The 115343-nt window shown below is 48.1% G+C and carries 70 protein-coding genes and 1 tRNA gene (1 of these 71 running past the window's edge); 42 read left to right on the forward strand and 29 right to left on the reverse strand.

The annotated features are described in order from the left end of the window. Positions 1-410: 410 nt before the first annotated feature. The 4 genes from ACYVD4_RS00005 to ACYVD4_RS00020 all read right to left on the reverse strand — a co-directional run bounded on the left by ACYVD4_RS00005 (position 411) and on the right by ACYVD4_RS00020 (position 6139). Positions 411-3593 carry an efflux RND transporter permease subunit gene (locus ACYVD4_RS00005; RefSeq protein ID WP_460941487.1) on the reverse strand — a complete coding sequence of 1061 codons (3183 nt, stop codon included), beginning with the start codon at positions 3591-3593 and terminating at the stop codon, positions 411-413. 168 nt (positions 3594-3761) lie between these two features. Continuing rightward, the gene (locus ACYVD4_RS00010) at positions 3762-4721 is read right to left on the reverse strand and encodes an efflux RND transporter periplasmic adaptor subunit (RefSeq protein ID WP_460941488.1); all 960 of its coding nucleotides are present in this window, start codon (positions 4719-4721) and stop codon (positions 3762-3764) included. After that, positions 4672-4857, reverse strand: a complete 186-nt coding sequence (locus ACYVD4_RS00015; protein WP_460941489.1) for a hypothetical protein — start codon at positions 4855-4857, stop codon at positions 4672-4674. Before ACYVD4_RS00015 ends, ACYVD4_RS00010 begins: the two co-directional genes overlap by 50 nt. Before the next feature lie 4 nt (positions 4858-4861). Next, a complete protein-coding gene (locus ACYVD4_RS00020) occupies positions 4862-6139 on the reverse strand; it encodes a TolC family protein (protein ID WP_460941490.1) in 1278 nt (425 codons plus the stop codon). Between the two features lie 434 nt (positions 6140-6573). Here ACYVD4_RS00020 and ACYVD4_RS00025 point away from each other — a divergent pair, with 434 nt between their 5' ends. The 4 genes from ACYVD4_RS00025 (at position 6574) to ACYVD4_RS00040 (ending at position 14266) form a co-directional block, all read left to right on the forward strand. Further along, a complete protein-coding gene (locus ACYVD4_RS00025; RefSeq protein ID WP_460941491.1) occupies positions 6574-9615 on the forward strand; it encodes a SusC/RagA family TonB-linked outer membrane protein in 3042 nt (1013 codons plus the stop codon). A 12-nt stretch (positions 9616-9627) separates the two neighbouring features. Continuing rightward, positions 9628-11184 (forward strand): SusD/RagB family nutrient-binding outer membrane lipoprotein, encoded by a 1557-nt coding sequence (locus ACYVD4_RS00030; RefSeq protein ID WP_460941492.1) that lies wholly within the window; start codon positions 9628-9630, stop codon positions 11182-11184. Positions 11185-11421: 237 nt separating this feature from the next. Then, positions 11422-12096, forward strand: coding sequence for a peptidoglycan recognition protein family protein (locus ACYVD4_RS00035; protein WP_460941494.1), 675 nt, complete (start codon positions 11422-11424; stop codon positions 12094-12096). Positions 12097-12337: 241 nt separating this feature from the next. Continuing rightward, positions 12338-14266, forward strand: coding sequence for a helix-turn-helix domain-containing protein (locus ACYVD4_RS00040; protein WP_460941496.1), 1929 nt, complete (start codon positions 12338-12340; stop codon positions 14264-14266). Between the two features lie 28 nt (positions 14267-14294). Here the strand turns inward: ACYVD4_RS00040 and ACYVD4_RS00045 are convergent, their stop codons facing one another. Further along, complete coding sequence (locus ACYVD4_RS00045) at positions 14295-15734, reverse strand: serine hydrolase (RefSeq protein ID WP_460941498.1); 1440 nt, start codon at positions 15732-15734, stop codon at positions 14295-14297. Positions 15735-15950: 216 nt separating this feature from the next. Here ACYVD4_RS00045 and ACYVD4_RS00050 point away from each other — a divergent pair, with 216 nt between their 5' ends. Together ACYVD4_RS00050 and ACYVD4_RS00055 are read left to right on the forward strand one after the other, a co-directional pair. Beyond that, positions 15951-17243, forward strand: a complete 1293-nt coding sequence (locus tag ACYVD4_RS00050; RefSeq protein ID WP_460941500.1) for an allantoate amidohydrolase — start codon at positions 15951-15953, stop codon at positions 17241-17243. A gap of 43 nt (positions 17244-17286) precedes the next feature. Continuing rightward, entirely contained in the window at positions 17287-18111 is an 825-nt protein-coding gene (locus tag ACYVD4_RS00055) for a ceramidase domain-containing protein (RefSeq protein WP_460941502.1), read from the forward strand. Positions 18112-18145: 34 nt separating this feature from the next. On the opposite strand, the gene ACYVD4_RS00060 is transcribed toward ACYVD4_RS00055, so the two are convergent. Together ACYVD4_RS00060 and ACYVD4_RS00065 are read right to left on the reverse strand one after the other, a co-directional pair. Beyond that, positions 18146-18649, reverse strand: coding sequence for a hypothetical protein (locus ACYVD4_RS00060; RefSeq protein ID WP_460941504.1), 504 nt, complete (start codon positions 18647-18649; stop codon positions 18146-18148). Positions 18650-18712: 63 nt separating this feature from the next. Further along, positions 18713-19969, reverse strand: a complete 1257-nt coding sequence (locus tag ACYVD4_RS00065; protein WP_460941506.1) for a sulfite oxidase — start codon at positions 19967-19969, stop codon at positions 18713-18715. A 377-nt stretch (positions 19970-20346) separates the two neighbouring features. On the opposite strand from ACYVD4_RS00065, the gene ACYVD4_RS00070 reads away from it, so the two are divergent. The 9 genes from ACYVD4_RS00070 to ACYVD4_RS00110 all read left to right on the forward strand — a co-directional run bounded on the left by ACYVD4_RS00070 (position 20347) and on the right by ACYVD4_RS00110 (position 38333). After that, positions 20347-20856 carry a nuclear transport factor 2 family protein gene (locus ACYVD4_RS00070; protein ID WP_460941508.1) on the forward strand — a complete coding sequence of 170 codons (510 nt, stop codon included), beginning with the start codon at positions 20347-20349 and terminating at the stop codon, positions 20854-20856. Positions 20857-20979: 123 nt separating this feature from the next. After that, complete coding sequence (locus tag ACYVD4_RS00075; protein WP_460941510.1) at positions 20980-25602, forward strand: beta strand repeat-containing protein; 4623 nt, start codon at positions 20980-20982, stop codon at positions 25600-25602. A 228-nt stretch (positions 25603-25830) separates the two neighbouring features. Then, positions 25831-26361 (forward strand): hypothetical protein, encoded by a 531-nt coding sequence (locus tag ACYVD4_RS00080; RefSeq protein WP_460941512.1) that lies wholly within the window; start codon positions 25831-25833, stop codon positions 26359-26361. Then, a complete protein-coding gene (locus ACYVD4_RS00085) occupies positions 26295-33452 on the forward strand; it encodes a choice-of-anchor Q domain-containing protein (protein ID WP_460941514.1) in 7158 nt (2385 codons plus the stop codon). The genes ACYVD4_RS00080 and ACYVD4_RS00085 overlap by 67 nt, the downstream gene beginning before the upstream one ends. A 333-nt stretch (positions 33453-33785) precedes the next feature. Further along, entirely contained in the window at positions 33786-34868 is a 1083-nt protein-coding gene (locus ACYVD4_RS00090; protein ID WP_460941516.1) for a hypothetical protein, read from the forward strand. Between the two features lie 91 nt (positions 34869-34959). Continuing rightward, positions 34960-35751: a hypothetical protein gene (locus ACYVD4_RS00095; protein ID WP_460941518.1), complete on the forward strand. Its 792-nt coding sequence runs from the start codon at positions 34960-34962 to the stop codon at positions 35749-35751. 359 nt (positions 35752-36110) lie between these two features. Continuing rightward, on the forward strand, positions 36111-36599 hold the full coding sequence (locus ACYVD4_RS00100) for a TlpA disulfide reductase family protein (protein ID WP_460941520.1): 489 nt from the start codon (positions 36111-36113) through the stop codon (positions 36597-36599). A 5-nt stretch (positions 36600-36604) separates the two neighbouring features. Then, positions 36605-37225: a thioredoxin family protein gene (locus ACYVD4_RS00105; RefSeq protein WP_460941522.1), complete on the forward strand. Its 621-nt coding sequence runs from the start codon at positions 36605-36607 to the stop codon at positions 37223-37225. A 502-nt stretch (positions 37226-37727) separates the two neighbouring features. Next, positions 37728-38333, forward strand: coding sequence for a CAP domain-containing protein (locus tag ACYVD4_RS00110; RefSeq protein WP_460941524.1), 606 nt, complete (start codon positions 37728-37730; stop codon positions 38331-38333). A 149-nt stretch (positions 38334-38482) separates the two neighbouring features. On the opposite strand, the gene ACYVD4_RS00115 is transcribed toward ACYVD4_RS00110, so the two are convergent. Both ACYVD4_RS00115 and ACYVD4_RS00120 read right to left on the reverse strand, forming a co-directional pair. Then, the gene (locus tag ACYVD4_RS00115; protein WP_460941526.1) at positions 38483-38941 is read right to left on the reverse strand and encodes a CPBP family intramembrane glutamic endopeptidase; all 459 of its coding nucleotides are present in this window, start codon (positions 38939-38941) and stop codon (positions 38483-38485) included. 850 nt (positions 38942-39791) lie between these two features. After that, the gene (locus ACYVD4_RS00120) at positions 39792-41453 is read right to left on the reverse strand and encodes a M28 family metallopeptidase (RefSeq protein ID WP_460941528.1); all 1662 of its coding nucleotides are present in this window, start codon (positions 41451-41453) and stop codon (positions 39792-39794) included. Between the two features lie 198 nt (positions 41454-41651). Between ACYVD4_RS00120 and ACYVD4_RS00125 the strand changes: the two genes are divergently transcribed. The 3 genes from ACYVD4_RS00125 to ACYVD4_RS00135 all read left to right on the forward strand — a co-directional run bounded on the left by ACYVD4_RS00125 (position 41652) and on the right by ACYVD4_RS00135 (position 53685). Then, positions 41652-42590 carry a nucleoside hydrolase gene (locus ACYVD4_RS00125; protein WP_460941531.1) on the forward strand — a complete coding sequence of 313 codons (939 nt, stop codon included), beginning with the start codon at positions 41652-41654 and terminating at the stop codon, positions 42588-42590. A gap of 357 nt (positions 42591-42947) precedes the next feature. Continuing rightward, a complete protein-coding gene (locus ACYVD4_RS00130; RefSeq protein WP_460941533.1) occupies positions 42948-51584 on the forward strand; it encodes an ExeM/NucH family extracellular endonuclease in 8637 nt (2878 codons plus the stop codon). Between the two features lie 571 nt (positions 51585-52155). Further along, positions 52156-53685, forward strand: coding sequence for a two-component regulator propeller domain-containing protein (locus tag ACYVD4_RS00135; RefSeq protein WP_460941535.1), 1530 nt, complete (start codon positions 52156-52158; stop codon positions 53683-53685). A 1153-nt stretch (positions 53686-54838) separates the two neighbouring features. Here ACYVD4_RS00135 and ACYVD4_RS00140 read toward each other — a convergent pair. The 3 genes from ACYVD4_RS00140 to ACYVD4_RS00150 form a co-directional block, all read right to left on the reverse strand. Beyond that, on the reverse strand, positions 54839-58849 hold the full coding sequence (locus tag ACYVD4_RS00140) for a hypothetical protein (RefSeq protein ID WP_460941537.1): 4011 nt from the start codon (positions 58847-58849) through the stop codon (positions 54839-54841). 306 nt (positions 58850-59155) lie between these two features. Further along, positions 59156-61198 (reverse strand): sensor histidine kinase, encoded by a 2043-nt coding sequence (locus tag ACYVD4_RS00145; RefSeq protein WP_460941539.1) that lies wholly within the window; start codon positions 61196-61198, stop codon positions 59156-59158. Positions 61199-61231: 33 nt separating this feature from the next. Then, complete coding sequence (locus tag ACYVD4_RS00150; protein ID WP_460941541.1) at positions 61232-61960, reverse strand: LytR/AlgR family response regulator transcription factor; 729 nt, start codon at positions 61958-61960, stop codon at positions 61232-61234. A 337-nt stretch (positions 61961-62297) separates the two neighbouring features. Between ACYVD4_RS00150 and ACYVD4_RS00155 the strand changes: the two genes are divergently transcribed. The 5 genes from ACYVD4_RS00155 (at position 62298) to ACYVD4_RS00175 (ending at position 66102) form a co-directional block, all read left to right on the forward strand. Continuing rightward, on the forward strand, positions 62298-63095 hold the full coding sequence (locus tag ACYVD4_RS00155) for a LytR/AlgR family response regulator transcription factor (RefSeq protein WP_460941543.1): 798 nt from the start codon (positions 62298-62300) through the stop codon (positions 63093-63095). Further along, a complete protein-coding gene (locus ACYVD4_RS00160) occupies positions 63092-64264 on the forward strand; it encodes a sensor histidine kinase (RefSeq protein ID WP_460941545.1) in 1173 nt (390 codons plus the stop codon). The genes ACYVD4_RS00155 and ACYVD4_RS00160 overlap by 4 nt, the downstream gene beginning before the upstream one ends. Beyond that, on the forward strand, positions 64261-65415 hold the full coding sequence (locus ACYVD4_RS00165; protein ID WP_460941547.1) for a sensor histidine kinase: 1155 nt from the start codon (positions 64261-64263) through the stop codon (positions 65413-65415). Before ACYVD4_RS00160 ends, ACYVD4_RS00165 begins: the two co-directional genes overlap by 4 nt. A 168-nt stretch (positions 65416-65583) precedes the next feature. Next, positions 65584-65715, forward strand: coding sequence for a hypothetical protein (locus tag ACYVD4_RS00170; protein WP_460941549.1), 132 nt, complete (start codon positions 65584-65586; stop codon positions 65713-65715). Between the two features lie 27 nt (positions 65716-65742). Continuing rightward, positions 65743-66102 (forward strand): response regulator, encoded by a 360-nt coding sequence (locus ACYVD4_RS00175; RefSeq protein ID WP_460941551.1) that lies wholly within the window; start codon positions 65743-65745, stop codon positions 66100-66102. Positions 66103-66516: 414 nt separating this feature from the next. Here the strand turns inward: ACYVD4_RS00175 and ACYVD4_RS00180 are convergent. Further along, positions 66517-66589 (reverse strand) — tRNA-Thr (locus ACYVD4_RS00180). Positions 66590-66722: 133 nt separating this feature from the next. Here ACYVD4_RS00180 and ACYVD4_RS00185 point away from each other — a divergent pair. Continuing rightward, positions 66723-67817 (forward strand): dipeptidase, encoded by a 1095-nt coding sequence (locus ACYVD4_RS00185; RefSeq protein ID WP_460941552.1) that lies wholly within the window; start codon positions 66723-66725, stop codon positions 67815-67817. 72 nt (positions 67818-67889) lie between these two features. Here ACYVD4_RS00185 and purQ read toward each other — a convergent pair whose 3' ends face one another. The 6 genes from purQ to ACYVD4_RS00215 form a co-directional block, all read right to left on the reverse strand. Continuing rightward, a complete protein-coding gene (gene purQ, locus ACYVD4_RS00190; RefSeq protein WP_460941554.1) occupies positions 67890-68576 on the reverse strand; it encodes a phosphoribosylformylglycinamidine synthase subunit PurQ in 687 nt (228 codons plus the stop codon). 112 nt (positions 68577-68688) lie between these two features. Then, the gene (locus ACYVD4_RS00195; protein WP_460941556.1) at positions 68689-69630 is read right to left on the reverse strand and encodes a bifunctional metallophosphatase/5'-nucleotidase; all 942 of its coding nucleotides are present in this window, start codon (positions 69628-69630) and stop codon (positions 68689-68691) included. After that, a complete protein-coding gene (locus ACYVD4_RS00200) occupies positions 69608-70348 on the reverse strand; it encodes a 5'-nucleotidase C-terminal domain-containing protein (RefSeq protein WP_460941558.1) in 741 nt (246 codons plus the stop codon). The genes ACYVD4_RS00195 and ACYVD4_RS00200 overlap by 23 nt, the downstream gene beginning before the upstream one ends. Before the next feature lie 146 nt (positions 70349-70494). Beyond that, positions 70495-71640, reverse strand: coding sequence for a hypothetical protein (locus tag ACYVD4_RS00205; RefSeq protein ID WP_460941560.1), 1146 nt, complete (start codon positions 71638-71640; stop codon positions 70495-70497). Between the two features lie 265 nt (positions 71641-71905). Then, on the reverse strand, positions 71906-73468 hold the full coding sequence (locus ACYVD4_RS00210; protein ID WP_460941562.1) for a RagB/SusD family nutrient uptake outer membrane protein: 1563 nt from the start codon (positions 73466-73468) through the stop codon (positions 71906-71908). A gap of 34 nt (positions 73469-73502) precedes the next feature. Then, entirely contained in the window at positions 73503-76610 is a 3108-nt protein-coding gene (locus tag ACYVD4_RS00215) for a SusC/RagA family TonB-linked outer membrane protein (protein WP_460941564.1), read from the reverse strand. A gap of 532 nt (positions 76611-77142) precedes the next feature. Here ACYVD4_RS00215 and ACYVD4_RS00220 point away from each other — a divergent pair. After that, positions 77143-78282, forward strand: a complete 1140-nt coding sequence (locus ACYVD4_RS00220; protein ID WP_460942955.1) for an FG-GAP repeat domain-containing protein — start codon at positions 77143-77145, stop codon at positions 78280-78282. A gap of 79 nt (positions 78283-78361) precedes the next feature. Further along, positions 78362-78769 carry a hypothetical protein gene (locus tag ACYVD4_RS00225; RefSeq protein WP_460941565.1) on the forward strand — a complete coding sequence of 136 codons (408 nt, stop codon included), beginning with the start codon at positions 78362-78364 and terminating at the stop codon, positions 78767-78769. A 173-nt stretch (positions 78770-78942) separates the two neighbouring features. Here the strand turns inward: ACYVD4_RS00225 and ACYVD4_RS00230 are convergent, their stop codons facing one another. The 4 genes from ACYVD4_RS00230 to ACYVD4_RS00245 all read right to left on the reverse strand — a co-directional run bounded on the left by ACYVD4_RS00230 (position 78943) and on the right by ACYVD4_RS00245 (position 87278). Continuing rightward, positions 78943-80457, reverse strand: coding sequence for a Gfo/Idh/MocA family protein (locus ACYVD4_RS00230; RefSeq protein WP_460941567.1), 1515 nt, complete (start codon positions 80455-80457; stop codon positions 78943-78945). 99 nt (positions 80458-80556) lie between these two features. Beyond that, positions 80557-81267 (reverse strand): pseudouridine synthase, encoded by a 711-nt coding sequence (locus ACYVD4_RS00235; RefSeq protein ID WP_460941569.1) that lies wholly within the window; start codon positions 81265-81267, stop codon positions 80557-80559. 82 nt (positions 81268-81349) lie between these two features. Then, complete coding sequence (locus ACYVD4_RS00240) at positions 81350-86719, reverse strand: fibronectin type III domain-containing protein (protein ID WP_460941572.1); 5370 nt, start codon at positions 86717-86719, stop codon at positions 81350-81352. 181 nt (positions 86720-86900) lie between these two features. Further along, positions 86901-87278, reverse strand: coding sequence for a hypothetical protein (locus ACYVD4_RS00245; RefSeq protein WP_460941574.1), 378 nt, complete (start codon positions 87276-87278; stop codon positions 86901-86903). 333 nt (positions 87279-87611) lie between these two features. On the opposite strand from ACYVD4_RS00245, the gene ACYVD4_RS00250 reads away from it, so the two are divergent. From ACYVD4_RS00250 to ACYVD4_RS00265, 4 genes are all read left to right on the forward strand, one after another. Then, positions 87612-88337 carry an NUDIX hydrolase gene (locus ACYVD4_RS00250; RefSeq protein ID WP_460941576.1) on the forward strand — a complete coding sequence of 242 codons (726 nt, stop codon included), beginning with the start codon at positions 87612-87614 and terminating at the stop codon, positions 88335-88337. A gap of 174 nt (positions 88338-88511) precedes the next feature. After that, complete coding sequence (locus tag ACYVD4_RS00255) at positions 88512-89225, forward strand: gluconate 2-dehydrogenase subunit 3 family protein (RefSeq protein WP_460941577.1); 714 nt, start codon at positions 88512-88514, stop codon at positions 89223-89225. Positions 89226-89330: 105 nt separating this feature from the next. After that, the gene (locus ACYVD4_RS00260) at positions 89331-91049 is read left to right on the forward strand and encodes a GMC oxidoreductase (protein ID WP_460941579.1); all 1719 of its coding nucleotides are present in this window, start codon (positions 89331-89333) and stop codon (positions 91047-91049) included. A gap of 22 nt (positions 91050-91071) precedes the next feature. After that, positions 91072-91719 (forward strand): Uma2 family endonuclease, encoded by a 648-nt coding sequence (locus ACYVD4_RS00265; protein ID WP_460941581.1) that lies wholly within the window; start codon positions 91072-91074, stop codon positions 91717-91719. A 6-nt stretch (positions 91720-91725) separates the two neighbouring features. On the opposite strand, the gene ACYVD4_RS00270 is transcribed toward ACYVD4_RS00265, so the two are convergent. Beyond that, positions 91726-92187, reverse strand: a complete 462-nt coding sequence (locus ACYVD4_RS00270) for a hypothetical protein (RefSeq protein ID WP_460941583.1) — start codon at positions 92185-92187, stop codon at positions 91726-91728. 102 nt (positions 92188-92289) lie between these two features. Between ACYVD4_RS00270 and ACYVD4_RS00275 the strand changes: the two genes are divergently transcribed. Next, positions 92290-92799 carry a GNAT family N-acetyltransferase gene (locus ACYVD4_RS00275; protein ID WP_460941585.1) on the forward strand — a complete coding sequence of 170 codons (510 nt, stop codon included), beginning with the start codon at positions 92290-92292 and terminating at the stop codon, positions 92797-92799. A 1-nt stretch (position 92800) separates the two neighbouring features. Here ACYVD4_RS00275 and ACYVD4_RS00280 read toward each other — a convergent pair whose 3' ends face one another. Beyond that, positions 92801-96361, reverse strand: coding sequence for a carboxypeptidase-like regulatory domain-containing protein (locus tag ACYVD4_RS00280; protein WP_460941587.1), 3561 nt, complete (start codon positions 96359-96361; stop codon positions 92801-92803). Between the two features lie 301 nt (positions 96362-96662). Between ACYVD4_RS00280 and ACYVD4_RS00285 the strand changes: the two genes are divergently transcribed. The 6 genes from ACYVD4_RS00285 (at position 96663) to ACYVD4_RS00310 (ending at position 105659) form a co-directional block, all read left to right on the forward strand. Then, positions 96663-97268, forward strand: coding sequence for an RNA polymerase sigma factor (locus ACYVD4_RS00285; RefSeq protein WP_460941589.1), 606 nt, complete (start codon positions 96663-96665; stop codon positions 97266-97268). A 177-nt stretch (positions 97269-97445) separates the two neighbouring features. Then, entirely contained in the window at positions 97446-98516 is a 1071-nt protein-coding gene (locus tag ACYVD4_RS00290; protein WP_460941591.1) for a FecR family protein, read from the forward strand. A gap of 106 nt (positions 98517-98622) precedes the next feature. Next, entirely contained in the window at positions 98623-101805 is a 3183-nt protein-coding gene (locus ACYVD4_RS00295) for a SusC/RagA family TonB-linked outer membrane protein (RefSeq protein WP_460941592.1), read from the forward strand. A gap of 10 nt (positions 101806-101815) precedes the next feature. Then, a complete protein-coding gene (locus tag ACYVD4_RS00300) occupies positions 101816-103219 on the forward strand; it encodes a RagB/SusD family nutrient uptake outer membrane protein (protein ID WP_460941594.1) in 1404 nt (467 codons plus the stop codon). Positions 103220-103439: 220 nt separating this feature from the next. Beyond that, positions 103440-104345: a glycerophosphodiester phosphodiesterase family protein gene (locus ACYVD4_RS00305; RefSeq protein WP_460941596.1), complete on the forward strand. Its 906-nt coding sequence runs from the start codon at positions 103440-103442 to the stop codon at positions 104343-104345. 24 nt (positions 104346-104369) lie between these two features. After that, positions 104370-105659 (forward strand): ComEC/Rec2 family competence protein, encoded by a 1290-nt coding sequence (locus ACYVD4_RS00310; protein WP_460941598.1) that lies wholly within the window; start codon positions 104370-104372, stop codon positions 105657-105659. A gap of 26 nt (positions 105660-105685) precedes the next feature. Here the strand turns inward: ACYVD4_RS00310 and ACYVD4_RS00315 are convergent, their stop codons facing one another. After that, complete coding sequence (locus tag ACYVD4_RS00315; RefSeq protein WP_460941600.1) at positions 105686-105982, reverse strand: putative quinol monooxygenase; 297 nt, start codon at positions 105980-105982, stop codon at positions 105686-105688. Positions 105983-106078: 96 nt separating this feature from the next. Here ACYVD4_RS00315 and ACYVD4_RS00320 point away from each other — a divergent pair, with 96 nt between their 5' ends. After that, positions 106079-107050 (forward strand): aldo/keto reductase, encoded by a 972-nt coding sequence (locus ACYVD4_RS00320; RefSeq protein WP_460941602.1) that lies wholly within the window; start codon positions 106079-106081, stop codon positions 107048-107050. Between the two features lie 80 nt (positions 107051-107130). On the opposite strand, the gene ACYVD4_RS00325 is transcribed toward ACYVD4_RS00320, so the two are convergent. After that, a complete protein-coding gene (locus tag ACYVD4_RS00325) occupies positions 107131-107853 on the reverse strand; it encodes an SDR family oxidoreductase (RefSeq protein ID WP_460941604.1) in 723 nt (240 codons plus the stop codon). Positions 107854-107951: 98 nt separating this feature from the next. Between ACYVD4_RS00325 and ACYVD4_RS00330 the strand changes: the two genes are divergently transcribed. Next, positions 107952-108881, forward strand: a complete 930-nt coding sequence (locus ACYVD4_RS00330) for a tryptophan 2,3-dioxygenase family protein (protein ID WP_460941606.1) — start codon at positions 107952-107954, stop codon at positions 108879-108881. Positions 108882-108952: 71 nt separating this feature from the next. Here the strand turns inward: ACYVD4_RS00330 and ACYVD4_RS00335 are convergent, their stop codons facing one another. Together ACYVD4_RS00335 and ACYVD4_RS00340 are read right to left on the reverse strand one after the other, a co-directional pair. Next, the gene (locus ACYVD4_RS00335) at positions 108953-109495 is read right to left on the reverse strand and encodes a YdeI/OmpD-associated family protein (protein WP_460941608.1); all 543 of its coding nucleotides are present in this window, start codon (positions 109493-109495) and stop codon (positions 108953-108955) included. Between the two features lie 76 nt (positions 109496-109571). After that, complete coding sequence (locus ACYVD4_RS00340) at positions 109572-110345, reverse strand: NUDIX hydrolase (RefSeq protein ID WP_460941610.1); 774 nt, start codon at positions 110343-110345, stop codon at positions 109572-109574. A gap of 84 nt (positions 110346-110429) precedes the next feature. Between ACYVD4_RS00340 and ACYVD4_RS00345 the strand changes: the two genes are divergently transcribed. The 3 genes from ACYVD4_RS00345 to ACYVD4_RS00355 all read left to right on the forward strand — a co-directional run. Continuing rightward, complete coding sequence (locus tag ACYVD4_RS00345; RefSeq protein ID WP_460941611.1) at positions 110430-113195, forward strand: PQQ-dependent sugar dehydrogenase; 2766 nt, start codon at positions 110430-110432, stop codon at positions 113193-113195. Between the two features lie 168 nt (positions 113196-113363). Continuing rightward, complete coding sequence (locus ACYVD4_RS00350) at positions 113364-114389, forward strand: sugar phosphate isomerase/epimerase family protein (RefSeq protein WP_460941613.1); 1026 nt, start codon at positions 113364-113366, stop codon at positions 114387-114389. A 130-nt stretch (positions 114390-114519) separates the two neighbouring features. After that, positions 114520-115343 carry the 5' portion of a ThuA domain-containing protein gene (locus tag ACYVD4_RS00355; protein WP_460941615.1) on the forward strand. Its footprint extends 16 nt past the window's final position, so the window shows 824 of its 840 coding nt (coding positions 1-824); it begins with the start codon at positions 114520-114522; the stop codon falls past the right edge of the window.

Raw genomic sequence — 115343 nt, forward strand, 5'->3', positions numbered from 1 at the left:
GATGAAATTAGCATTACGAAACCTTAACAGTCTCAAAAGTCAATCTACTCTATTAGCTAAGGCTGCGTAACATCAGTAAATAAAAAAAGCCCTGTTATATCAACAGAGCTTTAGGGTTGTGCGCTGGGAAGAAGAGTTATTCCACTTCCCAGCGGGAATCGAACCCGCATCCTCGCCCGTATCAAGGGCGAACTCTATCCGATTGAGCTATAGGACTTCTACTGTAACAATCAAACCAGCTAAAAGTTTCCGCTGCGAAAAATAGTCTGTCAGTTCAACTATCAGTTGAATACTCAGTCTACAATGAGTTAATAAATAGTCTCCACCTTTAAGTCTGTCGGGTTTAGAAACCTATGGCTTATACAGTTAAGCATTAATTTTCAATCTGAGATACTATTACCCATTATTCATCAAATTTCCGTTCCTTCTTCGATGGGTTCGGGAATATGGTGACCCGTTGAATCAAGTGGCGTTGGGCGTGGGCGATTCCGGTTTACCAGATAAAATAATGGTGGAATCAGTAAGGGTGTAAAAAGCAACGTAGTAGTAAGTCCGCCAATGATTACGGTGGCTAACGGACGCTGTACGTCAGAACCGATTCCGCTGGAGATAGCCGCCGGAACCAGACCGATAATTGCTACTACCATAATTGCCATAATGGCTGTGAATTGCTCCTGCGCGGTTTCAATACTAATCTCCAGCAACGACTTCGGATTATCGATCAGATTGCGATTCAGCGCCGACACCAGCAAAACGCCCGCCATTACCGAAATACCAAAAATCGAGACGAAACCAACGCCCGCCGATACGTTGAAGTTGTACCCACGTAGCAACAAAGCTACAATACCACCCGCCAGCGCAAACAGCAAACAGGTGAGTGTCAGCAACGTATCACGAACATTGCCGTATAGCATAAACAGGAACAGGAACACCACGACAATCGTCAGCGGAATCGAAATCGCCAGTTGACCGCCCGCCCGTTCCAGATTCTCGTACTGACCGCCGTAAATGACGCTGTAGCCTTCGGGAATTTTAACGTGTTGCTCAACTTTCTGGCTGATTTCACGCACGAAACCACCCTGATCGCGGCCTCGTATGTTGGTTCTGACCGTCACCATACGTTTGCCATTGATGCGGTAAATATTGGTCTGGCCCTGCACGTAGCGAATGTCGGCCAGCTCACTCATCGGAATCAGCGCACCCGTTGCCGACGGAACCTGTAACAACCGAATCGCATCAATGCTCCCGCGACTTTCGGGCGTAAAGCGGACCATAATATCGTATCGTTTGGCTTCGTCATAAATCGAGCCGATAGCTTTACCACCAATGGCGGCTTCGATCATGTTTTCGATTTCTGCTACGTTGATACCGTATCGGGCAGCGGCTGGTCGGTTGATACGTATCGCCAGTTGATCCTGCGGACCTTCCTGCTCAATATTGACGGAAACAGCCCCGTTCATAGCTTTCACCAGCGCGGCAATGCTATCGGCTTTGGCGCGCATCAGGGTTAAATCGTTGCCAACTATCGAAATAGCCAGATCAGCCGCGCTACCCGTCACGATCTCCATTACCTGATCGATAATCGGTTGTCCCGATGAGAAAAACGCGCCCGGAAACGCTTCCTGTAACTCACTCTGCATCGACCGGACAATATCTTTCTTCGCCACCGAATCCGACCAGGTACTGTAATCTTTCAGACCAACCAGAATCTCCGTACGGTCGGTTGGGAAGGGGTCGGTGCCGTCGTCGTTACGTCCCGATTGGGTAATCACAAAACTGACGGGCTTGTACTTGCTGATGATGTCGCGGATTTTGGGCGCAATTTTCGCGTTTTCCTGAATCGTGATGCCCGACGGCATAAACGCCCGCATAAAAATGGAGCCTTCATCGAGTTCTGGCAAAAATTCGGTACCCAGTTTCAGACCAAAACCAATCATGACCAGTACAACCGCCATCCCTGCGCCAACAACCATTCGTGGAAACCGGAACAACGCCGAACGTAACAGCCATTGATAGCCTCGTTCCAGCGGTGAAAGCAGAAAGTTTTTGTGTTCTTTCAACGGCTTTCCGTCGGGCGCAAGTGCTTTCCGAAACGCGAATGAAATGAGTACAGGAATCAGTGTGAGCGCGCAGATCAGCGAACCGATTACAGCAAACGACAACGTCAATGCCATCGGGCTAAACAACTTACCTTCAACCCGTTGCATCAACAGAATCGGCATATAGGCCAGAATGATGATGGTAACGGAAAAGAAGATTTCCCGCGCTACTTCACCCGCCGAACGTGACGTTACATTCACAATACCCTGATTTCGTTCGGCTGGCCCCGACGATCGGTATCGCCTTATAAGGTGTTCGGCCATAACGCTGGCTCCGTCGACAATAATACCGAAGTCGATAGCGCCCAACGACAGCAGATTGGCCGGAATACCGACCAGTTTCATCAAAATAAACGCAAATAACAACGAGAACGGAATCGTGACCGTAACAACCAGAGCCGCCCGCAGACTTCCCAGAAACAGAACCAGTAGAATCGCAACAATCGAAATGCCCTCAATAAGCGTGTGTGCAACCGTTTCGAGCGAATGGTCAATCAGAAAACCACGGTCGTAGAGAATGCGGAGGTGAACACCTTTGGGCAATTCGCGGGCTTCAAGATCGGCGATTTTTGCTTTCAGGAGTTCCAAGACTTCGCTGGGGTTTTCGCCCCGACGTAGCAACACGATCCCCTCCGTAGCACCAACAACATCCAGATTTTCATCGGGAATCCGATAGCCTAAAATCCCCGACGGCGACGGTGGATTGATTTCGACGCTCGCTACGTCACGTAGTAAAACCGGAACGCCTTCGTTGGCTTTCAAGACGATATGCTGTACATCTTCGGGCGTTTTCAAGGCACCCAAACCACGTACCGCAAAGCCCTGTCCTCCGCGTGAAATGACGTTCCCGCCCGTATTCTGGTTATTTTTCTGAACAGCATCGATCACATCCTGCAAGGTCAGATTATACTTTCGCAGTTTGGCCGGATCGGGAATAACCTGATACTGTTTTATAGGCCCACCAAAGGTTGTTACATCAGCCAGGCCCGGTACCTGAAGCAGTTGCGGAATAATTGTCCAATCCTGTAAATCACGCAATTGCATGGGCGTCATGCTCGACGGTGCTTCAATAACGTAGCGATAAATTTCACCAACCGCCGTAGTCAGTGGAGCCAGTTCCGGGTTTACCCCATCGGGCAGTTCAGCGCTGGAAAGTCGCTCGATAATCTGCTGACGGGCAAAGTAATCCGTAACGGTTTCATCGAAGTTCAACTGCACAACCGACAACCCGAAAATGGTTCGCGACCGGCGGTCTGTTACGTGCGGTACGCTGTTGAGCACCCGTTCAATCGGAATGGTAACCTGCTGTTCTACTTCTTCGGCGGCCCGACCGTCGTACTTGGCAATGATAATGACGTTGGTATCGGCAATATCGGGGTAAGCTTCAATCTTAAGCAGTTTGAAGCACCACAATCCCAGACCCATCACGGCCACCGCCAGACCGACAATGATCCAGCGATTTTTAAGCGAAAACGTAATTAATTTCTGAATCATAAGCGCAGGAATGCCTAATTCTGTGAGGTCAGATGCTTACATCTGATCAATGAGGTTTTTCAAAACCTAATGAATAACACTGGGCAACGCTAGGTTTTGAGAAACCTAACTGGGCAGGTTTAAGTACCGCTTCGGCGGCCCGGCTACCCTCACTAATTTCATTATCTATTAATACCCAAAACTCAAGCCTTTCAATTGCATTACGTTGGCAATGACCACCTCATCGTTTTCTCGAAGGCCGTTTTGCACCACAATCTGGTCGGCGCGTTGTTGCCCAAGCTGGACAGGTCGCCGTTCGATTGTGTTTTTGCCAGCGCGGGTAAATACATAATCACGGCCCTGAACCGTAACAACGGCATCGCGCGGAACGGTAATGAATTTCCCTGATTCGGTCACTCCAAACGCTACGGTCGCAAACATGCCAGCTTTCAGTCGGCCGTCGGGGTTGTCGACCGAAATACGTAGTTTAATCTGTCGCGTGGTATTATCGACGTAATCGTTTACGTTGTCGATACGTCCCGCAAATCGTTCATTGGGGAAAGCCGTAAAATTCAATACGCAGGTTAATCCCCGGCGAATCGCTCCAAACTGATTTTCAGGTATTTCACAAACCACCAACACCGTATTGGGAGCCGCCCGACGTAATTCTTTAGGATCGAAACCGGCCAGTTTCAGCGTCGCTTCGTCCGACATGATAGCCGCTTCTTCATTGGCCAGTTGGGTTTGTGCCTCAATCACTTCCTTACCCGATGCCGCACCATGCGCCTGCAAATCTTTCACCCGTTCCAGATTACCCCGTTCCGTCTGGATGTTGATGCGGTGCTGCAAAATGGCTGTATAATTGTCGGCTAAGCTGGGTTCATCGAACAAAACCAGCCGCTCGGCCGGGTTCTCCACCGAACGTAGCACCATAGCCGCTACGTGTCCGGGCGCCATAAAATCAGTACGTATCGATGAAGCTCGCGACGACTGTGTGGCAAACGGGCGCATCATCACCGAATCCGGGAACGTAATCCGTTTCCCATCCGTACTGATTTCCGGTCGAGGTATGGAACTGACAACCGCCTTTGGTTTTTCTTTACAGGCGGTTAGCAGTATAGCCAGTAAAAGTATAGAGTGGGCTTTCATGCGCTACGTTGGTAATGAGAAATGTAGAATTATACGTCTTCGATAGCCTCTGGCTGTCGGAGTTACGCCAGTAACTAGCCACAACCCATCCGGCAACAACCGACAGCCAGAGGCTATCGAAGACTCTATTTTTCATTGATTTAATACGAGTTAATTTGCCCGGTTACGTAGAGTAGCCGGACGTAGTTCTGTCGATACGTGTATAAATTCTGGTAATACGCCGTTTGGGTATCGAACCATGAGCTTTGCGCCTGCAACAGGTCGATCAACGTAGTGGCTCCTCGTAAGTACGCGTACCGAACAGAAGCCAGCACGCGGTCGGCATCGCGTCGGATGTCAACGTAACGGTCAATATTCTGGCGGCTGGTCATGAACGACTGATAAGCCGTTTCAACTTCCGACCGAATGCGGGTTTGTACCAACGTAGCGGCCTGTCCGGCCTGATCCTGCAATACTCGTGCTTTCTGAATTTCACCCTGATTACGGCTATAGACAGGTAGCTCAATCGTCAAAAATATACCGGCATACGGAACAGCATTCTGCGGGTTCCAGATCAGTCCCGCTTCGTTACGTGGTTTAGCCAGCACCTGCTGAAGATCGATATTACGTCGGGCCGATTCTATGTTAGCTTCAGCAACGCGCACATCGGTACGTGTGGTCGAAGCCAACCGAAGCAGGCTATCGACATTCACGTTTACAGTTGGATAAAGATGCAATGGATTAAAGTCTGGCTGGATGATCGAGTCACTCATGGCTACGTTGATGCTGTCAGCTACGCCCAGCACCAGCCGCAGCTCGTTCAGGCGGTTTTTTAAATCTTGCTGCGCCGTTCGTATCTGGATGTCATACTGATCTGAAACCAGTTGCGTGCGGGTAAGATCGGTGCTGGTAATAACCAGATTTTTCAGGCGGACCTTGTTAAGCTGAATCAACGTATCGGTATTGGATTTAGCGCGCTGTAAAATAGCCAGTTGTATACGCGCATACCATGCATCGAGGTGTCGGTTAGCGGCATCGAACAGCAGATTCCGGGCCGTTTCGTCAACGCTACGTGTGGCCAGTGCGGTGTTCGCTTCGGCAAATCGGTTGCGATACGTTCGCTTGTTGTAAATATCAAATTCTTTGGTGGCCTGCAACCAGAATTGCCGACGTTGCCGATTCAACGTACCAATACCCTCGGCTCCCGGCGTAGGCGTTAACTGAATCAGCGTCTGATTATTCAGGACAGGATTTGGCCGCAGATTAGCCGTTACCTGATCGGCCTGAGCGGTATTTATATTCAGGCGCTCGACACGTAGCACCGGGCTATTTGTGCGCACTTGCTGAAGCGTTTGCCGCAGGGTAAGCGTGGTTTGTGCGGCACTCTTACTTAGTATACCAGCAAGCAGCAGGCAATATATAATTATTCGTAGCGTCATTCGGTTATAAAAGGCGCGACAAAGTAACAAGCTGTATGCCCGCAAAACATCTGTTTACAATTAAAATATAGTTAAATATACTTAAGTAATTGATTAAAAAACTGGAAGCAGATTGCAGAACCCTTTTCGATATTACTGATTTTGATACGTTTAGAAAGCAAGAAATTCAATAAACATTTAGTCTTCAATCACTCAGTTTTACCCTTTTTACAGTATCACTTAATCTTGTTTCAATACAATTACTAGAGCAATAGTCATAATGGTAACTATACCTTTATAAAATCGTATTCAGTATATAATCAACAAAATAAATTCGAAACTAACAGGCTCTCTACCAAATAAACTATTTCTTTTTAACGAATAAAGCACCAAAAAACATGGCTTTAGGTCGACTTACTTGTATATTTACTCAATAAAAAAATAACGAATAATTTATGAGAAAAACACTACTCTTTCTCCTTCTGACAAGTTTTCTACTAATTACTAGTCAGGGGTGGGCACAAACCGTTTCGGTGAGTGGACGGATCACGTCCGGTACCGACAATAGCGGAGTGCCGGGGGCAACCATCGCCGTAAAAGGCACAACGGTTGGCACAACAACAAATGCGGATGGGCAGTACACAATTCAGGTCGCACCGGGCAAAACACTGGTTTTTAGCCACATTGGCTACACGACACAGGAAATTGCTGTGGGTAAATCGAACACCATCAACGTAACACTTCAAGACGATTCGAAGAGTCTGAACGAGGTGGTGGTTACGGCGTTTGGTATCAAGCAGGAAGCGCGTGGCCTAGGCTATTCGGTTCAGAACGTAAAGTCAAAGGAGATTGTCGAGTCGCAGCAGCCGAACATTGTCAATGCGTTACAGGGCAAAGTGGCCGGTGTTCAGATTACGAACTCGGGCGGTGCACCGGGTGCTTCGTCGATCATGCTGATTCGGGGTGGCACCTCGCTGAGCGGCAATAACCAGCCGCTTTACGTAGTAGATGGTATTCCAATCGATAACACCACGCCGGTTGGGCAAGGTGGATTAACCGCCGATATGGCCCCTTCATCGAACCGTGCGATTGATATCAATCCGCAGGATATTGAAACCCTTACGGTGTTGAAAGGGCCAGCGGCAGCGGCTTTGTATGGTCTGCGGGCCGCATCGGGTGTTGTCGTTATCACTACTAAAAAGGGAAGCTCAGGACAAGCTCGGATCAACTATTCGAACAGTTTCTCGTTCGACGTAGTGAACCGTTTACCGCAACTTCAGTCGGTTTATAAACAGGGTGAACAAGGTGCTTTCAATGCCGCATCTGTTGGTTCGTGGGGAACGAAATTCGAAGCCAATGAGCCGATTTACGACAATCTGGGAAGCATTTTCCAGCAGGGATTCACGCAGAAACATGACCTGTCGGTTAGTGGCGGCAGCGAACGGTCGACGTTTTATGGCTCGGTTTCGCGTTTCGATCAGAAAGGTATTGTCAAGAATACCGACTTCGTTCGTAACTCATTCCGCCTTGCCGCTGATACCAAAGTAGGCACTAAATTTTCGATAGGCGGAAGTGCCAACTACATAAAAACGAACCGCGCCTACGTATCGCAGGGAAGTGCAAACGGTGTGCTGGGTGCGGTGTACTGGCCACGTAACGACGACATGAACAATTATCTGAAACCCGACGGTACGCAACGTACCATTGCGGCTAATGATAACCCACAATGGAGCATTAGGAACAAGCCCATTACCAGCGCTGTCGACCGGATTATTGCCATCGGGAACGTATCGTACGACCCGTTCAGCTTCCTGAACATTACGTATCGGTTGGGTACAGATTATTACACCGACAACTTTACCAGCATCCGTTCAACAGGTTCGATGGTGATTGGCGATGAGAAAGGGGCTATTTCACAATCGAGTACAAACAACCAGATCACTACGTCTACGTTGCTTATCACGGCGAAAAAATCGTTCGGTAACTTCAACGCTAGTTTCACAGTGGGAAACAACGCCGAAGATTCTCGTCGGCAGAGTGTTACGTGGTTTGGACGTAATTTTATCGACCCTAACTTTCCAAGCATCAACAACGTAATTGAAACCAATCGGACGGTTTCGCAGAATATTCAACGCCGACGTATCGTCGGGGTATTTGGCGATTTGAATCTGGACTGGAAAGGAATTGCGTTTGTGAACTTCCGGGGACGTAACGACTGGTCGTCGACCCTACCTGTATCCGATCAATCGTTTTTCTATCCGTCGGTTAGCGGTTCGCTTGTGCTGAGCGATCTGCTGAAAGAAACGGGGGCAATGTCGGAAAACAATTTTCTGTCGTTTGCCAAAATCCGGGGGTCGTGGGCGCGTGTAGGTAAAGATGCTCCTCCGCACGTACTGGCCGCTACGTTGGCTACGGTAACCAACGATTTCACGATTGCTCCACGCGGATTTATTTCGAACGTAAACAACTACTTCGGTAATCCAACGCTGAAACCTGAGTTCACCAATTCGTTCGAAATTGGCGCTGATTTTCGTTTCCTGCGCAACCGGATTGGTTTAGACTTTGCGTACTACAAAACCAGCACCGACAATCAGATTCTGGCAACGCGTACACCACCCTCATCCAGTACGTTTCTGGCTTATCTGAATGGTGGTCAGATTGATAACGAAGGGGTTGAATTTATGCTGAATGTGCAGCCAGTACGTGGCAAAATCAGTTGGTCGTCTGATTTCAATTTTGCACACAACAAAGCTACGGTGAAAGCTCTTCCCGGTACGTTAGACCGCGTTGAATTGTCGGATGCATGGGTAGCGGGTTCGGTAGCACAGGGAGCTGCTTTCCTCGGCGGTTCGCTATTCGGCATTAACGGCAACGTCTGGAAACGTAACGCACAGGGTCAGTTGCTGCTCGACAACAACGGCTATCCGCAGGTAAAATCAACGCTGGAATCAATCGGCGACCGCGCTCCAAAATGGACGGGCGGCTGGACAAACACCCTGACCTACAACTCGTTGTCACTTTCGTTCCTGATCGACGTTCGGATTGGCGGGAATGTATACAACGCAACCGAAAACTCACTGGTGGGTTCAGGCTTAAGTATGAAAACGCTGGATCGCGGTCAGACGAAAGTGTTTGAGGGTTTGATCGAATCGACTGGTGAAGCTAATACCAAAGCGGTTGCGCTGAATCAGAACTACTACCAGACGCTCTACACTAAACAAGGCTACGATTTCGTGGAAGACGGCGGCTGGTATCGGTTGCGCTACGTTACGTTGAATTATTCGCTCCCTAAAAGTCTGTTAGCCAAAACGCCGATCAACAACCTGCAATTGTTTGCTACAGGTCGTAACCTGATTCTGATCACCAAGTATTCGGGTGTCGATCCAGAAGTATCAGGTAGTGGTGCGGGCGTTGGTGGTTCGGGTTCGTTCGGGTTCGACAACCTGGGTATTCCGGCCACGCGCGGCTTCGATTTCGGGTTAAAACTGACACTTTAATTGTCTCCAGTCATGAAAAAAATTGTTTCCAGTATATATTTTCTTTCGCTGGGTATGGCCTTACTGACTACGTCGTGTAAGGATTATCTGGACGTCAATAAAGACCCAAACCTGCCCACGCAGGTACCAGCCGCTAACCGACTCGTGGGGGCTATTACCACCACCAACGGAGCCGCGATGTGGCGGGGTGCGCGCGAAATTGCGGGTGTTACGCAGCACGGTGTTACCAAGCTCACTACGGGTACAAACCGGAACGCAGAAACCTGGCGTTTCACAGCGTCTTACTTCCTGTGGCAGAATGCCTACACCTGGGCATTACCAAACTGTATTGATCTTCAACTGCTTGGCGAAAAAGAAGGATCTCCTCACTTTGTCGGTGCGGGCAAAGTATTGGCAGCCCTCAACTACGGCATGCTCACCGATCAGTATGGTTCTATCGTGCTTTCGGAAGGTTACGACGGCGTTTCGCAGGTGAAACTAACCCCAAAAATGGACGACCAGCAAACGGTTTACGCCAGTATCGACAAAATGCTGGACGAAGCCGTTGTGGCGTTCAATAATACCACGAATAAAACTGCCCTGAATGCTACTGGTGGCGATATTATGTACGCGGGTGATGTCGATAAATGGCGTCGGCTGGCGTGGTCGCTGAAAGCACGGCATCTGAGCCATCTATCGAAAAAAGGAAGCCTATATGATGCCAAAAAAGTTATTGAAGCCTGCACCAACGGGTTCAACAAAGATGGTATGGATGCCGAATTTCCGTATCTGGCCAACGCGCAGCAAACCGATCAGAATCCGTGGTTTAGCTGGGGCGGGTTCACCAGTGCTACCGATCCTCGCTATTTCACGTATTCCCAGTTTTTTGTGGATATGTTGAGCAAATTTCCGGTTACGGATAAGGAGTTTCAAGACCCACGTATCAGCCGCATCATGAGCCCCGCTCCTTCCGATGGCAAATACCGTGGCCTGAAACCGGGTGCAGGTCTGGCTGGTGGTCAGGGAGGAACGGGTAAGTTTACGGCAGAGGCTGATTACGGTAAGTTTGCCAACAGCGGTTTCTACACTAAAGCGGCTTCACCATTTCCGTTCATTACGTATTCGGAAGTTAAACTGATCGAAGCAGAGGCCCGGCTCCGCTCCAACGACGTAGCAGGTGCGTTGACCGCTTACGAAGAAGGTGTTAAAGCAAACATGCGCAAACTGGGCGTAACGGCTGCCGAAATCAATACGTATTGGGCAGCTCAGTTGGCCGATGGATTGGCGACTCACTTTGCTAATCAGACGCAGGGCTTGAGCCATATCATGCGGCAGAAATACATTACGTTGTGTCTGAATCCAGAAGCCTGGGTCGACTTGCGCCGGATGGATTATAGCACCGATATTTATGGACCAAGCCTGCAACGTCCGGCTAACCTCAATACGGTTATTTTCGACGCTAACAACGCGAAAGACTGGATTCAGGCAATGGTTTATGAAACCAATGAGCAAAACCGGAATCCGGTAAACGTGGGCGACAACACCGAAAAAACACGCCTGAGAACACCACTCTGGTGGAATCAACCCTAAGAAGCTATTTGAGTTAATCTTTTCGATCATAAAAAGCGCTTTTTCGCCAGTTTAAGGCTTAAAAAAAGCCTCATTTAGCTCTGCTAAACTCCGGTTTTTCAAACCTTAAACTGACAAAAAACCATCGTTTTCTACCTCAAAAATTTAACTCAAATAGCTTCTAAGAATGACCGTTTAGAAAATCCTCTGACAACTGGAGGATTTTCTTTTTTATTTTAGTCCGATACGTTACTCCCTATGAAACCACACATTTTCAACACGCCCGTTTCCTTCCTTTACCTTGCTTTTATCCTTCTGACTTCCTGCGCCCAACCTACATTTCGGATGATCGACAAACCAATCGTTTTCGACGAGGAGCGCAAGAAACTCTCGCTCGAATACCTGTCGAAACGGCACGGTATCGAACAGGCTCAACCGTATATCAAGCCAAAAATGATTGTGCTTCACTGGACGGCTATTCCAACGTTAGAAGCTACGTTCGATGCGTTTAATCCCAGCATTTTACCCGGTCGGGCCGATCTTCAGGCTGCCAGTCGATTGAATACGTCCGTACCGTTTCTGGTTGACCGCGACGGTACAATTTTCCGATGCCTTCCTGATACGGCCTTTGCCCGTCATTGCATTGGCCTGAACTATTGCGCCATTGGTATCGAAAACATCGGCAACAACGACCTCACCAAAGCGCAGATGAAAGCCAATGTGCAACTGGTACGTTACCTGAAACGCCATTACAAAGGCATTGAATACCTGATCGGTCACCACGAATACAAAGATTTTATTGGCACTCCTCTCTGGAAAGAAACCGACCCGAATTACCTCACCGGCAAAACAGACCCCGGCAAATCGTTTATGCGGAAAGTACGGAGCCGTGTAAAAGACCTCAGTTTAAAAGGCAGCCCCAAGCAGATTTAGCAGGCGAAAAAAATAGAGTATTTTCACTCAGTCCTCAAACGTTCTGTATTGTATAATGTCAGTCGTAACGAATCAGAATAATCTGGCTTCCAATTAACCCAAATAATCAAATAGCCAACAAATACATTAATTTTTATATTCTTTCATTGAGATATGTGTTTACTTACAAACAAAGCTACTAAGTCATTCTACTTAACTCACATCAACCGATTATATTTGACAGACTAGCGTAGTAGTCAACATGGTAACGGCAGATAAAGTACTAATTGAGAAGCTCAACCAGTTGATTGACGATCATCTCGATGAGTCTTCTTTTACGGTCGAAACCATTTGTGAGAAATTAGGCGTCAGTCGTTCGCATTTACACCGAACCCTCAAAGCCCAAACTGACCTTTCGATATCACTTTACATCCGGAAACGCCGGTTACGTAGAGCAAGCCATCTTCTCACAACCACCGATCTGCGTATTTCTGAAATTGGTGATCTGGTGGGATTTACTAATCCGCAGAATTTCAGTACGTATTTCATTGATGAGTTTAAGATCAGTCCTTCCGAATTTAGGAAACAGCTAAGCCAGCCGACATCAAAAATTGAGGTTTTTTCGCCAACTCTACCCTTACCCGACGTAGCACCGCTGCCCAACGTAGTGGATGATTCTGTTTCGGTAAACTCCTCCACTCCAATTCTTAAAAGGAAGCGGAACGTAGTGATTTATGGAAGCCTTGTTGCTATGTTACTGGTCATTATTGCGGTCGGTTGGTACGTTTGGTCATACAAATCTGTTAGCGAACGTAGCACCCAATCGGCCAGTCAATCGCTGGTCATCCTTCCTTTTCTTAACCTGGGCGATACCAACAGCAACCCTGCCTGTGAAGGTATAATGGACGATGTGCATACCTCGATCTCAACCATTAAAAACTTAAAAGTTATTGCCCGATCTTCATCAGATAAGTATAAGGATGCAAAAAAAACAATCTGGCAGATTGGCGATGAGTTACAGGCAGACAACGTACTGAAAGGAAGCGTACTAAAAACAAGGGATCAAATACAGGTAAAACTCGATCTAATTAGTACAAAAAATGATATTCGGTTATGGACCAAAAAATACAATACGGCCTACAAGGACATCTTTAATCTGACCGATCAGATTGTCCGTGATGTAGTTCAGCAATTGAAAGTGCCGTCTGCTACGTCGGCGTCCGAAAAATTAGCCTTTGCCCGAACGAAAAATCTCGACGCCTACAATCTGCTCTTACAAGGCAAGCAATTGCAGGTCAGTCGTATGGACGAGGATTTGACGAAAAGCATTTCCCGACTTGATCAGGCATTGGCCCTCGATTCAAGCTTTGCCGAATTGTATGCGCAGAAAGCCGTGGCTTATCACTTGTTGATGGGTTCGACCAAGATAGATGCACAGACTTCGAACAGAATGACCGAGGAAAATGCCCTGAAAGCGATTCGACTCGACCCAACCAATAGCACCGCCTACGCGGTATTAGGTAGTCTGTATTATTCGACATACCAATGGCAGGCATCGGAGAATGCGTTTCGAATTGCCTTGCAGAACAACCCTAACGACGCTCAGGCGTATCATTGGTATGGTTTACTTATGCGCACAACCGGGCGTTTGCAGGAGGCTATTCATTACAGTTCACAGGCTGTTTCGCTTGATCCGCTTCACCCCATTTTTATGGCTGTGTATATCATTAACTGCTCTTTGGCCGGCCAATTCGATTTAGCGCGTGAAGGCATCGAAAAAGGACTGGGACTTTTTGATAAATCGTTCTCTTTTCAGAGCGCTTTGGCCTATTACTGGATGTGTCAGGCCAACTATGGTAAGGCCGTTGCTGCCTATCGGCAAGCGCAAATTGAAAACCCGGACGATAAAGGGCAAACACCTATTTTACTGTATTGTGAAGCTAAAAACGGTAATCGACCCAAAGCCATCCAATTTCTTCAGGAGTTAAAAGCCCCCACCGCTCGATCTCACTACGAGCGAGCGGTGGTTTTTGCCGGACTCAATCAGGCTGATAGCAGCATGTATTATCTGAAAAAAGCTGCCGACGGGGGATATCTGTATCGCGACACGAAAGTGATGCCGCCCTTTAAGCCCTATCATTCACATCCATTGTTCAAAGCAGTTATGCGCCAGTTTAAGTTGCCCGAGTGATACTAAATGAATGTTGGCCCCACTATTTTTAGTCACGAACGGTCAGCACTTTCAGTCTGTTTTTAGCCTCCTCATTGTTGGGATTTACGACAACCGCTTTCTGATACGTAGCAACAGCCTCCTTTTTCCGGTTTAACGCTTCATACGTTTTTGCCAGACTCACCAGCGCAATATCCCGACCCGGAAACTCGGCAATGTTGTTTTCGAAAATAAGTCGGGCATCGTCATAGCGTTTCAGAGTAACTAATTGATTTCCCAGTTGATCCATCGCCAGCCAATCGATGTAATAATGGGCGGTGTCGGCCTTCATTCGTTTATAGTCTTCAATGGCTTTCGTTGCATTCTGATTGGCGAGTGAGGTTTCCAGAACTTTATGCACAGGCTGCTTCAGCACAACGGGTTTATTATGAAGAATGCGCATCAGGTTTTGAGCAATTCCAAAAAAATGAGTTGGGGCGCTGTTGCAGAGGAAAACAACCAGACTATTGGTTTCGGGCATACGAACCATGAACGACAGAAATCCTTCGGTCATTCCCAGATGATAATTGGCAAAAACACTATCGGTTGGGGTGTATTTAAATTGCTGGTTGAACCAGCCAAACCCATAGCGCCACGGCCTTATGCCGGGCGTAAACATTTGCCCGGTCAGGTTTTTGTTCAATAAGGTGTTTTCGGTAATTGCCAGATGAAGCTTGAATAAATCGTCGACGGTTGAGTAAATATCGCCAGTGCCCATCGTATTCGACTGATCGCGAAAATCGGCACTGGTAAATCCGCCCAAACTATAATCATAGCCCGATGCTCGTTGCGGCACAATCTGGGTATGATAATACGAACCCGAATGACCCATGCCTATTTTATCGAAAATATCGTCTTTCATGAGTTTCGCATACGACTTTCCCGTCACCTGCTCCATGATGTATCCGAGCGTAAAATATCCCCAGCTACTGTAGTTATAATTTGTGCCAGGCGTGAACACAAGCGAGGAGTCCATGTATAGTTTCAGGTACGCATCCCGGCTGAAATTCTGGCGACTGATTCGGGGAAAGAAATCGTTGATGATATCGTAATTCGGCAGGCCCGACGTGTGGTTTAGTAGTTGTCTTATTTTTATACGACTGCCGTTTTTCTTCGAAAACTGAGGCAGGTAATCGGCTATCGTTTTGTCTAAATCCAGCAGACCTTTCTGAACCTGAATCAGTGTCAGAATAGCCGTTAGCGGTTTTGATACAGAACCAATCATAAATTTTGTATCGGTGGTGTTCGCTACCTTCCATTCCCGATTCGCCATTCCGAAAGCGTTTTTATAAATTACCTTCCCGTTTTCGGCCACTAATACACTTCCATCGAACATATTGAACTGATGATACGTCTTCATCAACTGCTCCAGACGTTCTGACTTGCTTTGCGCTTTACCGGATAAAAAAGACAGGAGAAACAGGCAGATAACCAGAAAAAGTGCTTTCATCGTCTTGTTGGCTAAGCTATTCACAGCTTCTTACTACGTTGTTTTGCAGGAACTTACCACAAGGTACAAATAACCATCAGGTAGTTAATACAGTCACCGAGAGCGCAGAAGGATCGGCATTTATGATAACTTTACCAGACTGGCATTACAATTCAAAACATTCCTCTAAAATACGCTTACTACGTTCATCAACAAGCCAATACAAACCTGACGATCATGAAGCATTTACTACGTATTCTCCTGATTTTCACCTACTCGGCGTCTATTGCCCAGACTCCACCCAAAAACCTAAAAATCAACCAGCAACGTATTCAGACCCGGTTGCTGGAGTTGTCGAAGTTTGGCGAATTACCGAATGGTGGAATAGGCCGTGTTGCGTACAGCAAAGCCGATCAGGAAGGGCGTGCTTATTTTATTGGGTTAATGAAAAAAGCCAAACTCGACGTAACGATTGATTATGCGGGGAATATTATTGGCCGCCGAAAAGGGAAAAATCCGGCGCTGAAACCAATTGCCTTTGGCTCCCACATCGATAGCGTACCGAATGGTGGGAATTACGATGGCCCGGTTGGTTCTATCAGCGCACTGGAACTGATTGAAACGCTTAACGAAAACAACGTAGTAACCGAACACCCGTTGGAGCTCATCATTTTTGCCAACGAAGAAGGCGGAACCGTCGGCAGTGGTGCTCTGATTGGTAAAATTACCCCGGCTGCGTTGAAATCGATGACGCAAAGTGGCCTGACGATAGCCGATGGTATACGGGCCATTGGTGGAAATCCAGATAGTCTGAGCAAGGTAACCCGCAAGAAAGGCGACGTAGCAGCCTTTATCGAACTGCACATTGAACAGGGCGGCATTCTGATGAAAGAGAATCTCCAGATTGGTGTCGTGGAAGGAATTGTCGGCATTCAACACTGGGACGCAACGATTGAGGGCGCGGCTAACCATGCGGGTACAACACCGATGGACGCCCGTCGCGACGCATTGCTGGCTGCCGCCAAATTGATTGTTGCCCTGAATGAGGTTGTTACGAGCCATGAAGGGCGGCAAGTGGGCACCATCGGAAAAATAGCAGCCGAACCGGGCGCTTATAATGTGATTCCCGGCAAGGTGGTGCTGGGCGTAGAAATCCGGGATTTATCGCATGATAAAATCTGGAAGTTATTTCAGGAATTCGAAGCCAAAGCCAAAGAAATTGCCAAAATATCGGAAACGAATATTTCCTTCGCACAGTCGTCTATTGGTGTAACGCCCGCGCTCACGGCCAAACCGATTCAGAACAAAATCATCGCGTCGGCTAAAGCTTTGGGGCTTTCTCACCGATACATGCAAAGCGGAGCCGGACACGATTCGCAGGAAATGGCGCAGATTGCGCCCGTAGGCATGATTTTCATTCCCAGCGTTGGAGGTATCAGCCACTCACCCAAAGAGTTTTCTAAAGGCGTTGATATCGGCAACGGTGCCAACGTATTGTTGCAAACTTTGTTAGCACTTGATCGGGAGTAATTGACCCTAAACATAGTGATAAGACGTATCGAGCAAACACGTTATGAAGAATCAACTTATACAACTGACATTACGTTCTGCCGCTTACACGCTGGTAATGTATGCTGTCTTTTTTTTGCTGAATACTACGTTGCCCGGCACTACGTGGGAGGGCATGGTTGTCAGTAAATCAGCTCTGACGGGCGAGTATTGCGAACATAATAACGTAAGCCGATTTTTTCATCAGACGGTTAATACGTACTCCAATTTAGTGTATTTCTTCTTTGGCGTTTTTGTTTGCCTGCTTGCGCGAGCAGACAGTAGAACTCAACCGCTAACAACACCGAATCGGCTTCAGCAATTTCCGTTACTATCTTGGCTCACAGGTGCCTGTTTGTTATATCTGAGCTTCGGCAGCGCATTTTTTCATGCCTCCCTTACATGGGCTGGGCAGCGGGTCGATATGAACGGTACGTATGGTATCACGATTGCCTTGGTGAGCATCGCCATTTACCATGTTTTCTATCGAATCAATTTGTCGGAATCAGCAAAGCGGATTTTCATCGGTATTACCGTTTTGCTGATTCTATCGTTTTATGAAATCCATCTGCTGGTTCCAAGTAGTATTCTATTACCTGCCCTGATTTTGCTAACCTGGCTATTAATTAGCATCAATTACGTTCAGTTCAGGCGGGAGCGGTCTGTTTTGCTGGCTATTTCCAGCATTGTACTAATTCTGATTGCATTGAAAATCAGGGCACTCGACGTACAAAAATTCGGCTGCAATCCGCATTCACTTTATCAGGGTCATTCGGTCTGGCATCTGCTGGCGGGTTTGAGTAGCTTTTGCAGTTACGCATTTTTTAGATTTACGCCTTCCCGAAGCTAATTAACTAACTAAGAACGTATCAAGCTCCTGATTCTCATTGTTTATACCATGCCTGAGTAGGGAGCGGCAACCGTCGACTATCGAAAGGTGTTTTTCCGGGGCCATAATTAGCAACCAGATAATCCAGAATCGGTTTTTCGGTTTCGCCCAGATCCCAAAGTTTCTGCGTACGCTGCATCCAGCGAATACGTTCGATCCATTTATCGCGATCAAAACGGCTTTGCAAAATCAGCTTGCTCGAATGACAAACCGTACATTGCCCCTTTACTAAAACCATATTCTCGCCGAGCGCCAACCCTGTTTCGGTATCTACAGCAACACCTTGTGCGTTGATCGACGTAGCGGCTGCCGGTACGGTGGCAGTAGCTTTTGCTACGTCAGTTTTAGGTTTATCGACCTGCTTAGTGGGTTGATGGACAGGAGCCGATGTACGTGCCTTCGTTGGCTTTTTTTTGGCTGGTACTGGCTGCTGAGCCACCCATGCGCATAAAAGCCAGACGCACAGACTGGCAGCCAGCCATCGGTATTTTGTTTTCATTGATACGTTCCTCATTACGTTCTGTATTGGTCCCTTTTCCCGGCTGCGATGGGTTTTGTCTTATTAAACCACTTTAATCGCAATCCGGTGACAGGCATTGTTGATATATCCTTCGGGGTTCCACTGGGGCATTACCATCGGTTGCGATACGCCTTTATCGTCGGTAGCGCGTGCCCAGATTTCGTAGTAGCCCTGCGTCGGGAAGTTTACCTCGGCGGTCCATTGTTGCCACGCCAGTCGATTTTTAGGTGCTTTCAAATCAGCCTTTTGCCAGGTCGATCCAAAATCAATTGATACGTGTAATTCCTTCGCCACCCGATCACCGGCCCATGCGTGGCCCCGCAACGAAAGCTTCTGACCTGCCGGAAACTCCAGCCCGGTTTTGGGAAACGTAATGACTGATTTGACAGGCATCGACTCAATAATTTTAAACTCGCTCGCGGGCGGATCAACGCCGGGCACAACCGGATGGATAGGTACCCGATAGCTTTTGCCCGTCATCTTGGCGCCATCGTGCACTTTATTCCGAACGGCAATTGTATGCAACCATTTACCCGAAACCGATGCGGGCCAACCACCAACGACCAGACGTAGCGGGTAACCGTGTACTGCCGGAATATCTTTACCATTCATGGCCCAGGCCACCAGCGTTTCGTCTTCCAAGGCTTTGGCAATGGGCACCCCCCGCGAGATTACCGCCTGATTAGGGTCGCCACTCAGGTGCAAATCTTTGCCGTAGTAGCCAATGTAAACAGCCGTATTATCGATGCCCACGTCGGCCAGAATATCTTTCAACCGAACACCTGTCCATTCGGCGCAACTGACGCCCCCTTCGGTCCACTGGTTTCCGGCTGTTTTAGGGAAATAGCCCGCGCGGCCATTGCCCCCGCATTCCAGCACCAGTTGATACGTATAGGATTTAAACTTGGTTTTTAGCTCGGCCAGTGTGTAGGTTTTAGATGTTTTAACCGATTCGCCGTTGATAGTCAGTTTCCAGTTGGCAACATCGACATTGGCCGGAATTTGTCCATTGTTACGAATAAACATTTTATCGGCAGGAGTCACCGCATCGTCCAGCAGATAAGCAGGTGTTTCAACGTTCCATGGTTTATCGTTCAGTATGACCAGATTTTTGTCTTTATCAACCATTGGATCGACTGGTCCATCGGTATGGCCGAACACGAAAGGTAGATAATGCCGGGGCAATCGGTCGGCAAACACGATGTTCGTACCGAGCAGGCTTGTCAGGGTCGCTAGTGATGTCGATTTCAAAAAGCCCCGCCGGTTGAAGAGCGTTGTTTGGTTGTGGTTGTTTTTCATGAACAATAAAGCAGAAAAAGGGATGCGATTAACTAGCCAATCAGACTGGAAAGTTAAACGAATCCTTCCGGTGTTCGCATATCTCGGCTGTATATTACCCGATTAAATAAAACAATCAATAAACGTATATACCGCTACGTTCAGCAATCAGCCGCCCTATCAAATCAATTATAAACAAAGCAATGACTCTGAACAATTTATTGTTGAGCAATAAATCTGTTTCCCAAAACCGAGGTGTGCTACGTAGTACTCACGCTGTCTTTGACGGTAAGACTCTACTAAAACACGCTGTCTGACACAATAGACGAAGTTTTGGCACAATACACGAAGTTTTTGACACAATAGCAGAAGCCTTTTGGTGCACAAACCGACAACTTGTGTCCACCAAAACACCATATTCAACTGCTATGCCACCACCTTCCCTACCCACTGTTTTCCGGTTCTGTCCACCCAGTCGCAAGCCAATTCGGCATTGGCTTTCTATCTCCCTAATGGGGCTGTTGTGGGCCTGCAATTCCGGCCAATCAGCGGAGCTGGAGCAGGCCCAGGCAGCCAATATGAAGCTAACCAAAACCCTGCATAACCACCTCAACAAACAAGACTGGAAAGCGGCCGAAAAGCTGTGCGCCCAGACGGTACGTTACCGGGGCCGAGCCACACACTTTGCCGAAGTCGATGAACCCAAAGCACGATTTTTACGCCATTATCGTGCTACGTTGCCGAGTGCCAGAACTGGCTCGATTGAGATTCGGCAGTTGTATCCGGCGGGTGCCTATCATGTGATTCTGGAAGGTATTTCGACAGCGGAAACATCCGATACTACATTGCCCATCTGCTTCATTTATACCATCGAAGACCAGCACATTACCCGACTTTACGCTTATTGATTTTATCAAATTTCTCAACTGCAGAAGGCACTACGTCTCCTAACCCATAATTGATTATTTCCTACCTAACCTTAACTCTTCATACCCAAATTCAACGTAGCAATGACCAATTTTTACCTTTATATGCGTTTATCACGCCACTCATCGGCCACCGCAATACGTAGCATTCTGCTGTGTTTTTTGCTGCTCCTGGTCGGGCTAACGGCTCAGGCTCAGCGAACCTGGACGGGCAATACCAGTACTGATTGGAACACGGCTGGCAACTGGAATCCCACTAGCTTACCCACCGCCAACGACGATGTGACGATACCATCAGCCCCGGCCAGACAGCCTATTCTCAGTACGGCGGGTGCTGTTGCTAAATCGGTGGTGGTCAACAGTGGGGCTTCGCTGAGCATTACCAGTGGAGGAACGCTGACGATCAATGGTGCTACGAACGATGGGCTGAATAATAGTGGTACGGTTCGACAGGCCGGTACGTTGATTATCGGTAGTTCAGGTGCTACGTTGGGCGGTTTTGGTATCCTCAACGCAGGTACGTTCACGAATGAGGCCAGTAGCGGAATTATTCAGATTAACAGGGCTACGGCTGGCATTGGTAATGCTTCTTCCTTTACCAACGCGGGGGAAATTCGGATGGGAACCGCAGTGCCCCTTACCCAGCAGGGTATCCGAAACCGGACGCAGCTCGCAGGCATCACCGCTGTATTTACCAATGCGACAGGGGGTATCATTCAGGTGGAGCAATCGGGCGTGAATAGTATCCAGAATGATGTGAATTCGAGCTTTATCAACTCGGCAACCATCACCATGGGTGCATCGACGACGAGCGGGAATGCGGGTGTTTTTAATTCGGGTACATTCACAAATAATGCCGGTGGTGAAATTAGTGTGGATCGCTCCAGTACGCTCGGTATATCCAATGTTGCCAGTGCAACGATGACCAATTCGGGAAAGCTCGTAGTAGGCAACACGGCATCGGCTGGTACGAATGGGATCGAAACGCAGGGAACATTCACCAATACGGCAGGGGGCGACATTCGGGTCGACCGGGGTAGCTCCGGAATCGTGCTGAGTGGGACGGCCACCGTAACCAACTCGGGTACGATTGTTATTGGGGCTGTTGCAGGGTTAGCTTCATCGGGCATCGGTGTTCTGGGGTCGGGTCGTTTTATCAACAATGCAGGGGGCGCCATTCGGATCGACCGAACCAGCACGGGCATGTCAACAGAAACTACCTCCTCCACGATGATCAATTCAGGTTCGGTTGTCATTGGCGCCATGGCCGGAAACGGGACTACTGTCGCCGGTTATTTCAACAATTGCCTTCGCAATAAGGGAACCCTGGCCAATACCGCAACGGGTGTGCTTAGTCTGGATCGGGGCGCTTTCTACGGAATTTTACACGAAACAGGTGTATTCCAGAATACGGGCCAAATCAAGATTGGCTCCATTGCCCCCCTCCCTGCCAGTTTGAATGGGCAAACAGCTCCGGTGGGAATTAGCAATTTGGCGCCGTTTAGCAATTCGGCCGGGGGCGATATCCGTATTGACGGGGGAAGTACGGGTATTCGAAACTTTAATTCATTGACCAATACGGCTCAGATCACGCTGGGCGGAACGACGACCCTAACGACCGGCATCGACAATTCGAAAGCTACGAGTCTAACTAATATAAATGGTCAGTTTTTTAATGATGCGGGCGGGATCATTCGCATTGATCAGGTACTGACTGGCTTGTCAAACAATGGCGGTCTGTTCAGCAACTCAGCTACCCTTATCATTGGCGCTACGCCAACGGTCCGTACCTATTGCATTCTAAACTTTACCGGCGGATCGTTTACGAATGCCGTAACGGGGCTCGTTGATCTCCATATTTCCGGGACTGCTACCGATGCGCTTGCTAATGCGCATTCGTCAACGTTGATGACTACGTTTGCCAACAGTGGAACCTTAGTCATTGGCCGTGCGGTATCAACCACGTATTCAGTTGGCATCAATAATGAAGCATCGTTTACCAATACCGCTACGGGCTTGATTCGGGTTGATGGGACCAACTTTGGTATTTATAATGGTATTCCGATAAGCTCCAGTGCGGTCTTTGCCAATAACGGAACCATCCGGCTTGCCTTTCAGGAAACGACTGGGCAGCCAGGTAGTGGCATCTGGAATCTGGATAAATTCAGGAATCAGTCGGGCGGCAAAATCTACATAGATGGCTACCTCGGCCCTGGGCTTCTGAACAGTATAAAGGGCGAACCGCTGGCGACCAGAACAACCGGAACCGCCAATTTTCAGAATGTGGGACTGATTCAGATCGGGGCCAGTGTCCAGAATGGTTTGGCGGGCATTCTCAACAACCAGCAATTCAGTAACAATGCCGGTGGACTGATCCAGATTGATCGGACGGGGCAGCAGGGGATTAGCAATGCCAATAGTGGTACGTTGACGGCCAGCTTTACCAACAATGCCACAATTTCTATCGGTACGTCGGCCAGCATTGGAACGGATGGCCTTTTCAATACGGGTACGTTCGCCAATAGTTCCTGTGCTATGTTGACGGTGTTCGATAATCTGAATAATGGGAGTACGTTCACTAATTCGGGCCTGTTTACGCTCAGAACCGCGCAACCCCACAGCAATACAGGCACACTGACGAACAACGGGATTCTGGAATATCCGCTAGGTAATCCCATTCCCAACGTTACAAATAACAGACTGATTGCCGCGCCTGTCAGCAGTTGTAGTCCATCCTTCATCCCGGCTCTTCAACTGGGTGGTAGCAGCAATCAGCTTACCGTGAATACTACGTGGTATTCAGATCAGGCGTTGACCCAGCCAGCGGGGACTTACAACCAGAGCACCAATACGTTCGCACCCATCAATAGGACGCCGGGCAGCAGTCAGGTGGTTTATTTTTCGGTGTTGGACAACGCCAGCGGTTGCAGCAAAACGGTTTCATTGTCGGTAACGCTAAATGCTACGTTGCTGACGATCAATATTGCGGCTAATCCATCATTAAGCATTGCTCCGAGCCAAAGCACTACGTTGACAGCCAGTGGAGCCACTACGTATCAGTGGAGTACGGGAGCCAATACGTCGACTATTTCGGTAAACACCGCCGGAACGTATTCGGTAACGGGTACCACCGGAGGCTGTTCTTCCGTGACCAGCGTAGTGGTAAGCGTTACTTGTACACCCGTGTACGTAACACAGACTGGAGCGGGTTCGCAGAATGGCAGTAGCTGGAGTAATGCCTATGCCGGAACATCGCTACAAACCGCTATTAACCAAGCGGCTACTTGTGCTGGCTTAGGATCGGTTTGGGTAGCCGCTGGTACGTATAAACCAACCACCACGAACGACCGCGACGCTACGTTTACAATGCGCCCCAACGTAGCCATCTATGGCGGCTTTGTCGGCAACGAAACTGCACTGAGCCAACGTCCTGCTATCAGCGTCACCGTTCCATCCAGCACGACGCTCAGCGCTGATATTGCCAACAATACCAACGTCAGTGCCTACAACCTGTTTCGCAACGGCAACAACCTGACCAACACGGCTGTTCTCGATGGCTTTGTATTAGCTTTTGCCCTCGCTAATAACACGGGTGCTCAGGTGGGAAAAGCTGTTGGCGGAGTCATGTACAATGAAGCAGTTGGAGGATTCTGTAGCCCAACCATCCGCAACTGTTGGTTTATGAACAACTACGCCTTAAGCGGTGGGGGTGCTCTCTACAATTATGCCACCAACGGGGGCGATGCCAGTCCGATTATCGAGAATTGTCGATTTCAGAACAATATCGTGCAAAATGGCAGCGGTGGAGCCATCTTTAATCGCGCCCAGAGTGCCAACGGTCAGCTTAACTACACCACCAAATCCAGTCCAAAAATCCTGAATTGCCTGTTCATTGATAACGTAGCGTTGAGCGGAAATGCTAATTCCGATGGTGGTGGAGCCATCCACAACTATGCCTACGGCGGCACGGCCAGCCCGGTCATTACGGGTAGTTCGTTTCAGAACAACTCAGCAACCATCCGGGGTGGGGCTATCTGCACCAATGGTAGCGACGACGGTGCAGGAAGTTACATCGGTACGGCTAAACCGCTTTTGATCAACTGTTCGTTTCAGAGCAACTCGGCTCCCGCTGGGCAGGGATCGGTCATCGCCAACATTCACGTCAATAGTGCCACCAGCACCAATGCGACGGCTACGTTGGTGAACTGTATCGTCTTCAACAACAATGGCTCTGTGCCTTTTTTCAATGCGTCGGGGGCTACCGTTAATCTGTCGTACAGTTTGTTTGAGCCGGGCGTTGACAGCCAATCGGGCAATACCACTGGCGCAGGTACTATTTCAACCAACGTATCACCCTTCGCCAGCACAACCGGTACGCAACTGGCTACGGGTTCGGCCGCTATCAACGCAGGTGACCCAGCCTCAACTACCGCTACGTTAGGTACGAGTGTCGATCTGGCGGGCAACCCCCGAATTACCGGCGGCCGGGTCGATATGGGCGCTTATGAGTTTAGTTGTACGGGCCCGATTCTGACATTGAAAGCGGGAAATTGGGACGATCCGACGGTTTGGTCATGTAACGTAGTGCCCATTAGTACGGACGTAGTGCAGCTTAACCACGTAGTGAGTTTACCCACCAGCTACGTAGCACAGATCAAAACGCTACGGTACAGCGCAGGTGGAAAACTAACGTATCAAACCGGGGCTAAGGTGAGGCTGGGATTTTGAGTGACCACAGCGAAGTTGTAGGGTTATACAGTTGTAGAGTTGGCTGATGCATCAAGAACTTTACAACCATAAAACCTTATAACTTCTCTGTAGCTAAATCCTTTTTCGCCGAAAACACATGGTCTGACACAATAGACGAAGTTTTGGCACAATACACGAAGTTTTTGACACAATAACAGAAGCCTTTTGGTGCGTGAATACCCAACTTGTCCCCACCAAAACACCACCGTGCAACTGCTATGGCCACCCCTTTCCGAACTGCTACGTTCCGCTTCTTTCCACACTATTATCGTTACGCTCTACATGGACTCTGGCTGGTTATTTCCGGACTGTTGTGGGGTTGCAACTTCAGCCAGTCTACCGATATGGAGCAGGCTCAGGCGGGCGGTTGAAACTCTCTGCGCCAAAACGATACGTTACCGAAGCCGTGCCACTCAATTTGCGGAAGTTGAAAAGCCAACAGCGCAGTTTCTGAACCGCTACCGATCTGCCCTGAATGTTGACGAGACAGGTCCGCTCGAAATTCGGCAGTTGTACTCGGCCGGAGAGTATCATGTCATTGTCGAAGGACTGACACGCGGGCATCCGTCCAATGCTACGTTGCCGTCTGCCTTATTTATATCATTGAAGACCAGCACATCACCCGACTTTACGCCTACCAGACTCCTCCTACCCTTGATTAAACTTTCTATATGCAACTCGTTACGTTCCGTTTCTACTCCATCCTACCAGAACCGCTTCACTATGTTCGGTTGGTAATCAGCCTGTGTATGATTGGCTTTTTTACCCAATCGACACGGGCGCAAACCGTCCGCTACGTTAGAACGACGGGCACCAATTCCAGTCCGGCGACGGCCACCAGTTGGGCAACCAGTACCAGCGATTTGCAGGGAGCCATCAACGCCAGCGCATCCGGCGATCAGGTGTGGGTAGCGGCTGGTACGTATAAACCCGGCGGGAATGCCAACACCGACCGGGGAATCAGTTTTACCCTGAAAAATGACGTAGCGATTTACGGCAACTTCATGGGTACGGAGACTGCGCTGAGTGGCCGAACGCTAACCAATCCCTTAAACACCATCCTGAGTGGCGACATTGGCACGGTAGGTGATAACAGCGACAATAGTAACCGAATCATTGTAAACGACGGCAACAATCTGACAACCAGTGCTATTCTCGACGGATTTATGATCAGCGACGCCAATGGTGGAGTATTTGGTGCCGGGATGTACAACAAGAACAGCAGTCCTACCATTCGAAATTGTTTGTTTCAGAACAACGTGGCATCAGCGTGGGGCGGAGCCATGACGAACTGGGCTGATGGTGGTGGTAATGCCGCCAGTCCGGTACTCATTAACTGTTCGTTTCTGAACAACTCTGCCCAGATTGGCGGGGCGATCTATATCTATGGAATCAACTCTGGCAGTTCCAGCCCGCAACTGACCAACTGTTCGTTTCAGGGCAACACAGCCACCACCGGCGCGAGCGCTATAGGTGTTACCACGAACCAAGGTATTGCCAGTCCACAAGCCACGAACTGCATTATTCTGGGATCAATTTCGATGTCGTTCAGTGGCGCACAACCGACATTCGCTACCACCAACTGCCTTATACAACCGGGAGCAGTATCGGGCGGGGCAGCCGGTAATTTCAGCCAGACCAATAACATCAGCTCGTCTGTTTCGCCGTTTGTCAGTACCAACACCACCCAAATCAACGATTGCTCGCAGGTGATCAATGCCGGTCTGAACACCGCGCCGGGCCTGAGTGGTATCACAACCGATATGGGCGGCAATCCGCGTGTTTTCCCTGTTTCAGGCGGCACGGTCGATATAGGAGCGTATGAATATGCAGCAGTGGCCAACCCCCGCGCCCCAGCGGAGATAACGGTGCAACCCACATCCGTCTCGTATGCCTGTGCAGGCACAACGGTCACGGCACGAGTACAGGCCAGAGGTACATCGCTTAGCTATCAATGGTACAAAACAGGACCGGGCGGAGTGGGCTCGGCCACAGCAGTAAGCGGAGCTACCAGCGCCACCCTCACGCTCAACAACATACAATTGTCTGACGCGGGCAGCTATTCGGTGGCAATAACAGGTTGCACCAGTGTTACCAGTACGGCCTTTGCACTGGTCGTAAACCCACCGTTGTTTGTGACACCCAGCGGAGCCGGACTACAAAACGGAACAAACTGGGCCAACGCCTATCCCGGTTCTCAGTTGCAAACTGCCATTAACGCAGCTGCGTCGAGTTGTGGCAAGCAGGTGTGGGTAGCGTCCGGTACGTATAAGCCAACTACCACCAACGACCGTTCGATTGCCTTTACAATGCAACCGGGTGTGGCCATCTACGGCGGATTTGTGGGTAACGAAACTACGCTGAGCCAGCGACCCGCCATCAGCACTAGTGTGCCGCCCAGCACCACGCTCAGCGCCGATATTGCCAACAATATCAATGTTAGTTCCTACAACCTGTTTCGCAATGGCAACAACCTGACCAGCACCGCCGTTCTCGATGGCTTTGTGCTGGCCTATGCCCTCGCCAACAACACCGGCTCTCAACAGGGAACAGCGTTGGGCGGGGCCATGTACAATCAAGCATCGGGCGGGACCTGTAACCCAACCATCCGCAACTGCTGGTTTATGAACAACATCTCCTTGGGCGGGGGGGGCGCTATCATGAATTATGCCTCGAGCGGGGGCGATACCAGTCCGACCATCGAAAATTGCCGGTTTCAGAACAACTCTGTGCAGCAGGGCAGCGGAGGTGCTATTCATAACCGAGCGCAGAGCGCTTCCAATTCGCTGAACTATGCCACCAAATCAAGCCCTAAAATCCTGAACTGCCTCTTTATTAACAACTCCTGTTCGGGTGGCAATGCCAGTTATGATGGTGGTGGGGCCATCCATAACTATGCCTATGGTGGCACGGCCAGCCCGACCATTACGGGTAGCGCCTTCCAAAACAATTCAGCCAGTATCCAGGGCGGGGCTATCTGTACCAATGGCAGTGACGATGGTGCAGGCAGTTTCATCGGTACGGCCAAGCCGGTCTTTACCAACTGTTCGTTTCAGGGTAATTCGGCACCTCAGGGGCAAGGACCGGTCATTGCCAACATCCACTATAACAACAATGGCCTGAGTACCAATGCGAATGCTACGTTGCTTAACTGCATCGTGTTCAACAATGGTACGGTGCCGTTCGTCAATGCGTCGGGGGCTATGGTCAGTTTTTCGTATAGTTTGTACGAAACGGCGGTTGACGGGCAGAATGGCGTCAACACCACCGGCGCGGGTAATATTGCGACGAACGTATCACCTTTTGCTAATACCACCAGCACCGTACTTTCTACGTGTTCGCAGGCGATCAACGTCGGCCAGAATTCGGCAGCTAACTTAACGGGCGTTACTACCGACGTAGCAGGCAATGTCCGTATTTCGGGCGGAACGGTGGATATGGGGGCCTACGAATCTACCCTGACGCTCAACGCCGGAACCATTGCCGGACCACCGATTATCCCCTATCCGCAGGAATCGCCTAACAGTTTCACCAACGTGACGGCAGCCACCGGTGCGGTTGGCGAAACCGTTCAGCTTCGCTGGCAGCTAAGTGACGATAACGGCGCCAACTGGGCCGATTTGGCCAGTTCCAACGTCCAGAGCATTCCGTTTCCGGCGGGTCTCACCACCGATGGCAATCCAAACAAAACGTATCAGTTTCGGCGGCTCGTGACCAACACCTGTAGTTTCAGCGCGATCTCGAACGTAGCATCGGTGAAAATGATACGTTCCAATGGCGTATTCAACGGGCAGGTGGTCAGCAGCGATGGCGTTACACCCGTCGCCAGCGTCACGATCACGGTGGTACGTAACACGACCGGACTGGCGGGTAGCCCCGGTAGCTGGACCTACACCGGTGTAACCGCGACCGATGGTACGTATACCATTGGGCAGGTGTACTACGGCGTTCCTGCCGGTACAGTACCCACTTCGCTCACGGCGGCTACGTTCACCGTGACGCCCCGCTACACCGACCCGGCTTCGCTCACGCTGGTGCATACGTTCACCCCTACATCGTCCACGTACACCATGAACGAGACGAACACGCCGAAATCGTTCAATTTTACCGATAACACGACGTTTGGCATTTCGGGGCAAACCCGCCAGACCTGCCCGGATTGTATCACCGGATTTTCGGGGCAAACGCCGATAACGGGCAACGTTACGTGCCCCGTCGATGGCGTTTCGATACGAACATATCGGAATGGCACGCAAATCAACCTGACTACCAGCAACTTTATCGGTACACCAACTCCTGGGGATTATGGTCGATATGCGGTGGCGGTCAATAACCCTGGTTCGTATTCGCTCACATCCTCAATGGCCAATCTGGTGTTTGTGCCCGGCGGTCAGATGGTGAACGTAGTGAGCGATGTGTATAACGTCAATTTCGATAGCCCAACCTCGCAAACCATCACCGGGCGCGTGGCAGCGGGTTGTAACGAAGCCATCGGTTCTGCGGTGCTCGAGTTCACCGATATTCTGAAAGATGGGTCGAACAATCCTCGTCCGTCCTGTTTTCGGAAACAGGTTACTACGTCGCCCACCGGCTTTTATTCGATTGCCCTGCCACCGCGTAAGTACAAAGTCACCGTCATCAGTTTCACGCCGAGCGGTTCGGTGAGCAGCCCCGATTTTCTCGATTTTATCAACAACCAGTACCCCGCCGATTCGCTCATTCGCGATTTAACGTCTACGACGGCGGTTACTACGTTGAACCTAACGTATCAGCGGGCACCAACACTAAACGTTGCGGGTCTGGTGTCTCCGCCTAATTGCGGTACGTCGGCGGGGTATTCGCTCATGCAGCAGGCCAACCCAACCTCACTAACCGTCACAGCGTATCAGGGACCAGTTGCCTTAGGTTGCCCGGTTATCAGTGGCACCGTGCTGGTGTCGACCAATACGCAGGTGAGTTCGGGCGAAAACTTCACGTCGGTGGTAAACGCTACGTCGGCGGGAAGCCAAAGTTTGACGATTGTGCCGGGCACACCCAACGTAGCAGCCCCCTACTATCGCTTCCTGAATGTACAGTTCAGTGATCCATTTGGTCGGTCGGCTACGCCCCTCAACCGCAACGTAGTGGTGACGGGTGTGCAGGCGGGTACTGCTACGTTCACCACCGTATCCCCCCAGATTCCGTTTTTAGTCCTCCACGATCCTCCGGGCGATCAAAGCTATAGTTACTGGTCGCAAAACACGAAGCTGGAAAACGCCATGCGCTTTTCGTATGACCTAGGATTGGCGCAAAAGTCGTGGTTCGAAGCCAAAGTGGGCGTCAAGTTTGCGGCTGGCCTGTTCGTATCGACCGAAACGAGCATTTTTGGCACCATTGGCGGCAACATCACCACCAGTGGGCGCGTAGCCAATGCCAGCGAAACCATTCTGACCAACACCACCAACCAATACATTGCCACCAAGGCCGATAAAAGTGTGGTTGGGCCCGATGCCGACGTATTTATTGGGGCCGCGCTGAACCTGTACTACGCCGTGTCGACTGTGATCAGTTATGACCCTGCCAGTTGCTCAGTCAGCTCGGCGCAGCGGTTGATGGTGGCCAACAAAGGCGTATCGACCCAGTTTTATTACAGTGCCTACGAAATCAAAAACTCGGTCATTCCCGAACTGGCATTCCTGCGCGATGCCTCGCCCGCTGATTCGACCAAACGGCGTTATCAGAACCAGATTAACGTCTGGCAGCAGACACTGGACAACAATACCCGAAATCGACAGGTTGCGCCGTTCGTGACCAATAAAACGTTCGATGGGGTGGTCGGTGCTGTCGATGAGTCCATCACAAAATCCGTTTCCAAATCCAACACCATCGAATTTGGGCTCACCCTCGAAACGGAATTTGCGACTTCGCTGGGCTTCGAAATTGCGGGCAATGGCGTGAGTGGCGGTACGTCCATCAATTTCAAAACCGAAATTGGATCGAGTTCCACCAATACCAATACCGTTGAAACAACGACGGGTTTCCACCTGGCCGACAGTAACCCCGGCGACCGGATTTCGGTCGATATAAAAACGGACCCGGTTTACAGCACCCCCGTTTTCGAGCTGCTGGGCGGCAAATCGAGCTGCCCACCCGAAGAGGGGGCGCTGGCCCGCGACCGCTTTGAGCTGACGGCACCGGTTACCGTTGTTCGGGACGTAGCACCGGGTGGGCAGGCCCAGTTCACGCTCAACATGAGCAATGTCAGCCAGGTCGTAACGGATGGGTCTCGGAAAGTGTATCTGAAGCTGGTGGATGGCACGAATATCGACGGGGCCAATATTGAAGTTGATGGCAGCCCCTACACGGGCACGCCCCGGGGGCCTTTTACCGTCAATCGGTTGAGCCAGCTTTCGGTGATTGTGCGAGTGGGCAAAAGTGCAGCCTCGAACGTGTATGCCTACGAAGGCTTGCAGTTTCAGGTCGTCGATGACTGTGGCGGAACGCCGGGCAGTGGCGATGCGCTCGGAACGGTAACGCTGTCGGCTTATTTCCAGAGTTCGTGTAGTTCGGTATCGCTTACCACGCCCGGCTCAAACTGGGTGAGTACGCTGGCCGATAACAACCAGTTGCCGGTGCTGATTGGTGGGTACACGCTCGCCAACCTGAGCAACGTAACGCTGCAATACCGACTTCAGGGCGGCAGCAGTTGGCTGGATGCGTTAACCCTGAATCAGGGCCAGCTTAGTAACAGTCCGAACGGTACGCAAACCAACTGGAACACATCGGGCCTTACCGACGGTGCGTATACCATCCGACTGAAACTCAACTGCCCACTGGCGGGTGGCGCCACCGGCACGGTTTACTCGCAACAGGTAAATGGCCTTATCGACCGAACCCGACCGGTGCCGTTTGGCAACACGCTGCCTACCAGCGATACCTACGTAACGGGCAGCACCATCGGCATTACGTATAATGAAGCACTGAACTGTTCTAGCATTACGGCCGGCAATCTGGTTGCCAAACGGGTTTCGAATGGACAGGTGGTTCCGATGTCGGTGGGTTGTTATCAGAATCAGGTGGTGGCGGTGCCGCTGAGTAGTTTGACCTCCTTCACCGGCGACATCATTAGCCTGATGCTCACAGGCGTATCGGACCTCTACGGCAACCCACGACTAACGACTGATTCGTGGTCGTTCCGGGTGGGCAGTACGACAGCCGCCACGGGCAACGATGCGCTGTCGATGGCCATTACAGGAAGCCCGATTTCCGAAAGTTCGACGGGTTCCATGATCGTTACGTTCAACTTACCCGCGCCCGTGTCCAGCACGATGGTGAATAGCGGTATACTGGTGACGTTTAACGTAGCGGGTACGGCCCAGTTTGGGGTCGATTACACGGTTTCTTACGCCAATCCATCGGCTCAACCTGTATCGGCGACGGTCAATGGTACGACCGGTAAAATCCTGATTCCAAGCGGAAGCAGTTCGGCTACATTGCTCATCAAACCGATAAACGAGACGCTTTTCGAACCCGACGAAACCATTATTCTCAGTTTGCTCAGCGGGGGTGATTACCAGATTGGCGCGACCTCGTCGGTAACGGCGGTTATTCTCAACGACGACGCTACGTGTCTGGACGCCAACGGTGCCGTCACTACGTTGAAAACGGGCAACTGGAGCGACGTAACGGTATGGTCGTGTGGCGTGGTGCCGAACAGCACAACGATTGTCAAGCTCAACCACGCTGTTACGTTGACGACCAACTACGTAGCAGAGGTCAAAACGCTACGTTACGGGGCAGGTGGTAAGATAACATATCAGACGGGGGCCAAGGTGAAGCTGGGTTTCTGATACGCCGACCAATTTAGAATAGAGAGCGTAGCAAATTCCAGTCTGGAATTCGCTACGCTCTCTATTTAGTTTATAGCACCATATCAGTCCATTACCCGGCCCTACACCGATTATCATCCATTGACTTATGAAGGGTGTTTCTAAAGGACATTCGTGAAAACTATGTTCTGACTATCCACAATATAATTTCTCCAAATCCCCTTTTATTCTGATATTTAGAAATTAATCTATATAAATACTTATAGTATATAATATATTAATTATGACATATTAAGTATTTGCATAGTTGCCACTTTCTGTAACTTTTTTCTTTTGTCAAAAAACTCGATTTACATGAAATCACTTTTACAGATCACGCATAAATACATCACAGAAAAGTTTTTTCAGTCAGCTACCGGGCAAACTGCTTTACTCTGTTTCGGCCTGTTAAGCCTTAACTCTGTGCAGTTACAAGCCCAGAATAACATGGGTATTGGCACGGCAAATCCTGACGCATCCGCAATTCTCGACGTTTCGGCTACCAATAAAGGTGTGCTTGTACCCCGCATGCTCGACACTGATCGGGCAACTATTCCAAATCCGGCTACGGGATTAATTGTCTATCAGACGAATGGAACGGCTGGATTTTACTATAACGCAGGCACACCGGCGATTCCAAGCTGGATAAAATTGTCTAGTGGGGTTGTAGCTGTTGCTGATGGGGGTACGGGCGCCAATACGGCAGCGGGTGCCCGAACAAATCTGGGTTTGGGAACATTGGCAACATTGAACACCGTATCGAGCACCGAAATAGCCGATGGAACGATTGTAAATGCTGATATCAGCAATTCGGCAGCCATTGCCGGCTCTAAAATATCGGGCGACATTACAGGCAACGCGGCCAACGTAACGGGAACGGTTGCCATAACCAAAGGAGGAACCGGACAAACGACCGCCAATGCCGCGCTGAATGCTTTGCTGCCTTCACAAGCCTCAAATAGCGGCAAAATTCTGCAAACAAATGGAACAAATTCGTCATGGATTACGCCAAATACAGGCATTGGTCAGGTTTACGCCATAACCTCAGCAAACCCTGAAACGCAAATCATTGAGCAAAGGCCTATTATGTATATTAGTAGCAGCTCTCCCTCTCCAACGTTCATTATGCCTGCGGCTGGCACGTGTGACGTTATCTATCTGCAGGATGTAACAGACACACCAGGGGGTATATCTGCCTGTAAAGCAGAGCTATATAAAAACGGCGCTGCAACAGGATTGTCTGTTACAGTGACGTCAGGAGCGGTAACGGGTTCTAAAGTAACAGGTTCGGCAACGGGTTCTGTTGCTTATGTGGCGGGCGACGTACTAACGTTTGCCGTATCGAGTACCAACCCAACCCCGTTCATCCGGATGAACATTTCGATGCGCTGCAGGTAAACGCTTTGTTTGCTAGTAGGACGATAAAGAAATGGTCTAAAAATGCCCTGAAACGTTGTGTATTTGTTTCAGGGTGCAAACTAAACACAGGATGAAATCGCTCAAGATATTTCTCGTCTTGTTGCTTCTGCCGGGCTTCCTGCAGGCACAAGTAGTTACCATACAAGGCATTACTACCAAGATCAATTCGGGCTTGCAGGTCAATATCAATGGTGATGTAAGTAATGCCACAAGCAGTACCCTTCACACCGACGGCACACTTATCATTGCCGGAAACCTTAGCAATGCGGGTATCGCCAGTGGATCGGGTACGGTTGCCTATACGGGTAGCCTGACGCAAACGGGGATAGTATCGCCCGGCAATAGCACAACCCTTGGCAAATTGACCGTAACGGGTAATTACAGCAATGGCACGGGTGCATTAAACATCGACCTCGGCGCAGCCACTACCCCAGGAACCGGTTACGATCAATTGGCAGTAAGCGGAACCGCCACGCTCAGTGGTGCGCTCAACATAAGTCTGGTCAATGGTTTTAGCATTTCTCCGGGTCAGTCCTTTACCATTTTAACCGCCAGCAGTATTTCAGGAACATTTGCTACAACCAATTTGCCCAGTGGAGCAACCCTACAATATAACCCTACGAATGTCCAACTGATTACGTGTCTGGATGCCAACGGTGCTGTCACTACGTTGAAAGCGGGCAACTGGAGCGACGTAACGGTGTGGTCGTGTGGCGTAGTACCCAGCAGCACCACGATTGTCAAGCTCAACCACGTAGTGACTTTACCTCCCAGCTACGTAGCACAGATCAAAACGCTACGTTACGGTGTGAGCGGAAAACTAACGTATCAGGCTAATGCTACGTTAAGACTAGGCTTCTGATCAACCGATTCTTTCTTCAGATACTTCATGCTGCGCACTGGCTCAGCTCAAAACGGTGAAAATCATCAAGAGCGAATAGTTTTTGGTACTCGATAAGTACGGTGAGACAAGAATCAAATCTTGTCTCACCGTTTTGTTTAGAGAAGTAATCCAGTTCCAGATTATCATAAATCAGAATGATCGATACGATTCGGGTACTATTGATTAACCTGAATCGTTATTCAGGTTCAGCACAGCCTTTTAAGTGATTGATTTATTGGCAATCACGATCAAAAATCAGATAGTATATACTGGCCTGATTCTTGTCGGTAACCTAGCTGAACGTGTATTGTCTGCGCTTACTTTTAAAATTGCTACGTATGTCGGGGAAAGCTTGCTTTGTTATAATCAGTACGTTGCTAGGCATCACGATCTCCAATGCGCAATCGGTTCCTGTGCTGAAATTCGATGAGCTGGAGCAACGTATCAATCGTTCAAACGATACGTTGTATATTGTTAATTTCTGGGCAACCTGGTGTGCTCCCTGCGTAAAAGAACTTCCTCTTTTTGAGTCGGCTCGGAAGAAATATGCAAATCAGAAAGTGAACGTGCTACTGGTTTCGATGGATGCGAGAAAAACCCTAACAACCAAAGTAGTACCGTTTGTGCAGAAGCGTAAAATTGGCTCTCAGGTCGTACTACTCGACGAACCAGACCTCAATACCTGGATCGATAAACTGGTGCCGGAATGGTCGGGAGCGTTACCGATGACGCTGGTTCTCAACAAACAACGTAACATTCGGCAGTTTATCGGAAAACCAGTAAAAGAAGGCGAACTTGAATCGATTATTAACCAATATAAACACTAATCAACATGAAGAAGGCCCATCTGCTGATTGCTATTGAACTGATGTTTGCGGTGATACTCATGAGTATGAATCCTACATCGACGGGGTACAAAGTGGGTGATGTAGTACAGGATTTTAAACTGAAAAATGTGGATGGGAAAGACGTGTCGCTGGCTAGCCAGAAAGAGGTGAAAGGCTACATTATTGCCTTTACCTGCAATACGTGCCCGGTAGCCAGAGCCTACGAAAGCAGGATTATGGCTCTCAACGAGCAGTTTGCCCCAAAAGGTTTTCCGGTCGTTGCCATTCAGTCGAATGATGCCCAGCGTTCGCCCGGTGATTCGTACATGGCCATGCAGCAACGGGCAAAATCCAAAAACTACGCGTTCCCTTACCTCTACGACGAAAGTCAGGCCGTTGCCAGCGCGTTTGGAGCCAGCAACACGCCCCACATGTTTGTGGTAAAAAAAGAAGGAAATCAGTTTCGCATAGCCTATATCGGTGCTATCGACAATAATCAGTCTGATGCGTCGGCCGCCGATAAGAAATACGTCGAAAATGCAGTGAATGAATTACTAGCCGGTAAAGCTGTTACTACCCCAACAGCACGCGCCATCGGTTGCGGCATCAAATGGAAAAGCGCCTGATCGAATCGATTTGCATCCGCTTTCACAGACGTAGTGGCATTCTCAACACGTATGTCGATCATGCCATTTGAGCGGTATTTCTTTACAAGGCAAAAAGACGAACGTTGTAAAAGAAACTGTTTCAATTTCTAATTTCCTAAGGTCACAGAAAAGCCCGATTGTAAAAACAGTCGGGCTTTTCTGTGACTTACGCAAAGGTGCCTTTACATAGTATTCTTTTTAAAAGACGCTACTACGTAGCAGAAATTTCGCTGGAAAGGCGAGTAGTCCGTCAGCCATTTTTGTCAGATCAGACTATTTCGGGAGAACCTTACCAGCAAGATCGATGGATTTTCAGGAAAACACGCTGAGTCTGCTTTTAAGGTTAACACTTGTTGTTTTTTGACCAATGTTACGATAGGTCAAGTCAATGTTACAATAGTGAAAGCCTACCGCGCCAGATGCCACTAGCTTTGATTCGTTAAAATTCTTCACGTGTTAACTAATTTAATCTTTTATCATTATGCGCTCATTTATCCTTGTTTCAACGCTCTCGACAAGCTTACTGATGGCTATGGGAGCCTGTACGTCTGATAAGGAAATTACTACAAGTCCTGACCCTGTCATCTCTTCAATCTATCAGGAAGCTGATGAGGTAGGTCTGGAATTTACGCCCAATCTTGCCGGAGCACGGGAGGCTGCAGCAACAACAGCCCAGCAACTAGATGTACTCAACAGAATCAATGCGATTCGGGCAAAGACTTGTAAATGTGGAGAGGTTACTTATGCCTCAGCGCCAGCCTTAACGCTGAACACCAAGCTAAACACGGCAGCCGACAAACACGCGGTTGATATGGCTTCCAAAAACTACTTCAGTCATACAGGCAAAGATGGCTCAAACCCCGGAACTCGTATAACTCGCGAAGGCTACGTCTGGACAACTTATGGCGAGAACATTGCTGCGGGTTACGCAACGACAGCTCAGGTAGTAGATGGCTGGCGCGCGTCACCAGGACATTGTGCAAACATAATGAATCGAAACGTCAAGCAGTTAGGTTTTGGCTACGGAAGCAACAACAGCAGTACCTACAAGAAGTATTGGGTAGGCTTGTTTGCCACACCAAGGTAGTGTAGTTGCCTCCAATCTGATTAAAAGCCCCGTGTCATTTATGGTCGGGGCTTATTTTTTGGCACGCTTATATCATTTGGCACGCTTATATCAACTGTATAGAAGTTGCTTATTACGAGCACAATTGAACTCTTTCCAGCCTGAACTAATCATACTAACGGGGCAGATTCATTTCTAATGAGTCGCTTCCAGCCTATTTGTATCAGAATTAAAACAGCAACTACCAGACCTAACGCAACAGTCCCTCCCGCTTTCGGTAGATAGTGCGCAACAGTAGGCAACAGAATAGAGCGCGTCTTGATCACTAAATCGCCCCAAATGAATGAGAATAGAGAGAGTAGGATAATGAATAAAGGGATACCAATTAGCGAAGGTATTGGCTGGCCAGCCATAGCCCGGACAGGATCACTGGTAAACGAATAGTGCCACAAAAACCATAAACAACCAATTAGTATATATCGCTCCCAGGGCTTAAAACCAGCAGTTGCATTTTGCAGATAATGACGCCAGCCAAATTCCTCTCCGAATGAGTAAATAAACTGGCTCACAACCGAGGAGAAAATCGTCGTTTTACTAACCGTATTAATAGTCAGGAAAGGGAGTAACAAAGCTAAAAAGACGATTCCCCATGTTAAGTACGGCTTAACTCCTTTTAGGGAGATAGCATATTGATTAGGGACGTTGAAAAGTCGGTAACAAATCAGACCACTAAACAACGGCCCCCAACCGCATAAGATATCTTTACAGTCAATAGTCGTTAGTCTTAACTCTGGCAGTTGATTAAATAAAAAGGTTAAGCTAAAAGCTCCTAAAAAGTAAACGAAAATGGGAAGCAACCTGGCTTTATTCATTAAAACTAAGTTATCATATAATTGTAAATATATTACCTAAAACTGTCTACTCTTAACGACTTTAAACATATAGTGCTTTTAAAGAAGTCTATATTTACTCTATAGCTCATGACGTGAATCAAGAAGCCAGACAACGTATGAATTGACTGGCTCCTTGATTTTGAGATAAAATCCTATTTCACCATTTAATACTATTATTTGACCAAATACCGGACTATGATCTTAGAAAATTTCAATCTGGCATCAATTACCATTTATGGCCAATAATTGACGTCTTATCCCTTAAATTCTACGTCTGGTAAGTTTTTGTTTGTCTAACGGGCCGACTATAGCTCATCTTTGTGTCATCATTCTAAAACAACAAAGACTAATGAAAACGAACTTAATGCATATCAATCGCCCGCCCCGTCCTCGTATTATTGAAGTAGGTGGCCCAGTAATTGGCTTGCGTGGCCGGACAATCTATCGGATGCGGACACGCTAAGTCAAGCCCGAAAATCGCAGCAAGCTCTCACAAAATGAGAGCTTTTTTTATTCCTCATCTAATCACTATTAATCTCCGATTGCTTGCAGAATCACAATGGCATACCGGATTAGTAATGACTGATTACGGTTGCCCCTTCCCGAATTTTTCCCCGAAAAAGTCACCATTATTCCAGGTGGGCCGCTGGTCTGACTGAGCAGTTAAGTAGCCGACCAGAAATTGAAGTTGGGCGTGTTTAGCTGCGGCATTGAAATCGAACGGCTGATTCATATCATCCTGCGGGGAGTGGTAAATTGTAGCCCGCCAGTCCAGATTCAGTTTGGTACCGTCGAGGTTCGGGTTTCCCGTTTGTGAGCCGCTTTTGATGAACAACGCCGGAATTCCCTGCCGAACAAAGCTGAAATGGTCGCTTCGCATAAATACGGTTTGCTCCGGAATCGGGTCAGGACTGACTTTCACATCCAGAAACGAAGCCGCCTGCCGCACTTCCCGGTCTAAACTGGAATGCTGGGCGCCGTAGGGAACGATGTCGAGCAGCGGATGAAAGAAAAAGGGCATATCCAACGTCTGGTTCGACACAATTTTCTCTTTCGGTACCGTCGGATTGCTCGCAAAATAATCGGAACCGAGTAACCCTAACTCCTCCCCTGTTACACACACAAACAAAATCGAACGCCGGGGTGCTTTCGGCAGCGACGCAAACATCCGGGCCGTTTCCAGAATAATCGCTACGCCCGACGCATTGTCGTGCGCACCGTTGTTGATAGAGTCTCCTTTCACGGGTCGGCCAATGCCCAGATGATCGAGGTGGGCCACAAACACAACGTATTCATTTTTTAATTTCGGATCGGAGCCGGGCAACAACGACACCAGATTGTAACCCGCTACGTTCTCAACGGCATCCGTCTGGGTTTTCATTCGTACCGATACGTTCAGCGGAAACGCCTGTGGCCGATTTTTCTGGGCATTGCTGATGGCTTCCTGAAACGACGTACCGGCCTGCGCAAATAAAAGTCGAGCCGTTGAATCACTCAATGAAGCCGCCCCTTTTATCCCCGGATACGTGCGTTGCGGTTTTCCCTGTTTATCGCGCCAGCGGTACACACCCAGACGGGCGCGTGGTGCTGCCGTTTCGATACGATTCCGCAAATCGGTTGGCAGGTTGAACGCCAACGTAGCAATGGCTCCGTGGGCCACCGCATTTTCGGCTTTCGAAGAGGAATAATACGCCCGTTGGTTCGATGGGAACGTAGCAGGTGCGCCGTTTATATAAGCCACAATTTTACCTTTTACATCAATTCCTTTGTAGTCGTCATAACCTAGCTCGGGAGCGGTAACGCCAAATCCAACAAAAACGACCTGCGCACTTACTTCACTGTTGGCATGATCGGGATTGGGGCTGAGAATAAATTGACGGCCAATGGCGAGCTGGCGTTCCTGTCCGTTGGCAATCAGGGTTAACGAACTATTTGCTTCCTGAACCTGCCAACGTCCTAGTGGTACGTCCTGCCGATACGTATTGTTTTCGCCAGCGGGTTTCAGTCCGAGTGATTTAAGCTGATTTACTACGTAGTCGGCCGCCATGTCGAAACCGGGCGTGCCGGGTTTCCGACCTTTGAGCGAGTCGTTGGCCAGAATCCGCATATGATTTTGAATAGCATTGGGTTTTGCCGTTTTGGCAACACGCTGAGCATCGGCAGAAATAGCATCCGACTGAGCAATAGCCAGTTGCGAACCTAACAAGCCCAAAAAAACAGTAAACAGAAACGAGCAACAATGACGCATAGCAGTCGGGGAAGTGTTACGTAACAAATAGCTAAACTACTCAACCGGCACGATTTTTCCAGTAATCAGCTCTACTTTATCGAACGGTTGGCTCGATTTTCCGTCAAAGCCTCAACAACTTTGGTATATTCGTCGCCCTAATCCGATGCTACGTAGCGAGACGTAACGCCGGACATACAAAATCAGCAGACATTCATTATGAAGAAAATACCTGTTCTTATAGACTGTGACCCCGGCCACGACGACGCCGTTATGCTTATGCTGGCCGTTGGCAGTGGTTTATTCGATATTAAAGCCATCACTACGTCGGCCGGAAACCAGACGCAGGCCAAAACGCTGAAAAATGCGCTGAAACTTGTTACGTTACTACAGGTCGATATTCCGATTTATAAAGGGTGCGAAAAACCACTCTTCCGGGATCTGATTATTGCCGACCACGTACACGGCGAAATGGGGATGGATGGGCCTATTTTACCCGAACCAACGCTACGTCCTGAATCACTGTCGGCCATTGAAGCGATGGCGCAGATTCTAACAGAGAGTTCGGAGAAAATTACTCTCGTACCCACCGGACCTTTGACCAATGTTGCTACGTTTCTGCTGGCCTATCCGCATCTAAAATCCAAAATTGAGCAGATTTCGCTGATGGGCGGTGGTGCTTTTCGCGGAAATATGACGCCTACCGCCGAGTTCAACATCTACGTCGATCCTGAAGCGGCTTCGGTGGTTTTCAATTCGGGCGTGCCGATTACGATGTGTGGACTCGACGTAACGCACAAAGCGCTGGTGTTTCAGGACGACATCGAACGGTTTCGTAGCATCGGAAATCAGTCGGGTAAGGTGGTGGCCGAGCTGATGGATTTCTTCTCGATTTTTTACCGCAGCGAACGCCCCGAACTCGACGGTGGAGCAGCCCTACACGACCCTTGTGCTATTGCTTATTTAATTGCACCGGAAATGTTTCAGGCCAAGTCCTGCTACGTTGATGTAGAAGTCAGCGGCAAGCTCACCACTGGCACTACCGTTGTTGATTTTTTCGACGTACTGAAGCAAAAACCGAACGTAAACTTTGTCTATGATATTGATCGTGAACAATACCTCAATCTGATTTACGAAGCGGTTCAGAAGTTACCTTAAATCTGACTTTATAAACATTAACGTGTACTACGGTTATCGCGGCTCCCGCTAGTTATGGTAACGTATCATTAAGCCTGCTATCTCGGTTGATAGCAGGCTTTTATTTTTTCTACAAGTCGTTTTTCGTCTAAGCAACTGATGCATAATCAGTTGAAGACTTGTCAATAAATCACGCATAAAATACACTTCCAGCAGGGCGTATTACGTCAATATTAATTCACGTAAGTGTCCTATTAACAGATTGTTAAGCCTAAAAATAGTGCCGGATACGGTTGCTACTTTTGTTTTAGCTGGTGGTCGGCTCCTATGCTCCGACCGTATCAAAGCTGCAATCGTCAGCCACTAATTATCCATTTTATGAAACACGTTTTCCTTTGCCGTGTTTTCCGGGCTTGCTTTTTCCTGTCAGTCACATTGCTGATGGGATCGGGCGTTTGGGCTCAGTCAAACCCGGCTCCATTTTCACTCGCTACAGGGCCTTATAGCTTTACAGGCTGGGCCGCTACATCAACAGCGGGTACGTTTCCAGCCAACATGGTTTTCCATTTTGTGGGAAGCGCTACGTCGACCACAGCCATTGCCAGTTCGGTCGATTATGGTTGCCCATATAATAGTACCGCCCGCCCCCGAATCACCGGGCGCGATGCCAATGGAATAAGCTTTATCAGCACAAGCAGTGCCCAATGGGATAACTGCGCCAGCGGTACCGCCACTGGCAACCGATTCATTGGCGATGCCGTATTAGCCCTCAATACAACTGGCCGTTCGAACATTCAGGTAAGCTGGACGGGCGGTACAATTTCGCTCGGCGATGGTACGCCAACACCGCGTAGCTGGGGCATTCAACTTCAGTATCGATTGGGCACCACAGGCTCGTTTATTAACGTAGCGGGCTCATCCCTTTACACAGTTAGTACGGTTGGCAGTTCGCAACCTCTTGCGCCTGTTACGTTGCCAGCTAGTCTGGAGAATCAATCCGTTGTTCAACTGCGTTGGATTTATCACGAAATCGCAGCAAACAGCGGAGGAAGCAGACCCGAACTTCGTCTCGATGATATTACGGTTAACTCCGACCCGATTGTTGCCGCTCAACCCGATTTAACGGTTTCGCTAGCAGGTCCAGCATCGGCTATATCAGGACAAGCTTTTGCTTATAGTCTGGTTGTTGGTAATTCGGGTGCAGCCTCAGCCACTAACGTACCGGTTTCGTTTACCTTACCGGCTGGAGCTACGTTCATTAATACGACCGAAACGAACGGTTTTACGGCCAGCCAGACAGATGGTGTTGTTACGTTTACAGGTGGTTCCATTTCGGCGGGTAGCAGTGCTACGTTAACCGTAAGTGTATCGGCTTCGTCGGCTGGTACGATTACGATACAGCCGAATGCTGCGGTTGTTGATGCCGCAAATACAATTGCCGAAAGTAACGAAACGAATAACAGTTCAACCGCTACGGTTACGACTACGATAAGTCAGGCGAATCAGCCGCCTGTTGCTCCTACCCTGGCCAATCAAAGCGGCATTGTTGCGGTACCATTCAATTATGATGTTCCGAATTTTACCGATCCCGAAAATCAGACGATTACGTATGCGATTTCAGGTTTACCCGTTGGGTTGAGTGCCGATAATGTTTCCCGACTTATCAGTGGTACGCCAACATCAACCGGATTGTCTACAGTGACCGTCGTAGCGACTGACGAAGCCAGTGCTTCTACAACCGCTACGTTCGGCATCACGATCAACGCGAATCAGCCACCCGTTGCTTCATCAGTAGAAAACCAGACGACTACGACTGGTTCAGCATTCAGCTACGTAATTCCAGCATTCTCCGACCCTGAAAGTCAGACGCTGGCTTACGAAGCATCAGGACTACCCGCAGGTTTATCGTTCGATGGAACAACCCGTACCATTAGTGGAACGCCTTCTGCTGCCGGTACGTCGAGCCTTACCGTAACGGCTACCGACCCGGCCAGCAACACGGCTAACGTATCGTTCACGCTGACAGTAAATGCTCCGGCTGGCACGCTGATCGCTACGCCTACGAGCCTTTCGCCATTCAGCACTACGGCGGGTACGGCATCAACCGCGCAAACCTTCTCGCTATCGGGCAACAACCTGACAACGAACGTAACGGTTTCGGCACCGAACGGTTTTCAGGTGAGCAACGATGGTACTACGTTCCAGAATCAGCTTTCGTTAACGCCTTCGTCGGGTGCGGTATCGGCAACGATTTCGGTTCGACTGGCTGGTACGTCGCAGAGAACGTTCGCTGGAACTATTACCAACACAAGCGATGCTGTTTCGGCTCAGGTGGCGGTAAACGGTACGGTGTCGGCGGTTGTAAATCCGAACGGGCCAAATCCGGTTCCTCTGGCGTCGCAGCCCGGTTTCACGTACACCGAAAATTTCGCGGATATTGCGAACTGGTCAAACGGTTTCACGGCTGGCGTGGGAGCTACCCGGTTTACACCCGTAGCCATTAACGCCACCGGTACAATTCCAGATGCCAACCGTATCACAACGGCTTCTGCTACGTTCTCAAGTGGTACGTCGGGCGGTGTTCAGAAAGGTAGTGGGGCTATTGTACTGCTATCGACTGGCTCTGGCGATAATTCGAGCAGTACGGCTGTTGATTTTCTAGTCGACTTCACAAATCTCCGGGCGGGTACGCTGAGCTTTAACGCTGCGGAGATCAACAATCAGACTGGTAACCGGGCGGGTACGTTGAAAGTATACGGCTCAACCGATGGCACAACATTTACAGATTTGGGTGTAACGTTCACAGCTATCAACAACGTAGCAAGCTCGACGGCTATTTCGGTATCGCTTCCTGCTACGTTCGATAACGTAGCGACGGCCCGTTTCCGGTTCTACTATTATAATGGCGGAACCAACTCGGGTACGCTCAGCGGTTCACGGCCAAAGATTTCGGTTGATGATCTGACCGTAACGGGAACTGCACTTTCTACCGATCCGGCTCTCTCTGTTTCGCCCACTACGTTGGCGGGTTTCAGCACCATTCAGGGAACACCGTCAACGTCACAGAGCTATGTTATTTCGGCCAGCAATCTGGTCGCACCTATCGACGTAACGGCTCCGGCGGGTGTTGAAATCAGTCTCTCGGCTGGTTCAGGTTATGGTTCGTCTTTATCGCTGCCATCGTCAACAAACTCGACAACGGTTTATGTACGGCTGACCGGCACGGCTATTGGCCCAGTGACAGGAAGCATTACCCACAGCAGCAACACTACGTTAACGGCATCGGTGAACGTGAGCGGTCAGGTAAACGACCCGAACGCACCATCGCTGGCGGCTGCTCCCGCTACGTTGTCGGGTTTCGGTGCAGTTCAGGGTTCGGCTTCCAATGTGCAAACCTTTACCGTTTCAGCCACGAACCTCGACGGTCAGACTGTTCAGGTTGCGGCCCCATCGGGTTATGAAGTAGCACTGGCAAGCAATGGTGTTTATAGCGCTAACGTAAACTTTACGTCATCGGGTAACGCGCTTGTACGTACGCTGATCAACGTCCGTACGAGTGCTTCGGCTCCGGTGGGTCCGGCTAATGGAACGATCACAATTACGAGTGGTGCTCTTTCGGCCACGGTTGCCGTGAGCGGTACGATTAGCACCAGCTCGACAGGTACCAAGATTTCGTCTATTCAGGGAACCGGCGCTACGTTCAATACGACATTCGGCGGTACGCAAACCATCGAAGGCATTGTAACGCGGGTGTTTGCCGGTTCAACTCGTTTGAATGGTTTTTATGTTCAGGAAGAAGACGCTGACAGTGATGGCAACCCGGCTACGTCGGAGGGTATTTTTGTGTATGATCCAGCCGGACTGTTCAGTGGTAACGTAGCGGATAAAGTTCGGGTTACGGGTACGGTTGGTGAATTTGCCAGTTCGAGTGGTGGCAACAGCAGCAGCCTGACCCAGCTTTCGAATATTACCAGCGTAATCAATCTGGGAGCAAGTACGTTGCCAACCGTTACGAACATTCAGTTCCCGGTGGCGAACGTATCGGATCTGGAACGGTACGAAGGGATGCTGGTTAATGCCAGTGCATCGAGCGGCAATCTGACCGTAACCGAATACTTTCAGTTGGGTCGTTACGGACAGGTTGTGCTATCTTCGACGGGTGCCAGCAATAATCCGGGTACCGATGCACGTCTGGATCAATATACACAGTTCAACGCGCCGAGTGTGAGCGGGTATTCGGCTTTTCTGGCCGATATTGCCAAACGCCGGATCATTCTGGATGATGGTAGCTCTGTACAAAATCCTGATCCAATTATTTTCGGTCGCGGTGGAAATCCGTTATCCGCATCGAATACGCTACGTGGTGGTGATGAAGTAGCCAGCATTACGGCCATTCTGGATGAGCGGCTGGAAGGTTATCGTCTGCAAACAACTACGGGTGTCAATTTCCTGGCGACAAACACGCGTCCCGCTACGCCACCAACCGTTGGCGGTACGTTGAAAGTCAGTAGTTTCAACCTCCTAAATTATTTCAACGGCAATGGTACTGGCGGGGGCTTCCCAACATCGCGCGGGGCCGATACGCAAGCGGAATTTACCCGTCAACGTAACAAAACCATACAGGCCATTATTCAGTCGGGTGTCGATGTTTTTGCGCTGAATGAAATTGAGAACGATGGTTATGGCGTGAACAGTGCCATTCAGGATCTGGTAAACGGCGCGAATGCGGTGGCCGGTCCGGGTTCGTATACGTTCATCAATCCGGGCGTTAGTATTTCGAGCGATGAGATTACGGTGGCGATGATTTACAAACCAGCCAAAGTAGTTCCGGTGGGCGCTGCCGCTACGTTGACTACCAGCTCAGCCTTCAATACGGTTGGTCGGTATCCGCTGGCGCAGACGTTCCGCGAGATTTCCTCGAATGGTGTGTTTACGGCAATTGCCAACCACTTTAAATCGAAAGGTTCCAGCGCAGGCGGAGCCGGAGACTCGGACGCTGGCGACGGACAAGCGCAGTCGAACGGTACCCGTACACGTCAGGCGCAGGATTTAGCAACATGGCTGGCTACCAGACCAACCGGAACCCTCGACCCGGATTATCTGATTCTGGGCGATCTGAACGCCTATGCGCAGGAAAATCCGCTGACAACGCTTTACTCCAGTGGGTATTCGAATCTACTGCCCAACACTACGTATTCGTATGTATTTGATGGGCAGGTTGGCTCGCTCGATCATGCGCTGGGTAGTGCTACGTTATTAGGACAGGTGCAGGGTGCCGAAAAATGGCACATCAACTCCGACGAGCCGAGCGTACTGGATTACAACGTAGAGTTCAAAACGGCGAACCTGATTACTTCGCTTTACAACGCCGACCAGTTTCGCACATCAGACCACGATCCGGTTATTGTTGGCTTATCGCTGACCTCTGCTACGTCGCCATTAGCACTTACGTTCACGGCCAATCCGACTACGTTACTAACAACCGGCACCACTACGTTGTCGGTTACGGTATCGGGCGGTACGTCGCCTTACAGCTACACCTTCAGCGGTCCGGGCACCATTACACCAAGTGGCAATACGGCTTCGGTATCAAGTCTGACAGCAGGTGTTCAAACGTTCACCGTTGTAGTTCGTGATGCTACGTCGCCAACCAGCGCGAGTGCTACGGCTACAGTCAGTGTGACGGTTAATGCGGTTCCAGCGGGAGTGATCCGTATCACCGAATACATGTATAACGGAACACCCGGCGAATACGTCGAACTGACCAACGTGGGCAATGCACCGATTGATCTGAACGGCTGGACCTACAGCGATAATGCCCGCACGCCGGGTTCGTTCTCGCTCAGTGGTTTTGGTGTGGTGCAGCCGAACGAATCGGTTGTTTTCACCGAAGCCGATGCTGCTGCGTTCCGAACGGCCTGGTATCTGCCAACTTCGGTAAACGTGCTGGGAGGAAATACACAAAATCTGGGACGTAGCGACGAGATCAACATTTACGATGCAAGCGGTACATTGGTTGACCGTCTTACGTTCAACGATCAGACGATTGCCGGTTCGGTACGTACTGCCGATGTCAGTGGCTGGACCGAGCGCGCTAACCTAGGGCAGAATCTGGCGGCTACGTATAAACTTTCGGTGGTTGGCGATACGCAGAATTCGTATCTATCAACCAATGGAAATCTGGGTAATCCGGGCGGTTATTTCACACCACTCAACCGGGTTCTGATCGTAGAATCAGGACGTAGCACGACGGTGGTTGAAGGTGGTGCCACCGACACGTATACGGTTAGCCTGAATAGTGCGCCGACGGCCAACGTAACGGTGTCGATCAACGCGGGTACGCAGCTAAGTGTTAGCCCGACGACGTTGACATTCACGCCAACATCGTATAGCGTTGCCCAGACCGTAACGGTTACAGCTATTGACGATAGCCAGGTTGAAGGCACACATACTACCCAGCTTGTTCATACAACAAGCAGCACTGATGCGGCTTATAACGGCATTGCTACGAATCCGGTAAGCGTGACCATTACCGATAATGACAATCCGGTTACGGCTCCCCCAACGATTCAGGTGGCAGGTTCAACAACGGCTTATCTGAGTCTGTCGGCTACGGGTGCGGGCTACGTTAGCGGTGTGATGAACGATCCGACCGATCCGGCTTCTACCCTTGGTATTGATTTCACAATTGCCGATACGGATACACCCGTTGCCAACCTGACCGTAACGGCTAGTTCGAGCAACACGGCTGTTACGTCGAGTCTAACGCTAACGGGTTCGGATGGGGCACGTAATCTGAAGATTGCTCCAGCAGGTGTAGGTTATGCTACGGTAACGGTAACCGTGAGTGATGGTGCAAACAATACGTCGTATGTGGTTAATTATGCCGCTTCAGCCGCAGCGCTGACTCCAGCAACTACCCGATTCCATACGGGCGTGAGCGATGCATCGACCGCGATTCTGGTGGATGCGAATACGATGCTGGTTGCCGATGATGAGAATCAGGTGCTACGTCTCTACAACCGTCAGAATTCGGGCTTGCCGATTGCCGGTTTCGACTTCACGTCTTCGCTGGGACTGACCGATATTTCGGGTGGAGTTCCGCGCGAAGTCGATATTGAAGCATCGACCCATGTTGGCAACCGGATTTTCTGGTTAGGTTCATTAAGCAACGCCGACGGTGGTAACAATCGCCCGAATCGCAACCGGATTTTCTCAACTGACGTATCGGGTACGGGAGCCAGCACAACGTTAGCTTATGTAGGTCGGTATGATTATCTGCGCAATGACATTATTGCCTGGGACGTAAACAACGGACACGGTAAAGGGGCTAATTTTTACGGTCTGGCGGCTAGTGCGGCTGCGGGTGTTGGTTCGAAACTAACGAATGGATTTAATGTGGAAGGGCTGGAACTAGCGCCAAACAACACAACCGCTTACGTATCGTTCCGTGCTCCACAAGTACCACCAACGGGTCGTGCCAATGCGCTGGTTATTCCGGTGACCAACTTCACAACGCTTTCAACGACGGGTACAGGCGGTACGGCAGGTAGTGCTACGTTCGGTGCGCCAATCGAGTTTAATCTGGGCGGACGCGGTATTCGTGAAATCAGGAAGAACAGCAATAACGAATACATCATCATTGCGGGTCCGGCGGGTGATGCGGGAGCCGCTCCGAACGATTTTCGCTTATATACCTGGACGGGTAACCCAACCGATGCCCCTGTGCTACGTATGGCCGATCTGACAGCACTCAATGCCAATGGCAGTTTTGAGTCGGTGGTAGACGTTCCAAATCCGTTGACACCGACCAGCCAGCTTCAACTGCTGGTCGATAACGGTGATGCGGTGTTTTATACTGACGGCACGATTGCGAAGGAATTGACCCAGAATAATTTCAAGAAGTTCCGGTCGGATATTGTTACGTTGGGAGCTGCTTTCAATACAGTGCCGACAGTTGCACAGATTATTGCTCCGCAAAGCGCTACGTTAGGTCAGGCATACAGTTTCGTTATTCCTGCCGGAACATTTACCGATGCGGAAACACCAAACGGGCTGACCTTAAGTGTAAGTGGTTTGCCAGCCGGATTGAGCTTCACGGCACCGGCTACTATTTCGGGAACGCCATCTACTACGGCCGGATCGCCGTTCACGATTACGGTACGAGCAACAGACCCAGGTAGTTTGTCGGTAGCTACTACGTTCCAATTAACGATAGTTCCGCCAGCAAACACAGCACCAACGGTAGCTCAGCCAATTGGTTCGCAAACAGCTACGGTAGGACAAGCGTATAGCTTCGCTATTCCAGCCGCTACGTTTACTGACACGGAAACACCTAACGGGCTAACGTTGAGTGTGAGTGGCTTGCCAGCCGGATTGAGTTTCTCGGCTCCATCGACTATTAGCGGTACGCCGTCAACTACAGTAGGTTCGCCATTTACCGTCACAGTTATAGCCACGGACGCAGGCAGTTTGTCGGTAGCTACTACGTTCCAGCTTACAGTTCGGCCAGTACCCAATACAGCTCCGGTGGTGATCGGTTCAATAGGTGCCCGGACTGCTCCCGTTAATCAGGTCTTTACCATGACCATTCCGGCTGGTGTATTCACAGACGCTGAAACACCAAATGGCCTGACCTTGAGTGTAAGCGGGTTACCTGCGGGCTTGAGCTTCACCGCCCCATCGACCATCAGCGGAACACCGTCTACTACGGTCGGTTCACCGTTTACGGTTACGGTTATAGCAACTGATCCGGGTGGTTTGGCCGTGTCGACTACGTTCCAACTCACGGTGAACAACGCTACGTCGTGCGTGAACATGGTGACGGTGAAAGCAGGCAACTGGAACGATGCTACAGTCTGGTCGTGTGGCCGCGTACCGGCAAGTACAGATGCCGTAACAGTAAACCATGCGGTTACGTTACCAACGGGATATACAGGTAATGCGCTACGTATCAATTTTACCGCAACGGGTCGATTAATTTACACGATCAATAGCCGACTGCGGTTGAATTAGCCTACTGACTGACGTTACGTCTGACCAGTGAATATAAACAAACGAGCGGCCCAAAAGCCGCTCGTTTGTTTATGTATGACAATGGATAAATCTAGCTAAGTATTCAACGGATACCCATTTCCCTCTCTACGTTCGAAATGAGGGAAGTTTTCCGCAAACAGCGTGAGAATGGCACTCTCGAATGGGAGCATTTTTGTGAGACTGTTGTATGAGCAATATATTCATTCAATATACCCACCTGCTTGGAGGCAAAAATCCACAGCAGTCTATAAAATCGAACGGCACAGATTTCCATGGGTTATGCAAGCGGCAACTTTTACGTTTCGTTAACATTCTTTTACTATCCCTTCAACACATTCCAGCATATAGCCTAGTAGGTTTGTGGCCCACCGCCGTGCCGGGCCGCCGGTGCGGTTGAAATTCATTGGTATCAAAAAGGAAAAGGATGAACTATTCCCGCATATATGCTCTGTTCTTGATGCTTGTTTTTTGCGCTTCCTGTGGGCAAAACCAAACAAACGTACCAAACGACAACATCAAATCCGAAATTAAAGACATAGGGCCTAACATAATGGCTCGTACTATAAAAAAAGGCAGAAATGGCACCATCCTGATAGCTGGCCCCAATAACGAATCATTTGGTGATGTTTTTCGATACGACCCTTCCAGGACCGGGAAAAAATCATTTACTAATCTTACAAGTAAACTAGGTCAGCACAAATTCCAGAATGTTCTGGAAGATCGGCGAGGAAATCTTTGGTTCGCTACTATTGATTCAGGCGTTTTTTATGACAACGGGAAATCCATTCAACAGTTCACTATCAAGCAGGGACTTGCCGATAATTGGGTTAGTTATATTTATGAAGATAAAGCCGGCATTATTTGGTTCGGCACTGGAGGTGGCCTGAGCCGTTACGATGGAAAATCGTTTCGAAATTTTACATCCCCGAATGCCCCGCTTTTTTATAAAGAAGGCCATTGGAATAATGAGATTAATACAATTCTTGAAGATAAAACCGGGAAATTGTGGGTTGGCACAAGGGGCGACGCCTTTGTTTATGACAAGGGGAAATTTACCACGTTAACCCATAAAGGCGAACCCTTTCTCGGCGTTTGGAGCATAATGGAAGATAGAAAAGGGACTATTTGGCTCAGCGGTTACAATGGCTTTAAAGTAGGCCGGACTGGTGGTCTCTATCGCTATGACGGCAGTATCTTTAAGAAGGTATCGGAGCGAGGTGCTTATACTATAATTCAGGATAAAAAAGGAAACATCTGGACTACGGGTCCGGTAAACCCTGCGAATTGGACGGTTCAGGCACTTTCCCGTTATGATGCAAAGTCCTTATATAGTAATGAGCCCACGGTAACCGAAATTAGGTCAGGAAAGGCTTTTCTGGGGCTTTCGGAAGCTACCGATGGCAGTATTTGGTTTGGCGATGCAACCGGCGTGTATCGGTATGATGGCAAGACCATCACGGACTTTTATAATAAAGAGGGCCAGAAAAAATATAGCATCGATACAAAGCAAAGTGTTGTCATCTGGAAAGGTTCTGTGCTACTTGGCGAATGGGAAGGTACTACGTTTCTTGGTGATGGTTCCCATACAGGGGACGTCGATATAGTAAAAGGAGAATTGTTGATCGACAACCGTCATCTGGTGGGCGGTGCCGTTGAAGTCGACATGACTACAATTGAAAAATTTGATGATCAACCGTCATATAATAAATTCCCTGCATTTTTCGACATCAAAAAATTTCCTGTTTCAACCTTCACCATTACGAAGGTTGAAACAGGAAATAATGGAAATACAAAAGTTCCAACTGATGGAAGTATACGAGTTAATGATGAAAATATAAAAGTTACCGGGAATCTGGCCATTGAAGGTATCACGAAGACAGTTACTTTTCCAGCCAAAATGCAATTTAAGGACGGAATGGACGGAACTGTCGAGGTGAATGGCAAGCTGATCATTGATCGAACAGATTGGGGTATCGGTTATGGATCAGGAAAGCACTTTAATCAGTCTGTTGATGGAGCTAGTTCAGTCGACCTTAAACTCTTTATGAAAATCGTAGCGAAAAAAAGGTTAGTACTGTAGGGCGATTGATTTACACAGTCAATAGCCGACTCGATTGAATTAGCAGCGTCGTAATCAACAGGTTTATAACTAAAAAGAGCGGCAATATTGCCGCTCTTTTTAGTTAACGTAAATTTATGGGTAGCATGAATTATCGTGATAAGGCGGGTTCCGCTCTCCTCAAATGAATAAACTCCGGTTTATGCGTTCTCCGATTGTATCTTGCTTAAACGTGCGGTTGAATTCCAGCAGAAGACGAAGCGATTGGCACGAAATACCCAAATTCCCCAGCTGTATCCAGGATAGTTTATTATAGCGTAAGCTTACATCATGAAAGTAAGGGTCAGTATATTGGAATCGGATTTCGATATTACATCGTTTACTTAAACAGAACTGCAGCGCATGAATCGTTTCAGGTTTCTGCGTCAATAGCGATGTGTAAATACTGTTCGTTAGATAGGCTTTATAGTCTTCCTCAGTTGATAGACAGCTAGGACAACGGCTTATTGTTTGTGATAAGCTTTTCGGGCTAGAGAAGCACATACTTAGCCGAATACCTAGCATTTGATTGAGTACAGAACGCTCCTGAGCGCTATATTGAGTAACTCCCCGCCCCCCGTTTTCTAATATAAACAAATCGAGTCGACGGCTTGTAGCTGTTGGGGCACCAAAAACCATTGCAGGTAGACCAAACTGCCCCAGCGAACTCAGAAACAGTCGAATAAGCTGATACCAATTCTCCTGTTTAGCGGCTAAGTGGTCGGAGATGGTCAGACGGTGATGCACAACCGAACTATAGCTCTTATTAGCTAATCCGCAAAATTCGCGAACGATCTCTTCGTGAGTTCTGCCCTGTAAATTCTGGCGAAAAAAACTATTTCCTCTTTAAAATTAATCCGTTCTGCATAAGCAAATGACTTTACTGTAGTCCGCAATTGAGCCATCGTAAGCTTATGATTAATCAAATTTGTCTTGATTGAAATGGGGGTTAAAGAGTTGTTAGTTGTTTGCGAAGAATATGAACGTGTTGATGGTAATGGGTAGGAATTCATGAGCGATCGAATTAATTACGTATAGCGAATGGTTGATAGTTTTTAATCATGGGTGGATAGTTGGCAGCAGGAAAGAAGTACCTATCCCCATCGCCAGCAACAGCGATGAGGATAGGTATAAATTAACGAATACGTCTAATGACAAATGGGACGCATTTCGCGGGAGGGCAGCTACAGGTCGTTTTTGGTAGAATGACCGTTTTATCCTGATAGCAACCCGATCCATTACTGATTCGAATGGTGTAGATCTGACCAGTCTCAGCAGATGGATTGGGCAGACTAGCCACTAAAACTCCATCCGACGGAACCTGCGTTGTGACACTTCCCGCAACCAGTTGAGCTGGATCAAATGATGTTCCCACACTTACCTGATAGAAGTACCGAGTAGTATCGGCCGAACCAACTGTCCAATCGGTTATCAGAATGCGTCCATCGCTGTTGACACTGTTACTTTGCGGGTGACAGGTTGCGGTTTGGGCATGCGCCTGATATGTTGGGATAGAATCCTCAACAATAATTACTGGACAGCAGGAATTATCGGGACACGACCCTACAACATTACCATTCACAATCACCGAATAACTACCGGGCTGTGTGGCATTATAGGTACTACTCGTGGCACCAGAAATTGCGACACCATTAAGATACCACTGATAGGTACCTAAATCAGGAGTTGTACTTAGCTGATAGACAAACTCATTTCCTTTGCAGACATGAACTGGCGGTGGACATGTGTTGACTGTGCAACTTACAGGTGCTACGTAGGTTGCTGATACAGATGTGCATCCGGCTAAGCTTACGATGACCGAATGGACTGCCCCGTCGGAAACAAGGCCATGTAGAGCGACGTCATATGTAGTAGTAGTGCTGTTGGTGGCGATTGTTAAACTTGAGTTTCCAGAACTAACAACCAGATTACCCGAAGGAGCATCAACCAATTGAATTGTAGCAGTAGCCGAATATGTGTTGGTAGCACTCACACAACTACCCGGTGTTACCGTTACAGATAAAACACAAGTTGGAACTTGTTGTGTATTGACGGTGATCGTTGCACTCGCTCTACAACCCGATGTCGTGGTACACGTAGCACTGTAGACATTCGTGGGGTTGACCGGACTCACCGTGACCACACTCCCCGTCTGACCACTGCTCCACGATACGTTACCGCTACAGCCGGTAGCCGACACACTCACCGGAGTGCCCACTGTGACCAACGTAGCACTCGCCGACAGACTGAGCACTGGTAGAGGACTCACCGTCACCGTACCCACCGCGAAGGTAGTCGACCCTGTACCTGTGGTGCACGTAGTGGTGTAAGAAGTGGTAGCCGTCAGCACTGGAGTCACCAACGTAGCACCCGTACCACCCGTGTTCCATGCCACACTACCCGTACAACCACTGGCCGTTAACGTAGCTGAACTACCACTACACACCGTGGCCGAAGTCACCACCAGACTGGCCGCGGGGGCCGTGTTCACCGTGATTGAAGCACTCGCCGTACAACCTGCTGCCGTCGTGCACGTAGCACTGTATACGTTCGTTGGGTTGGCCGGGCTCACCGTGACCACACTCCCCGTCTGACCACTGCTCCACGATACGTTACCGCTACAGCCAATCGCACTCAGACTCACTGGAGTGCCCACTGTGACCAACGTAGCGCTCGCCGACAGACTGAGCACTGGCAGTGGACTCACCGTCACCCTGCCCACCGCACTGGTGGTCGAACCTGTACCCGTGGTGCACGTAGCGGTGTAAGAAGTGGTGCTCGTCAATACTGGAGTGACTAACGTAGCACCCGTGCCACCCGTGTTCCACGCCACACTACCCGAACAACCCGAAGCCATCAACGTAGCTGAACTACCACTACACACCGTCGCCGAAGTCACCACCAGACTGGCCGCGGGGGCCGTGTTCACCGTGATCGTTGCACTGGCCGTACAACCTGTTGCCGTCGTGCACGTAGCACTGTAGACATTCGTGGGGTTGACCGGGCTCACCGTGAGCACACTCCCCGCCTGGCCTGTATTCCATCCTACGTTGCCGCTGCACCCGTTAGCCGACACACTCACCGGAGTGCCCATTGTGACCAACGTAGCACTCGCTGACAGACTGAGCACTGGCAGTGGACTCACCGTGACTGTACTATTGACTAAACCAGAACAAGTACCTACCGTACATGTAGCAGAATAGGTCGTAGTGGTGGTTGGGGCAACAGACTTAGCAAGACCTGTAGATCCGTCATTCCAAATAACTGTGCCTGAACAGTTAGAAACGGTCAACACTGTCGATTGCCCTGCACAAATCGACGGGCTATTGACAGTCGGCGTTGGCGCAGGTGTAACTGTAACAGTGCTGGTAGTAGAACCAGAACAGCTCCCTACCGTACAGGTAGCAGAATAGGTCGTAGTGATGTTGGGGCTGACTGTGCGGCTTACGCCGGTAATTCCACTGCCCCAACTAACTGTACCCGAACAATTCGATACAGTTAACAGCGCCGATTGACCAACACAAATACTTGGATTATTGACCGTTGGCGCGGGTGACGGAGTGACCGTTACTGTGCCGCTTGCAGAGCCAGCGCAAGCACCTACTGTACAAGTAGCTGTATACGTAGTAGTCGTAGTGGGGTTGACTGTGCGGTTTATTCCTGTAGCACCATCATTCCACACTACCGTACCCGAGCAGTTGGCTACCGTCAACTGAGTCGATTGACCAGCGCAAATACTTGGACTGTTTACTGTAGGGGTCGGTGCGGGTGTGACCGTAACCGTGCTGGTGGTTGAACCTGAACAAGCACCGACTGCGCACGTAGCAGAATAAGTCGTAGTGGTCGCAGGATTGACCGTTTTAGTGAGTCCGGTAGATCCATCATTCCACACTACTGTGCCTGAACAGTTAGAAACGGTCAACACTGTCGATTGCCCTGCACAAATCGACGGGCTATTGACAGTCGGCGTTGGCGCAGGTGTAACTGTAACGGTGCTGGTGGTCGAACCTGAACAAGCACCGACTGCGCACGTAGCAGAATACGTAGTGGTGGTGGTAGGATTAACCGTGCGAGTGGCGCCGGTAATACCTCCGCCCCAGTTAACTGTACCCGAACAATTCGATACGGTCAGTAACGCCGATTGACCAGCGCAAATGCTTGGGCTATTGACCGCTGGGGCCGGTGCGGGATTGGTCGTAACGCTTGTAGAAGCGGAACCATTACAATCTCCGATTGTACAGGTAGCCGTATACGTTGTCGTTATCGTTGGAGTGACAGTGCGGGTAAGACCTGTCGCACCATCGCTCCAGGCTACAGTGCCTCCTGTACAACCCGATACCGATAAGGCAGAGTTACCTCCAGGACAAATGGACGGATTGGTATTATTTACGGTAATTGATGGGTTGGTACAGGACGGTATTTCTTCTAACTCTAAATAACTGTCTCCCACGCCAAACGAATACGCCCCATCAGGGTTTCCAACAAAATTGGCATCCCACCACCCTCCGGCTCCGAAAGTTGTTGTATTACGTAATGAAGCCCCGATTCCCAACTGAAAATAAGAAGGCATCATCCCTCCGGGTGGAACACCAGGCCCAAATGACGAGTTGATTTTATTCTGTACGAAATAAGGCCCGTGACCGGCCACATTGCTGGTAATGGTGCCACCGTCAACATAATAATACGTGAATGCTCCTGCTGTGCCGCAAGCGCCAGTCATTGGATAAGCGGGAGGGGCTGTTGTCGTTTTTCCGGACATATCAATATGCATAGTCCAGGTTTCACCGCCTAAAGCTCCGGTGGTGGCGTTCGCCAGATTATACACCACATCCAGGGTTGCCGTTCCGTTGGCATACTCTTTAAATGTACCCGTTGTACCGACTACCTTCAAGGCGTATGATGCCCCCCTTGGGCCCACCGCCAAATAAGTCGTTATTGGTGCAATGTCTAAATGGCCGCCTTCTGTGGGATACCCATTATTTGTAAAGAATGTACATTGCGGATCGACATCTGAAACTCTATACGTTTTTATAACCTGACTGTACCCATTTATATAGCAGCCAAGTAATAGTAGTATAATAGTAGCTAGTGATCTTACCCGGACAATGACTTCCTTCTTTGGGAAAGTAGAACGATTTGTCTTCATAAAAGGGAGTTTACTAGTAAAAATTGTAACTAATTCCCCTTATCAGACAAACCTGAGTCCAATCTCTACAGCCGAATAGCTCAGTTAATATGAATTCAGCCCCTACAAAGTCAACTCCCAAAAAAGCTTTCGTATATCGGTTTTGCCATGCCAATAGGCACAAATGATATTTGTATTCGTTTTTCTATTATAGAAAACTAAAAATTAACATATTTATAATTTTCCAAAAAAAAGTGCATATAAATTTGACTATCTGTTCACCTTTTACGCATTGGCCTGATTTTTGTCAATTGTATACGGCAATGCCTACACTGGTAGCGATACGGTCACGTGCGTTCCTTTCCCTTGCTGACTTTGTATCCGAATATCACCACTGAGTTTTTTTACGATATCTAGTGATAAACCAAGCCCTAAACCCATTCCCTGTTCTTTTTTAGTACCAGGCCGGGAAACAGGGAATTGAAATAATCGGTCTATTTCCTGAGAGTCAATACCTAATCCTGTATCTCTCAATACAATATTGACTCTATTATCTTTTATTTTGTAATCTAGCTGAATAAAACCTTTATCAGGAGTAAATTTAATGGCATTACTAATGAGGTTACGTAAGACAATTTTCAGATAATTCTCATCAGTTTTTATTGTGTAACTTTTATCTATTGCGTTCAAAAACGTAATATCTTTCTCTGCAATTATATAGCGATATTCTTCTATTAAACTATCCACTAATAACTTTAGTGGTATTGAGGTATAAATGGGGGTAATTCCCTTAAGCTGCATACTAGCCCAGTAGAGCACGTTATTCAAAATATCATGTACCCCTTTAAGCTCAGATTGAATAAAATATCGCAGGTTTTCTGTAGGTATATTTGAACTGGCAATAAGACGATTTAAAGGTGCTCTTAGATCATGACTCAAAAGTGAGAATATTTTATCTTTCAGTTGATTTGATTCCTGCAATGCTGCACTCTGCTGGCTAATCAGTAGATTTTGCTGGGTAAGTATTTCGCTTAGTTTTTTCTTTTTTAAGTAGTTATTAACAGCCCAGACAGTGCTCAACAGGAATACGATAAACAATATGATCAGAATATTTTTTTGTCGTTCCACAATTTTCATTTCCTGTTCTTTCAACAACGCTTTTGTTTGTGCCTGATGTAGTTTTTGGTCCTGCTTTATTTCTTCGACCTGTATATCGGCTTCCGCCATGAGGCTGTTTACCTGAATATTATGTAATAGTTTGTGAATTTCAGTTGCCTGAGTCAGATATGAATAAGCCAGCTTATAATTACCATCCTTCTTATAAGCCTGATGTAGATAGAGTAAGCATGTATATTTTTCATACCCCATCGAATTATTAGCCTGCGACATATAGGAAAGAGCTTGCTTTAACTCTGAAATGGCGAGTTCATTTTCTTGAAGCATAAAGGCACATTTCCCTCTCATCATATGTCTCAATCCTGCTAATGTCCAAGTATTGGATTGTTGATTTTCAATATACGTTTTAGCCTTTGTGCTTATATCAAAAGCCTTTTTGTATTCCTTTAGGTTGAAATAATATTCTGCCACATAGATGTCAATTTCTAGACTTCTGAGCTTAAAATTGCTTAGATCTTTCTTCAATGTTACGTACTCGTTCAGATATGCACCTTCATCTGATTTTTTCCAGATCCTCGCATCTTGTTCAAATTTTAGCACACGAAAATTAACATAGTCTTTAGTACCTGTTTTTACAAATTTCCCATAAGCTGTTAAGTATTTTTGAAACTGACTGGAACTCATATCAAAGTCTAATACCATACAAAAGTTATGATAAATTTTTGTTACGATTATAGAATCAACAGAGGTAAATTTACTTTTACTTTTTAATGACTTTAGTAGCTTTAAAGCTGAGGTTGAAAACAAATATGTACTATCTGAATCCGAATAATAAACACACAGATTGTACCAGGCCTTATAAAACATATCGGTATTATTAAGTCTTTTGGCACTTTCCATGCTTTTCCTGTAATAATACTCCCCCTGTGTAGTTCCCTGCCTCTGATTCAGCGAAGGGTCTACTCGTACAAATGCATTAGCTAGTAAATTCCATAATCGAGGTGTCTCGGCATAAGTAGGATTCTTATCGGCTATTTGTTTTCCTTTTAATGAATAGTGTAATGAACTGTCTGCGTTTACGGTTAGATAGAATATGCCAATATTCGTATAAGCCTTTAGCCTTGCTGTATCATGCTGAGCGTTTGCCAATTCAGATTTTAGCTTTTTAAGTTCCGCCGATGAGTCGTCAGATTGGGCCAATACAAAACTAACCTGCCCGATCAAGAGCAGGAAAAGAAGGAAATACTTGGTCATAGAGTTAATAAAGGAATAGCGATAATTTTGGTATTATTCTGTAGCCAAGGCGTCGTTATCAAATAACCTCAGCAGTGGTTCTAGCTTAGCCTTGTACGAAACCCCAATCGGGACACTGGCATTCTGCAAATACAGTTTATTATGATCAAAGCCCGCCAATTTATTGAGATTGATAATGTATGACTTATGAACCCGCATAAATCGCTTTACGTCAAGTAGCGATTCAAGGTTGGTTAATGTGTCGTTGATAACATGGGTTGTTCCCTGATAGATTACTTTAGTATAGATGCCATAACCTTCAAAATAGTCGATATCATCAATAGAAAATCGCTGGAATCGGCGGCCCATTTTCAGAAAAATACTGCTAGTATCAACTAGATGATTGGTCTCTATATTGATGTTCAACGCTCGGTTTATGGCTATCATCAACCGATTGTTATCAAAAGGCTTTACCAAAAAATCTTTGGCTTTTCCTATGGCATAACTCTCTACGGCGTATTCTGGGGTGTTACTGATAATAATGACGGGCGGAAGGTTGGCATGGTGCCGAAGAAAATCAAAACCGCTAAGCCCATCAGGACTCTCCAGTTTTACATCCAATAGTATGAAGTCTATTTTCTGTGAATTAGTAGCTGATAAAGCTTCTCCATAGTTCTTACAAGTGCCAGTGGGTGTTATAAAGGCGAGGGGCTCGGTTTGCTTGATCAATTGCTCTACAAAAACAGGATCATCATCTACAATCAAGTAATTTAAAATTTTCATGTAAAAACACTTGGGCTAGGAAAGTGGAGCGTTTGCATAAAAATCAAATTTGACAGTTTAGTTTCACAATTACAAAAAATGCATATTTGACAATAATCATATATAAAAAATAAAGCTACATTAATCTAAAAAGCAAGTAGAATAATTTCATCAATTGCATTATGCAGATCTCTACATTTTGTACTTATGACGGGATCATTCCCAATTAAAGGAGGTTTATGATAGGTGATACGCGTCTACTTCGACTGAAATAGGCGCGGTTTTCATTACATAGTTTTATATAGGAATACCGGAATGAAACAACTAGTTTGTAGGCAAATGCCGTTTTATCCCTAAAATGACAACATCGTTGCGCTGTTTTATTATCGATGATGAACTTCCGGCTCAGGAAGTTTTAGAGAAATTCATTCATAGAGTTCCTTTTCTGGAATTGGTGGGCAAGAGTAGCAACGCCGTCGATGCACTATTCGCCATCCAGGAATTACGGCCCGATTTAATTTTTCTGGACGTAGAAATGCCAGAAATGACCGGGCTTGAGTTTCTCAGCGTACTGACGCCACCTCGTCCACAGGTGATTATGGTAACCGCTTCGCCCCAATATGCGGTCGAAGGATTTGAGTTCGATGTGGTCGATTATTTGCTAAAACCGGTCGCTTTCGACCGATTCCTGCGTGCACTCAACCGCGTAACCCGCGACGTAACAGATCCAATTAACGCATCGCCCAACGTATCAGCAAATAACGTACCTTCCACAGAATCAGCCGAGAAAACGGCCAAACTCGAAGCCGACGTTCAGATAAATACCGACGGAACTACTGAGTTTTTTCTGGTAAAAGAAGATAAGAAACTGGTGAAAGTGGTACCTGGCGATATCATCTTCGTGGAAGCGATGAAAGATTACCTCAACATTCACCTGCCCGGACGTACCATCATGATTCACATGACGCTGACCAAGATGGAAGATATGCTTCCGACGTCACAGTTTTTGCGCGTCAACCGGTCATATATTGTTCGGAAAGGTGCCATCAAGGAAATAGACGGGAATCTGATTACGACCATCGACGACAAGCGCGTGCCCATTGGCGTTACGTATCGGGAGTCGGTTTGGGAAGCCATGAAAAAGAACATCATGTGAGCCAATATCTACTACGCTGGCAGCAGTGGGCGGCCTCTCATAATCAGGCGTTACGTATACTACGGCACGTACTGATCTGGATAACGGTCTGGCTGCTGACAACGGCAACGGTTGTGCTGCTTGTTCGTGATAATCAGCTAATTAACAGCGTTGTTACGGTACTTATCGCTACGTCGACACTTGTTTATTACTATTTTCTGGGTTACTACGTTCTTCCAAAATTTCTACATCCGACCCGGCCCATCTGGCTCATTGGCAGTCTGATACTGACGTATTGGATCAGCTATCTAGTCAATCGAGCCGTTTTTCTGGAATTACAGCCATATAGCATTTCCGCTACGTCCTACCTGTCGAGAGTGTCGGGGCTGGTTGAAAAAGCGGGCTGGCTCGGTTGCTTTACGTCGATAAAACTGGCGCTCTGGAATTACGTATTGGGGTTTTATCTGGTTACGTTGCTGCTCATTGTAAAGACTGTTACCGACATTACCGCCTATCGAAATCAGGCCATTCGGCTCCAGAGCGACGAACTACGGCTCGAACGCGACAAACTCACCCTCGAACGCAACCACCTGGCCCTTGAACTGAATTTTCTGAAGATGCAGATCAGTCCGCATTTTCTGTTCAACACACTCAATAGCATTTACTCTCGAGTGGTCGACGCCGACGAACAGGCCGCCAAACAGGTGCTCCGTCTGGCCGAATTGATGCGGTATAATCTTTACGAAGCCAGTGCCGAACGTATCGCGCTGGAGCACGAATTAACTTATATCAGCGATTACCTACAGCTCGAACAATCGCGCCATGCGCAATGGATGCTGGTAACGCTCGAAGCCGACGACAACGTAACGCGCTACCAGATTGCCCCGTTGCTCTTGTCGACGTTTGTGGAGAATGCCTTTAAACATGGCGTTCGGTCTGGTCGGACGTCGTATGTGCAGGTAAATGCCCGAATGGAAGGCGATACACTCGTGTTTTCGGTACGTAACAGCCTTCAGCAAAAAACGACTCCCTCCGATCGGAAGTCGGGCGGCATGGGACTCGTCAACGTAACGAAACGGCTCGATTTGTTATACCCTAATCGTCATGATTTAGAAACGGGAGCTGCTGTTAATCAATACGTTGTTACGCTACGCCTGCAACTGGAACCTCTCGCCAAACAATCCTTATGAAGCCAGCTATTTTTCACAACCTGCCTCGTCTGAGTCGGCACGTAGTGCTTTGGCTGGTAGTCTGGCTATTTATTCGACATATTAATTATGGGCTTTACGTAAAAGACGCCGACTGGCTTCTCAACGTACTGTCGCTCATTTCGCTGGGACAAACTGTTGCGCTGTTTTATCTGTTTGGTTACGTTATTCTGCCGCAGTATCTCTACAAGTTTCGGTTTTTGCCTTTTCTTGCCATTACAGCGCTGATTTACTACGTTGTCTTTTTAAATAACTACCTCACGGCCTATTTCCTGCACCAATACAGTAATGCCGGTACGAAGGTGCTGATGATTCATACCCAACAGGGCTGGGAGTTATTCCGCGAAGCCGGGCTTTTGGGTTGTTTCACCAACCCAAAAGTGGCGTTTCTGACGATAGGAAACAGCTTTTTCGTGGTGATTCCGCTTCTAATTGGAAAGGTTATTAAAGACCTGCTTACGTATCGCACCCGGCTTCTGATTCACGAACGCGACATCATCGAACGCGAACGTACCAACCTGACACTCGAACGGGATAACCTGTCACTGGAACTCGATACACTGAAAGCACAGGTGAATCCGCACTTTCTGTTCAATGCGCTGAACAGTATCTACGCCCGCGTGGTCGATGCTAACGAACCGGCTGCCGAACTAGTGCTACGTCTCTCAGAACTGATGCGGTACAATCTGTATGAAGCCAACGTAGAGAAAATTGCGCTCACCGATGAAATGGCCTACATCGAAAATTACCTCAGTCTGGAGAAAATACGCCATGCTTCCCTGGTCGATGTAATTTTTTCGGCTGATACTGATTTCTCGGGTTATCGGATTGCTCCCCTCCTTCTGATAGCGTTTGTAGAAAATGCGTTTAAACACGGGCTTGTTTCGGGCGGGCAGACGGCTTATGTGCTGGTAGAAGCTGAAATACAGGCCACTATGTTTTGTTTTACGGTGCAGAATAGCGTTCTTCAACATCAACCCGCATCGGTCGATAAGCAGGTGGGCGGTGTCGGCTTGCAGAATCTCCAGAAGCGTTTAAACTTACTTTACCCCGATCAATATGCACTAGACATTAACCACACTCAGACCAGTTATGCTGTTATTCTACAACTCCAGCTCGACGCATTGATCTAGTCAATTTTTCATTCGTCGTAGCAATTCACTCATCCGTCGAAAGCGACCGTACAGCCGTCTAAATTAGTTGCAGGCCCCTGTTTTTAGCGACTACCTTTGATTCATCGAACAACACAAACCTGACATCTATTAATCATTTCTATCAACTTAAAGCCAAACTTCACTTCCATGAACACACAATCTACCTCCGCTCGTTTAGTCCTGAAAAAAGAACGCCTGATAAACCTCAGCGCTGGTCACGGCAAAGTGAGCAAACAACAAAAGTCAGGACTTCCCTGCATTTTTACGGTGACCCGCTAATTCAATCACCACTTTTCTCTTCTGCCCGTGTTACGTTGTCTGCTACTCAATTATCCCTGGGACGGGCAAAATCCATTGTCCTACTATATCCAGCGCACCGGCTATCTGACCATATCGCAGGCCGGTGCGCTCACGGATGAGTTGCTGACAAAATTGCAGACAGAATCTTACGATTTCATTTTCCTTCATTTATCGACAACAGATGAAGTATTGCCTGAGTCGTTTCAGAAAACACTACGTCAGCAAAAACGCCTGATCGTTACGTCGCCTTTTCCCCGCCAGCTTTTCTCCCGACTGAACCTGAACCCAGTCGCCTACCTCACAGAACCCTACACATTTGACCGCTTTTTAAACTGCGTCGAAGGCCTCGTTCGGCAAACAAACTAACTGTTACCGTTCTCCTTACTAACCAAATCACCTCATTACCAAAATATTACTCAGCCAATTAATACCAATTCTCTGCGATTAATAAAACGATTAGTCTAATAGATATCCACTAGTACGACTCAATGGTCAGCCCAGTAGAGGGCTTAAACCACTTGTTTTCGTAGCGAAAAATAAGGTTTATGAACGTTGGGCGATCGGCGCGGATATATTTAAGTAAGAACTTAATAGCCTTATCGAAACTATTTTTCATAATCTAACTTGGTTTGGTCATTACCAAGTCAAAATATATCAATACGAGGGCAGGGTACTTCAATTTTCCGTATTATCCCTGATAAAGTAATACAAAGAAAAAAGGTTAATTTGCTGGTTTTTAGTGTTTTTAGCACTTCCGCAAATTAACCTTTATCAGAAAAGAGCCTCCTACGGGATTCGAACCTGCGACCTACGCATTACGAATGCGTCGCTCTACCAGCTGAGCTAAGGAGGCTTTTATGCCCTTTGAGGGTGCAAATATATAGTTTCTCCGTGAAGTGTGCAAAATCGTTTTCTACTTTTCGTACTTCATTATCTATTTTCGGGGTAACATTAAACGGTCAATCTTTTTTTTAAAACTACTCCGAATGAATTTACCCAATCCGTTGCTTATTGACGCTCATCTGGACCTTTCCCTAAATGCAATAGAGTGGAATCGTGATTTACGTAACACCGTCAATCAAATTCGCGCGCAAGAGCAGGGACTTACTGATAAGATTGACCGGGGCAGAGGTACTGTAGCCTTTCCTGATCTCCGGCGAGGAAACATCGGTCTGGTGGTGGCTACCCAGATTGCTCGATTCAATCAAAGTAATGGTAACTTACCCGGTGCAGGCTGGAACTCGCCCGAACAAGCATGGGCCATGACACAAGCCCAACGTATCTGGTATGAAACCATGCAGGAAGCTGGCGAATTAGTTCAGATTCGGGATCGGGCTTCTCTTGAGAAACACGTAGCACTTTGGCTTGATGAAACCCAACCAAATGAAAACAAGCCTATTGGATATATCTTAAGTCTGGAAGGAGCCGATTCACTAGTAAATCTTTCGTATCTCGAAAAAGCATATGCTTATGGATTACGAGCAATTGGGCCAGCCCATTACAGTACCGGTCGATACGCTCCCGGAACGGGATTAAGTGGTCCGTTAACGGCTCTAGGACGTGAACTAGTTCGCGAAATGGATCAGCTAGGCATGATTCTGGACGCTACACATCTAACAGACGAAGGTTTTACGGAAGCCCTTAATTTATTCAAAGGCCCCGTCTGGGCAAGTCATCACAATTGTCGGGCTTTGGCACCGCACCAGCGTCAACTAACTGACGATCAGATCCGCCAACTCACCGAACGTGGAGGTGTCATTGGTGGCTGTTTCGACGCCTGGATGATGAAGCCGGGTTTTACACAGCGTGTCAGCAGCCCAGCCGCTTTCGGTATTACAATTGAAACTATCATCGACCATTACGATCATATCTGCCAGATTACGGGTACTAGCAATCACATTGCAATCGGCAGTGATCTCGATGGGACTTATGGTACGGAGCAATCACCAAGCGACATGGACACAATCGCGGATTTACAGAAATTGACCGGTTTGCTGCAAAAGAGAGGCTATTCGCCAGAAGATATCGATAACATTTTCCACAAAAACTGGCTGCGTTTCCTGAAAAATGCTTGGAAATAAGTTTGTGATCTATGAAGTCGGATGTATGATATATAGTACGTTGCTAAAACATCATACATCCGACTTCATAGATCAAACCAGAACAGCTTTCAATATCTGATCAAGTATAATTCTTCCGTCCATATTCCCCAGAACAGGGTCGGCAGCACGTTCGGGGTGAGGCATCATGCCAAACACATTTTTGCCTTTGTTAGTCACACCTGCAATATTTTCGAGGCTACCGTTTGGGTTGGCAGATTCCGTTATTGCCCCCGTTTCATCGCAGTAACGGAAAAGAACCTGTCCGTTGTCATTCAACGATTTTAACGTGTCTGCGTCGGCAAAATAACGACCTTCGCCATGTGCCATCGGAATTTTATACGCAGGACGATCCAAACCAGCCGTTAGCAAGGCATCGGAAGATTGAGGGGTCAGATAAATATTTTTGCAGACGTACTGCTGATTCGCGTTACGTAGTAAAACGCCCGGTACCAGACGAGCTTCGGCGAGTACCTGAAAACCGTTGCAGATACCCATCAGATAGCCGCCCCGATTTGCATGTGCAATGACTTCGTTCATGATAGGCGAGAAGCGAGCTACAGCACCCGTGCGCAGATAATCGCCATACGAAAAACCGCCCGGCAAAAGAATAAAATCACAGCCTTGTAAATCGTGGTCTTTATGCCAAAGCTTAACTACGTTCTGCCCCATTAGCTCAAGCGTATCAACTGCATCCTGATCACAGTTGGAGCCGGGGAAAACAACAACGCCAAATTTCATAGAGAAAGCATTAATGAGTGGAAGAGCGAAAGAATGAAAGAGTGGAAGCGGCTGCCGGATGGTTTTCGCTCTTTCATTCTTTCGCTCTTGCACTCTTTGTGGTTCCACAAAGTTACTTCACTTCTACGGATTTACCGCTACCTGAAACGGCTTTACCGGGTTCAAACGTTAAATCAATACGGCCCAGATTGATACCAGCAAACCCAACCTGATTAATCCAGACAGGCTGCTGGTCCAGATTGTTTACAACCACCGGAGATTCGAGAAACGTATGGGTATGACCACCAATAATCAAGTCGATGTTACGTGTTTTAGCGGCCAAGACATTGTCGGAAACAGTGGTATCATTGTATTTGAAACCCAAATGAGAAAGACAAACTACATAGTCGCATTTCTCTTTACTACGTAGCTGGGCTGCCATTTCATTGCTAATTTCGATAGGATCGAGATACTTGGTTTCTTTGAATGCACTCTTTGGAATAAGCCCTTCCGGTTTTATACCAAGCCCGAAAACGCCCACTCGAACACCATCTTTTTCGAATAGCTTATACGGTTTTGTCCGGCCATCCATTACCGTATTTTTAAAATCGTAATTAGCGATTAGCAGTGGGAAACTGGCTTTACCAAACTGAGTTACCATATTGTCGATACCCCCGTCGAAGTCGTGATTTCCGATGGTGCCAGCATCATAACCAAGTTTGTTCATCGCCAGAATTTCAGGCTCTCCTTTATACAGATTGAAATAAGGAGTTCCCTGAAAAATATCGCCAGCATCGAATAGCAATACGTTCGGCTGCTCCTGACGAATCTTACGAATGAGCGTAGCACGTCGGGCCACGCCACCTTTTCCAGCATTACGACTACCATCCATCGGAAATGGATCGAGCCGACTGTGTACATCATTTGTGTGTAAGATCGTCAGCGATGTAGCTTTTTTCTGAGTATTATACGCCTGCCCGATATTGGCCAATACGTTGGGAGCAACCGTACTAATTACAGCGGTTGAGCCAAGCAGTTTTAGAAACTGGCGTCTATTCGATGCTGATCCTTCCATCAGAAGTAGGTGTTATAGGTTGTCCTGTTTTGCCTTGCTCTTTAAAATAATCGATAAGCGCATCACGAACGAGGTAGTTTATGTCTTCACGTTTTACCGGATTTCTCAGAAAACCCGCATCGTCTCCGCCATTCGCTACGTAGTCGCTCATGAGTACGGTATATGTTTCGTTTGGCTGGAGCGTTCGGCCATTGGTAAACGTAACATTCTGCACCTGTTTATCATGAATTTTGGCCCGGATGCCACCAACCACCAGCCCGCTACTCTGAACAAAATGATTGAGCATTTTCTGGAACATATCGCCCGTTATGGTCAGTACAATCAGTTGATTATCGAAGGGCATGACTTCAAAAATAGATCCCGTCGTAATATCGCCACTGGGCAGATTACTACGTATACCACCATAGTTTAGATGCGCGCAATCGATAGGTTTGCCATAGCGCTCGCTGGCCTTTTTAAGCATGGCATCGGTGAGCAAATCATTTAACGGAGCATCGGGTAGTCCTTTTTCAATACTTCCGGTTGAACGAGCCAGCACTTCGTTCATGGTTTTATCAAGCCCCAGCCGATACGGTTTCAGAAAGTTAGCAACACTGCTATCGGTTACGGCCGTTACCGAATCGACGCCAATACGATTGGCCGTTCGGTTAGTCAGGTGATAACCCGGATTACAGGCCGATAAGCTAATAAGGGCCAGAAATAACAATTGTTTCTTCATACGTATCGGCAAGTTCGGAAACGCTACGTAATAACGTATTAATAAATTGTTAGAAAAATAAAAGGCAAGTTTACGCGCGCTTTGCACAATAGCCAAACAGATTCGTTCGGAGGATATTCATTCGAAGCCAATGCTACGTAGCAAAGCTAAATCAGGCCATCTGGCAAGGTAATCGTTGTTGGTTCTGGTCGATAACCAACCCGACGAATTCGACCAAATCCTCCCAGTCCGATCTGGATATTTAAAAATCCACCAGCAAACGGCTTTGTATCAAGCATAGGGCTATACGATATTTTTGTTCGGATAAACCAGAAACTGGATTCTGAGCGGTCATACTTTAGTGTGTTGTCTCCCAATTTGATATCGAACACTAGCCCGGCCGTAGGCGCATAATCGGTAAGGGAGAAGCCTTTATATCGCTTATCATCCCGGTCGCGGGGGGTGAGGGTCAGTAATCGATAGCCAAGGTAAGGCATAAAACGAGCACGTGGAGTTTCGCTTACAATTTGACCGATTCCGGCTTCAAACAGCATGGGCGTAACTGACATGCCACTTTCCCACGTGTGGTTCTGGTATTCAAACCCTGCCCGAATCGTTCCGTTATAAAGCGTTGGATGCAGCATGACAATTGTTCGGTGAAGGGCAACATCGATACCAAAGACAACGCCTGCCGACGTAGTGAATGCCTGACCCAGCGCCCCAACGGGTTGCATACCGCCCCCACCCACAAAGAAACCGTAGCCTACTTTTGACGTATGATACATTGTCACCAGATCAGGCGTATCGTAGAGTCGTTGTACTACTTTTTGCTGCCAGCGCTTTAGTTCTGTTACGTCATCGCCACCACCTGTTTCGGCTCGAAAGCGATTTACTTCGCTACCCAACTCCGAATTGGTCATGTATTCAATCTGCTTGGCTTCCTGTTTGAAACGCCTGTCGGCTCCCAACGCAATCAATTTTGCTTTCATCTGCCGGGTATGCACTTCCACCAGATCGAACAAAACCTGATTATAAGCCAATGTACGATCATGGCGTGCCGTTTCGGAAACCCACGACAGATTTCGGAACATCAGGCAATAGGAATCAATGGCGGGTGCACCAAAAGCCGATAGCGGACGAGCCTCATAACCAATCTGATAATAAAACTCAGAGCCGCCCAGACCCGGTTGGGTTGGCGAGCGAAAATCGGAAAGCTGAAGCCGTCGTTCAGCACTCCAGTGCAGTGTATCAATCGTTACCTGTGCCGAACCAGCCAAGGGTAACAAAAGCAGTACAAGGAGTAGACGGTTCATAATAGGCATCTCGATAAGATTGTGCGTAAAAATAATAACAAGGCCCTTATAACAAAGCACTTAACTCATCAAATCAGTAATGGTTTTTTCAGGAAACAAGATTTTTACGGGTACGTGTAAATCAACTCCAGAATCGCGTATATGCATGACCAGTGATACGCTAATACGGTCTTTATATTCCCGACTTGCGGACAAATTAACCGAAAAAAAAACTCCCCAACGATTTTTTTATCGTTGGGGAGTCAGCAATCCAGCTTCTAATTATTTAGTTCGGATAACCTGGATTCTGAGGAGTCAGACTAGGGTTGTTCAACATTTCCTGTCTTGGTAAAGGCAATAGCAGGTGTTTTTGCTCGAGTGCCTTGTTTGTGCTCAGGTTAATGTGACCAACGAAGTTATCGAAGCCATTAGTCGTTTCGTTATATACTTTCCGTAGACGTACCATATCGAACCAAGTTAGCTGTTCGTAGCACAGTTCGTGCCAGCGCTCACGCCATACAGCCTCGCGGAAGCTTGCCTGATTGAATGTACCGATAGCAGGTGTTGTTAACTTAGCGCGGTCACGAATCCGCTTCATAGCCTCATAAGCTGGCTGCGTTGGGCCGCCAACTTCGTTCTGTGCTTCAGCGAACAACAACAGTGTTTCTGCAAAACGAATCTGCGGTACGTTCAGATTGTTCTGACGTGTTCCGGCTACACCAGACGTACCATTGGCTGTGCGGTTGAAGTGCTTGAACACATAAGGCGCGCCAAGTTCAAAGCGTGCTCCAGTACCATTTGTAAAGTACGTTGTATAGAAGTAACCATCCTGATCCTTAGCACGTAAATCACCAGCTTCGTACGATTTATAAAACGAAGGAGTTGGTACTGAACTACCCGTTCCGGTAGGACCGTTATAGTTGATTGGCTTAAAGTTTCCGTAGAAATTGTCCATCGGGTTACTCGCTACAATGGCATTGTATTGCAGCATGAACAGGTGCTCCGTACGGTTCTTGGTGCTTTCTTTATGAACATCTTCATACGTAGTGAACAAGTTGATCGTCGACGGATTCGCATTGGCATACGTAATAACTTCCAGCGCCTTATCGGCGGCTAGTTTATAGTGCGATGCCCCTTTGCTAAGCGGAAAACCAGCCATAGTCAGATACACCTTCGCCAGTTGCGTTTTCACAGCCGCCAGATTCACACGACCACTTACGTCCATCCAGGCCAGTCCTGCGGCTTCAGCAGCAAGAAGGTCATCGACAATAAGCTTGTATACATCTTCCGATTTAACGCGCGCAGGGCGAAAATCTTCAGATGTTGCCGTTTGAGGCTTGGTAATAAGCGGAACATCTCCCCAAAGCTGAACGGCTGTGAAGTAAGCCGAAGCGCGTAGGAAACGAGCCTCACCCAGAATTTTCGTTTTCTGGGCAGCATCCATAAGCGGAATGGGCGGCACTTTTTCAAGTACTTGGTTTGCCTGAGCAATTACCCGATACAAGCCATTCCAATAGTTCACAACGTGTGCCGTATTGCCGTCGTGCGACATACTGTACAGGTTGTTAAGGTCAGAGTTCTGCGCTGTTTCGGTGGTCGATGTACCTGTCATGGCTTCCAGCAACTGCCAGTTCGACGAGAAAATACCGGCACCATCGCCCATAAACCGAAGGCTGTGATATACCGAAGCCAGTCCGGCTTCAGCATGGTCAGGAATGGTATAGAAGCTATCGTTGGTCAGGTTCGAGGGAGCTTTTTCTTCCAGAAAGCTAGAGCAGCCAACAGGTCCCATCAACACTGTACCACACAACAGTGCTTTTGTTATAGTTTTTATTGCGGTAGATCGCATAATAATGTCTTTCGAATGTAAATAAATACCTTGCTTAGAAACCAACCTGCAAGCCAAACAGGAATGTAGTTGGCTTCGGATAGTTGTGCCAAATCATGCCTTGTGAGAAAGCACTGTTACCATCACCCTGGTTCGTAGGCGTTACTTCTGGATCGCCCACAATTGGATCTTCTACTAACAGGAAGAAGTTCTGGACAGTACCGTACACGCGCAAGCGGCTCAATTTCAACCGGTTCGTAACTTCAGATGGGAACGTATACCCCAACAGGATATTACGACCGCGCAGGAATGAACCATTTTTAATCCAGTGGCTATCTACGTTAGTTACATAACCAGCACGTGTTTCCCGAATTTGGGCAATCATGGTGTTCTGGTTAGTCGGCGTCCAGGCATTCAGTACCGATTTATAGCTGTTCGCAATAGCCTGACGGTCTTCACTTGGGTGAAGGTTCATCAGCATTACGTCATTACCGTACGAGAACTGAAGTTCCAACGTAGCGTCGAAATTTTTAAACTTGAATTGGTTCGTCAGAGCACCCCAGCCTTTCGGGCTACCGTTACCGATAATGCTACGGTCAGCATCCGTAATCGTCTTATCACCGTTTACGTCCAGATACTTGATGTCGCCTGGCAGCATGGTCAGGTTGTTCCGATAGCTGGTGAATTTAGCCGCTTCTTCGCGCTCAGCCTCACTCCATGTACCCAGGCGGGTCAAACCCCAGAAAGCACCTACTGGCTCACCTACGCGGATAACGTTGGTCGGGTTCGTAAAGTTAGGACCTCCTACGTTGAAGATATCGGAAGGTGTTGCCAGCGAAAGCACTTTGTTGCGGTTAAGCGAAAGGTTGAACGTAGTGTTCCAGGTGAAATCACCCCGGTTTACGTTAATCGTATTGATACCGAACTCAAAACCATAGTTCTGCATCGAACCTACGTTCCGACGGATTGTACCGTAGCCACTTGTACGTGGAACAGGAGCATCGAGCAGCATATCGGTCGTTAAACGGTAGTAGTAGTCAAGTTCGAGGTTAACCCGTCCTTTAAACAAACCAACTTCCAAACCAACGTCTGTCTGAGCTGTTTTTTCCCAACGCAGGTCAGGGTTAGCCAAACGGTCGATACCCGTTCCACCAAAACGTGTGTCGTTATAAACGGCTGAGTAGTTTGAGCTAAGCAGTGCAAGCGATGAGTAAGGAGGAATTTCTGAGTTACCCGTCAGACCGTAGCTGGTACGTAGTTTCAGGTTATTAACAACCGGGTTACCTTTCAGGAATGTCTCTTCAGATACACGCCATGCCAGAGCTGCCGATGGGAAGAACGCAAATTTGTGGTTCGCTCCGAATTTCGACGAACCATCGGCCCGACCTGTTACCGTCAACAGATATTTATCGTACAGGCTATAGTTGATACGTCCAAAATACGAGTTAAACGCAAACCGCTGTGCACCCGATCCCACCTGCGGGTTAACCGAACCAGCTCCTAAGTTATTATAACCAAAATAGTCAGTCGCGAAGTTGTTAACCGTAGCACTCATGTTAAAGATATTGGTCTCCTGCCATGAAATACCCAACAGTCCTGTAAAGTTGTGAGCCGTACCGATCTGTTTGTTATAGGTCAGGTAGTTCTCCAACGACCAGAAGCTCTCTTTGCGGAACCGGGAAGCAGCGTTACCTAAGTTACCGGGGTTAATTACCCGTGTCTGCGATTCGTTGTTTTCCTGTGTCTGAATGTTTACGCCCAATACAGTACGCATTTCCAGACCTTTTGCCAGATTAATATTAGTATAAAGGCTACCCAGCGTTGTCTGCGTATTCAGAATAAAACGGCGGTCATTAAGACGGATTGCTGAACTGAATGTACCTTCTGCGTTTGGATAGTCACGGTTGTTGGCATATGTACCGTCCGCATATTTCACAGGTAAGAATGGGAAATCTTCTACAATCTGCCGGGCAACCGCGTCATTAATATCGACAAGGTTTTCAGTCTGGTTGTTATAGCTCAACGTACCACCAATTTTCAGCCATTTTTTCACCTGATCATCGATAGTAAAACGACCTGAGTAACGCTTCAGATATGATGTTTTAATAAGACCTTCATCGTTCCGATACCCTAAAGAAAGCGAATACTGAGTCCGTTCGTTACCACCACTGAAACCCAACTGATGGTTTTGTGACAATTTGTTCTGAGTCGCTTCTTTAAACCAGTCGGTGTCATGAAGCGGGTTCAAATTCGCATCAAAAACGCCAGGATATTTCGCACTAAAGGTTCTTCTTCTGGCAACTGGATCGAGGTATGTATATTTGCCCGATGCCCAGCCAGCAGGGTCATATTTCGCAATGTTCGCATAGGCTAAATCTTCGGTAGCCAGATACTCACGAGCATTTAATACTTGTGGCCGGTTTGGTCCGATCGTGTTCACGCTGAAATCAGCGTTATACGTAACCATTCCTTCACCTGCCTTACCTTTTTTGGTAGTTACCAGAATAACGCCGTTAGCGCCCCGAGCACCATAAATAGCGGTCGAAGAAGCATCTTTCAGTACTTCAATCGAAACGATATCGTTCGGGTTGATGTAGTCGATCGCTGAGCTAAACTGGTTCTGGTTACCCTGAGGTAACATTACACCATCTACTACGTAGAGCGGGTTGTTCGATGAGTTGATCGAGCTAAAACCACGAATACGTACAGTAGTACGTCCACCCGGACGACCTGAGTTTGTATTTACCTGCACCCCTGGCATACGACCCGAAAGAGCCTGATTGAGCGAAGGTGCAGGACGCTCCATCAGTTGTTCGGTTTTCACCGTACCAACAGCACCCGTTAAATCTGATTTTCTGGCCGTACCATAACCGATAACGACCACTTCGTCCATCATTTTCGCATCAGCTTTGAGGCTCAGGTTAATTGATGACTGACTACCAACAGCCACTTCCTGAGAAAGATACCCCACAAAGGAGAACACCAGCGATACGTTCCCATCAGGAACATCGAGTTTGTACCGACCATCCGCATCCGTAATCGTACCACGTTGCGTGCCTTTAATCAGTACGCTAACACCAGGCAGGCCTTCATTCTTCTCATCGGTGATACGCCCTGTAATGGGCCGATCAGCGAATCTACCCGCAGTAACTTTATTCGTCACGTCGAGCTCAGCTGCATTTGCAGAATAGGATACACTGCACCACAAAAGACCAAGGCAAACAAGCGAAGCGGAAACTCCGGGCAGTTTAACCGGCCTGGTAGGAGGTAAGTGTTTATACATAGGTTCGGCCGCGCTAACGGCAACTTAGGTTAAAAAAATTGTTAAACTAATTAGGATAACTTTGGATAAAACCAATGAACCCCATTAACTACTCATTAAATCCAAGAATTTTTTAAAAAAGAATTAATCCATAATTAAAAAGATTAAAAAAGTATAAATACTTAGTAGCATTATATACAAATCCCCATATCCTATAAATTACTAGTTAGTTACCTCTAAATGAGAGCTTAGTTTAATGCTCTCAACCAACTTTTGCCTTCACCTATATTACGTATTATGAGCCCCGCGATGGGTAACAAAAAATTTTCGTTATTCCAGAAATAAGACGTCAGCCTGCTGAGTAGAAATAGATGCCTATTTACTATTATCTATGATTAGTAGTCAAAAGCACCAATTCATAAGTAATACGTTTATGCTTCGCCTTGCCAGTATCCTTCTCGGTCTATGCGCACTCGTTGGCTTAACCGCCCCAGAACCTACGCCTAAGTTCCGTCGCTACTTTGTGGCGGCTGAGAGTTATGAATCTGTAGGAGTTTTTGACGTTGACAAAAACGATACGCTCGATCTGGTTTCCGGTGATTTCTGGTACGAAGGCCCGCACTTCCGTCGCCGTCACCTGATTGGAAATGAACCCCGAAAAGATCAGTATTACGATGATTTCTCAACCATTCCGATGGATGTGAATGCCGATGGACGACTGGATTTTGTAACCGGTGGCTGGTTCGATCAAACACTACGTTGGGTCGAAAATCCGGGCAATGGCAAAGCCACCTGGCCTCTACACGAAATTGGCAAAGTTGGTAACGTAGAAACAACCCGCGCCTGGGATATAGATGGCGATGGAAAGCTGGAGATTATTCCAAATAACCCAAACCACCCGCTGAAATACGTAAAACTAGCAGGACCGAGTCAGTTTAAAACGGTGACTGTTGCGCCAACGCAAGGACACGGATTGGGCTTCGGCGATGTAAATGGCGATGGACGGGGTGATTTAATTGTCAGTGATGGCTGGCTGGAAGCGCCTGTCGACCGTGAAGCTGGCCCCTGGACGCTCCATAAAGAATTTGCTCTGGGCACCGCTAGCGTACCCATTATTGTTGCTGACGTAAACGGCGATAAGTTAAACGATCTTATTGTTGGCCAAGGGCATAGTTATGGCTTGCACTGGTATGAGCAAAAAAACGAGGGAAATGGAAAACGCACCTGGACGAAACATCTGATCGACGATAAAAACTCACAATACCACTGCCTTGAGTGGATCGATATAACGGGCGACGGCCGACCAGACCTCATAACTGGCAAGCGATTCCGGGCTCACAACGATGGCGATCCGGGATGTTACGATCCGGTTGGCCTTTATTATTTCACCTGGAACGTAGCACAGAAGAAATTCGAGAAGCACGACATTTCGTATGGACCAGCGGGCGAAGGCAAAGGAACTGGTATATATTTTGCCGTTGCCGATTTGCACAAAACCGGACGAAAAGACATCATAGTGGCCGGGAAAGACGGATTGTTTGTATTTTTCAACGAAGGATCGTCCAGAAAATAGCGTATCGAATTTGGTTACGTAATGAATTTTGCGTTAATTTTATCTTTCGCTTTTTTCTTCTTCCGTAACGTACAGGTTTATGCAACGCGCTCAATTAAAAGAATTTTATGGCTACGGCCTGATTGTACTCGTCCTGTTAGCAGTTCAGTTTTATTCAGTATACGTAGCAAGTACAACCGACTTATCACTTGACTGGAAACACTATCTAGGATTCGCAGCCACTACGTTGGCTAGTATTTTATGGGTGATGCGCAAACCTCAGTACCTGTTTTATGCGCTTGGTCTAACGCTTGTACTGGGTTACGAAAACCTGCTGGGCTTTACGCCTTCGCTGCAATTTACCTCGACTCGTTACTACCTTAACAACGTAGCATTACCTGTTTCGTATCAGGATTTTTCGATGTATATGCTCCTGATCTGGGCATACGTAGCACACGGACGCTTGCGCTCTATGTTGCAACTGCTTTTCCTGAAAACCAGCCGGTAGACGTAACGCAAATATTCATTGCGGACAGAATATCCGCGTCACAAAGAACAACGTAACGAGGACAGTCTGTCCGCAATGGTCATCTTCAATAATTGACAATAGTATTGCCGCTAAAAACAGAAAATCCGACTAGAAATTTCTAGCCGGATTTTCTGTTTTTGAAGAACGATCTCTTACGAATTCAGCGACCAGCCTTCGCGGTATTCGCGTTTTACGAACTGGTTCGCTTCGTCAAAATTCGTGATTTTCATATTTTTACCATCCCATGTCAGTTGTTTCCGGCCCGGATAGTTAAATCCTTTACCATCAGCTTTTGGAGTACGAACGGTATAGCTCCGGATAGCCAGATTACCCATCAGTACAGATTCCGTTAGCGGGCCAGCAAAATCGAACGACGATGTAAGTGCTTTGTGTTCTTTGCTGTTATAACCCGCTTTGCAGGCTTCGGTCCAGAAAACCTGGTGCCCATTCTCAGGCAGTGGCTTAGAACCATCGGCAGGTTTCGGTTTCGGATCACCCACGATTTTCTTGCCATCTTTCGTGTAAAGTTTGGGATCTTCGCCATACATGCCACAGATCAGCAAACCTTTGTCGCCGTGGATGAGCACACCGTTTTCGCCATTTTCTGGCATCGGCTCGCCTTCTGGCAGCATATCCGGACGGAAAGGACGGATACCGCCATCTTCCCAGATCATTTTCACGACTGATTTATTCTTGGCCGTTGCCGGGAATTTCAATTCCACATGCGATGATGGTGGGCAACCTTCCGGAATGTACTCGGCTGTCCAGTCTTTCAGGAACACCTGACCAATGCTGGTTTCAACTTCAGTTGGATAGCCAAGCCCAAGTACCCGGAAAGGTGTATCCATGATGTGGCAACCGATATCGCCGAGCGCACCTGCGCCAAAATTCCACCAGCCGCGCCATTTGAACGGGTGATAAGCGGGCGTATAGCCGACTTTTTGAGCTGGCCCAAGCCACAGATCCCAATCCAGATCGACGGGGGTTTCGCCAGCCGCTTGCGGAACAGGAATACCCTGTGGCCAAACCGGACGGTTGGTCCAAAGGTTAACCGTGTGTACGGTGCCCAGCAAACCTTTATCAAACCAATCCACCATTTGTTTTTGCTGCGGGTTCGACGAGCCCTGATTACCCATTTGGGTAACGACTTTATATTTACGAGCCGCTTCGGTCAGCATCCGCGCTTCGTAGATATTGTGGGTCAGGGGCTTCTGTACATACACGTGTTTACCTCGTTGCATGGCGGCCATGGCAACAACGGCGTGCGTATGATCGGCGGTAGAAACGGTTACAGCGTCAATCGTTTTGCCTTCTTTATCCAGCATTTCCCGAAAATCCTTGTAGCGTTTCGCGTTGGGATGTTTCGTGAAATTTTCTTTTACGCGAGGAAGCCCCCAGTCTACGTCACAAAGCGCGACGATATTATTGGCACCATTGTTATACGAATTGTTCGTATCGCTGAAACCTTTTCCACCAAAACCTACGCCAGCAATATTGAGTTTGTCGCTCGGAGCAATAAATCCTTTACCACCCAGCACATGACGAGGCACAATAAAAAAGCCCGCTGTTGCCAACGCGCCAGCCTGGATAAACTGCCGGCGGGTAGTGCCTGAGTTAGTCTGGCCTGACGAATCCAGATCTAACTTTGACTTATCTGATTGATTCATGAGAAAACGTATAGGAATTGTACGGATGAATAAGTAAAAATCGACTGCAATATACCTACTGTATACTTGCTTTTTTGTTGAACGGACTATCTCCGAATATTATTGATAACTGAACAATTCGCGCATCATCCGCTCAAACTCGCTCTGCAAGGATGCCGTTATTACAATTTGTTCCGACGTAGCAGGCTGTGTAAACTCGATACGTTGCGCATGGAGCAGCATGGTATTCATCTCGAAATGCTCCTTGAAAAGTTTATTCTGCTTGTTACAACCATGTGGGCGATCCCCAATGATCGGGTGCATGACATGCGCCATGTGCTTACGTAGCTGATGCATCCGTCCGGTGGTAGGTTTGAGTTCAACCAGTGAATAACGCGACGTAGCGTGTTTGCCAAACGGCAAGGCAATTTCACTACGTTGGATGGTTTTCAGGAACGTAACTGCATCCTGCACAACACCATCATCGCGACGTAACGGATAGTCAATAACGAGTTCATCGGGTGTATAACCGCGCACAATCGCTACGTAGCGTTTCTGAACACCCCCTTCCGCAAATTGCATTTGCATGGCTGCATTCATCTGTTCGTTTAATGCGAACAGGAGTACTCCACCCGTCTTTCTGTCGAGCCGGTGAACGGGATAAACACGTTGCCCAAGCTGATCACGTAGTAACTGTACGGCGAATTCGCTGGCGTCGCTGGCAATCGGCGAACGATGAACCAGCAGGCCATGCGGTTTATTGATCGCTACTAAATCATCCGACTGATAAAGTATTGGTAATAGTTGGGACGTAACAATTGGCTCATTCATTGGTCGCAAAATCGTAAAGATCAACACCAATTCATAATCACGCTACGTTCCAACACGTTCAGGTCGTTAGCATACGCTTAATTTACAACCCTATTTTTAGTATAGCTCCTAAACCAAATATCAGTTTCGATTGCGCGCCATATTGAATTGAAAGCCCTTTTGCCGTATAATTGGCTGGCACAGAAATAACATGGTTAACAGTCACTACGTCCTCTGCAACGGGAACCCGGTTACACGACCAAACTGCCGGATCATTCCAGGAACCGTCACGTACTGAATAAATTCCCGATAAACAATCATTCACCGTTCTGAAAGAGGCTGTTATCAGATAATCGTCGGTACCACATTGCGAACGTACCTGCCATTCATATACTGTGTTGTTTGTCAGACAGGCTAGTACGAAACTGGTGTCAGTGATACCCGTAACCACATTCCAGTCCGACGTACCTACTTCCCGCCAGCGAAGTTTATAACCCAATCCATCGACCGAAGCATCCCACCGGAATCGTACGGACGTAGTAGTTATATCTTCTGTCCATAACTGAGTCGGCGAATTGCAATGCGTCTGGAAAATATCTGATGGGCCGTATGATGGCCGACATTCGTTAGCTATTTGCCATTCATAACGGGTGTTGTTCATTAGCCCGGTTAGGGTATATGGTGATGTAACGTTGCCGGTTAGGTTTGTCCAGTTTACATCACCCATCCTCCGCCAACGTAAGCTGTAAGGTGGCAATGAAGTAGAAGTCCAGATAAGCTGAGCACTCGTGGATGTGATATTTTCAACCGATTTCTGATCATAACCCCCCAAATTACAAAATGGTGAAAAGGTAGGCCGTTCTTCAGAAAGTATACCACAACTACTTCGTACTCGCCATTCATAAGTAACGCCCGCCGTCAGCCCAGTTAATGTGTAGGGAGACGTAATGTTAGCAATGCTATTCCAGAACGTACTGCTCAAAGCTCGCCACTCTATCTGATAGGAAGACTCAATTCCATTCCATGATAACGTTGCTTTTGTCTCGCTTCCCAAGCCAACTCTCAGGTTATTAGGAACCTGGCACTGCGTTTGAAAACGTAACGGACTTGTATAAGGGGTAGCAATCGTTGGCTCACAAACGGTTGCTACCGCCCATTCGTAACTCGTATTGTTTTCCAGACCGGATAATGCATAGGTCGTTGACGCCAATCCGGTTATCGTTGTCCAATTGGGCGTACCAACAAGTCGATACCGAACCGAAAATCCTGAGCCAGATCCGTTCCAGACGAGTTGCGCCGAGTTTGTCGTTACGTTGCGGGTATCTGGATAAGAGGGCATCTTGCAAATCGTTCTGAATACGCCTATAGCGGAGGCATTTAGTACGCTCGAAGAACATTGTGCCAATACGCGCCATTCGTAAAGAGTACGATCAGTTAAACCCGTTAACGAATACGTATCACTTGATATTCCTGTTACCGACTGCCAGTTTGTTGTACCCCCAACCCGCCATTGAACACTAGCGGGCAGGCCATTATCAGACCATCGTATACTAGCCGAGTTCGACGTAACGCTGACAGTCATCAGATTGTATGGCTGGTAGCAGGTTGTTACAAACGAGGTTGAGGCCTCTCGCGTTAGACCATCATCGCCCACAAAACTCACTCGGGCTTCATACGTCGTATTCGGTTGTAAGCCCGTTAGTATATACCGTGTACTCGATAAGGAACTCGTCGTTTTCCAGTTTCCGGCAATTGGTCGCCATTGCAATACGTAATTGGTCCGCCCCTCCTCACCTGTCCAGTATACGTGTGCAGACTGCGCCGATATATTTTCAGCGTGTACAGAAACATTCGACGTAGCGGCAAGAGGAATCGTAGAAAAACTTTCTGTATAGGTAGGAGTAGACGAAAGAATAGTAACACCGCATACACCCTGCAACCTGTATTGGTATAGAGTACCGGCAGTTAATCCGGTAAATTTGTAGGGGGGGCTACTTACACCACTGATTATGGTCGTGCTCCAGTCTGATGATGATGAACCTGTCATTAGCTCCAGCTTGACCGACGTATTGTCAGGGTGATTTACCCAGCTTAGTAAAGCCGATTGAGTAGTTATTCCAGTTACATTAACTAAAGTTGGGTTTGGGCACTGGGTTGAAAAAAGGTAGCTCGGCGAATACATACTTGATCCGCCAGCTTCGCACTGGTTTTTTATCCGACACTCGTAGGTCATATTTCCCGTTAAGCCAGTCAGTTGCAGACTGGTAGTAGTAATGCCTGTTACCTCCGACCAGGCTACTTGACTCCGAATCCGGTATTGAACGGTATAGCTTTCTCCCGAAGCTAAGCTTATTCCTGGCCAGCTTAAATCTACCCGGCTATAGGCAACATTAGTTATGGATACGTATTCAACCGCAGCGCAGCTAGTCCTGAACAACTGAACCGAAGAATAGTCTGACTGATGGTTGCCCCCGCAGTTCGTACTAACCCGCCATTCGTAGGCGGTATTGGTATGCAGGCCTGTTAGTGAATATACAATCGGGTTACCGGTAAACGGTACTGCAACGCTCGACCAGCTAACGGCTCCTGCAATTCGCCATTGGAGTGTGTAGCCTTCATACGTTTGTTCGGAACTATAATCTGTCTGCCACGACAGGGATGCCGAATTAGCCCGTGCCTTTGTGCTGAAATTAAGAGGAGAAGGCATAGGACATGACCAGACGAAGGCCGACTCAATCGAAAAATCAGAGAATACGGTTGGTGAACACTGTTTTCTAATACGCCACTCATAGGTAGTATTGGGCGTCAGATTCGTGAGTGTATACGATGTGCCTGTAAGACTCGATACGGTTGTCCAGTTCGACGCACCGATTGTACGGTATTGAATCTGTACCTGACGTAATACGTCATCAATAGCGTAGCTCCAACGTAGCCGAACTGTTTCTGCGGGCAACTTATCAGCAGCTATCTGGCTGACATTGCGGCACTCGATTAGATTTGTATACACGCTGGAATAATCAGACATTGCGTTTGTCGAACACACCTGCCGAACCCGATATTCATAGCTCTCTCCGGCTACTAAGTCCGTTAATACGTATGCTGCATCTGTAAGTCCGCTTACTGTATTCCAGTCAGTGTTTCCTACCTTGCGCCATTGCAGTTCATATTCTGTTGGTAAGAGAAGTGGCAAGTACGAATACCAAACAATTCGCAAAGAGGAGCTTGACAGTTGTTCGGTATAAAGTACAGGTATATAGCAGTCTGTAATAAAAGTGGGGCCATACCCAAAACTTGAATAAACACCAGCAGAGCACACACTTCTTAGTTGCCAATCATAGGCTTTGTTTGGGTTTAGATTATAAAGAGACCAGCTTGTTTCACCATTATCAGCCTGAACTGTTGTCCAGTTAGACGCACCTGTTTCTCGATATTGAATCTCAACCTGATCACTGCTGCTGTTCCGCCAGACCAACTCAACTGAATTAACATTCAGCTTTATGACTCGCGCATCAATAGGAGCTTCACAGCGTGTATAAAACCTCTGACCAGATGAAAAGTCGGAACAGCTTGCGCGCACCCTCCAATCGTACAACATGTTGTTCGTAAGCCCTGTCAACGAATAGGCTGTCGAGGTTATACCAGTTATCGTTGTCCAATCTCCCGGACCAATCCGTCGATATTGCAGCTCATAGGTCGGGCTACCATTATAACTCGAACCAGCCCATTGTAACGTAACTGACGAAGGGCTAATGTTATAAACGTTTAAAAACCAAGGATTTTGACACTGTAAAGTAAACGTATTTGGATACGTATATTCTGACGCTGACGTGCCAGAGCAAATCGTACGCACGCGCCATTCGTAATTCACCGTTAACTGCAAATTAGTTAGCGTATACTGATTCGTTGTTACGTTCGGCACTGTAGTCCATAAAGATGAATTGACCGCTCGCCATTGAAGTTCATATACGCCTGCTTCTCCGTTCGAATTCCACTTTAAGTCAATCGACGACGTAGTAGGATTACCTGTCGACAGGTTTACAGGCCCTCGGCAAACAACGGTAACCAGTTGGATTGCCGAAAAATCCGAAGCATCTATGGCAGAGCACAGTTTACGTACCCGCCACTCATAACTTGCTCCGGTTTGCAGTCCATTCAGGCTATATGATGACGCTGAAATGCCCGTTACCGATAACCAATTTGTTGTACCTGCTGCCCGCCATTGTACTTCGAAGATTCCTTCTTCGCTATAATTCCAACTCAGTTGCAAACTACTTGACGATTGCTGATACGTATTAACAAACGCGAGGCTGTTACAGCGGGTTGTTAGCAACTGCGGTGGCGTAAATTCTGAAGAACTCGTTGGCGAACAGCTTGTCCGTACTCGCCATTCATATACTGTGTTGTTTGTCAGTCCCGTGAGGCTGTAGGGCGATGACGCTTTCGATACACTATTCCAGGCCGAAGCTCCGGCAACTCGCCATTGGAGGTCAGCAGCAAACGTTTTCCATTGGATTATGGCGGAGTTACTGTTCACCGATAGTATACTCATATCAGTAGGCAACGGGCAGCCGGTCTGAAATAACTGCATATCTGACCAGGCCGATTTGTCAGTAGCCGAGCAGGCAGAACGTACCTGCCATTCATACTTAGTACTGTTTGTTAAACCATCCAGAATGTGTTCGGCCGATGCAATATTTTCGACCAGATTCCAGGCTGATGTACCGGCAGGACGCCACTGAATATCAAACCGTGTTATTTCGGAAAGCGCATCCCATTTCAATTCAGCGGCATCCGGATTCACCAACGTAGTACGCGGATTTGTAGGCGGCATGCATCGGGTTCGGAAAAGAGGGCCTGAAATAAAATCAGACGACGCCGTTGCCGAACACACGGTCAGAACTTTCCACTCAAACGATGTTTCCACCGGCAGGCCCGATAGGTTTAATGAGCTTGTTGTCAGCCCATTTACTACGTTCCATACAGATGCTCCTGACATACGCCATTGCACCTCATAATCAGCGGCATCTGTGGATGTATACCAGGTTAACTGCGCCGACTCATGGGTAACGTTCGCTACGTTCAGGCCATTGGGTTCGCTGCATTTGGTCTGGAAAGGCGTGCCAGTTGCATAGGTCGACGTATCGCCCGCTGCACAAATAGTTCGCACTCGCCATTCATACGTAGTATTGTTTGTGAGAACCGTTAAATTAGAAAATTGGGGCGAAATGACCGAACCTGTCCATGAGCCACTACCGGCTACCCGCCACTGTACCTGAAAAGAATACGCCCCATTTCCATTGTCATAATAATACCAGTTTAGCCGCGCCGATTGATACGTGATATTATCTGTATGAAGACCAGTTGGTGGCTGACAAGCAGCATAAACTGATGTACTAATCCGCAAAAAAAGAAGAAAAAAGACGTAGCGAATGGGCATAGATGTGGCAGGCGACAAGTAACTTATCTTTGCCATTTTATAGCAAAAACTTCGCCAATTGCACCAGCGCTCGTTCAACAAAATTTCACTTGGTTTATTTTTGTCTGTAAAGAGTCAGATAACGGACAAGCACTGACTTTACGGCAACAAAAAACGGCCCCCGTTATAAATTGGTGCCGTTTTTGTAGGATACGTTTGCCCGAACGCTACTTGATTATTACTTCACTCGCTTGGCAACTGTATCGAAATTATACGTAGTACCTTTCAGATTATCGTCGTCAACTTTTGTTAGCTCCATAGCAATCTCCCCTACTTCAGCCGTCTCGAAATGAATAGAAAGTTTATCACCATTCTCGACAACTTTCGTAATGGCCCGTTTTCCGTTGGCAGGATCGGCAGGATTTATCAATTCGCCCGTTAGCTTACCGTCTTTACGGACAAGATCGGTTGTCATTTTAACATCACCATTTGGCGTTCCTGCAATCATAATCTCCCATTTACCGGCATAAAAGTCGGTCGGTGGTGAAGTTTGCGCAAATCCTGCAAAAGCCAGGCTCAGAAAGCACAGTACAAAAAAGAGAGTTGTTTTTTTCATTGTCATACTAGTTGATTAGATAAGTGAAACGATTTTATTCTACCACCATAAGGACAATCCGTATTTGTGTATTCTGGATAGTTGATCGCGAATCTACACGTCTGAATTATAGCGCGTTCCCACAAATAGTAGTGTCTACACAACAAATGTAGAAATAAAACAATATTATTGTCTATTATTTAGACAATAAATTTTATCCTATTCAATATACAGCTTATACTAAACAGCAGAAGTAATGCAACGGCAAACGGCTCAAAAGCGGAATGTTTATGCATCAGCGGTTGATTTGCCTGCTGTTTCTGTTTACTTGCTACTGATATCAGACTAAACAAAATGCATTCTCCGAGCGAACGTAATTATATTCAACAGCTTTCCATTGATTGTGTCATCTTCGGCTATCAGAATAAACAACTGAACGTGCTGGTGCCTAAACTGAACTTCAACGGGAATTTTTGGGCGTTGCCGAGCGGGTTTATTTATCAAAACGAAGATATTGACAGGGCTGCTCACCGCATGCTGCAGGAGCGAACCGGTATCGATGATATTTACCTCGAGCAGTTTTATATTTTTGGTGAAGCAGGCCGAAATAATCTAGACTTTCTTGACCAGCTCATCAAGCTTAACCCCGAACGGTTAGGTGGAGGGCGCTTCGATCAGAAAGAATATGAGTGGTTTACCAGGCGGTTTATTTCGATTGGCTACTACGCTCTTGTAGACATCAACAGGGTTACACCCCAAAAGACCGAACTCGACGAATCGATTGCCTGGTACCCGATTAAGGAGCTGCCAACCATGATTATGGATCACGAACTGATTGTAACAAAAGCGCTCGAAACGCTACGTCAGAATCTCGACCAGAAACTGATCGCGTTCTCGTTGCTTCCCGCAACATTCACCATGCGCGAAGTACAGGAACTTTACGAAGCGGTCTACGACAAACCGTTTGCCCGTAATAACTTCCAAAAGAAAATTCTGGATATGAATGTGTTGGAACGTCTGGAGAAAAAATACACAGGGGCTGCCAATAAAGCACCCTACCTGTATCGGCTTCTAGCGTAATGGATAACCTCTATACGTAGCGAAGTCCTTTTGAGGAGCCAAACGCTACGTAGCATTCGCTCGATCCTCAACTATAGTAGGATGTAATTCTTTTCTACTTTTCTGGGAAACCTGAACGATACTGCCAGCACTAACGCAGAACAAGTCTACTCGGGTACTTTAAAAAGACGTAGCATGAAACGCAGAGAAGCCATTCTTCAAGTTGCTCTTACCATGGGAAGTGCGCTGTCGGCCCCTTCTATGGCAGCCATTCTGGACAGTTATCAACCCCACCGCGTTAGTAAGCGCGCTCCTTCGGCCTTTCTGTTACAACCGGCTCAGGAAGCCCTGCTGGACGAAATTACCGAAGTGATTATGCCCACTACGTCTACTCCCGGAGCTAAAGCCGCTAAAGTTGCCGGGACTATCCAGCTAATTTTAAAAGATTGCTATAAACCAGCCCAACAAGAGCATTTTCTGAAAGGCCTTGACGCCGTTGAGGCAGAAAGTAAGAAAACCTACAGCAAATCATTTGTAGAGCTGCCTATTGATCAGAAAACGGCCATTCTGAAGCAGTTTGAGCAAATGGCGAAAACCGAAGCGCAGCAAAAGCCCAAACAGCAGGAAAACCTGTCCAAAAATCCGGAAACAACGCTAGGCGCGGTTGCGGCATCAGGCTCCGACCAGACGCAGGCCAAATTAGTGGATGCCGAAACGGGGGTTGTAGTAAAAGACGAAAAGAAAAACGCGCCACTTACACCGTTTTTCAAACTAGTAAAAGAGTTGACAATTCTGGGTTATTTCAGTTCCGAAATTGGCTGTACGCAGGCACTTAAATACGTCAAAATTCCGGGTCGATACGAGGGTGTTGTGAAACTCAAAGACGGCCAGAAAGCGTGGGCAACGTAGTAGGTTTAGTATTAGAAGCGAGTAAGTAGGATTGAGAATAGCTAGTAAGGATTTCAGCCGAATGGATTCTCACTCCTAATACACACTCCTCACTCCATAAAAACAATGAACCTTAATCTTGACGCTAAAAAAGGAATGACCTACGACGCTATTGTGGTAGGTTCTGGTATATCGGGTGGCTGGGCCGCTAAAGAACTCACGCAGAAAGGACTAAAAGTGCTTATGCTTGAGCGTGGCCCCGACCTTAAACATGTAACGGATTACCCTACCGCCATGAAAGACCCCTGGGAATTTCCGCACCGGGGTAAAATTGAGTTGTGGGCTGCCGAAGAATATTGGGCCAACGCGCGTTCGGGCGGAAAACCCGGTGAAGATCAGCGCCATATGTTCACCAAAGATGTCGACGTACCGTATATCGAAAAACGCCCCTATGACTGGATTCGCGGGTATCATCTGGGTGGTCGCTCGCTGATGTGGGGTCGGCAAAGTTACCGGCTCAACGAGCGTGACTTCACCGCCAATCTCGAAGATGGTCACGGCAGCGACTGGCCCATTCGCTACAAAGACATTGCCCCGTGGTACTCCTACGTAGAGCGTTTTGCCGGGGTTTCGGGCAACAAAGATGGGCTTGCCGTACTTCCCGATGGCGAGTTTGTGCCGCCCATGCAGATGAACAGCATTGAACTGAAAGCGAAAGATGGGATCGAAAAGAACTTCAAAGGTCGGCATTTGGTCATCGGTCGGCCAGCAATTCTTTCCGTAGCGCAGAAAATTCATACCGACGCAGGTCGGGCATCGTGTCAGTTTCGAAACCTTTGCGTTCGTGGCTGTCCATTTGGGGCCTATTTCAGTACGCAATCGTCTACGTTGCCACCTGCCATGAAAACCGGTCGGTTAACGATCATTACGGATAAAATTGCGTATCAGGTTTTGTTCGATGAACAGAAAAACAAAGCCGTTGGCGTTCGGGTCATCGATCAGAATACGAAACAAACGCAGGAATACTACGCCAAAATCATTTTCCTGAATGCCTCAACCATCAATACGGCCTGGATCATGATGCAATCAACCTCGAAACGGTTTCCGAACGGGCTGGGCAATGATTCCGATCAGTTGGGCCGTAACCTCATGGATCACCATCTGGGTGCGGGAGCATCGGGCGAATTCGAGGGATTGCAGGATATGTATTACTATGGTCGTCGGGGCAACGGTATTTACATTCCTCGATTTGCCAACTGGGGCGATGATAAACGGAAAGACTTCGTACGCGGCTTTGGCTATCAGGGACGCGGTGCCCGTCAGGATTGGGTAGCTGGTGCCTCGAAAGATGGCTTTGGACCAGAGTTTAAAGACAGTCTGACAAAGCCCGGACGCTGGGAGTTTAACATTGGTGGTTTTGGCGAAACCCTCCCCGACCCTAACAATCGCATGTTGCTTTCATCTAAAAAAGATAAATGGGGATTACCTATCGTTGAATTCGATGCAGGCTGGGGCGAAAATACCGTTGGCATGCGGAAAGCAATGGCCAACGATGCCGCCGAAATGCTCGAAGCGGCTGGCCTGAAAAACGTCAAGACACGTAACGACACCGACAAAAATCAGGGAATCGGTATTCACGAAATGGGTTCCGCCCGCATGGGTCGTGATCCCAAAACGTCGGTTCTCAACGCCAACAATCAGGTTTGGGGAGCCAAAAACGTATTCGTTACCGACGGTGCGGCTATGGTTTCGTCGTCGTGCGTGAACCCATCGCTTACTTATATGGCCTTAACCGCCCGTGCTGCTGACTTCGCCGTCCGCGAACTGAAGCGGATGAATTTATAGTTATCTTGCTAAAAAGCATTTTATGCAACCCATAGCTCAACAGCAATCCCGGAAGCAACGCACTTCATTATCAGCTCGAAAACAGCCACCCGTTGCGCTGGAATCGCTGGTTTATGAAGTGCTGGATGGCCGTCCGTTGTATTATCTCGGCTATGAAGACGTACTGGCTGGCAAGAAATTACCAGAAGAAATAATGGGTTCGAGTTCTTTACAATGGGTGCTGGTCACTTATTTCATGCGAATTATGCTTCGTCAATTAGATGAGAAAAAATACTGGTTTGCCTCAAATGAAGCTGGTGTTCACATCGACCATCGGAATAACTTGTCGCACGACGTAGCGATTTATGACAGAAACGTACTGACGCCCGATAAGATCAATACGCAATACGTTAAAGTACCTGCCAAAGTAGCTATTGAAATTGATGTAAAAGCTGACGTATCAAAGGTAATCGACTTCAATTATGTGAATCGGAAAACAAAGAAATTACTGGACTTTGGCTCCGACAAAGTAATCTGGGTATTCACTAGTTCACAGCAGGTAATGGTTGCCGAACGTAACGCCGACGCTTGGCTTACAATGGATTGGCATCGCGACCTGGAACTACTCGACGGCCAGATTTTTAACATCGGTCAGTACCTTACTGATGAGGGTATTACCATAACAGCCTGATGTGTACTAACGCAGCTTACGCTTCAATATCTGGTAAACACTAGCTGTAGCGATTCCGCCAATCAGATACCAAGCGACAGTCATTGCGGCAGTTGCTGGCGTTCGGCTGGTAGGTGCTGATCCTAAGCCCATTGGTCCCGGCAAACCCACTGCGCCAGCACCAGCGGCAAGTCCCAACGCAGTACCAACTAGCAGCGATTGCTTTGGTTTAGCAAGGCCAATCAGGCTGTAATACAACGCGTTTGAAATCAGATCACCGCCAAGAGTCCAGTAGTACAACTCATCATCAGCGGGGGCTTCGATATCCGCTTTTTTCAGTCCTTTTTTTATCGCTCGTTCGCCCAGTACGTCGGCTCGGGGAGCTTCTGCAATAAATTGACGGGCTGTTTCATGAACCGCCGTAAGCACCGTAGCACCAATCAGCCCACTGCCCAGCGCAGGCAAGATTGTTTTGTTGAGTTTTGTCATACGTGCTTAACTTGCCAACGTAGCGAAATGTTACTGAGGCTTTTTATCCGGACCAACGTAGCATTTCACGTAGTACACAACCTGTTGTAAACCCGTTTTCCAATGACGTTTTCGTTCCGTAACGATCAACCTAATCTGGCTATCGAGATTCTGCGCGAAGTAGGTCAGTGGCTTGTGGATACCAATCAGGAATTATGGGCTATTGATACCCTTGTTCCTGAAAATCTTCTTGATACATACACGACAGGCAACCTCTACGTTATGTACGCCCAATCCGATACGAACGTAGCACCAGAACCGGCGGCCGTACTAATATTGCAGTGGGAAGACCCGCTCTTCTGGCCCGACGTACCGACCAATACGTCAGGATTCGTTCATAAGCTGGCTATACGACGACAATTTTCTGGACAGAATCTGTTTTTACGCATTCTCGATTTTTGCCGAACAGAATGTTTAAAACGGGGTATTGATACATTGCAACTCGAAACAGATGCTACTCGTCCGAAGCTGATGGCTTTTTACGAACGTCACGGATTTCAGCCAACGTACCAGCGACAGATTCACGAATTCGGGCAGACATTTCTCTGTCAGTACTATGTCATGAAATTCTAAATCACTGCACTCGCATAAGTTGACTGGTAACAACCGGGCGACCTTCCGCCGTAATTCCCTGAATCACGACGCGCACCGTTCTTACTACGTCCGACAGCGGAAAACGAAGCTGGCTGTGCCCTTTGCTGTCGGTCTGCATCAGAGGTTTCCAATACAATACGTCCCGCCGATCAATCGCGCCCGATGGGGCATCACCAGTGGTTTCGGTATCGTAACGAGGTACGTAAAATTCGCGCTGGGTCGATGGGTAACCAATAAATTGAATAGGTGTCATGCCTTCTTTAGTCTTCGCGTTTCCCTGCATAGATCGGGTACTTTTTGAGTAAAACGCGATGACGCCATTTCCGCCCCGAACCCCATAAATTCCGGCAGTACCTACACTTTTCAGCACCTCAATACGCTCAATATCTCTTGGGTTGAATTGCATCAAAGCGGTTCCATCGGGGTCCTGAATGGGCATACCATCCAACAAAAACAACGGTTGAGAACCGCTTTTGAAACTACCCGCCCCTCGCACAGTCACCTGATAGCCAGGGGGAACTGTTTGGCCAGGGGGTGGATTGGTACGTACTACTGACACACCAGCCACTCGCCCACTTATCATTTCGTAGAGATTTGGATAAACGGGAGATCGTTCGTCGAAAACGATGGTAGCATCGGCCACATTGTGCAAACTACGCATGCGTATATCGTCGGGTCTATCCTCGACTTTACGCGCACGAACCGTTACTTCTTTCAGCACTTTTGCTGTTTTATCGCGGTACAAATCGGCGTTGGCTTCCTGCCGAATGCGGGCCGCTTCCAGTTGAGCCCGCAACGTCGACCAGTTAGGAGCAATGGTCGTTTTACTGGATTCCCACAACATACCCGGACTCTCCCGAACCATGTAAGCTTCTTTCGCAGGAATATCCTTTAACTGACGATCAGTGAGTTGTGTCAATAATCGAACAGTATCAGCAATAGCCAGCCCCGCCAATCGGAAGCGTCCTTTTTCATCTGCACCCGCCGATTTTACGAACGACTGCGCCCCTGCTGTCGACGCTACCATGATCTGCGCGCCGGGTATCGGTTGGTTTTTCGCATTCAAAATACGGCCCATCAACGAAACGCCACCGAGTAGTTCTGTTTCGGGCGTGCCGGTTACCCGTCGCCAGCCTTGGGTTAACAGCAGATCGTCCAGTGCCTGACGGGTTTCAGCAGAACGACTTACTACGTACTGGTTGGGGTTTTCGATACGTCCCCGAAGTTCGCCCGTTAGCAACAAATGCGCCTGCAACGTAGCATCGGCGGTATCATTAGGAACTTTATCGGAATCAGTAATCGACGCCGATAAAGCTGCCAGTGTGGGTAATCCGTTATCGCTCAGATTAACGCTCAGAATAGCATATTCGCGAGGCTGATACCGGGGTTTGTTGAACGCCATTAACACCCGTACTGGCGCAACGAATTCGGGCACATAAACCAATCGCTCGGCTTGCGGTTTGGCGATGGCATCATATAGCGTGATTTGCGTAAGGCCCGGCAACCAGGTCATCATGGATAAGCTTACCTTCGCCACCCCATTTTGCAGGATAACTTTTCGCTGATCGGCTACCCTGCCGTGCTGCTGAATCAGAATATACACCGAGTCGATAACGGCCCGGTTGGCACTTTGTATGGTCAAAGCCAGCCGAGTGGTATCGCTAATTGCATCGGCAGAAAGCAACAGTCCTTCCGTTTCGGGTTTGGGCAATGGAACGCGCTGCGGCTGATTTTTATACATAACTTCGGCGTAGTACGTCCGCTGCACTTTTGGCTCCATCGACACGCTGGTCATCCCCTGCCGATTGGTCTTGAAACCTACTACTTCAACGCCCTGATCGTCCACAATACGTCCCGCAATAGGCAAGCCATGCCCGTTGGGATGTACAATTTTTACGCCCAACCGTGCGGGTAATCCCGTAATCCAGCGACCACCTTCCGGCAAAACCTGAATGTCTACTTGTTCAGCAACAGAATCACTACGTAGCGATATATCATTCTGAAATAGATTATAAACCGCAATAGATCGCTCAAAAGCCGGGCGTCGCTGGGTATCATCTTCATCGGTGTAAGCGCGCAGGCGATACGTTCCGGTCTTGAGCGTATCCGACAGCCGGAAGTTGCCCTCGCCCCGTCCGTCAACGATACGTACCCACTGGTGTTGCACGAGTTTGCCTGCCGACGTAAGCAGATCGACATGGATGGCCGTTTCACCACCGAGCCGCTGATAATTGACCGGATCAAGCAGATACGTGCTCATCCAAAGCCGGTCGCCAGTGGTATAAAAGGGTTTATCGATATGAGCAAACAGCGTAGGAGACAGCACCTTAAACCGTTCGTTGAAAGCCGTCGTGATACGTCCCATGCGGGCATCAGGTGGTGCCAGTTTTCCTTGTTGAGCTAGTGGGCCGTTTGTAAGCGTCTCTTTCTCATCGGCTTCGGGTTTCCAGTCGGCGGGCAACATGGTCGACAGCCGATCATTACCCATCGTGCCTTTCACCTCCATTCCTTCAGGCATCGTAATAACCCCATCAACGGTCATTTGCATCGAACCGCTGGGCAATTTCATTTCCGTATAGGCGTAACGAGCGTCGGGATAGGGAGAGAAACTCGAGAACGCATTCGTATAGAATATGATCAGTTTCAGGGGCGAAACCAATTTCCGCTCGGTCGATAACCGGCCGGGTTGAATCAGGGTAGAAACCTGAACTGGAATCAGGCGCTTATAGTCGTTCACCGCAGCCGTAAGCGTAATGGATCGCCGGTCGATGGAAATCGTTCTACTAGGATCTTCCTGATAAACCTGAAAACCAGCTTCCCCGTACGTTTTATCAACCAGACTAGCCATCAAATGCCGGATTGAGCCTTTGTAAGCAAGCAACTGATTACGCCGAAACCGGTTGGCCTGCCGTTCGTTCTCGGGCTTTAGTTCTTCAAACCGGGCAGCACCCGCATAAAAAACCCCTTCTGCTCTGGCATCGAAATGTTGCAGATCATAAATCAACCGATAGCCTATTGCCTGATTTTCAATAATCAACGGTTCGTTGGCCGTGGCATACAGATGATCTTTATCTTCTTTAAAGTTGAGCACTTCACTATTTATAAGCAGACACTGCCCGCCAAAGGGTTCGCCGAAGAGTTGTTTTTTAAACTGACGTAAATGGCGTTCCCAGCGTTTCGGATTTCCCCGTACGGTTACGGCATCCAGCGTTTGCTCGCTCGGTTTCAGGCTAAAATTGGCTTTTTGTGGAGTTGTATTATCAAATCTGAGTGTGCGTTTATCAGCCTGATAGCCAATAAACGAAGCCACTATTTCGACTGTACCAAGCGGAATTCCAACAAGGGTAAACGCACCCTTTTCGTCGGTAACAGCCCCCCGCGTTGATCCGTTAATATATACATTGGCAAACGGCATGGGTTTGCCCGACGTAGCATCTATTACGTTCCCGGTTAGTACGGCTGTCGTTTGCCCATAAACAAGCAAGGCCGATCCCAGTACCAGAACGACAATTACCCAACCGATGAACAAAGAGCGATACATGCCAGAGTTAGTTTACCAACTAAAAAAGGAAGTATTCGTGTAATTATACCTATTTTTAACAGTGCGACAAATGAGAAACAATAGCCTGATTAATAAAGTATTATTGGTTCATATAGTCGGATTGTTGGTCTATTACGGTTTTCACGTCTGCCGATGGGCCAGAAAATTATATTTTACAATTTCATAAATTCCCTTTCGTAAAACAATCCGTAAGTTTGCATTTAATTTACTATCAACTCCCTCTTTTACAGGCGATCAGCGCTACGTTAGGTGGCTTATTTTTATCAAAAAACTAGCAGAAATGCCGACTACACTGTCAGAAATCGAATTGGTACACGCACTTTCGCTGGGGGAGGTCGATGCATTCGACCAACTCTATCACCGATATAAACAGCCGGTGTATGCCAACATTTTCAAGATGGTTAAACAACCCGAAGCGGCTGAGGATATTTTGCAGGAAGTTTTTATTACGCTCTGGGAAAATCGTCAGCGTGTTCAGACCGATAAGTCGGTGGGCGGCTGGCTATTTGTGGTGAGTTATAACAAAGCCGCTTCGTTTCTGAAAAAGAAGCTGAAAGAGTCGATGGTGGTGCAGCAACAGCCCGAACTCCCCGACACATCGGCGCCGGAAGAATCGCTTGATGAAGAATTGTTTGACGTACAACTTTCACTGATCGAAGAAGCGGTTAGTCACCTGCCCGCCCGCAAAAAAGAAGTGTTCCGATTACTCCGGTTCGAGGGGAAAACGCACGAAGAAGTGGCCGAATCGCTCGGCATTTCGGTTCAGTCGGTCAGAGATTATCTAAAACAGGCGACCCGTTCGGTTAAAGCGCATATTCAGAGCCGCTACGGCTCCCCACATTCGACGGCTCTTTCTTTACTTCTTCTTTTTCTGGATACGTATTGATTGCGCCAAAAACTTAAAATCGGCAGTTATTTGGGTAGATTCTAAAAAATATTTCTCAGCAAAAAGCCTCCATTTTCGTCAGAATCGACTGTTCTCCCAAAAAAATACTACTTAACAATTTATTAATATAAAAACGACATCCCCTTTTGAGCCCACCTTGAGTATTTAGGGATGTACATGATGGAGGAAATCAACCATATCGTCGATAAATTCTGGGCAGGAACAGCAACCGATGCCGAGAAGCAACGGATTATTCGCCAGCTCACGCAGGACGAACAAACCTGGCAAGCATCGCTACGTAACGAATTCGACCAGAATCTGCAACGTACCGAAAAACCACTGACAGACTCGCAATCGTCGTTGGTTCTGGCGCGACTCCATCGGCAGATTCTGGGTAACGAGACACTACATCCAGTCAGCGTTTTCCGGCGGAACTGGATGGTCTGGGCTGCGGCTGCCATGCTGGTATTGGTTGGTGGATGGCTGACGTATCAATACACATCTGAGTCGCCCACAACACCAATCGTTGCCCAGCAACGTAGCAGTCAGCCCTGGCAATTGACGCGCAAAACCAACACAGGCAATACGGTCATGAACGTAGCGCTGATGGACGGGTCGACAATCAAACTTCAGCCACGTAGTAGCGTCAGTTATTACGAACCTTTTGGAAAACCATCGCGGAACATCAGCCTGACTGGCGATGCGCTGTTTACGGTGGCAAAAGATCCCAATCATCCGTTTGTGGTGCTGGCCAACGGTTTTACAACAACCGCTCTGGGAACGCAGTTCTGGGTGCGGGCTGCCAAATCGGAGAACGTATCCGTACAATTGCTGGAAGGGCGCGTAGTGGTGCGGGCCACACCCGAAAGTGGTCTGAGTATGACTGATACGTATCTGAAACCGGGCCAGGAATTTACTGTCGATAGAAAAACGAAGCAGATACGTGTCGAACCGATGGCCCAGCCAGCAACGCCGACGGTTCAGGTAGTAACCACTAAACCCGTTCCTACGCCAGTTTCGTGGTTGCGATTCAGTAAAGAGCCACTGGCGAACGTACTGACGGAGGTTGGCAAGCGCTATAACGTACAGATTGAGGTCGATCCGGCAGACGTGCAGGGATTGTCGTTCTCTGGTACGTTCATTCCATCCGACTCACTTCGGGTTGTGTTGGGGGCTGTATGTTCAATGAATAATTTGTCATTTAAACAGGAGCCGGATAAGATAATTATCAGCAAATCACCCGAGTAAATCACCGCTAATTTCTTGAATCTGGCCAACGAAACGGTCATCTCAAAACGCCCTAAAAATAGGGTTACGGTTATCTTTTTGCCTTAAAAATTGACCAACTGTGCTTATGAAACACTACGTACACAATTGTAAGAAACAACTAATTCTGATAGCTGGCGCACTGCTGCTGTTTATAGGCTCGGCCATAGCGCAACCGGGGCCGCTGCTGAAAGGAAAAGTACTCGACGAAAAAGGAGAACCGCTCATTGGCGTTACGGTTCTTCTCAACGAACCGGGAAAGACCGAGGCCCGTGGAACCACAACCGAGGCCGATGGTTCGTTTACGCTAACCAATCTGAAAGCCAACAGTACATACAGTTTTACGTTCAGCTATATCGGCTACGAGAAACAAACGATCAGCGATTTCCCGATTAGCGCAGGAGACAATAATAGCCTGTTAGTCCGGATGAAACTTGAACCTCGCTCACTCAACGACGTAGTGGTGATTGGCTACGGTGCTCAATCGAAAGCGAAAGTAACGGGCGTTATTTCGCAGGTGAAAGGGCAGGAACTGAATCGGTACAACGGTAGTAGTTTTGCCCAGCAACTAGCCGGAAAAGCGGCAGGGGTGGTTATCAACGATGCGTCGGCACAGCCGGGATCGAATCCGCAGATTGTGATTCGGGGTATCGGTACGTTAACCGCCGGTCGAAATCCGCTGATCGTTGTCGATGGGTTTCCGTTATCGGAAGGGTCTTCCTTTAACTCGATTAACCCGCAGGACATCGAAACGATGGACATCCTGAAAGACCCTTCGTCGGCCGCTATCTATGGCTCACGGGCAGCCAACGGCGTTGTTATTATTACGACTAAAAAGGGCAAAACCGACAAAATGAGCGTGTCGGTTGATATTTATTCGGGCATCCAGCAACGTAGCGATAAGGTTGAATACGTCGATGCCTATCAGGCCGCTCAGTATTTTACGGAATCTCGCGACTGGGGATACGTATCTAAAAATCCCGCGAATCGAAGCATTACCGACGACCGCGCCACCCGAATTGCCAAAGGAGCGAGTCTGCGCGAACTTCGCCTGAATTACCTGCAACCCTGGCTCGACAATCGGCCGGGACTTACCAACACCAACTGGCTCAACGAACTGTTTCGGAATGGGGCCATGAGTAGCTATAACGTGGGTATTTCGGGCGGCTCCGCCAAGACGAACTACTACGTATCGCTCAATTATTTCAATCAGGACGGAATTGTACTGAACAATGGCCTGAAACGCTACAGCGGCACAATTAAAGTCGACTCTAAGCTGTCGGATAAAGTTGACATGGGCATAAGCATTAATCCATCGTATAATTCGCAGGCGTTTTTTAACAACAACGGAAATCAGTCGTTCGACCCGATTGCGAACATGTACATCATGTACCCGATGTTTGCGCCCTACAATGCCGACGGATCGCTCGCTATCAGTCAGCAAATAATTGCCAACACGCCCGAAGACGGTGCATTGGGCGAAAACGCGGTGGCGCTGGCCTTAAAGATCAAAAATCAGCGCGATTTTTTCCGCACGTTCGGCAATACGTATCTGGCCTTCCGCCCTATTGACGGGTTAACAGTCAAGACGTTACTGGGTGGCGATTTGGTTAGCAACTACTTCGATTCCTACAATCCGTCGGATGTGGGCGGCTATCGGACAACAGCCCCAAAGCCCGCCGTAGCCACCGAATCCCGTGATTTCAACCTTAGTTATTTGTCGGAGAATACTGTTACGTATAATCGTCAGGTTCAGGATCATAGCATTGACCTGTTAGCGGGTTTCACATTCCAGAAAGAAACTGGCTCCGGCACTACGATAACTGGTTCTGGTATTGCCGACAACAACATCACGAATATTGGTGGCGCCAGCGCTTTTACGGCCACGGCAAACCGCTATGCCTGGACACAGGTGTCGTATCTGGCACGCGCCCAGTATTCGTACCTGAACAAATACCTGTTTACGGCTACAATTCGACGCGATGGTTCGTCTCGCTTTGGCGACGACCGGAAATGGGGTAATTTCCCTTCGGTTACGGGCGGCTGGATTGTTAGTAACGAATCATTTTTCCCGAAAACGAATCTCATAACGTTCGCCAAAATTCGCGGAAGCTGGGGCCAATCGGGTAATAATCAGATCGGTTACTACGGTTCGAAGGCGTTGGTAAATCCTGATAATTACGTCTATGGGAATTCGCTGGCATCTGGTTTTGCGGCCACAACTACCCCCAACCCTAACCTGTCGTGGGAGGTTAAAACATCGACCAACATCGGGTTGAATCTGGGATTAGGCAGCCGGTTTACGGTAGCCGCCGATTACTATTCATCTATCACTAAAGATTTGCTGCTCGACGTACCTGTGCCGGAGCAATCAGGTTTTAGCTCGTCGATCCAGAACATTGGGCGTATTCAGAACAACGGTTTTGAACTCGAATTGGCGGGCAATACGCTCAATTTAGGGCCAGTACAATGGGGTTTTAGTGGAAACATTGCCACCAACTCCAACAAAGTGCTGGCGCTGGCTCCGGGTCAAAATCAGATCATTACGGGCGGTTCGAGTAATTTTCTGACGCGTGTGGGCGGTTCCATCGCCGAAATGTATGGCTATAACGTTACGGGCGTCTTCAAAACACAGGAACAACTAAACACTACGCCTAAACTGGCCGGTACGTTACTGGGCGATTACATTGTAGAAGACCTCAACGGCGATGGTATTATTGATCTCAATGACCGCAAAACGTTTGGTACGTTCAACCCCAAATTCACCTACGGTTTCTCCAGTAATTTCAACTACAAAGGAATTGAACTTAGTTTTTCGTTCGTCGGTATTCAGGGGCGAAAAATCTGGGATACGCAGTTATCGAATCAGGAAGAATCGGGCGAAGGTTTTGGCGTACCCAACAAGTATTACTTCCAAAATCGCTATCACCCCACCAACAATCCGAATGGCTTTCTGGGACAACCGAATCTGGGCAATTTCTCGGCCGCCCGGCGGTTGACCCGCGCATCGAATTTGTTCTTCAAAGATGCCGACTATCTGAGGTTACGTAATCTGCAAGTGGCTTACAATCTACCAAAAACGTGGGTTTCGGCCGTAAAATTAGCGAATGCACGGGTATACGTAACGGCCAATAACCTGATCACGTTTACCAAATTTCTGGGTTTCAACCCCGACGCTACGTCGCCTGATAACGTATTGACGAACGGTCTTTCGCAGGCAAATTATCCGATTGCCAAGTCATTTATTGTCGGCGTCAACGTCAATTTCTAACGTATCACTCATGAAAAAAATAGTTTCTATTTGCCTGTTAATGAGTAGCCTGCTTGGCCTGACAGCCTGCGATAAACAGCTATTTCAAAGTCCGCTCACATCGAAAGAGTTAGGAAGTTTTCTTCAAAACGAAATTGAAGTTGAAGAATACGTTAATTCTACATACGCTAAACTTCAGGCCAACGGGCTATATGGTTTGTATTTTCCGACCTTCTCCGAAATTCAATCCGACGTTACGTACGACGAAGTGCCAGCCAATGACAACGGTACGTATGGCCAGATCGATCAGTTTGCTATTCTTCCCGCCAACGAAATGGTGACAACGGTATGGCGCGATTCGTATCGGGCTATTCAGCGTGCCAACGTAGTACTGAGCCGAATCGATAAAGTTTCTTATGCGGTTGCTTCGACCAAACAGGCCCGCATCGGCGAAATGAAATTTATTCGGGCGTTGCTGTATTTCAATCTGGTTCAACTTTATGGCGATGTGCCACTGGTAACGCAGGAAACTGAAAATCCGAATGCTTATTTCGGGCAGGGTAGAACGGCGTCGGCGCAGGTATACGATCAGATAAAAAAAGACCTGAACGAAGCCATTGCTACGTTGCCAGAAACCACAACTCAGCCCGGTAAAGTCATCAAAACAGCCGCCCAAACGTTGTTGGCGAAAGTGCATCTGGCCCAGAAAAACTACGCCGATGCCCGGACACTGCTTCTGGCTGTGGTGGCATCAGGAAAGCATACCTTACTACCAAATCCCGCTGATGTGTTCAGCATCAATAACGAAAACAACAAGGAGATAATTTTTGCGGTCCAGTTTGCGTCGAATATTAATGGCAATACCGAGGGAAGTACGATGTTTCAGCAGAATGCGCCATCGGGCACGGTGTCGGGTGCGAAAGGTCATAATTTACCCACAAAAAGTCTGTATGCACTTTATACTGCCGCCGACAAGCGCAAAGGCACTTTTATTACGGCCACTACGTCGGGCATTCCGTGGAGCCGCAAACTGTCTCAACCAACCGTCATTACCGATGGCGGTAGCGACGTAGTGGTGCTACGTTATGCCGATGCGATTTTGATGCTGGCCGAAACAGAAAATGAATTGGGTAACGTAGCGTCAGCCGCAACGAACCTGAATCTGATTCGGACGCGGGCTGGTTTAGCAAACACCACAGCTACGTCGCAAGCCGATATGCGAGCGGCTATTGATCTTGAGCGCCAGTTAGAACTGGTTGGCGAAGGTCATCGTTGGTTCGATTTGCTACGTACCGGCACAGCTATTTCGGTCATGAATGCCTGGTTTAAAGCAAATAACATCCTGATTACCATCTCGGCCAAAGACCTGCTGATGCCGATTCCGCAAAGCCAGATCGACACCGATCCGGCCATCAAACAGAATCCGGGCTATTGAGCATTTTCGTTTTAAGTAGAACGCGGATTTCTGTTTCCCTGATGACCCCATCCAAACCCTAATCTTATGGGGTAAAAATCTTACCACCCCTAGCCCCTCCTAAAACAGGAGGGGAACGTGCAGAAGTGACCCTTTTTATGTTCCCCTCCTGTTTTAGGAGGGGGCAGGGGGTGGTAAATACTGTGCAAAACTATTTCCCTCGACTCTCAAAGCTCATTTTATGTCTCGTTCCTTACTCTTCGCAACAATCTTTCTGATTTCGGTGTCGGCTCTGGCTCAATCAGGCTCTGTGGATGCTATTATTCGCGAGTTGCACAACCCAGCCAGTAAACAGGTGCTCGTTGTTGCGCATCGGGGCGACTGGCGGGGTGCGCCCGAAAACTCGGTGCTCGCTATAGAAAATGCAATCAAAATGGGTGTCGACATAATAGAAATCGACCTCAAAAAAACGAAAGATGGAGTGCTGATTCTGATGCACGATACGACCATCGACCGTACTACGTCGGGGCACGGAAAACCGGAAGAATATACGTGGGAAGAAATTCAGAAACTGACGCTGAAGAACGAGCACGGCGGCCCTACGCGGCAACGGATTCCAACCTTCGAGCAATGTATGCAGCTGGCTAAAGGGCGGGCAATGGTCAACATCGACAAAGGGTACGATTACTACAAAGATGCCTACGAGATACTGGTGAAAACGAACACGGTCGATCATGCGATTATCAAATCAAACAAATCGTACGACGAGGCCAAAGCCGAAAATGGCAACCTGCTCACGGGAAAACTCGCTTATATGCCCATTGTGCATTTGGATCGACCGGATGCCAACGCCAAAATCAGAACCTACGAAGAGAAAATGAAACCCGTAGCTTATGAGCTTCTCTTCAGTGCAGACAGCACATTGGAACAGTCTATCTACCAGACCATTCCGCAAACAGGTTCGCGAATCTGGTATAATAGTTTGTGGGCCAATCAGAATGGCGGTCACGACGACGAGATAAGTCAGGAAGAAGGTAAACCCGAAGCAGGATGGGGTTGGCTGATTGCGCACGGTGCCACCATGATTCAAACCGACCGGCCCAAAGAGTTACTCGACTATCTCCGAAAAAAAGGGCTGCACCGCTAGATAACCCGACGACGTAACGTATCGATGAACCTCGCACGTATCTTCATGAAAATCAATTGCTACGTATTTATCCTTCTTTGCTTCGCTCATTTGGCAATGGCTCAGACACCAGCCGATACGTTGCTACGTTGGCAACCGGGCTATCTGGACATTCACCATATTAACACGGGTCGGGGCAACAGTACGTTTTTTGTTTTCCCGGATGGAACCACGATGCTGCTGGATGCCGGGGATCTCAATGCTACCGCGTTTTTGCGAAGATCGGCACCTTTAAAAGTCGCTCCTGCCAGGCCGAATGATTCGAAAACGGCTGGTGAGTGGATAGCTGAATATGTGAACCAGTCAATGCCCAGAAACAGAACTCCGCAGCTCGACTATCTGGTGGTTTCGCACTTTCACGCCGATCATTACGGCGACCTGACCGAACGCTCTAAACCAGCATCTGGTCAGCTATTTCAACGAACAGGAGTTACGGAAGTCGGGGATTTATTACCCGTGAAAACCATCATCGACCGGGGTTATCCGGCCTATAATTTTCCGGTCGATTTACGTAAATACTACGCTGAAGATGGTAGTACGTTCCTGAACTACGTAGCGTTTGTGGAGGCAAAAGTGAAACGGGGAGCAAAAGCTGACATGTTTCGGGCGGGGAGTAACCGTCAGATTGTTCTCAACCAAAAGCCAGCAGATTTTCCCACATTTCGCGTGCAGAATATTAAGGTAAACGGAAGTATCTGGACGGGCTCGGGCGATAAAACGCTTGCTCATTTTACGGCCGATTCGGTATTGAACAAACAAGGCAAATTCAACGAGAATCCCTTGTGTATGGCCTTCCGAATTAGTTATGGTTCATTCGATTATTTCACCGGAGCCGATAACACCGGACTTCGTGGCTATGGGATGCCGCATTGGTTCGATACCGAAACACCTATGGCGAAGGTAGTTGGGCCGGTAGATGTTATGACGCTTAATCACCACGGCAACCGCGATGCTACTAACGAAACTTTTCTACAAGCATTGAATCCGGCGGTTGTTGTGCAGCAATCGTGGTGCTCCGACCAACCGGGTCAGGAAGTGATGCACCGACTGGGCACTCCGGCATTGGGTCAAAAACGGGATGCTTTTGCGCTTCATCTTCTACCCGAAAGTAAAACGTATCTGGGTTTCTGGCTGAACCAAATATACCGTAGCACCGAAGGACACGTAATGATTCGGGTGTTGCCCGGCGGCAAGCAATTCTGGGTTGGTGTACTGGAGGATACAAATCCGGTGCTGACCGTAAAGAAATGGAAAGGGCCTTACAACTCCCGGTAACGTATTAACCAGCAACAATTAAATGGCTACGTTACTTCTTCCAGCTTTTCACCCGAAAACGCGATAGCTCGTTCAGCAAAAAGTACTTTCGTTGCCGCCCAGGTTGTTCGAAACAACTCACTTTGCCGATAGGCTTCCAGTGCCGCTTCCGATTCCCACAAACTATACGTCATCCGAACAGATGGATGATTGGGATCACGCAGAAGTTCGAGGTGACGATTGCCGGGAAAGGCACGAATCAGCCGTTTCGATGTATCGAAAATCGCGTGAAAATCGTCGAGTTTGTCGGAAAGAAAGGTCATGCGAACAATACGAACGAGCATAGTTTTAAAGATATTGGATAAACAATGAGCTGCTGACGCGATTAAAAACAAGATAGCCTTTGCTTTTCATTTTTCATTATCCATTTTTCATTAGACATGCAATATCGCACATTTGGCCGCACTGGCTGGCAGGTTTCGGAGATTGGCTACGGCATGTGGGGCCTCGCCGGATGGACAGGTTCCGACAAACAGGAAGTACTACGTGCCCTCGAACGTTCGGTTGAATTAGGCTGTAATTTTTTCGATACAGCCTGGGCGTATGCCGATGGTGTCAGCGAAGAAATCCTGAATCAGTTGCTCAAAAACCATCCCGATAAAAAGCTGTACGCAGCCACCAAGATTCCGCCCAAAAACCGCCAATGGCCGTCGAAACCGGAGTATAAACTGGCCGACGTATTTCCGGCCGATTATATCGTAGAATACACCGAAAAAAGCCTAAAAAACCTCGGCGTCGAAACGATTGATTTACAGCAGTTTCACGTCTGGGAAGATGGCTGGGCAGAGCAGGACGACTGGAAAGAAGCGATCACCAAACTTACCGAACAGGGAAAAGTGCAGGCTTGGGGCGTATCGGTCAACCGTTGGGAGCCTGAAAATTGCCTCGATACGCTACGTACCGGCCTGATCGATTCTGTTCAGGTCATTTACAACATCTTCGACCAGAATCCCGAAGACAAGCTGTTCCCACTTTGCCGCGAACTGAATATTGGCGTGATTGCCCGCGTCCCGTTCGATGAAGGAACACTTACGGGTACGTTCACCAAAGAAACAACGTTTCCGGCCAACGACTGGCGTTCTACGTATTTCGTACCTGAAAATCTCAACGCCAGCGTCGACCATGCCGATGCGCTAAAACCGCTGATTCCGGCAGGTATGACCATGCCCGAAATGGCGCTACGTTTCATCCTGAACAATCCCGACGTTCATACAACCATTCCGGGTATGCGTCAGATACGTAACGTTGAAGCCAATACGTCTGTCAGCGATGGCCAAAGTCTGTCTCCCGAGTTAATCCGTGAACTCAAAGGCCACCGCTGGGACCGCACTCCAACAAGCTGGAGCCAGTAATTAATGGATAATGTAGAATGAATAATGTTTGGTTACCCGCTCTTCATTATTCATTCTACATTATCCATTAATTACTTCTCTTAATATTCTTGCGAAAGGGGGTGAATCATGAATTCGTCGATCACTACGTGGGCAGGGCGGCTCACGATGAACAGCATCGATTCGGCCATGTCTTCATTTTTGAGCCAGCTTCCCCGGCTCTCCTGCCGATGGCCTTCGGCGTGAAAATTTGAATCGACCAGCCCCGAGTAAACACCCGTTACTTTGATGTTATACGGACGAACTTCCTTACGTAGCGCCCCCGTAAATGCTTCCTGTGCGTATTTGCTGGCAGTATACAAAGCACCTCCGGCAAACGTGCGTTTCGCTACGTCTGAGGCAACCACCACAATATGACCGCTACGTTGCGCTTTCAAAATGGGTAGCGCGGCTTTCGTTAGCAGAAACGTTCCTTTTACGTTAGTCGCCATCAAATCGTCCCACTCGGTAACGGAAATTTCGTCGATGTTTTTGAAAACACCGTAACCTGCATTGTTGATAATGATGTCTATATGGTGGAACTGATCAATGGTCGTTTTCACTACGTTAGCCATGTCGGTTTCGCTGCTGACATCGCCCGGAACGGCTACAATTTTACCCCGAACATGGCCTTCGGTAGCTTCTTTTTCGAGGGCTTTCAGTTCATCGGCGTTACGTGCCGTAACTACTACGTTAGCTCCGTGATGAGCAAGCATCATCGCTGTAGCGCGGCCAATACCCCGCGAGGCACCCGAAATAATTACCGTTTTATTTTCTACGTTCATACTGGTTTCTGAATAGGAATAGACGTAAAGGTACGTGCAAAGTGTGCAAAGAAATTATTGAGTTACGACCTTTACATTCACTTCACAACAAAACGCACATGTACGAATCACTTACCGACAAACTAAACCAACTGGAGCAGAAATTCGCGGCTATGGGTCAGGATATGGCTTCGTATCTCGAAGGGCTGCTTCAGGCCGATTACCTGACGTATTGGGACTACATTCATCTCGAAACGCTGCTATCACTGCAAAACCCAAAGACCGCTTACCCCGACGAACTGATTTTCGTTACATATCACCAGATTACGGAGCTGTATTTTAAACTGATCCTGCACGAAATTGATCAAATCGCAAACTCCGACGTATTGACGAACGAATTTTTTGTGGCACGAATGGGTCGTCTGAATCGGTATTTTGGGCTGCTCGAAGAATCGTTTGGCGTAATGATTACGGGAATGGAGCGCGAACAGTTTTTGAAGTTTCGGATGGCGCTTCTCCCGTCGAGCGGGTTTCAGTCGGTGCAATTCCGGCAAATCGAAATCGTTTCGACTGACTTCCGTAATCTGCTTGTTTCGGCACCTGAAGAACCAGCTTACGTCCCTGATTTGTACGAGTTTATGTACTGGAAACAGGGCGCAACCGAACTGGCAACGCAACAACGCACACTCACACTTCGGCAATTCGATCAGCACAATGGCCCGAAACTGATTCAACTGGCCGAAGCCTACGAAAGCAAGAATTTATATCAGCGTTACCAGCATTTAAATCAGCAGAATCAGGCTAGCGACGAGCTACGTAACGCCCTGCGTGAATATGACTGGCGCGTGAATGTCCGCTGGAAACTGGCGCATTTGCGGTCGGCGGTTCAGTATCTGCACAAACAACCCGAAGACATCAAAGCAACAGGCGGAACCAACTGGCAAACCTATCTGCCGCCAAAACAGCAACAAATCATCTTTTTCCCAGACCTCTGGAGCGACACCGAACGAGACAACTGGGGACAGGCGCATGAGATGCCGGGTAACTAAAAACTCTCCCCTCCCCTGATTTCAGGGGAGGGGCAGGGGGGTGGGGTAAAACCCGGGTATAGACACCTCCCCTATTCTTTATTCTTCCTGAAGTAACGTATCATTTCACCATAATCCATACCCATACTCAGGCCACGTAGCGCCTGCACTAGTCGTTTTTCTTTGGTTTCGGGCGTTTTAGCGTCTTCAATCCAGTTGCTGAAATACTGTTGATGGCTTTTTGCCAGCGAATCGAAATGACGTTTGGCGTCGGGATCGTCGTCCAGACAGGCTAGCAGGTCGGCCGATTGAGCGAGAGGTTCATCGTCGACCTCCAACGTAACACGAACCGTTTCGCCTTCGTCCTGTTTGCCCATTCCCCGACGCATATCGGCGTTAATCGGTATCATAAATCCACCTTCCAGTCCGTCTGTAATTCGTTCGACAGAGCGCCCCAAAGGCAGCAAGGCAATCTGTTTGATCGGGTAATTGTCCAGCGTTCCTTTTACCCGAAAGACTTTTTTATTGCCGGGTTTCAGTGCATCGCTAACGGAAATGGGCACTTCAATGTAGGTCCAGCGCGTTTTATCGCCTTTTTCGCCGAACTTCTGAAGAATAGTGGTAAACGAGGGCATAATTGATAATTACAGAGTCGAAAGTTAACGCCATTTCTATCAGTTTTTCGCTGGAAACAGTATGCGTTTCGATACGTTAGCCAACAAACAGAATTTCGTCTTCCAAGGCTTTTTCGTACTTCTCCTTATCGAACCGATACAGATACGGTGCTTTGTGTGCTCCGCCCGTTTTACGTTCTTCCAGCCGTTCCAGAATACCGTAGCCCAGCATCCGCTTCTGGAAATTCCGACGGTCGAGAGATTGGCCCATGATGGTTTCGTAAAGTTGCTGTAAATCAGGCATGGTAAATTTTTCGGGCAACAGATTATAGCCTATCGGCTGATAACTAAGCTGCCGACGTAGCGTTTTCAGCGCCAGCGTAATCATGTCGTTATGGTCGAACAGCAATGCGGGTATCTGGTCGATGTCCCACCACTGGCATTCTTCGGTGAAGAAATCCGGCGTTGGTACTACGTTGGCAAACTCGACCAGCGCGTAATAACCCACTGAAACATCGCGGCTCGCGAATTCACTCTGCACATCGTCAATCAGGCCCAATCGGGCAAACGTTTCCTGTTGACTGAAATGTGTGTAGCGCACCACATTGCCAAACGTGTGAAACTGTTGTAGGAAAATTTCGGACAGACCAGTTCGTTCGCGCAGACTTCGGTACGCAGCATCGTCCAGATTTTCTTCATGGCGAATGCGTCCGCCCGGCAAACACCAGTCGTTCGTGCCTTTCCAACGTAGCAACAGAACTTTTAGCTGACCAGTATGAAAACCAAAGATTACGAGGTCTAAGGATACCGACTGTATAAACTCGGTTCTCAATGCCTCAATCAACCGTTTTACTTGATTTTTGTATTCCATGAAGAAAATTTACGAACAAATTTAGTGTGTATTAAATACACATAGAAATTTACTACGTATCATTGTGTTAAAAATACACATCCTATGATACGTTACTTATCCCTGTCTCACCCGTATCGCATGGCCGCACTAATTGGCGTGGCCTCCGTTGGCTTGTGGGCATATTCGGCAAGACCGCTGGACGAGAAACCCGACGAAAATCGCTTCACCAAAGTGGTGCTAGCCGAAAAGCTAAACGAACCGCTCGAAATGGCTATCCTACCCGACGAACGTGTCATTTTTATCGAACGTCATGGTAACGTACAGCTTTATTCGCCAACTACAAAGCAGGTAAAAACCATTGCTACTATTCCGGTTAGTACCAAATATAAAGATAAGGAAGGCAATGAAACAGAGGCCGAAGATGGGCTGCTGGGCGTAAATATTGACCCGAACTTCTCAAAAAATCACTGGATTTACCTTTATTATTCGCCAGCAGGCCCGGAATCAAAGAACATCCTGACCCGCTATGAACTGAAGGGCGATGAATTGGTTCTGGCGTCTAAAAAAGTGTTGCTCGACGTGGCTGTTCAGCGGGAGCAGTGCTGTCATACAGGCGGTTCTATTGACTGGGACCGCGACGGTAATCTGTACTTATCAACTGGCGACAACACCAGCCCACGCGCTACGTTATACGCCCCCATCGATGAACGGCCCGACCGTGGCCCCTGGGATGCCCAGAAATCGTCGGGCAATACGAACGATCTACGCGGAAAAATACTACGTATCCACCCCGAAGCCGATGGTACGTATACCATTCCCGAAGGCAATCTATTTCCGAAAGGGACGGCTAAAACCCGGCCTGAAATTTATACGATGGGTCACCGTAACCCGTACCGTATTTCGGTCGATAAGCATACGGGTTACGTCTATTGGGGTGATGTTGGGCCAGATGCGGGTGCTGATTCGGTAAACGTGGGGCCAATGGCCGAAGATGAATACAATCAGGCTCGGAAACCCGGCAATTTTGGCTGGCCATATTTTGTGGGCGACAACAAAGCGTATAATGCTGTCGATTTTGCGACGAATAAAACCGGCGCCAAATTCGACCCAACTCACCCAATCAACAATTCGCCCAACAATACGGGTTTGAACGCTCTTCCTCCTGCTCAGCCCGCGTTGATTTCATATCCGGCTTCGGAAAGCAAGAAGTTTCCATTTATGGGTACAGGCGGACGTAGCGCGATGGCCGGACCAACGTATTATACCGACGATTTTAAAGGGGCTAAACGGTCTTTCCCAGCCTATTATAATGGGAAAACCTTCTTGTACGAATGGATGCGCGACATAATTCTGGCGGTGAGTTACGACAGCAAAGGCGATATGACCAACGTAGAGCGTTTCCTGCCCAACATGGCGTTCAGTCATCCTATCGACATGGCGTTTGGCCCCAACGGCGATCTGTATGTACTGGAATATGGAACGGGCTGGTTCCTGAAAAACGACGATTCGCGACTGGTTAAAATTGAATTCAACGCCGGAAATCGTAAACCAAACGTAGCGGCATCGGCCAGCCAGAAAGTGGGTGCGGCTCCGCTGAAAGTTGCTTTGTCGTCGGACGGAACAAAGGATTTTGATGGTGATGCAATGACGTATCAGTGGAAGATTGTAGCGAAAGCCGGTGGTCAGCCAACGATTCTGAAAGAAGCCAATCCGACCTTTACGTTTCAGAAACCGGGGCAATACAAAGCCACATTTACCGTAACAGATGCAAAGGGGCTCAGTAGTTCGCAAACGATTGACGTATTGGCCGGAAATGAGCCGCCGAAAATTGATTTTGTTGTTGCCAATGCTAACAAGAGTTTCTATTTCCCCGGTCAGTCGATTGCGTATCAGGTCAACGTAGCAGATAAGGAAGATGGCAGCCTGGCAACGGGAAAAATTCTCCCGAAACAGGTGATGGTACGTGCTACGTATCAGGACGAAGCCAGCAAGCCGGATGATAACCCGGCCGGACATAAATTTGCGGAATCAGCCTATCTCGGAACGGGTAAAACCCTGATGGACAACAGCGATTGTAAAGCCTGCCATTTCATCGACAAAAAATCCGTTGGCCCCGCTTTCAACGACGTAGCAAAACGGTATAAATCAGACCCGAATGCCGTAGCGAGCCTATCGAACAAGATTATAAAAGGGGGTGGTGGCGTCTGGGGCGATGCCATCATGACAGCGCACCCGCAATTAAGCTCGGCCGATGCGGGCGAAATGGTGAAGTACATTCTTTCTCTGTCGGATAAAAAAGTCGCCCCACCGTCGTTGCCTACCAAAGGTACGTACACACCCGACAAAGATGCCAAAGGAAATCTGGTATTACAGGCTTCCTATAAAGACAAAGGCGCTAACGGTATTCCGGCTCAAACCACCGAAGAAACGTTCATTTTGCGGAATCCGGTTGTAGCAATGGGATCGAGCAATCGCCAGTCGAAAGGTATCAACCTGTTCAAAATGGGTACGCAACCTTTCCCAATCGTAATCGTGCAGGCTTCCGATACATATGTTATGTTTAACAAACTCGATTTGTCAGGCGTTCGGTCGATGGAGTTTGCTGTAGCGGTACCCAAAGCTCAGCTTATCTGCGTCGGCGGACGTATCGAAATCCATCTTGATTCACAGGATGGGCAACTCATCGGGCAAACCGAAAACATAGCCCAAAACCCAAGTAGCAACCCCGCCGATTTGTTTAAGCCTTCTATGGCAAAAGCGGACGTAACGCCCGTCAGCGGTCAGCACGATGTGTACTTTGTTTTTAAGAACGAAAAAGCCAACAAAGCACCGTTGTTCGTGCCGGTTACCGTTCAATTTTCCAACTGATTTACCTCCCCCCCCGGCCCTTCTCCTTAAAACAAGGAGAAGGGAGCTAGCAGAAAACATTATGACTATCAACTCATTATCAGAAAAATAAAAAACTTAAAACGCTAACTCCACCCCTCCCCTGTTTTTCAGGAGAGGGGCCGGAAGTGAGGTAAAACACGCAAAATTATGAATCAATCTCGTCGTCAATTCCTGAATCAACTGGGCCTGACTGCCGCCGGAATGGGGCTGTCATCTATGCTTCCAACAGATTTACTGGCCAATGGATCAGCCCCAAAATTCACTTTTGACATTTCGCTGGCTGAGTTTTCGTATTTCCCGGATATCATGTCGGGCAAGATGACCAATCTGGATTTTCCGGCGAAAGCAAAGAAAGATTTCGGCATCAACGTACTGGAATACGTATCGATGTTTTTCAATAATAAACACACCGATCAGGCGTATCTGAAAGACCTGAAACAGCGCTGCGACGATCTGGGCATGAAAAACAACCTCATCATGGTTGATGGGGCCAACATTGCCGATCTGGATGCCGATAAACGTCAGAAAGCGGTTGAATCGCACTACGCCTGGGTCGATGCCGCTAAATTTCTGGGATGCAGTTCCATCCGGGTCAATCTGGGCGATAGCTCTAAAGCCTTGACCGGTGTACCCGACGACCCAGCCGAAGAAGCCGCTAAAACTGCTGCCGATGGCTACCACAAACTGCTGGAATATGCCGCCAAATCGAACATGAACGTCATCGTCGAAAATCACTTCGGCAACTCAACCGATATCGACTGGCTGGTGGGCGTACTAAAACAGGTAAACATGTCCAACGCAGGATTGCTACCCGATTTTGGCAATTTCTGTCGGCAACGTAGCAAGCCCGAAACCAACGATATCAAAGGGATTATGGCCACAAAATGCATTCAGGAATATGACCGCTACGAAGGGGTGAAGAAAATGATGCCCTACGCCAAAGGCATCAGTGCTAAAACCCACAAATTCGACGCGCAGGGCAACGAAACCGAAACCGATTTCCTGCGCATTTTCAAAATTATTAAAGACGCAGGTTTTAAAGGCTACGTCGGGATTGAATATGAAGGCGGCCTGATGAACATGTACAACCCAACGGGTGGCTACCTCAACGCAACTGATGGCATCCGGGCCACAAAAACGCTTCTGGAGCGCGTACGTACCAAACTAGCTTAATTTTCTAAGCCACGGAGAGGCACTAAGGAGCACAGAGACACACTAAGTTTTATATTTTCTCTGTGTATCTCCGTGCTCCTTAGTGCCTCCGCTCCGGCGGCCCGGTCTGTGGCTTAAACCTACTTTACTTATGGCTCGAAAACTATTGAAAATATTTCTGGGAATTTTGGCGTTTCTGGTCATACTAGTCGGCGGATTTATCGGCTTCGGCATGTACGTAACGCGACAATTACCCTGGCAAAAACCGGTGTTTGATACGCTACGTCCCGCCGATCCGGGTGCGGTTGGAGACAAAGGCGTGTTGATCTTTTCCAAAACCAATGGGTTTCGCCATAAGTCAATTGAACCGGGTCTCGAAGCGCTCAAAAAAGCGGGCAAAGAAAAAGGCTGGGATGTAAGGACGACTGAAAACGGTGCCTTTTTCAATGATGATTACCTGAGCCGTTTCAAAACGATCGTGTTTCTATCGACTACAGGCGATATTCTGACTTCGGAGCAGGAAAAGGCGTTTGAGCGATTTATCGAAAACGGCGGTGGCTACGTAGGAATTCATGCGGCTTCGGATACCGAATACAGTTGGGACTGGTACGACCACATGCTGGGTACGCATTTCCGCGATCATCCGCTCTATCCGGAACATACACCCGAAGCCGAAATCATTACCGACGCCCGAACGCACCCAACAACCCAGCATTTACCCGAACGCTGGCGCAAAAAAGATGAGTGGTATAACTTCAAACAAAGTGTTCGTGGGAAAGACAGAATTCAGGTATTACTCACGCTGAACGAAGACTCGTACAAAGCAACCTTTCCAAAGAAAATGGAAGGCGATCATCCGATTTCATGGATCAATACAATTGGCAAAGGACGCATTTTCTACACCGGCATGGGTCACACTGACGAAACCTTCACGGATAAAAATGCGATGCCACACATTGTAGCCGGAATCGAATG

The sequence above is a fragment of the Spirosoma daeguense genome (assembly GCF_054776875.1).

Coding starts and splice junctions, on each gene's coding strand:
- ACYVD4_RS00005 (WP_460941487.1), bottom strand. CDS start 3,593: ATGATTCAGAAATTAATTACGTTTTCGCTTAAAAATCGCTGGATCATT.
- ACYVD4_RS00010 (WP_460941488.1), bottom strand. CDS start 4,721: ATGAAAGCCCACTCTATACTTTTACTGGCTATACTGCTAACCGCCTGT.
- ACYVD4_RS00015 (WP_460941489.1), bottom strand. CDS start 4,857: ATGAAAAATAGAGTCTTCGATAGCCTCTGGCTGTCGGTTGTTGCCGGA.
- ACYVD4_RS00020 (WP_460941490.1), bottom strand. CDS start 6,139: ATGACGCTACGAATAATTATATATTGCCTGCTGCTTGCTGGTATACTA.
- ACYVD4_RS00025 (WP_460941491.1), top strand. CDS start 6,574: ATGAGAAAAACACTACTCTTTCTCCTTCTGACAAGTTTTCTACTAATT.
- ACYVD4_RS00030 (WP_460941492.1), top strand. CDS start 9,628: ATGAAAAAAATTGTTTCCAGTATATATTTTCTTTCGCTGGGTATGGCC.
- ACYVD4_RS00035 (WP_460941494.1), top strand. CDS start 11,422: ATGAAACCACACATTTTCAACACGCCCGTTTCCTTCCTTTACCTTGCT.
- ACYVD4_RS00040 (WP_460941496.1), top strand. CDS start 12,338: ATGGTAACGGCAGATAAAGTACTAATTGAGAAGCTCAACCAGTTGATT.
- ACYVD4_RS00045 (WP_460941498.1), bottom strand. CDS start 15,734: ATGAAAGCACTTTTTCTGGTTATCTGCCTGTTTCTCCTGTCTTTTTTA.
- ACYVD4_RS00050 (WP_460941500.1), top strand. CDS start 15,951: ATGAAGCATTTACTACGTATTCTCCTGATTTTCACCTACTCGGCGTCT.
- ACYVD4_RS00055 (WP_460941502.1), top strand. CDS start 17,287: ATGAAGAATCAACTTATACAACTGACATTACGTTCTGCCGCTTACACG.
- ACYVD4_RS00060 (WP_460941504.1), bottom strand. CDS start 18,649: ATGAAAACAAAATACCGATGGCTGGCTGCCAGTCTGTGCGTCTGGCTT.
- ACYVD4_RS00065 (WP_460941506.1), bottom strand. CDS start 19,969: ATGAAAAACAACCACAACCAAACAACGCTCTTCAACCGGCGGGGCTTT.
- ACYVD4_RS00075 (WP_460941510.1), top strand. CDS start 20,980: ATGCGTTTATCACGCCACTCATCGGCCACCGCAATACGTAGCATTCTG.
- ACYVD4_RS00085 (WP_460941514.1), top strand. CDS start 26,295: ATGCAACTCGTTACGTTCCGTTTCTACTCCATCCTACCAGAACCGCTT.
- ACYVD4_RS00090 (WP_460941516.1), top strand. CDS start 33,786: ATGAAATCACTTTTACAGATCACGCATAAATACATCACAGAAAAGTTT.
- ACYVD4_RS00095 (WP_460941518.1), top strand. CDS start 34,960: ATGAAATCGCTCAAGATATTTCTCGTCTTGTTGCTTCTGCCGGGCTTC.
- ACYVD4_RS00100 (WP_460941520.1), top strand. CDS start 36,111: ATGTCGGGGAAAGCTTGCTTTGTTATAATCAGTACGTTGCTAGGCATC.
- ACYVD4_RS00105 (WP_460941522.1), top strand. CDS start 36,605: ATGAAGAAGGCCCATCTGCTGATTGCTATTGAACTGATGTTTGCGGTG.
- ACYVD4_RS00110 (WP_460941524.1), top strand. CDS start 37,728: ATGCGCTCATTTATCCTTGTTTCAACGCTCTCGACAAGCTTACTGATG.
- ACYVD4_RS00120 (WP_460941528.1), bottom strand. CDS start 41,453: ATGCGTCATTGTTGCTCGTTTCTGTTTACTGTTTTTTTGGGCTTGTTA.
- ACYVD4_RS00125 (WP_460941531.1), top strand. CDS start 41,652: ATGAAGAAAATACCTGTTCTTATAGACTGTGACCCCGGCCACGACGAC.
- ACYVD4_RS00130 (WP_460941533.1), top strand. CDS start 42,948: ATGAAACACGTTTTCCTTTGCCGTGTTTTCCGGGCTTGCTTTTTCCTG.
- ACYVD4_RS00135 (WP_460941535.1), top strand. CDS start 52,156: ATGGCTCGTACTATAAAAAAAGGCAGAAATGGCACCATCCTGATAGCT.
- ACYVD4_RS00140 (WP_460941537.1), bottom strand. CDS start 58,849: ATGAAGACAAATCGTTCTACTTTCCCAAAGAAGGAAGTCATTGTCCGG.
- ACYVD4_RS00145 (WP_460941539.1), bottom strand. CDS start 61,198: ATGACCAAGTATTTCCTTCTTTTCCTGCTCTTGATCGGGCAGGTTAGT.
- ACYVD4_RS00150 (WP_460941541.1), bottom strand. CDS start 61,960: ATGAAAATTTTAAATTACTTGATTGTAGATGATGATCCTGTTTTTGTA.
- ACYVD4_RS00155 (WP_460941543.1), top strand. CDS start 62,298: ATGACAACATCGTTGCGCTGTTTTATTATCGATGATGAACTTCCGGCT.
- ACYVD4_RS00165 (WP_460941547.1), top strand. CDS start 64,261: ATGAAGCCAGCTATTTTTCACAACCTGCCTCGTCTGAGTCGGCACGTA.
- ACYVD4_RS00170 (WP_460941549.1), top strand. CDS start 65,584: ATGAACACACAATCTACCTCCGCTCGTTTAGTCCTGAAAAAAGAACGC.
- ACYVD4_RS00185 (WP_460941552.1), top strand. CDS start 66,723: ATGAATTTACCCAATCCGTTGCTTATTGACGCTCATCTGGACCTTTCC.
- purQ (WP_460941554.1), bottom strand. CDS start 68,576: ATGAAATTTGGCGTTGTTGTTTTCCCCGGCTCCAACTGTGATCAGGAT.
- ACYVD4_RS00195 (WP_460941556.1), bottom strand. CDS start 69,630: ATGGAAGGATCAGCATCGAATAGACGCCAGTTTCTAAAACTGCTTGGC.
- ACYVD4_RS00200 (WP_460941558.1), bottom strand. CDS start 70,348: ATGAAGAAACAATTGTTATTTCTGGCCCTTATTAGCTTATCGGCCTGT.
- ACYVD4_RS00205 (WP_460941560.1), bottom strand. CDS start 71,640: ATGAACCGTCTACTCCTTGTACTGCTTTTGTTACCCTTGGCTGGTTCG.
- ACYVD4_RS00210 (WP_460941562.1), bottom strand. CDS start 73,468: ATGCGATCTACCGCAATAAAAACTATAACAAAAGCACTGTTGTGTGGT.
- ACYVD4_RS00220 (WP_460942955.1), top strand. CDS start 77,143: ATGCTTCGCCTTGCCAGTATCCTTCTCGGTCTATGCGCACTCGTTGGC.
- ACYVD4_RS00225 (WP_460941565.1), top strand. CDS start 78,362: ATGCAACGCGCTCAATTAAAAGAATTTTATGGCTACGGCCTGATTGTA.
- ACYVD4_RS00230 (WP_460941567.1), bottom strand. CDS start 80,457: ATGAATCAATCAGATAAGTCAAAGTTAGATCTGGATTCGTCAGGCCAG.
- ACYVD4_RS00235 (WP_460941569.1), bottom strand. CDS start 81,267: ATGAATGAGCCAATTGTTACGTCCCAACTATTACCAATACTTTATCAG.
- ACYVD4_RS00240 (WP_460941572.1), bottom strand. CDS start 86,719: ATGGCAAAGATAAGTTACTTGTCGCCTGCCACATCTATGCCCATTCGC.
- ACYVD4_RS00245 (WP_460941574.1), bottom strand. CDS start 87,278: ATGAAAAAAACAACTCTCTTTTTTGTACTGTGCTTTCTGAGCCTGGCT.
- ACYVD4_RS00250 (WP_460941576.1), top strand. CDS start 87,612: ATGCATTCTCCGAGCGAACGTAATTATATTCAACAGCTTTCCATTGAT.
- ACYVD4_RS00255 (WP_460941577.1), top strand. CDS start 88,512: ATGAAACGCAGAGAAGCCATTCTTCAAGTTGCTCTTACCATGGGAAGT.
- ACYVD4_RS00260 (WP_460941579.1), top strand. CDS start 89,331: ATGAACCTTAATCTTGACGCTAAAAAAGGAATGACCTACGACGCTATT.
- ACYVD4_RS00265 (WP_460941581.1), top strand. CDS start 91,072: ATGCAACCCATAGCTCAACAGCAATCCCGGAAGCAACGCACTTCATTA.
- ACYVD4_RS00270 (WP_460941583.1), bottom strand. CDS start 92,187: ATGACAAAACTCAACAAAACAATCTTGCCTGCGCTGGGCAGTGGGCTG.
- ACYVD4_RS00275 (WP_460941585.1), top strand. CDS start 92,290: ATGACGTTTTCGTTCCGTAACGATCAACCTAATCTGGCTATCGAGATT.
- ACYVD4_RS00280 (WP_460941587.1), bottom strand. CDS start 96,361: ATGTATCGCTCTTTGTTCATCGGTTGGGTAATTGTCGTTCTGGTACTG.
- ACYVD4_RS00285 (WP_460941589.1), top strand. CDS start 96,663: ATGCCGACTACACTGTCAGAAATCGAATTGGTACACGCACTTTCGCTG.
- ACYVD4_RS00290 (WP_460941591.1), top strand. CDS start 97,446: ATGATGGAGGAAATCAACCATATCGTCGATAAATTCTGGGCAGGAACA.
- ACYVD4_RS00295 (WP_460941592.1), top strand. CDS start 98,623: ATGAAACACTACGTACACAATTGTAAGAAACAACTAATTCTGATAGCT.
- ACYVD4_RS00300 (WP_460941594.1), top strand. CDS start 101,816: ATGAAAAAAATAGTTTCTATTTGCCTGTTAATGAGTAGCCTGCTTGGC.
- ACYVD4_RS00305 (WP_460941596.1), top strand. CDS start 103,440: ATGTCTCGTTCCTTACTCTTCGCAACAATCTTTCTGATTTCGGTGTCG.
- ACYVD4_RS00310 (WP_460941598.1), top strand. CDS start 104,370: ATGAACCTCGCACGTATCTTCATGAAAATCAATTGCTACGTATTTATC.
- ACYVD4_RS00315 (WP_460941600.1), bottom strand. CDS start 105,982: ATGCTCGTTCGTATTGTTCGCATGACCTTTCTTTCCGACAAACTCGAC.
- ACYVD4_RS00320 (WP_460941602.1), top strand. CDS start 106,079: ATGCAATATCGCACATTTGGCCGCACTGGCTGGCAGGTTTCGGAGATT.
- ACYVD4_RS00325 (WP_460941604.1), bottom strand. CDS start 107,853: ATGAACGTAGAAAATAAAACGGTAATTATTTCGGGTGCCTCGCGGGGT.
- ACYVD4_RS00330 (WP_460941606.1), top strand. CDS start 107,952: ATGTACGAATCACTTACCGACAAACTAAACCAACTGGAGCAGAAATTC.
- ACYVD4_RS00335 (WP_460941608.1), bottom strand. CDS start 109,495: ATGCCCTCGTTTACCACTATTCTTCAGAAGTTCGGCGAAAAAGGCGAT.
- ACYVD4_RS00340 (WP_460941610.1), bottom strand. CDS start 110,345: ATGGAATACAAAAATCAAGTAAAACGGTTGATTGAGGCATTGAGAACC.
- ACYVD4_RS00345 (WP_460941611.1), top strand. CDS start 110,430: ATGATACGTTACTTATCCCTGTCTCACCCGTATCGCATGGCCGCACTA.
- ACYVD4_RS00350 (WP_460941613.1), top strand. CDS start 113,364: ATGAATCAATCTCGTCGTCAATTCCTGAATCAACTGGGCCTGACTGCC.